Annotated in this window: 107 protein-coding genes and 1 riboswitch (2 of these 108 running past the window's edge); of the genes, 43 read left to right on the forward strand and 64 right to left on the reverse strand. The window is 50.0% G+C overall.

Annotation, left to right across the window (positions count from 1 at the left end; genetic code table 11):
* Positions 1-499, reverse strand: partial view of a hypothetical protein gene (locus AC04MQ_RS04965; RefSeq protein WP_015092518.1) — the 5' portion only. 665 nt of this gene lie to the left of the window's left edge; only the first 499 of its 1164 coding nucleotides appear in the window; its start codon is at positions 497-499; the stop codon falls past the left edge of the window.
* A 2-nt stretch (positions 500-501) separates the two neighbouring features.
* Positions 502-1029 (reverse strand): peroxiredoxin, encoded by a 528-nt coding sequence (locus AC04MQ_RS04970; protein WP_041578031.1) that lies wholly within the window; start codon positions 1027-1029, stop codon positions 502-504.
* A 60-nt stretch (positions 1030-1089) separates the two neighbouring features.
* On the opposite strand from AC04MQ_RS04970, the gene AC04MQ_RS04975 reads away from it, so the two are divergent.
* Positions 1090-1857 carry an exodeoxyribonuclease III gene (locus tag AC04MQ_RS04975; RefSeq protein ID WP_041578029.1) on the forward strand — a complete coding sequence of 256 codons (768 nt, stop codon included), beginning with the start codon at positions 1090-1092 and terminating at the stop codon, positions 1855-1857.
* Between the two features lie 16 nt (positions 1858-1873).
* A complete protein-coding gene (locus tag AC04MQ_RS04980; protein ID WP_475391341.1) occupies positions 1874-2455 on the forward strand; it encodes an FxsA family protein in 582 nt (193 codons plus the stop codon).
* A 798-nt stretch (positions 2456-3253) separates the two neighbouring features.
* On the opposite strand, the gene AC04MQ_RS04985 is transcribed toward AC04MQ_RS04980, so the two are convergent.
* Entirely contained in the window at positions 3254-4546 is a 1293-nt protein-coding gene (locus AC04MQ_RS04985) for a penicillin-binding transpeptidase domain-containing protein (protein ID WP_475391343.1), read from the reverse strand.
* A gap of 136 nt (positions 4547-4682) precedes the next feature.
* On the opposite strand from AC04MQ_RS04985, the gene AC04MQ_RS04990 reads away from it, so the two are divergent.
* From AC04MQ_RS04990 to AC04MQ_RS05005, 4 genes are all read left to right on the forward strand, one after another.
* Positions 4683-5291: a TetR/AcrR family transcriptional regulator gene (locus tag AC04MQ_RS04990; RefSeq protein WP_015092512.1), complete on the forward strand. Its 609-nt coding sequence runs from the start codon at positions 4683-4685 to the stop codon at positions 5289-5291.
* Between the two features lie 88 nt (positions 5292-5379).
* The gene (locus tag AC04MQ_RS04995) at positions 5380-5724 is read left to right on the forward strand and encodes a hypothetical protein (protein WP_475391345.1); all 345 of its coding nucleotides are present in this window, start codon (positions 5380-5382) and stop codon (positions 5722-5724) included.
* 464 nt (positions 5725-6188) lie between these two features.
* Positions 6189-6560: a TraR/DksA family transcriptional regulator gene (locus tag AC04MQ_RS05000; RefSeq protein ID WP_015092510.1), complete on the forward strand. Its 372-nt coding sequence runs from the start codon at positions 6189-6191 to the stop codon at positions 6558-6560.
* A 188-nt stretch (positions 6561-6748) separates the two neighbouring features.
* Positions 6749-7192 (forward strand): hypothetical protein, encoded by a 444-nt coding sequence (locus AC04MQ_RS05005; protein WP_015092509.1) that lies wholly within the window; start codon positions 6749-6751, stop codon positions 7190-7192.
* Between the two features lie 87 nt (positions 7193-7279).
* Here the strand turns inward: AC04MQ_RS05005 and AC04MQ_RS05010 are convergent, their stop codons facing one another.
* On the reverse strand, positions 7280-7777 hold the full coding sequence (locus AC04MQ_RS05010) for a GAF domain-containing protein (RefSeq protein ID WP_015092508.1): 498 nt from the start codon (positions 7775-7777) through the stop codon (positions 7280-7282).
* Positions 7778-7779: 2 nt separating this feature from the next.
* Positions 7780-8664, reverse strand: coding sequence for a LysR family transcriptional regulator (locus tag AC04MQ_RS05015; RefSeq protein ID WP_041578026.1), 885 nt, complete (start codon positions 8662-8664; stop codon positions 7780-7782).
* A 123-nt stretch (positions 8665-8787) separates the two neighbouring features.
* On the opposite strand from AC04MQ_RS05015, the gene AC04MQ_RS05020 reads away from it, so the two are divergent.
* Complete coding sequence (locus tag AC04MQ_RS05020; protein WP_015092506.1) at positions 8788-9486, forward strand: pirin family protein; 699 nt, start codon at positions 8788-8790, stop codon at positions 9484-9486.
* A 72-nt stretch (positions 9487-9558) separates the two neighbouring features.
* On the opposite strand, the gene AC04MQ_RS05025 is transcribed toward AC04MQ_RS05020, so the two are convergent.
* The 5 genes from AC04MQ_RS05025 to AC04MQ_RS05045 form a co-directional block, all read right to left on the reverse strand.
* Entirely contained in the window at positions 9559-9945 is a 387-nt protein-coding gene (locus AC04MQ_RS05025) for a hypothetical protein (RefSeq protein ID WP_041578024.1), read from the reverse strand.
* Positions 9946-10097: 152 nt separating this feature from the next.
* Positions 10098-10814 (reverse strand): transcriptional repressor LexA, encoded by a 717-nt coding sequence (gene lexA / locus AC04MQ_RS05030; RefSeq protein WP_475391347.1) that lies wholly within the window; start codon positions 10812-10814, stop codon positions 10098-10100.
* A 122-nt stretch (positions 10815-10936) separates the two neighbouring features.
* Positions 10937-11605, reverse strand: a complete 669-nt coding sequence (locus AC04MQ_RS05035) for a hypothetical protein (protein ID WP_475391349.1) — start codon at positions 11603-11605, stop codon at positions 10937-10939.
* A 57-nt stretch (positions 11606-11662) separates the two neighbouring features.
* Entirely contained in the window at positions 11663-12004 is a 342-nt protein-coding gene (locus AC04MQ_RS05040) for a hypothetical protein (protein ID WP_015092502.1), read from the reverse strand.
* Positions 12005-12107: 103 nt separating this feature from the next.
* A complete protein-coding gene (locus AC04MQ_RS05045; protein WP_148278880.1) occupies positions 12108-12329 on the reverse strand; it encodes a hypothetical protein in 222 nt (73 codons plus the stop codon).
* A gap of 172 nt (positions 12330-12501) precedes the next feature.
* Between AC04MQ_RS05045 and AC04MQ_RS05050 the strand changes: the two genes are divergently transcribed.
* Positions 12502-13392 (forward strand): M14 family zinc carboxypeptidase, encoded by an 891-nt coding sequence (locus AC04MQ_RS05050; RefSeq protein WP_015092500.1) that lies wholly within the window; start codon positions 12502-12504, stop codon positions 13390-13392.
* 12 nt (positions 13393-13404) lie between these two features.
* On the opposite strand, the gene AC04MQ_RS05055 is transcribed toward AC04MQ_RS05050, so the two are convergent.
* On the reverse strand, positions 13405-14274 hold the full coding sequence (locus AC04MQ_RS05055) for an endonuclease I family protein (protein ID WP_015092499.1): 870 nt from the start codon (positions 14272-14274) through the stop codon (positions 13405-13407).
* Positions 14267-14364: riboswitch (purine riboswitch) on the reverse strand. (Overlaps the previous gene by 8 nt.)
* Before the next feature lie 133 nt (positions 14365-14497).
* Positions 14498-15028: a hypothetical protein gene (locus tag AC04MQ_RS05060; RefSeq protein ID WP_475391352.1), complete on the reverse strand. Its 531-nt coding sequence runs from the start codon at positions 15026-15028 to the stop codon at positions 14498-14500.
* Positions 15029-15164: 136 nt separating this feature from the next.
* Here AC04MQ_RS05060 and AC04MQ_RS05065 point away from each other — a divergent pair, with 136 nt between their 5' ends.
* On the forward strand, positions 15165-15566 hold the full coding sequence (locus AC04MQ_RS05065; protein ID WP_235046181.1) for a hypothetical protein: 402 nt from the start codon (positions 15165-15167) through the stop codon (positions 15564-15566).
* A 457-nt stretch (positions 15567-16023) separates the two neighbouring features.
* On the opposite strand, the gene AC04MQ_RS05070 is transcribed toward AC04MQ_RS05065, so the two are convergent.
* Positions 16024-19707, reverse strand: coding sequence for an RHS repeat domain-containing protein (locus AC04MQ_RS05070; RefSeq protein WP_015092496.1), 3684 nt, complete (start codon positions 19705-19707; stop codon positions 16024-16026).
* A 201-nt stretch (positions 19708-19908) separates the two neighbouring features.
* Here AC04MQ_RS05070 and AC04MQ_RS05075 point away from each other — a divergent pair, with 201 nt between their 5' ends.
* Positions 19909-22161, forward strand: a complete 2253-nt coding sequence (locus tag AC04MQ_RS05075) for an IPT/TIG domain-containing protein (protein WP_041578022.1) — start codon at positions 19909-19911, stop codon at positions 22159-22161.
* Positions 22162-22172: 11 nt separating this feature from the next.
* Positions 22173-23855 (forward strand): hypothetical protein, encoded by a 1683-nt coding sequence (locus tag AC04MQ_RS05080; protein WP_015092494.1) that lies wholly within the window; start codon positions 22173-22175, stop codon positions 23853-23855.
* 103 nt (positions 23856-23958) lie between these two features.
* Here AC04MQ_RS05080 and AC04MQ_RS05085 read toward each other — a convergent pair whose 3' ends face one another.
* Entirely contained in the window at positions 23959-24324 is a 366-nt protein-coding gene (locus AC04MQ_RS05085; RefSeq protein ID WP_041578020.1) for an AgmX/PglI C-terminal domain-containing protein, read from the reverse strand.
* 125 nt (positions 24325-24449) lie between these two features.
* Positions 24450-25406 carry an aldo/keto reductase family protein gene (locus AC04MQ_RS05090; RefSeq protein WP_015092492.1) on the reverse strand — a complete coding sequence of 319 codons (957 nt, stop codon included), beginning with the start codon at positions 25404-25406 and terminating at the stop codon, positions 24450-24452.
* A 255-nt stretch (positions 25407-25661) separates the two neighbouring features.
* Here AC04MQ_RS05090 and AC04MQ_RS05095 point away from each other — a divergent pair, with 255 nt between their 5' ends.
* A complete protein-coding gene (locus AC04MQ_RS05095; protein ID WP_015092491.1) occupies positions 25662-26699 on the forward strand; it encodes a RelA/SpoT domain-containing protein in 1038 nt (345 codons plus the stop codon).
* 37 nt (positions 26700-26736) lie between these two features.
* On the opposite strand, the gene AC04MQ_RS05100 is transcribed toward AC04MQ_RS05095, so the two are convergent.
* On the reverse strand, positions 26737-27138 hold the full coding sequence (locus tag AC04MQ_RS05100) for a hypothetical protein (RefSeq protein WP_011165831.1): 402 nt from the start codon (positions 27136-27138) through the stop codon (positions 26737-26739).
* A 148-nt stretch (positions 27139-27286) separates the two neighbouring features.
* Between AC04MQ_RS05100 and ung the strand changes: the two genes are divergently transcribed.
* The 9 genes from ung (at position 27287) to AC04MQ_RS05145 (ending at position 35327) form a co-directional block, all read left to right on the forward strand.
* Positions 27287-27976, forward strand: coding sequence for a uracil-DNA glycosylase (gene ung, locus AC04MQ_RS05105; RefSeq protein WP_015092490.1), 690 nt, complete (start codon positions 27287-27289; stop codon positions 27974-27976).
* A gap of 132 nt (positions 27977-28108) precedes the next feature.
* Positions 28109-28420 carry a hypothetical protein gene (locus AC04MQ_RS05110; RefSeq protein WP_041578017.1) on the forward strand — a complete coding sequence of 104 codons (312 nt, stop codon included), beginning with the start codon at positions 28109-28111 and terminating at the stop codon, positions 28418-28420.
* A gap of 41 nt (positions 28421-28461) precedes the next feature.
* Positions 28462-28878, forward strand: coding sequence for a sll1863 family stress response protein (locus AC04MQ_RS05115; protein ID WP_041578016.1), 417 nt, complete (start codon positions 28462-28464; stop codon positions 28876-28878).
* A complete protein-coding gene (locus AC04MQ_RS05120; RefSeq protein ID WP_015092487.1) occupies positions 28878-29930 on the forward strand; it encodes a 3-dehydroquinate synthase family protein in 1053 nt (350 codons plus the stop codon). The genes AC04MQ_RS05115 and AC04MQ_RS05120 overlap by 1 nt, the downstream gene beginning before the upstream one ends.
* Positions 29923-31098, forward strand: coding sequence for a 3-phosphoshikimate 1-carboxyvinyltransferase (locus tag AC04MQ_RS05125; protein WP_015092486.1), 1176 nt, complete (start codon positions 29923-29925; stop codon positions 31096-31098). The genes AC04MQ_RS05120 and AC04MQ_RS05125 overlap by 8 nt, the downstream gene beginning before the upstream one ends.
* The gene (locus AC04MQ_RS05130; RefSeq protein WP_015092485.1) at positions 31095-32921 is read left to right on the forward strand and encodes a shikimate kinase; all 1827 of its coding nucleotides are present in this window, start codon (positions 31095-31097) and stop codon (positions 32919-32921) included. The genes AC04MQ_RS05125 and AC04MQ_RS05130 overlap by 4 nt, the downstream gene beginning before the upstream one ends.
* A complete protein-coding gene (gene aroC, locus AC04MQ_RS05135) occupies positions 32918-33943 on the forward strand; it encodes a chorismate synthase (protein WP_015092484.1) in 1026 nt (341 codons plus the stop codon). The genes AC04MQ_RS05130 and aroC overlap by 4 nt, the downstream gene beginning before the upstream one ends.
* Before the next feature lie 117 nt (positions 33944-34060).
* Entirely contained in the window at positions 34061-34960 is a 900-nt protein-coding gene (locus tag AC04MQ_RS05140; protein ID WP_015092483.1) for a 1,4-dihydroxy-2-naphthoyl-CoA synthase, read from the forward strand.
* 154 nt (positions 34961-35114) lie between these two features.
* Positions 35115-35327, forward strand: a complete 213-nt coding sequence (locus AC04MQ_RS05145) for a hypothetical protein (RefSeq protein ID WP_041578014.1) — start codon at positions 35115-35117, stop codon at positions 35325-35327.
* On the opposite strand, the gene AC04MQ_RS05150 is transcribed toward AC04MQ_RS05145, so the two are convergent.
* Genes AC04MQ_RS05150 through aroF form a run of 3 tightly spaced genes read right to left on the reverse strand, consistent with a single transcriptional unit; the run spans position 35324 to position 38087 of the window.
* Positions 35324-36379, reverse strand: coding sequence for a S1 family peptidase (locus AC04MQ_RS05150; protein WP_015092481.1), 1056 nt, complete (start codon positions 36377-36379; stop codon positions 35324-35326). The two genes, AC04MQ_RS05145 and AC04MQ_RS05150, sit on opposite strands and share 4 nt — an antisense overlap.
* Before the next feature lie 3 nt (positions 36380-36382).
* On the reverse strand, positions 36383-37093 hold the full coding sequence (gene ubiE / locus AC04MQ_RS05155; protein WP_015092480.1) for a bifunctional demethylmenaquinone methyltransferase/2-methoxy-6-polyprenyl-1,4-benzoquinol methylase UbiE: 711 nt from the start codon (positions 37091-37093) through the stop codon (positions 36383-36385).
* Entirely contained in the window at positions 37086-38087 is a 1002-nt protein-coding gene (gene aroF / locus AC04MQ_RS05160) for a 3-deoxy-7-phosphoheptulonate synthase (RefSeq protein ID WP_080602472.1), read from the reverse strand. The genes ubiE and aroF overlap by 8 nt, the downstream gene beginning before the upstream one ends.
* 187 nt (positions 38088-38274) lie before the next feature.
* Between aroF and AC04MQ_RS05165 the strand changes: the two genes are divergently transcribed.
* From AC04MQ_RS05165 to AC04MQ_RS05175, 3 genes are read left to right on the forward strand one after another with little or no spacing between them, the layout of a single operon-like run.
* Positions 38275-39084 (forward strand): chorismate-binding protein, encoded by an 810-nt coding sequence (locus tag AC04MQ_RS05165; RefSeq protein ID WP_015092478.1) that lies wholly within the window; start codon positions 38275-38277, stop codon positions 39082-39084.
* A complete protein-coding gene (menD, locus tag AC04MQ_RS05170; RefSeq protein ID WP_041578011.1) occupies positions 39081-40661 on the forward strand; it encodes a 2-succinyl-5-enolpyruvyl-6-hydroxy-3-cyclohexene-1-carboxylic-acid synthase in 1581 nt (526 codons plus the stop codon). Before AC04MQ_RS05165 ends, menD begins: the two co-directional genes overlap by 4 nt.
* Complete coding sequence (locus tag AC04MQ_RS05175) at positions 40649-41419, forward strand: alpha/beta fold hydrolase (protein ID WP_475391358.1); 771 nt, start codon at positions 40649-40651, stop codon at positions 41417-41419. Before menD ends, AC04MQ_RS05175 begins: the two co-directional genes overlap by 13 nt.
* On the opposite strand, the gene AC04MQ_RS05180 is transcribed toward AC04MQ_RS05175, so the two are convergent.
* From AC04MQ_RS05180 to pip, 3 genes are all read right to left on the reverse strand, one after another.
* The gene (locus tag AC04MQ_RS05180) at positions 41402-42241 is read right to left on the reverse strand and encodes a S1 family peptidase (protein ID WP_475391360.1); all 840 of its coding nucleotides are present in this window, start codon (positions 42239-42241) and stop codon (positions 41402-41404) included. The two genes, AC04MQ_RS05175 and AC04MQ_RS05180, sit on opposite strands and share 18 nt — an antisense overlap.
* A gap of 11 nt (positions 42242-42252) precedes the next feature.
* On the reverse strand, positions 42253-43077 hold the full coding sequence (locus AC04MQ_RS05185; RefSeq protein ID WP_475391362.1) for a S1 family peptidase: 825 nt from the start codon (positions 43075-43077) through the stop codon (positions 42253-42255).
* A gap of 134 nt (positions 43078-43211) precedes the next feature.
* The gene (pip, locus tag AC04MQ_RS05190; RefSeq protein WP_475391364.1) at positions 43212-44159 is read right to left on the reverse strand and encodes a prolyl aminopeptidase; all 948 of its coding nucleotides are present in this window, start codon (positions 44157-44159) and stop codon (positions 43212-43214) included.
* On the opposite strand from pip, the gene AC04MQ_RS05195 reads away from it, so the two are divergent.
* Positions 44138-44461 (forward strand): hypothetical protein, encoded by a 324-nt coding sequence (locus tag AC04MQ_RS05195; protein WP_475391366.1) that lies wholly within the window; start codon positions 44138-44140, stop codon positions 44459-44461. The genes pip and AC04MQ_RS05195 overlap by 22 nt on opposite strands.
* Positions 44462-44982: 521 nt before the next feature.
* On the opposite strand, the gene ggt is transcribed toward AC04MQ_RS05195, so the two are convergent.
* From ggt to add, 3 genes are read right to left on the reverse strand one after another with little or no spacing between them, the layout of a single operon-like run.
* Positions 44983-46716, reverse strand: coding sequence for a gamma-glutamyltransferase (gene ggt / locus AC04MQ_RS05200; protein ID WP_015092471.1), 1734 nt, complete (start codon positions 46714-46716; stop codon positions 44983-44985).
* Positions 46709-47290 (reverse strand): DUF6624 domain-containing protein, encoded by a 582-nt coding sequence (locus AC04MQ_RS05205; RefSeq protein WP_475391368.1) that lies wholly within the window; start codon positions 47288-47290, stop codon positions 46709-46711. The genes ggt and AC04MQ_RS05205 overlap by 8 nt, the downstream gene beginning before the upstream one ends.
* Positions 47287-48312, reverse strand: coding sequence for an adenosine deaminase (gene add, locus AC04MQ_RS05210; RefSeq protein WP_080602442.1), 1026 nt, complete (start codon positions 48310-48312; stop codon positions 47287-47289). Before add ends, AC04MQ_RS05205 begins: the two co-directional genes overlap by 4 nt.
* Positions 48313-48349: 37 nt before the next feature.
* Between add and AC04MQ_RS05215 the strand changes: the two genes are divergently transcribed.
* Positions 48350-50383: a transketolase C-terminal domain-containing protein gene (locus AC04MQ_RS05215; protein WP_475391369.1), complete on the forward strand. Its 2034-nt coding sequence runs from the start codon at positions 48350-48352 to the stop codon at positions 50381-50383.
* 82 nt (positions 50384-50465) lie between these two features.
* Here the strand turns inward: AC04MQ_RS05215 and AC04MQ_RS05220 are convergent, their stop codons facing one another.
* Together AC04MQ_RS05220 and AC04MQ_RS05225 are read right to left on the reverse strand one after the other, a co-directional pair.
* A complete protein-coding gene (locus tag AC04MQ_RS05220; protein ID WP_475391370.1) occupies positions 50466-50870 on the reverse strand; it encodes a hypothetical protein in 405 nt (134 codons plus the stop codon).
* 241 nt (positions 50871-51111) lie between these two features.
* Positions 51112-51609, reverse strand: a complete 498-nt coding sequence (locus AC04MQ_RS05225; protein WP_015092466.1) for a chemotaxis protein CheW — start codon at positions 51607-51609, stop codon at positions 51112-51114.
* 267 nt (positions 51610-51876) lie between these two features.
* On the opposite strand from AC04MQ_RS05225, the gene AC04MQ_RS05230 reads away from it, so the two are divergent.
* The 5 genes from AC04MQ_RS05230 (at position 51877) to AC04MQ_RS05250 (ending at position 62322) form a co-directional block, all read left to right on the forward strand.
* Entirely contained in the window at positions 51877-53925 is a 2049-nt protein-coding gene (locus AC04MQ_RS05230) for a chemotaxis protein CheA (RefSeq protein ID WP_475391372.1), read from the forward strand.
* Positions 53922-54791, forward strand: coding sequence for a CheR family methyltransferase (locus AC04MQ_RS05235; RefSeq protein ID WP_015092464.1), 870 nt, complete (start codon positions 53922-53924; stop codon positions 54789-54791). The genes AC04MQ_RS05230 and AC04MQ_RS05235 overlap by 4 nt, the downstream gene beginning before the upstream one ends.
* Positions 54792-54806: 15 nt before the next feature.
* Positions 54807-55871: a protein-glutamate methylesterase/protein-glutamine glutaminase gene (locus AC04MQ_RS05240; protein WP_015092463.1), complete on the forward strand. Its 1065-nt coding sequence runs from the start codon at positions 54807-54809 to the stop codon at positions 55869-55871.
* 135 nt (positions 55872-56006) lie between these two features.
* A complete protein-coding gene (locus AC04MQ_RS05245) occupies positions 56007-60134 on the forward strand; it encodes an Ig-like domain-containing protein (RefSeq protein ID WP_015092462.1) in 4128 nt (1375 codons plus the stop codon).
* A 67-nt stretch (positions 60135-60201) separates the two neighbouring features.
* A complete protein-coding gene (locus AC04MQ_RS05250; protein WP_475391374.1) occupies positions 60202-62322 on the forward strand; it encodes a prolyl oligopeptidase family serine peptidase in 2121 nt (706 codons plus the stop codon).
* Positions 62323-62337: 15 nt separating this feature from the next.
* Here the strand turns inward: AC04MQ_RS05250 and AC04MQ_RS05255 are convergent, their stop codons facing one another.
* On the reverse strand, positions 62338-63099 hold the full coding sequence (locus tag AC04MQ_RS05255) for a cyclic nucleotide-binding domain-containing protein (RefSeq protein WP_041578006.1): 762 nt from the start codon (positions 63097-63099) through the stop codon (positions 62338-62340).
* A 146-nt stretch (positions 63100-63245) separates the two neighbouring features.
* Positions 63246-64448, reverse strand: coding sequence for a tRNA nucleotidyltransferase/poly(A) polymerase-related protein (locus AC04MQ_RS05260; RefSeq protein WP_015092458.1), 1203 nt, complete (start codon positions 64446-64448; stop codon positions 63246-63248).
* A 152-nt stretch (positions 64449-64600) separates the two neighbouring features.
* On the opposite strand from AC04MQ_RS05260, the gene AC04MQ_RS05265 reads away from it, so the two are divergent.
* Both AC04MQ_RS05265 and AC04MQ_RS05270 read left to right on the forward strand, forming a co-directional pair.
* Positions 64601-65416 (forward strand): alpha/beta fold hydrolase, encoded by an 816-nt coding sequence (locus AC04MQ_RS05265; protein WP_015092457.1) that lies wholly within the window; start codon positions 64601-64603, stop codon positions 65414-65416.
* A gap of 98 nt (positions 65417-65514) precedes the next feature.
* Complete coding sequence (locus AC04MQ_RS05270; RefSeq protein WP_475391376.1) at positions 65515-67128, forward strand: DEAD/DEAH box helicase; 1614 nt, start codon at positions 65515-65517, stop codon at positions 67126-67128.
* 84 nt (positions 67129-67212) lie between these two features.
* Here AC04MQ_RS05270 and AC04MQ_RS05275 read toward each other — a convergent pair whose 3' ends face one another.
* Both AC04MQ_RS05275 and AC04MQ_RS05280 read right to left on the reverse strand, forming a co-directional pair.
* Complete coding sequence (locus AC04MQ_RS05275) at positions 67213-67875, reverse strand: ankyrin repeat domain-containing protein (RefSeq protein ID WP_475391378.1); 663 nt, start codon at positions 67873-67875, stop codon at positions 67213-67215.
* A gap of 7 nt (positions 67876-67882) precedes the next feature.
* Positions 67883-69187 (reverse strand): D-alanyl-D-alanine carboxypeptidase, encoded by a 1305-nt coding sequence (locus tag AC04MQ_RS05280; RefSeq protein WP_475391379.1) that lies wholly within the window; start codon positions 69185-69187, stop codon positions 67883-67885.
* Between the two features lie 151 nt (positions 69188-69338).
* On the opposite strand from AC04MQ_RS05280, the gene AC04MQ_RS05285 reads away from it, so the two are divergent.
* Positions 69339-69692 carry a CidA/LrgA family protein gene (locus AC04MQ_RS05285; protein WP_041578401.1) on the forward strand — a complete coding sequence of 118 codons (354 nt, stop codon included), beginning with the start codon at positions 69339-69341 and terminating at the stop codon, positions 69690-69692.
* Positions 69689-70369, forward strand: a complete 681-nt coding sequence (locus AC04MQ_RS05290; protein ID WP_475391380.1) for an LrgB family protein — start codon at positions 69689-69691, stop codon at positions 70367-70369. Before AC04MQ_RS05285 ends, AC04MQ_RS05290 begins: the two co-directional genes overlap by 4 nt.
* Here the strand turns inward: AC04MQ_RS05290 and hemH are convergent.
* From hemH to AC04MQ_RS05335, 9 genes are read right to left on the reverse strand one after another with little or no spacing between them, the layout of a single operon-like run.
* Positions 70366-71373 (reverse strand): ferrochelatase, encoded by a 1008-nt coding sequence (gene hemH / locus AC04MQ_RS05295; RefSeq protein WP_015092450.1) that lies wholly within the window; start codon positions 71371-71373, stop codon positions 70366-70368. The genes AC04MQ_RS05290 and hemH overlap by 4 nt on opposite strands.
* Positions 71366-72583, reverse strand: a complete 1218-nt coding sequence (locus tag AC04MQ_RS05300) for a protoporphyrinogen/coproporphyrinogen oxidase (protein ID WP_015092449.1) — start codon at positions 72581-72583, stop codon at positions 71366-71368. Before AC04MQ_RS05300 ends, hemH begins: the two co-directional genes overlap by 8 nt.
* The gene (gene hemN / locus AC04MQ_RS05305) at positions 72580-73929 is read right to left on the reverse strand and encodes an oxygen-independent coproporphyrinogen III oxidase (RefSeq protein WP_475391383.1); all 1350 of its coding nucleotides are present in this window, start codon (positions 73927-73929) and stop codon (positions 72580-72582) included. Before hemN ends, AC04MQ_RS05300 begins: the two co-directional genes overlap by 4 nt.
* Complete coding sequence (locus tag AC04MQ_RS05310; RefSeq protein ID WP_015092447.1) at positions 73926-74945, reverse strand: uroporphyrinogen decarboxylase family protein; 1020 nt, start codon at positions 74943-74945, stop codon at positions 73926-73928. Before AC04MQ_RS05310 ends, hemN begins: the two co-directional genes overlap by 4 nt.
* Positions 74942-75616 carry a response regulator transcription factor gene (locus AC04MQ_RS05315; RefSeq protein WP_015092446.1) on the reverse strand — a complete coding sequence of 225 codons (675 nt, stop codon included), beginning with the start codon at positions 75614-75616 and terminating at the stop codon, positions 74942-74944. Before AC04MQ_RS05315 ends, AC04MQ_RS05310 begins: the two co-directional genes overlap by 4 nt.
* The gene (locus AC04MQ_RS05320; RefSeq protein ID WP_475391386.1) at positions 75613-76488 is read right to left on the reverse strand and encodes a sensor histidine kinase; all 876 of its coding nucleotides are present in this window, start codon (positions 76486-76488) and stop codon (positions 75613-75615) included. Before AC04MQ_RS05320 ends, AC04MQ_RS05315 begins: the two co-directional genes overlap by 4 nt.
* Positions 76489-77769: a glutamate-1-semialdehyde 2,1-aminomutase gene (locus AC04MQ_RS05325; protein ID WP_015092444.1), complete on the reverse strand. Its 1281-nt coding sequence runs from the start codon at positions 77767-77769 to the stop codon at positions 76489-76491.
* Positions 77757-79268, reverse strand: coding sequence for a hydroxymethylbilane synthase (locus AC04MQ_RS05330; protein WP_475391388.1), 1512 nt, complete (start codon positions 79266-79268; stop codon positions 77757-77759). The genes AC04MQ_RS05325 and AC04MQ_RS05330 overlap by 13 nt, the downstream gene beginning before the upstream one ends.
* Positions 79259-80167 carry a Rossmann-fold NAD(P)-binding domain-containing protein gene (locus AC04MQ_RS05335; RefSeq protein WP_015092442.1) on the reverse strand — a complete coding sequence of 303 codons (909 nt, stop codon included), beginning with the start codon at positions 80165-80167 and terminating at the stop codon, positions 79259-79261. Before AC04MQ_RS05335 ends, AC04MQ_RS05330 begins: the two co-directional genes overlap by 10 nt.
* Before the next feature lie 122 nt (positions 80168-80289).
* On the opposite strand from AC04MQ_RS05335, the gene hemB reads away from it, so the two are divergent.
* Positions 80290-81276, forward strand: coding sequence for a porphobilinogen synthase (gene hemB, locus AC04MQ_RS05340; protein ID WP_041578003.1), 987 nt, complete (start codon positions 80290-80292; stop codon positions 81274-81276).
* 48 nt (positions 81277-81324) lie between these two features.
* Here the strand turns inward: hemB and AC04MQ_RS05345 are convergent, their stop codons facing one another.
* The 6 genes from AC04MQ_RS05345 to AC04MQ_RS05370 all read right to left on the reverse strand — a co-directional run bounded on the left by AC04MQ_RS05345 (position 81325) and on the right by AC04MQ_RS05370 (position 86369).
* Positions 81325-81666 carry a hypothetical protein gene (locus AC04MQ_RS05345; protein WP_475391390.1) on the reverse strand — a complete coding sequence of 114 codons (342 nt, stop codon included), beginning with the start codon at positions 81664-81666 and terminating at the stop codon, positions 81325-81327.
* A 127-nt stretch (positions 81667-81793) separates the two neighbouring features.
* Complete coding sequence (locus AC04MQ_RS05350) at positions 81794-82384, reverse strand: hypothetical protein (protein WP_475391392.1); 591 nt, start codon at positions 82382-82384, stop codon at positions 81794-81796.
* Positions 82385-82476: 92 nt separating this feature from the next.
* Positions 82477-83604 (reverse strand): hypothetical protein, encoded by a 1128-nt coding sequence (locus AC04MQ_RS05355; protein WP_475391394.1) that lies wholly within the window; start codon positions 83602-83604, stop codon positions 82477-82479.
* A 169-nt stretch (positions 83605-83773) separates the two neighbouring features.
* The gene (locus AC04MQ_RS05360; protein WP_475391395.1) at positions 83774-84367 is read right to left on the reverse strand and encodes a hypothetical protein; all 594 of its coding nucleotides are present in this window, start codon (positions 84365-84367) and stop codon (positions 83774-83776) included.
* Complete coding sequence (locus AC04MQ_RS05365) at positions 84364-85389, reverse strand: TolB family protein (protein ID WP_475391397.1); 1026 nt, start codon at positions 85387-85389, stop codon at positions 84364-84366. The genes AC04MQ_RS05360 and AC04MQ_RS05365 overlap by 4 nt, the downstream gene beginning before the upstream one ends.
* Positions 85386-86369 carry an A/G-specific adenine glycosylase gene (locus AC04MQ_RS05370; RefSeq protein ID WP_475391398.1) on the reverse strand — a complete coding sequence of 328 codons (984 nt, stop codon included), beginning with the start codon at positions 86367-86369 and terminating at the stop codon, positions 85386-85388. The genes AC04MQ_RS05365 and AC04MQ_RS05370 overlap by 4 nt, the downstream gene beginning before the upstream one ends.
* A gap of 114 nt (positions 86370-86483) precedes the next feature.
* On the opposite strand from AC04MQ_RS05370, the gene speB reads away from it, so the two are divergent.
* Positions 86484-87419 carry an agmatinase gene (speB, locus tag AC04MQ_RS05375; RefSeq protein ID WP_475391399.1) on the forward strand — a complete coding sequence of 312 codons (936 nt, stop codon included), beginning with the start codon at positions 86484-86486 and terminating at the stop codon, positions 87417-87419.
* On the opposite strand, the gene AC04MQ_RS05380 is transcribed toward speB, so the two are convergent.
* Positions 87420-87917 (reverse strand): hypothetical protein, encoded by a 498-nt coding sequence (locus AC04MQ_RS05380; RefSeq protein ID WP_475391401.1) that lies wholly within the window; start codon positions 87915-87917, stop codon positions 87420-87422.
* Positions 87918-88068: 151 nt separating this feature from the next.
* On the opposite strand from AC04MQ_RS05380, the gene AC04MQ_RS05385 reads away from it, so the two are divergent.
* A complete protein-coding gene (locus AC04MQ_RS05385; protein ID WP_475391403.1) occupies positions 88069-88797 on the forward strand; it encodes a hypothetical protein in 729 nt (242 codons plus the stop codon).
* 39 nt (positions 88798-88836) lie between these two features.
* Here the strand turns inward: AC04MQ_RS05385 and AC04MQ_RS05390 are convergent, their stop codons facing one another.
* From AC04MQ_RS05390 to AC04MQ_RS05415, 6 genes are all read right to left on the reverse strand, one after another.
* Complete coding sequence (locus AC04MQ_RS05390; RefSeq protein WP_041578000.1) at positions 88837-90240, reverse strand: sigma-54-dependent transcriptional regulator; 1404 nt, start codon at positions 90238-90240, stop codon at positions 88837-88839.
* Between the two features lie 338 nt (positions 90241-90578).
* The gene (locus AC04MQ_RS05395; RefSeq protein ID WP_015092430.1) at positions 90579-90977 is read right to left on the reverse strand and encodes a response regulator; all 399 of its coding nucleotides are present in this window, start codon (positions 90975-90977) and stop codon (positions 90579-90581) included.
* Positions 90974-93166, reverse strand: a complete 2193-nt coding sequence (locus AC04MQ_RS05400; RefSeq protein ID WP_475391406.1) for an ATP-binding protein — start codon at positions 93164-93166, stop codon at positions 90974-90976. Before AC04MQ_RS05400 ends, AC04MQ_RS05395 begins: the two co-directional genes overlap by 4 nt.
* Before the next feature lie 77 nt (positions 93167-93243).
* Positions 93244-95088 (reverse strand): sensor histidine kinase, encoded by a 1845-nt coding sequence (locus tag AC04MQ_RS05405; protein ID WP_015092428.1) that lies wholly within the window; start codon positions 95086-95088, stop codon positions 93244-93246.
* A complete protein-coding gene (locus AC04MQ_RS05410) occupies positions 95076-95759 on the reverse strand; it encodes an HAD family hydrolase (protein WP_475391408.1) in 684 nt (227 codons plus the stop codon). The genes AC04MQ_RS05405 and AC04MQ_RS05410 overlap by 13 nt, the downstream gene beginning before the upstream one ends.
* Positions 95760-96455 (reverse strand): M14 family murein peptide amidase A, encoded by a 696-nt coding sequence (locus AC04MQ_RS05415; RefSeq protein WP_475391410.1) that lies wholly within the window; start codon positions 96453-96455, stop codon positions 95760-95762.
* A 57-nt stretch (positions 96456-96512) separates the two neighbouring features.
* Here AC04MQ_RS05415 and glmU point away from each other — a divergent pair, with 57 nt between their 5' ends.
* The gene (gene glmU, locus AC04MQ_RS05420) at positions 96513-97913 is read left to right on the forward strand and encodes a bifunctional UDP-N-acetylglucosamine diphosphorylase/glucosamine-1-phosphate N-acetyltransferase GlmU (protein WP_475391412.1); all 1401 of its coding nucleotides are present in this window, start codon (positions 96513-96515) and stop codon (positions 97911-97913) included.
* A 1-nt stretch (position 97914) separates the two neighbouring features.
* A complete protein-coding gene (gene glmS / locus AC04MQ_RS05425; protein ID WP_475391414.1) occupies positions 97915-99801 on the forward strand; it encodes a glutamine--fructose-6-phosphate transaminase (isomerizing) in 1887 nt (628 codons plus the stop codon).
* On the opposite strand, the gene AC04MQ_RS05430 is transcribed toward glmS, so the two are convergent.
* On the reverse strand, positions 99784-100341 hold the full coding sequence (locus AC04MQ_RS05430; RefSeq protein WP_475391415.1) for a hypothetical protein: 558 nt from the start codon (positions 100339-100341) through the stop codon (positions 99784-99786). The genes glmS and AC04MQ_RS05430 overlap by 18 nt on opposite strands.
* A gap of 73 nt (positions 100342-100414) precedes the next feature.
* Positions 100415-101839 (reverse strand): membrane-bound lytic murein transglycosylase MltF, encoded by a 1425-nt coding sequence (gene mltF, locus AC04MQ_RS05435; RefSeq protein WP_475391417.1) that lies wholly within the window; start codon positions 101837-101839, stop codon positions 100415-100417.
* 231 nt (positions 101840-102070) lie between these two features.
* Here mltF and AC04MQ_RS05440 point away from each other — a divergent pair, with 231 nt between their 5' ends.
* On the forward strand, positions 102071-102685 hold the full coding sequence (locus tag AC04MQ_RS05440; RefSeq protein ID WP_015092421.1) for a thymidine kinase: 615 nt from the start codon (positions 102071-102073) through the stop codon (positions 102683-102685).
* 67 nt (positions 102686-102752) lie between these two features.
* Here the strand turns inward: AC04MQ_RS05440 and trmFO are convergent, their stop codons facing one another.
* Positions 102753-104075, reverse strand: coding sequence for a methylenetetrahydrofolate--tRNA-(uracil(54)-C(5))-methyltransferase (FADH(2)-oxidizing) TrmFO (trmFO, locus tag AC04MQ_RS05445; protein WP_041577995.1), 1323 nt, complete (start codon positions 104073-104075; stop codon positions 102753-102755).
* A gap of 23 nt (positions 104076-104098) precedes the next feature.
* On the opposite strand from trmFO, the gene AC04MQ_RS05450 reads away from it, so the two are divergent.
* Positions 104099-104494 carry a DciA family protein gene (locus AC04MQ_RS05450; protein ID WP_041577994.1) on the forward strand — a complete coding sequence of 132 codons (396 nt, stop codon included), beginning with the start codon at positions 104099-104101 and terminating at the stop codon, positions 104492-104494.
* Positions 104495-104498: 4 nt separating this feature from the next.
* Here AC04MQ_RS05450 and AC04MQ_RS05455 read toward each other — a convergent pair whose 3' ends face one another.
* The 8 genes from AC04MQ_RS05455 to AC04MQ_RS05490 form a co-directional block, all read right to left on the reverse strand.
* The gene (locus AC04MQ_RS05455; RefSeq protein ID WP_475391420.1) at positions 104499-107084 is read right to left on the reverse strand and encodes a hypothetical protein; all 2586 of its coding nucleotides are present in this window, start codon (positions 107082-107084) and stop codon (positions 104499-104501) included.
* A gap of 12 nt (positions 107085-107096) precedes the next feature.
* Positions 107097-108248, reverse strand: coding sequence for a hypothetical protein (locus AC04MQ_RS05460; protein ID WP_475391422.1), 1152 nt, complete (start codon positions 108246-108248; stop codon positions 107097-107099).
* A 164-nt stretch (positions 108249-108412) separates the two neighbouring features.
* On the reverse strand, positions 108413-109246 hold the full coding sequence (locus AC04MQ_RS05465) for a S1 family peptidase (RefSeq protein ID WP_475391424.1): 834 nt from the start codon (positions 109244-109246) through the stop codon (positions 108413-108415).
* Between the two features lie 81 nt (positions 109247-109327).
* The gene (locus AC04MQ_RS05470) at positions 109328-109624 is read right to left on the reverse strand and encodes a hypothetical protein (RefSeq protein ID WP_475391426.1); all 297 of its coding nucleotides are present in this window, start codon (positions 109622-109624) and stop codon (positions 109328-109330) included.
* Between the two features lie 148 nt (positions 109625-109772).
* On the reverse strand, positions 109773-110588 hold the full coding sequence (locus AC04MQ_RS05475; RefSeq protein ID WP_015092414.1) for an MlaD family protein: 816 nt from the start codon (positions 110586-110588) through the stop codon (positions 109773-109775).
* Positions 110588-111334 (reverse strand): ABC transporter ATP-binding protein, encoded by a 747-nt coding sequence (locus tag AC04MQ_RS05480; RefSeq protein WP_475391428.1) that lies wholly within the window; start codon positions 111332-111334, stop codon positions 110588-110590. Before AC04MQ_RS05480 ends, AC04MQ_RS05475 begins: the two co-directional genes overlap by 1 nt.
* A complete protein-coding gene (locus AC04MQ_RS05485) occupies positions 111331-112119 on the reverse strand; it encodes an MlaE family ABC transporter permease (RefSeq protein ID WP_041577988.1) in 789 nt (262 codons plus the stop codon). Before AC04MQ_RS05485 ends, AC04MQ_RS05480 begins: the two co-directional genes overlap by 4 nt.
* On the reverse strand, positions 112119-112601 hold the full coding sequence (locus AC04MQ_RS05490) for a hypothetical protein (protein WP_475391430.1): 483 nt from the start codon (positions 112599-112601) through the stop codon (positions 112119-112121). Before AC04MQ_RS05490 ends, AC04MQ_RS05485 begins: the two co-directional genes overlap by 1 nt.
* A gap of 606 nt (positions 112602-113207) precedes the next feature.
* Between AC04MQ_RS05490 and AC04MQ_RS05495 the strand changes: the two genes are divergently transcribed.
* Positions 113208-113644 carry the 5' portion of a tetratricopeptide repeat protein gene (locus tag AC04MQ_RS05495; protein WP_475391432.1) on the forward strand. 2344 nt of this gene lie beyond the right edge of the window, so the window shows 437 of its 2781 coding nt (coding positions 1-437); its start codon is at positions 113208-113210; its stop codon lies off the right edge, out of view.

Raw genomic sequence — 113644 nt, forward strand, 5'->3', positions numbered from 1 at the left:
GTCTTTGCTGAGATGGTGCATCGTCGGTGATCGCCACTTTAAAGCCTGGTCCGGTCTTCTTGCCCTGAAGTGCCATCTCAGTTTCAATAGAACGGCGGATTTCTTCAGGATTGAAATCAGGAACCGCCAGGGAATGACCCTTCATGCGGTACATTTCATAACCCAGAATCAGGAACGCGGCGTTGGTGTTCACTTCGATGAGCTTCAGGTTCTGATGCTCGTCCAGGTGAAAATCATAGCTCATCATGATGGATTTGTTGCCCGGGTCTTTCAGGCCTTTTTCGGCAATCAGATTCTGATAGTGGGCAAGATACGACGGTTGCTGGCGCATGTTGTACAAAGCAGAGATAATCTTTTGCGCCTTCTGAATCACGTTCGGGGACAGGGTCACGGCGAACGGAGAAATCAGATTTTCGGAAACAAAGTCCTCAAGGGGCTCTTTTTCAAGCCCCTTGTAAGAAGAACGAAGCTGCTGGATATAGTCAGCCTTCAAATTCATGGTTATTTCAACGGGGTGATGTGTTCATCGCCCGCTTTCCAGCCGGCCTGGCAAAGCTCGCCAGTCTGGCAGCCCTGAAGCACGCGCAGGATTTCTTTGGCGTCACGACCCACAGATGTATTGTGGATGCCCATGTACTGGATTTTTTGATCAGGATCGATGATGAAAGTACCGCGGGTCGCGATACCACGATCTTCAAACAGCACGCCGTAATCACGAGAAATACGTTTAGTCAGATCGGCCATCAGCGGATAACCCAGGTTGCCCAGATCATCACGCAACCAGCGTTTGTGAGAATGAACGGAATCCACACTGCAGCCAATAACAGTGGCGCCGGCATTCTGGAACTCTTTCAGGTGCTCGCGGAACTGAGTCAGTTCAGTCGGGCATACGAAAGTGAAATCCAGAGGATAGAAGAACAGGATCACCCATTTACCTTTGAAATCGTTCAGTGAAATATCTTTAACTTCACCGCCATCAAATACAGCCTGAGCTGCAAAGTGCGGAGCGGGTTGATTAATCATTGGCATAGATGTGTCTCCTTGCTATTAATTGATGCCTTTGATGGTGTGGAAACTCAAGGAGAAACTGTGAAAATCATCTCTTGGAATGTGAATGGAATTAGGGCTTGTCACAAGAAAGGTCTTCTTGATTTTGTGAACACAGAAAAGCCGGATATTTTCTGTATTCAGGAGACAAAAGCTCACATTGATCAGGTTGAAAACGAACTGAAGAAACTGACGTGGATGCATTCATACTGGTCCTCGGCTGTTAAGAAAGGTTATTCAGGCGTTGCGACTTTTGTGAATGAAGAACCCAAAAGCGTGGAATACGGCTGGGGCATTTCTGAATACCAGTCAGAAGGCCGAATCATCGTCTCTGATCACGGCCCTTTTGATCTGTACAACATCTATTTCCCGAATGGGGGATCTGGAGATGTTCGTCACAATTTCAAACAGCAGTTTTTGAAAGATCTGAATGTGCATCTGAAAGAAAAACTTGCGACCGGTCGCCAGATCGTTGTTGTCGGGGACTATAACGTGGCTCACGAGGCCATTGACGTCCATGATCCTGTCCGTCTGTCCAAAGTCAGCGGTTTCTTCCCGGAAGAGCGTGCTTGGTTTGATTCATTTGTGGACCTTGGTTTCATCGACACCTTCCGTTATTTCAAGCCGTCCGAAGCAAAGCGTTACTCCTGGTGGGATTATCGCCAAATGGCGCGCATTTCAAACCGCGGCTGGAGAATTGACTATATCTGTATCTCAAAAGGCCTTGAGAAATACCTGGCTTCAGCAGATATTCTCGACCAAGTTGAAGGCTCGGACCACTGCCCGGTCGTAGCCACTTTGGATATCTAGAAAAAGGGGTCCATAAATGATCATGATTCCATTTCCATTCATTATTGCAGAGCTGGTGATCTTTATTCTGGCCGTGCAAGAGTGGGGTTTCCTGAACACACTGGGCCTGTATCTGCTGCCATGCCTGCTGGGCTTTTTGATCATGACCACCGTAGGCCGCGTGGCTTTGATGAGCCTGCAAACCTCGATGATGCGCGGGCAGCAACCTGGTAATAAGATCCTGCATTCTGGCGCCTTGTTCCTATCAGGCTTGCTGTTCCTGATCCCAAGCTTCTTCGCCCGAGTGGTCGCCATCATTCTATTCATTCCAGGTCTGCGCCACCTGGCGGTTTGGAGATTCAAATCCTACATGGCCAAAAAAATGTCCCAAGGCTCGGCCCGAGTCTTTAATTTCGGCGGCGGACCTTTCGGCTTCGGCGCAGGAATGGGCGGCATGGGTAACGGCAACGCCAACAACGGCTTCCGCTACTACGAATTCCGAAATCAAGGCGGCGGCTTTGAAGAAGTCCGCGAAGAACGAGAAATCCAAGCAGAAGTGCTTGATGTCACCCCTCTTGAAATCACTCACGAAGACAAAGAGAGCAAGAAAGACTCTTAGTTTTGCGCCGGAGCTTGGAAGGGGGCCTTAGGTCTCTGCCGCTTCGGACAGTCCTCGCTCTTGGGGGTTTTCAGCTGGCTACCGCACGGGGTTTTTGGTTCGCTTGCGGAACTTGCGTCAGAGGCCTAAGGCCCCCTCCCAAGCTCCTTCGAATCTCGAATCTATCTTGCCCTCTTTGCCCCGATAGTTAATTCAATAGCAATGACATCTGCGTTTGGCGCACAAATAGGCGAGCTTCCCCAATTCAGAGGCCTTTGAAGGGCCTCTTTCTCCATGAACGAGAACCTCTCCAGGTTTTCACCCTACCTTGGGTTGTGTGCACGTTGAGCGAAGCTCAAAGGACCCTCAGCAGCCTATTGAAAAAGATCGAGCAGCTTCTTAAGGACCTCAAGAACCAGCAAAACTAGCCTTAGGATCCGTTTAAAGCTTCTCAAAAAACGACGAACAGTAACTTGCGAAGTTTTGTTCGGCATTCGAACCTCCTCGGAAAGCGAAGAGGCTCAAATTCCATAAAAAGCGAAATGAGGAAGCTCATTTCGCTTTTTGCATTTCACAGACCACAAAACTCACCGCCCGAAGCAGTCTCATCGCGCTCCTGCGCAATTTCGCTCCAACCTAAAATGATCTGATTGTCCTACCAAGCTGTCGTTGTGGCAGAGGGAGGATAAAGACGAATCCGCCGCAAGTTCCGCAGCGAAAACAAAAAACGCCGGCGGAAGCCAGCGTTGATAGTGTAGAGCGAGGATGTGTTCGAAGCGGCGGGGTCGGCTTTAGCCTCCCTCTGCCGCATCCGGGAGTCTACTTGGTGGAAGAAACCACGCGCCCGTTTTTAGGTTGATTCGAAACAACTGGGCCGAAGTATTTGCGGAACATGGATTGACCCAAGTGCGCGGATTTTACTGTCCAGAATTTTTTGTTCACGGTGATGGCAGCAACGGCGATTTTGCGTTCGCCATCTTGTGCGTAGCCCACGAACCAGTCGGTGCGACCACGTGGGTTGTCGCCAGTCAGGTGACCGGTTTTACCGCCCATTTCGATTTCGCGGAATTTGCGGTCTTTGGTGATCGGGCGGAACGAACGGCGGGAAGTTCCTGCCAGAACGGTTCTTTCCATCAGCTCACGCACTTTTGCGGCGGATTCTTTGGTCATGATGTTGCCGTTGTTCAAAGTTGAACCCTCGTACAGGGATTCGCCTTGTTCATCGGTCACATTGCGCACAAGGTACGGGATCACAACTTGACCGTCGTTGGCGACAGCAGCGGCGATCATCGCGCCTTGAACCGGGCTCATGCGGTTGGTTTTGTTGTAACCGGAAGCCACTTCGGCCATTTCAAAGCCTTTGCCTGGTGGAACGTAAGCCACACCCATTTCAACCGGGAAGTCTGCGGGGATTTCCTGATTGAACATGAAGCGGTTGGCGTATTCGTTCAAATCTTCCGGGTGCAGGTTTTCGATGCTCAGACGACCGAAAGCGGTGTTGATCGAGCGGGCGAAGGCGTCTTTCAGGGTGATCACGTTGGTCCAACGGGTCACTTTGTCAGAAAGAACGTTTTTCTTGTACAAAGTGTAGGCGCCGCCGTTGTAGCGGATTTTGCTTTCAGGGCTGACGCCAGCTTTATCAACTGCCGCCGTGGCCGTGACAACCTTGAACACGGAAGCTGCCGGGAAGGTTGCTTGCAGATTCAGGTTCGGAGCATCGGCATCGTCACGCTGGAAGCTCGACATTACCAGAACTTCTCCGGTCATTGCGTCGATCATGAAGACCGCGCCGTAGTCAGGCTTGTAGGCTTTCAGCAGACGGTCGGCTTCGCGCTGAAGGGTGTCGTCGATGGTGTAGTTCATTTTCACAGCGTGTTCTTCGCCGTTCCATGGGATCTTAAGAGACCCTGGCAGATCATTGGCGCGAACTTTTTCACCGATGGCTTTCGCCAGCTGAGTGCGCTGTTCAAGTTGAGATTTGATTTTCTTGTGAGCTTGAACCTCTTGGCTGTCCGCAGAGGACGTAAAACCTAACAGAGAATAAAGGCCTACCAGGCAAGCTCCTGAAAAAACGAGCAGTTTTAGCAACTTATAATTGTTTTTAGATGACATTATTTTATGGTAGCACCAAATTTTTAACGCTTTCAAGGGCATTCTCAGAAGAAGTCACTGGAAATGCCATTCTGGTGCGCTTTTCAGGCCTATTCCTCGTGACTCTCGAGGGGACTTGGACTAAAGACTAATAAGCATGAAGACTAAAGAACGTATTCTCGTCACCTCCATCGAACTCTTCAATCGCAGCGGCGTTGTGGCTATCACAACAAATCACATTGCGAAAGCCATGGATATCAGCCCCGGCAACCTGTATTTCCACTATGACAACAAAGAAGAGATCCTGATCGAGCTGTTTAAGAGAATGGCGAAAGAGACCTACGACGTCTGGCGCCCCAGCCGCACCAAGAAGTCGACTCCGCTGGTCTTCATCAGCGACAACTTCGAGCTGTACTGGCGCTATCGCTTCTTCCACCGCGAAATGTACGCCCTTCGCCGCCGTGACCAGCAACTGGCGAAGATGTGGAGAAACCACATCCAGAAAATGATGAAACTGATGGTCATCCTTTACCGCCAGTGGGTGAAGGACGGCAAAATGGTGAAAATCGCCGAAGTCTCTGAAATGCAGTACATCGCTGAATCCCTGCTGGCGATGGCGACGACCTTCCTGCAGTTTTTTGAGTCCGCTGAAAAGCAGCCCGGCAAGCGCAGCATCGAGCGTGGTAAACGCCACGTGGCCCGTCTGTTGTTGCCGTATACTTCTGGCGAAACAAAGAACGAGTTTGAAAAATTTCTAAAGTCCTAGCCCAAAATGTCACCTGAGAGCGAATATAAGCCGTTCTCAGCTGGCAGACTCATTGCTTTAGTTCAGAGTCATAACGAAAGGCTCTGACATGAAAACCATCGCCACATTCTTCGCAGTTATTCTTTTTGCATCCAACTCGATGGCGGCTTCCCAGTGTGCAGAGCTTAAAAAAGAACTTCAGGCCATGCAGAAGGCTCAGGCTCAGATCATGGCGAGCCTGGTGAACAATCACGAGACGTTCGCTTCTTCTTTGGAGGAATACTCCATCACGATGAAAACAGCCAAGGAGTTGACTGTGAAAGCCGTGTCTAAAGAGATGGATCAGTCAGCTCAAGCCTTCCGCACGCGCGGAGTTCAGGGGAAAAAGATGGCCACACAGCTTAACGCCGCAACCGGGGATTTGCTGGCGCGTGTGGCTTCTTGTCTTAATTAGTCTTTATATATGCCTGTGGGGCGCTTCTCGGGGGAGAAGCGATCCTGAATCGTGCAAGGCGACCTCTTAGCAGGTCGCCTTCTTTATTTTCGGGCCTTGATCAATTCCATATAAGCCACTGTCAGTCGGCAAACTCGCTTCAAACTGAGAATCTTAGAGTGAAAAAGCCCCTTTCTATTTTCATTTCATGAACCCAGGGCTAGAATTCTAACGCGATGCATGTTTGGGTGGGCGATCTAATCAAATTTGGGATTATAATTGTAAGAAGATGACTTGGAGATGGGTTTGTGAGGTCAGCCGGTATGGCGCTCCCATGGCCGCAGTCAGGGATTCGTCAGGGTTTACAACGCTTTATTTAATTTTAAGTTAATGTAAGATTTTATGCTTGCAAAAATTACAGGTCTAGAACTTAATAGGTCAGTTCCAAATTGGCACTTAAGCTGGAAGGAACTCGAGGGGGCAATATGGCTATCTCTGAAAAGCTGGTGACTGAATGTCGCACAAGGCTTTTGCAATCGAAGCAGGACATCCTCAACAGAGTGAAAGAAGCTCGATTGAACTTGGACCAGAATGAGGAAAAGGGCGGCGATGAAGGCGACCAAACGGTACGTGTCCTTGCTGAACAAGAATTCCTGAGCATGCATGAAAGACTGCGTGGTCAACTGATGGAAATCGAAAGCGCTTTGGCTCGCATTGAGGGCGGCACGTTCGGTTACTGCGAAGAGACTGAAGAGGCGATTGAGCCTGAAAGACTTCGCGCTATTCCTTGGACTCGCCTAAGCATCGAAGGTGCTGAAATTCGCGAATCCATGAATAAACGCTACGCTCGCGGCTAAACCGTCAGCTCAAACGTATTTGATTTAGTATTATCTCGAGGGGATTAGAGGGGATGCCTGCATTACTGCGCGCATCCCTTTGTTTTTTTGAGATTACCTGTAAATTTACCATGACTTAACTCGTTGCGTTGGTTTTGAGGTGGGGCTGTGCTAGAACGCCTTCATCAAAACAACCAAGGAGTTAAAAGATGAAAGTTCTTTCCGCTGTGGCTGCATTGTTGGTGGCCTCTTCCGCTCAAGCCTGGAGCAGCAAATATGTAGACGTTGTAAACGGCCGTACTGTGGCTGTTAAAGCTGTAGATGCTTCCAATCAGGATGGCATCGTTTCTTTGCGCGTGGTTGTTAAGAACCAGGCTTTGAATCTGATCGATCCAAAAGGTGTTGTGACTTCAGAACAAGATGGTTTCACTTGTGATGTTGAGCGCGTGATCCTTTTGAACAGCTCTTATGATTCTGCTTCCAAAACTTATACTCAGGATTATGAATTGAAAGTGTCCTGGACACCGGGCGCGGACTGGAGCTCTTGCACAGTTCAGGTTCAACACCCTTCTTTGAATAACAACAGTGTTGTTCTTTATGTTGAAGGTGCGACGACGTCCCCTATCGAAGACGACTATCGCGATCTTTACTAGTTTCTTGATCTAATAAGTATTCTTGGAAAAGCCGGTTTTAAAATAAACCGGCTTTTTTGCTTTCAGCACTTGGGTTCGTGGCTGCTTTTAGGCGAAGCTGTCCGGCCATGTCGTTTTCGAAAGAAGAATCTGCACCATGGCTTCAAGACCCTTTTGATCTTCGCTGTCGAACCGGCTTAAGACCGGAGCATCGACATCCAAAACCCCCAGCAGCTTTCCGTTATGAATCATCGGCACGACGATTTCGGACTTGGAGGCAGCATCACAGACGATGTGACCCGGGAACTGATCCACATCCGCAATCAGCTGGGTCTGCTGCGTTTTTGCGGCCGTTCCGCACACGCCTTTGCCGATTGCAATGCGCGTGCAGGCTGGCAGTCCCTGGAAAGAGCTTAACAGCAATTCGTTGTTATGAAGCAGGTAAAACCCCACCCAGTTGATCTGGGGCAGGTGTTGTTTCAGCAGGGCTGCGAAGTTTGCCAGATTCACGAACCATTCTTTTTCAGCCATCCCTTCTGCTTCCGAAAGCAGTTCTTTATAGAATTTGGTTTTGTCTGAATAGTTGATGGACGTGTGCTGTTGCATAGCTATCTCCGCTGAGTGGACCGTTTCTGAAAGGCATTCCATACTGAACGGGCCGTAACGCCGATGGGGCGGTTTTTGGGCCGGACCAAACATAGCTCAAGATGGGTTTCAGAAGCGATGGATTTATCAATCAACACCAGATTTTTTTCTTTGGTGCATTCGCTTTTGGCGATGCGGCCCCAGCCGACGCCGCCTTCGATCATTTTCACTTTGGTGTGGTGATCGGGGACATAAATTTTATGTCCGGGTTCTTTGCTGGTTTTGCGAATGGTGGCATCGGGTTTTTCGTTGGATTGATTGCTATAGACCAGAATCTGGGGGTGCTTTGTCAGAAATTCTTTTGTCGGTGTGCGCTTTTCCTGCAGCAGGCGGCGCGAAACGGCGCTGACCAGCACGACGTCTTCCAGAAAGATGCTTTCAAGGTCCTCGCTGTTTCTGGGGGCGGGGGCGATGGCCAGGTCAATCTCGCCATCCAAAAGGCGCTGATAGCCGCCCTGAAGGATCGACTTGGTGATGACCAGATTCACCGGCAGCACGGGGCGCGCGCATTCCAGAGCGATCAGTTCCAGCACTTCGGTGGATATCAGTGGGTCCGCTGAAATATGCAGTTCGGTATCGGCTTTGTGGCGTCCCAGTTCGATACCCACGCGGGCTGTGTACTGTGCGGATTCCAGGGTGGCTTTGGCCACGGCATAAAACGCCTGGCCTTCCGGGGTCAGCTTCACTTTGTATTCGGAGCGGTCAAAGATGGTCAGGCTTAGCTCGTCTTCCAGGTTCTTAATAGCGACGCTCAGGGCGGGCTGGGAGCGGCCGACCTTGTCGGCGGCGGCCCGGAAGCTGCCACATTCGATGACGGCTTTGACGAATTCCAATTGGTCTAAGTTCATGGGTCCTCAGTGATAAATAAAAGCTATCAAGATGATAAAATATTTCAATTTTTATTTATCGTCTGAAAGCCGTAAAGTCTATTACGAAAGACAAGCATGACTTTTAAAAAAAGGGAGCAACATATGATTCAGGTAAGAAAATCCAACGAACGCGGTCTGGCACAACACGGATGGCTGAACTCCAAACACACTTTCTCTTTTGCCGAATACTATGATGAAAACTTCATGGGTTTTGGTCCTTTGCGTGTGATTAACGAAGATCGCATTGAAGGCGGCACGGGTTTCGACACCCATCCTCACCGTGATATGGAAATCATTTCTTATGTGATCGACGGCGAGCTGGCACACAAGGATTCCATGGGTAATGTGGCCGTGATCAAACCAGGCGAAGTGCAACGCATGAGCGCGGGAACGGGGATTCGTCACTCTGAATATAACAACATCCCGGGCAAGGAAACTCACTTCCTGCAAATCTGGATCAAACCGGACAAAGTCGGGGTAGAGCCAGGTTACGCGCAGAAAAACTTTGCTGACAGCTTCGGTTGCAGTGATTTGATTCTGGTGGCTTCGCACAAAGGACGTGGCGGTTCCATCACCATGAATCAGGATGTGGACATGTATGTGGCAAAAGCCCAGGATGCGGGTGAAAAAAATCACAAGACCTATCCGCACAGACATCTGTGGGTGCAGGTGATTAAAGGTGATGTGCAAGTGGATTCAAAATCTCTGACAGCAGGTGACGGTGCGGCGATCACCGACGTGGAAACACTGAAGCTTTCCTGGGGCAAAGGGGCAGAGTTTATTCTGTTCGACATGCCTTAGTCGGAAAGCGATGTGATGAAAATAAAAAAAGCGCCCTCGTTGAAGTAACGGGGCGCTTTTTGTTTTTGAAAATTAAAGACCGTGTTTGGCCATGCCTTCTTTCAGCATCTGGCAGCCTTCTTTGTAAGTGTCAGAGCTGATTTGCTGGATTTCGTTCTGAACTTCGGCTTTACAAGTCACGCCCGCATAGGCCGGGAAAACCTTTTTACATGCGGCATTTGTGGCTTTCATTTGTTCCAGAATTCTTTGTTCGTTCGGGTAGCCACCAAGCAACATCTGCAAATGGCTGAATTCAAGTACTACGGTATTATATTTAGACACGAATTCTTGAGTACAGTTGCCGTCAGCATCCACGGCTTGGGCTTTGGCATCCGCCTTGGAATCACTGCCACCACCGCCGGCACAAGCAGTCAGCATTGTCATAAGAACAGCAGCGCTCAAAATTTTTGTAGTTTTCATTTAAATCCCCTTTGTTTCCCGTCCCAGCTTTCAGAATCTGGAACTAAATTTTAGAAAAACAGCGGGTTTTTTCCGTCCCCGCTGCGGTATCCGATATGGACGACTCGCGGAGACGTAAAAGCAATGGCAGTGCCAAGGGGATATATAAGGGTTTAGAACTTACGGATCAGGCCGACAACGATCCCGCGGATTTCCACCTCATCAGGGGTGTACCACATGGATTTCATTGTCGAATTGGATGGACGTAGTTCCACCATCTTATCTGCGTCCCCAGTTTCCGGGCGGGGGCGCAGATAAAAGCGTTTCACGGTGGCTTCATTATCTACAGTTGCCACAATGATGTCGCCGTTGTTGGCGGAACTTTGTTTTTGAATCAAAATGATGTCTTCATCAAAGATCCCGTCTTCAATCATGGAATCGCCCTGCACCTTCAGTGCAAAGGATTTGGAAGGATTTCTGACCATGGAAGGGGGGACATCCACGAACTCGTCGTGTTTGATGGCTTCAATAGGTTGGCCGGCCGCCACTTTCCCAAGAAGGGGAAGTGACAGGATCTCGTCACGAGCCTGGAGGAGCTGAGTGCGAGGAGACCCTGTCTTCGTCGAGACCGTTTTTGATTGCAGCTGATCCTGAACCGCCGAAGCGGAGTGGAGCACCTGAATGGCTCGCTTCAAGTTCTGGGGATTTGAGATATATCCCTTGTTCGTCAGCTGCTTCAGATAATTCTGAACCGAGTTGAACGAAGCCAGACCGAAGTGATCCTTAATTTCTTGATATGACGGCGAAACTCCTGAACTTAAGATGTGCGCCTCGATAAACTCGAGTACGGATTTTTCTTTAGGTGTCAGTGGTGGGAGGGGCGTTTTCATCGTCATAACTTACATACGAACTTACAGTGTAAATTATATGTAAGTCAATAGCCTATTTTCAAAAAAAGAAAGGACCAGCCCTTGGGCCAGTCCTTCGTCGGTTTTCGTGCTGGAAGCGGGTTCTATTGCTTCTCAGGGGCTTTGCCGGCCTCGTCATGCTTTGGTGTCGGGCCTTTGTGCGCTGGGCCGTTTGAAGGGCCATGATGGCGGCGGGAAGCATCCACCAGCTTTTTGGTCGCCGGGTCCACGGGTTTATCAACGGCTTTCAGGATTTCAGCGATGCGGTTCAGGTTTGTCGCCCAATCCGTGAAGATGATCTGGTTGGCCGCCGCATTCACATTCATCTCGCCATCCCGGGAAGGCAGGATGCGCAGATCACGATTCAGATCCAAAACAGAAACGTGCTTCAGCGTCGCTACCCAAGTGTACATGCGCTGCGGGGATACGGATGGAACTTCAGAACTGACTTCGATCAAATCACGCTGCACATTGCGTGCGGCTTTTACCACCATTACGTCGCTCTGCTTGCTGATAGCAAAGCCATGGGTGGCATGGGCGATGGAAAGCTGATTGAAAGCTTCAGCCGGTTCAAGCGGCTCTTGATTAAAGATTGAAATAGTTCCGCGCACGCCTGGATCAATAATAAATTTCTGACCCGTGGCCTTCGAATAAATTTCGATCACCTTGGTCAGTTCTTCTTTATTGAAATACATTTTGATTTTGTCGGCAGCAGACGCCTGGGACAGAGTAAGAATGGAAACAAACAAACTTGAGATAACGTACTTAAGCATGGATCCTCCTAGCGCTGTTTAGGCTAGGAGACCTTCCAAAGACGGGCAAGTCCAGCTTTACAGCAGACCTGCCACGCAAGATGCCAGCGCTTGTTCAGCGTAAGGGGACAGGACCATGCGGACTTGGTTGTCGCGAGTTGTGGATTCGGTATAAAGATCGCTGACGTCGTTCATATGTTCGATCAGGCAGCCGGCCTTTTCAGATTTGATTTCCATTTTGACCAGGCACTTTTTATTGCGCACCGAGCAGCGGATATCGTTGTAGTGAACTCCCTGGGTCAGGTTTTCCTGATTCAGGGTTGCCAGCAGCGTGGTCTCGTCTTGAGACGACAAAAAGGCCTGGGCAGGAGATGCTGCCAAAGCCATGATTGCGGCAAGTGCGATAGTGATTTGTTTCATAGAAGCCTCCTTGTTTCTAACTATGCTTCGAGAGCTAGTTGTAACAAGCAGGACATCATAGGTAAAAGGTATATAAAGAATTCAGATATGCACGTAACGAATGTTACTCGTTACGTGGGCATTCTTTCTTTTCGTCCTTACAGACCGGTTTGATATCGGCAATCACCGGCTGTGACTCGGAAGCCACTTGGCGGGTGATCACAGGGATCGGTGTGGAGTTTTTGGCGTGGCTTACTGGCGCCATCGAGCAGTTTTGATAAAACAGTATCACGACGGGATTGATTACCAGCATCGCTACGAAACTAAAACTACCTCTATTCAACATACTTGCCTCCACACTGAGTCCTAATGGTCACACCCTTTCTTTTACGGACGAAAGCCTGCAAGACTTTAGTCAATTTGTAAGGATTCTCAGCTTGATTCAAAAAAAGCCACTTTCTCATCTTGAGAGAATTGCCAGACACAGCGATAATGATTGCTGAGTGGTTAAGAGGACTATGAAAGCATTAATTTTTTCCGCGATCCTTATGACAGTTGTTGGGGCGAAGGCGAATTTCCCTGATCTTCAGCAAGACTGTATCAATGAGCTCAAAAAATTTCCTGGCGCTTGGGATGACAAGCTTTTGCATCAGGCTTGTGCCAAGGTGCAAATCGACACTCAGTGCGTGAGTGCTGAGGGGAAGCCGATTTTTCACTATGAAAAGATCTCTTCCACACCAGGGGCGAAAAAAGTTCTGGTGTTCAGTATGATTCACGGGGATGAAACGCCGGCAGGCACCGTGGGCCGTTACTGGATGGAGCGACTGGAGGGCATTGACCCGCGCAATTCCTGGCGTGTGATTCCGGTGTTGAACCCGGATGGTGTGAAATACAAAACCCGCTATAACGCGAACAAGATTGATATCAACCGCAACTTCCCAACAAAAGATTGGGATGCAGGGGCTTTGACCGCGTGGAGACGCTCTACCGGATCTAATCCGCGTCGTTTCCCGGGTAAAGAAGGTGGCAGTGAGCCTGAAACCAAGTGCGCGATGAAGCACCTGGGTGACTTCCAGCCGGACTTTATTGTGTCAGTCCACACGCCGCTAAAAGTTTTGGATTACGACGGACCGAAAGTGAAGGCACCGCCAAAGTTTGATTACCTGCCTTGGAAATCCCTGGGGAACTATCCGGGGTCCTTGGGTCGTTACATGTGGGTGGAGCGTCAAACCCCGGTGCTGACGATGGAACTAAAGGACAATCTGCCGCCGAACCTGACGCCGTTTGAACAGCTTCAGGATATCATCGGGACGTTGGTGAAATACGAAACGTCTGCCGAGCAAAAAAAAGAGGAGACTTCCACAGCCTCCTCTCCAACTAGCTTTTTACCTGTCGCCTTGGAACACTAGTTCCAGGGCTTTCTAGAAATCACTGATAGAATCTTCAAGACCCGCGAAATCAATGAACGGGTTTCTGTTACCCTGCATTTTGTGGATCTCGTCGTTGCGGCTGATTTCTTCGTCGTCGATCGGATCTTCTTTGGACCATTTACGCAAAGTTGCTTCCTGACGGGAATCAATTGGCATGTCATATCTTACAGAGAAATAGAACAAAGCGCGAGCCACATTGCCGCGGTGATTTGCCGGTGGCATGAACACGTCAGCTCCACCCTGGGAAGCGCGACCGAAGCGGGATACTCTGCACTTCAAAGGCTTTCTGTCCTGAACAACTTCACCGAATGGGTTGTTGCCGCGGATAGAGTTCATTTCATTGTCAGTAGGGTACAAGTGGTGCATGTCAGCTTTCTGCATGCTCTTGTTGTGGCGGCCAGAGAATTTGGATTGTGGCCATGTGTGTTCAGTGTTCACGATGTTGCCATCCGGAATTCTGCCCGGAGCCGGAGCATTGCCGCCGCGGAAGTCAGCAGCGCCGCGGATGGAATCACAGTAAACGTCTTTCACTGCATATTCGCCGTGACCTTCATCAACCAAATAGAAAGAACCCAGAAGGAAGGTACGGGCACCGTCGTAACCCAAGGAAACGTGCTGATAGCAGTTGTCGCCGTTGCAGCCGTTAACGATTTGGTCGTAGCTGCCGTTCACACGAAGGTGGAAACTGCGAAGGACAAACTGAATGTTCTTTTTCAGATCGTCGTTGGAAATTCCAGTCGCCAGATCGTGGTGGAATTTTTCGCCATAATAAGGAACATCGCCGGAAGAAGGAGCTGCAAAAACGATTTGGCCACAAAGAGTGGACACCAGCACCAGAAGAGAAACTGCGGTCAACTTCACAAAGAACCTCCATAGTCAGGCATTTGAGGTGCCTGGTAGAAACGCTGCGCCCTATTCGCAACATATACGGGGAAACACAGTGAAGTTATTTCCAAAGAATCTGTGGTTGCAACAACTTAATGAAAACCAACCGTATACAAACAAATTTGCGCGGCGCGGAGGTGTCATATTCGACAAATTATCGGAAACAGGGCGTTTTTCAGCCCTGTTTTTTAAGATTTTTTCAGAAAACTCTCTGGCATTTCAGGCGCAGGTCCCAGGATTTGTTCCAGTCGTTCTGGAAAAGCAAAGCCGGTTCGCGGGATTGAATGACAAGGCGGGCTTGCAGGGATTGTTTATCCAACTGCAATTGATTCAAGACATCCAGGGTGTGCAGCAGGGAAGACCCTTTTTCCAGGGCGTTCATTTGCAGATACTTTGCGGATTCCTGCATTTCTTCACCGGCCCACGCGTGGATGTAGGTGGAGTTCAGGAACTTTGTGTGAAGACCTTCGGATTTATTATAAATGTTCTCGTACTGGGAAAGCGGGATGTATTTCAGTTCGGCCTTGGCGTAGCGCTGGCCATCACGGTAAGGCACCGAACCAATACAGACTTCCACCTTGTGCATTTGCAGTTTGGAAAGATCTGATTTCGTGACTTCGCAGGCATAACCTTCGTCAGCGGGCCAGTCAGATGTCAGAAACTCTTGGCAGTTATGGGCCCAGGACAGGGCAGGGAACAAAAGCATCGCAAGTACAAGCAGGTGGTTCATGGGTACTCCTGTGCAGGAACATAGCAAAAAACAGAGGTGGGCGACAGGGGCAGGGATCCAAGGTGAAAAACTTTCCCGTGATTCTTGTCGCTGCCAAGGCGTTATGGAATACTGCGAATGTTTCTGGAGGGGTTTCTTGGTTAAGTATTTGATGATGGAGATTGAAAAGTCCCAGTTGCTGAAGGCTGAGCACGACAACAACAGCCTGGTGCTGGATCTGGAGTGCATTCTGAGTGTGGTGGATGAAACCACCGATGTTCTGGAAAGAGCCAACAACAGTGTCACCACGAAGATCATCGTCAGAAACCCGCGCCTGAACCGCGTGCCGCCTGTAGGTTATGTGTCTGAAGGGCAGCTGGAAATCGACGACAAACCAAAAGGCTTCCTGCCACTGAATCTGGAATACAAAGGCGACTTCCGCCTAAGCCTGACCCTCGGCCCGGATGAATTCGAGACCGAAGGGGATGAGATCATTATCAAGACTGAGAGTTCGGAGATTCCGTCGGGGTACCGTAAGATTCCCGCGATGGGGTGGTAGGACAGTCTGAATAGTTCTATTTTTCTTGAAGAATACAAATAAGCAATCCAGCGATAAGAGCACTGTGGCGACCTTCAGTCGGACGTTTTCATGTTCCGTTGAATTCAAATAGTTCTTCAGGGGCTCCGAACAAGCCGTGACTATCTTATTATGAAATCATCTCGGTGTTCTCGCTCAGAATTTTTTTTAAGTCTTATGGAAATAATTATACAGACAATCCCAATCACAAAACTTAGAGCTAAACATATCATAGATATCTTTCGGCAGTTGCCAGATTCAGATTGGCAAATAATAAGTTGCTCTACTTGAGGGGAACCGAAGAAATAAGATAATAGGCAAAAGTAAATAAGTGATGCTCCACCAAGGACCCCACACATACTTCCGATAATATCAGCGCGACCTTGCGGTAAATCCTTCTTTGGCCCTGATGGAACAATATTTTTCATCCTAAAAATCCTTATATTCCTGGTGCGAATTTCAAAAGGTCACAAATACTTTTTCCGCCATAATTCACCGCCCCTGTCATAATTGCAGGAAGCGCCGCTTGTGCCATACGCAGTTTTGAGAGGGTGGATTCGAGATCAAGCTTCCTAGCGCCTCCGTCTTTGGGGCAAAGCTGATCAATGGAGCTGAGTTCTTTCTCTAAGGATTGTATATCCTCAGTGATTTTCAACGCAACCTGCTTGCCTATTGAGTCCGCGACAATAGGCAACCCCAAATGACATAAGCCCGATAAGATTGGCCCAGTGCCGCTCGCATCAGCGAAGTTCACGGGATCGTTTTCCACATACCCAAACAAATTCGTGTCACCGCCTTTAAATAGAATCGGGTCCTTGCTCGTCCACCGACCAACCTCTGGATCATAATCTCTTGCGCCAAACCTAACAAGCTTAGTGTCGTGATCGACTAGTCCCCCGGCAAAACCAATAGGTTGGAAGTCTTGATTTGAGTCGAAAGTGATTTTTCCTAACTCCGTATAATCAAGGCGTTGCGCAATTGTTCCAAGAATTGCCTCCACGATCAGTCGAGGTGAGCCAAGGTGATCCTTGAGGAACTTATATATTTTACCATCTATGATTAAGTATTCTGGAGAATTTGGGGAATTTAGGTAGACAAATTCTTTCGCTGTTTGGCTGTGGTGAGTATAGTCGACAGCAATTCTATGTCGGCCTTCATATATACGTTCATAGACTAGCTTACCATCTTTATGTGATGCAATTCTTCTTCCGTAGAAATCAAGAGAATATTTAAGGTTAGATCCAATAGATGTGTGCACTGCCTTCAATTGCCCAAAGGAATCGTGAACGAATTGGGAAATTTTCCCAATGGCGGATTCGGCGGAAGAAAGTTCTCCATTGGCTGTGTATTTAAAGAGCTGGCCATTGTATGAGATCATTCGATCTTGATCGTCAAATGTCGCGGTGAAGGGGGTGCCACTATGGGATCCTGATGTACGGTTCCCATTGCTGTCATAGATATAGGTGCTGGTGACGCGGCCGTTCTTTTTGACTTCGATCAATCTGCCTGCACTGTCATAGGTATAGCTGTATTGGGTTGTTACACCTTGTATAGTTTCACTTTTTCCGACGATTCTGAATGCTAGGTCCCTTTCTAGGGCGTATGAATATAGAGTTTTTACTGGCAGGTTTGGAATTTCTAGCCTTGCTTCGTACGTGTGAATATTTCCATAGGTATCATAAGAAAGTGTTTCCTTAATATTGTGCAGACTAGTCCCAATAGGGCGACCAGATGATTGATCGTAGGTAATCGTGAGATCTCCAACCTGTGCAATCTTACCGTCGAGACGATAGGATGTGTTGATTCGATTAGTTTTAAATTTATTTCCTTCAATTATTCGGGCGTTTCTTTGGTTCTTCTTGTTGTAGTCAAAGAGGATTTTTGTTGTACCGATGAAAGGACTAAATTGGGTCTCGCTAGTAGTATTGACTCCGCCATAAGCAAATGAAGTTTGTACTCCATAGATAGACAAGGCGCTTTTGATTCTGTCCGAGTTTGGTTCGTACGTATACGACTGCTTGCCTGACGGGGTTACTATCTCTTTTAGAAGTCCGTCCGTATCCCCATAAATATATTCCAACCTTTGGCCATCCGGTCGAATGATCGCGGTAAGCTGCTTGTCTAGGTTATATTGATATTGAGTATTCTTGTAGCCGCCACCTAGGGGGGCGGGCGGAACGTACGATTCCATTAGGCCAAATTCATTGAAGCTGAAAAGATGAATTGGTCTGCCTGGGGGGGTGATGCCAGTTTGGTTTCCGTCAGCATCGTATGAATACAAAGTGGTTCTGTTGTCCGGAGTGGTTTCTGATGTAATACGGCCTGTACTGTCGTAAGAAAATGTAGTAGTTTCGTTGCGTGCATTAGTGATCGACTCGAGGTATCCGCTTAAACTGTAAGTATAGCTGGTTGAGTTCGCGCTACCTTGATACGTGTTAGTAAGTCTTCCTTGGTTGTCATATACCATGGTAACTGGGGTGTCGCTTCCTAGTTGAGTCTGAATAGGTAACTCATATTGATTTATTTTGGTTTTATAGGTTGCTCCATTTGGTGATGTGGTGGTGTACTCCAGGTTCTGCTTGTTGAAGACTTCAGTGTAAATCGCGCCATCTTTATTGGTAGAGGTCGTAATAGTATTGTAACCGAACGGCTCTGTAAGAGGCCATGGGGAAATCGTACGATTGATTTCTGTGCGATTCTCCTTTTCATTTGTGGTGAATATCTGCAGATATGTTCGTTTTTGCGCGGCTCCAAATCGCTCATCGTACTTTGTTTTTGTGTGTTCTCGATAATGGGGCGTGATTGTATCTGTAGAGTTGTCGGTATTTTCGACTGTCGTCGTGTGGTAGCCGTAAGGTGTTAATTCTGTTTGTTTGTGCTTACCGGCTGCTAGTCTCTCAGAGCTGAACTCTGTAGCTCGGTTCAATGCACTTTTCTTTACAATGTACTCCACATAATCACTTGGGACCGCGGAAAAGGATTGTGAGTTTCCTGCAGCGCCTTTGTCTAAGGTTAACTTTCCAGATGCATTGAATGTGAATTCTGTTCGTCTGCCGCTTGGTGTTGTAAAGGTAGAAATGAGGTCCGTATTGCTATGGTAAGTTATGGAATACGTCTCGTTGTTCGGATTGGTAATTGAAGAAATAAGATTGTCAAGATTCACCGTTATGTTGGTTACTTGACCGTAGGGTGCCTGAATTTCGCTTAATACTCCATTGGATCGTGTGAAGGTGCTGGTGTTGCCAAATGAATCTACGATTTCTGAAAGATAACCCGAGCTATAGTTGAACGTGTACTTGGTGTATCCGGTTAATGAGCTGCGTGTGCGAATATGTCGTCCCGATGTATTGAAAACATAGACTTCATCTCCCTCAACAACGTTGTAGTTTCCAGCTGAGTCTGTATATGCAGTGACGTGTTTTATTTGACCGGTTCCGGTGAAGAGTTTTTGCTGTGATACGCTGTAGTGATGTACTAGCGAGACGGTCCATCCGTGTGGATTAAAGGAAGACAGGTGATTGACGTTGGTGTACGGGACTACGAACTGTGGGGCGTGGTCAGAGGAGTAGTACATAGAAAACGGTGCGCCCACGACGGGGACTAACTCACTCACAGACTGACTGGAAACTTTAATGATCGAGCCTTCGTTGCATTTGGGGTTGTTGGGTGGTTCTTGGTAGTTCTTAATTTTTCCACTTAGTTGGTATATATGGTCCTTAGTGACTGGACCGCTGTTATCAACCCCATGAAATTTGAATGAAAAGGTCGCATTAAAAAGGCCATCATCGAGAGGGGATAAAGATGAGAATAGAAGAACATATCCGCATGTAGAGCCTCCTGGGACATCCCCATCACAGGAATTGCTTTTAATAGTGAATCTATCAGAGCCCGTAATCTGGAAGTTTGTAAATTGAGCCGTTCCAACCCCAATGACTTCCCAGATCATTGTTACTTCAATTTCCTGATTGATAAACATGGATCCAAAATAGATGTTACTTTTCGGGGAAAGAACCAATCCTTTACTAGTGGTCGTTTCCACTTCCCGGATGAATAGTTCTTTTGCAAGAGCGTGATTGCAGTAAAGAAGTGAAGTCACAAAAATAATTGAAATCCATTTCATCATAAGACGTCCTCATAAATACGAATCTGTTTTTCAAAGGTAAACAGTAGTTACTTTTGTTTGCTGGCTCAAGACTCTTTAATGGAACTAGTAGATGGTCCTGCGTCATGTAAACAAGTTTTCTTGATAAACATAAAATCATTTGACGCAATTCTGTTTCATGACGAATCGTAGGCAATCAGTAATTGTTTTATGGAGGAAGTGATGCTGAAGGGACTCATTGCGACGTCTTTGCTACTTTATAGTGGTTCGAGCTATGCAAAGGCGCCAACAAAAAGAATTTATTCGCAGTCGACTGAAAAAGTGTCTTATGCGATCTCAAAGTTCAATACTCAAGACAATTTTACCATTGCGAAGATTCGATATTCTCCCGCGCAGCCGAAGCAAGGAGACAAGGTCACAGTTCTCATCGAGCTATCAACAGATTTTGAGTCTAATAAAAGAATCAAATCGGGTGTGACTGCAGTAGTTGGCGGTCAGAAACTGAAGCTTTCTCGCCGAGCCGGGACATTGTGGACTTCACTTCCAATTACTGTTCATCAAGAAGGTAAGTTGGCTGTCGAGGTTAGCGGCTATCTCGAAGACATCGAAGCCAATAAGACGCTCCAAGAGTCTCTTTTGGCGCTTCAGGCGGAAATTGCTAAGTTGACTGCCGAGCATCAAAGAGAGACCGATCCAGTAAAAAAAGGTCAGTTGCAAGCCGTATTGGAATCTAAATTGGCGCAAAAAGTTGATTTAGAAAATATGATCGAAGCCTCCAAACGTCCAATCACCCAGAAAACAGATACGCTTCTTGTATTGAAGCAAGATGCGCCTAATACGACATATCCGAATCTGACGGGGTGTGTGCCTGATGCGGGTTCTGTTTCTGGCGGAACTGAGGTAGTGCTGAGTGGTGCAAATCTGCTAGGTACGACATCTTTGCAGATTGGGGAGACTGTCATCGAAGAGTCCCAAATGGTTGTGGGGGATGGAGAGATCACATTCACTATGCCGGGTCTGTCCAAAGGTATCTATGACATTATTCTAAATAAGCAAGTTGCCGGTCAATCAGTGAATACGATATTGCACAATGCTTATTACGCAGGGGACATTTCTTCTGTTGGTAGCTCTGGGCCCGTCGCATTTGCCGGGTATCCCAAGACAACCACCTCTGAGGTTGGGGTGATGTTGGATGGCTCCATGTCTTACGGGGCCCCCGGAGAGACCTTGTTCTACGATTGGAGTGTACAATCTCGTCCCGTTAATGCAGACCCTGCCGAGGGGCAAATTACGAATGGCTACGGAACAGCTACTCCTACCTTCATGGCAATAACTGAGGGAACATACGTAGTATCTCTGGTTGTCTACAGTGGTACTACGCAAAGTAAACCATCTTGGACTACAGTTACCATCGGTCCAAAAGCAGGAATCAGCGTTGTTCCTAGTTCAATCGTTGGTACTTTTACTAAGGACAAGCCGTATGTCGGGATGTTCAAAATATGTAATAACCTTGAGCAAGATGGCGACTATCAGGTTTACCTAAAAGACATTGTCCTTTTAATCGGTTCCAATCGTGGGACTATTCTTAGGAACAGTTGTTTAAGCTTTCAGTTTATTAGTTATTGGAAGCAAGACGGACTTTACTCAAGTATTCCCGTCGTTATGAAGACTCCGCAGGCCTTTGCTACAAAAATTGACCTCAGCTTATATTCCGGTTCAGAGCCCACGCTCACTATGCATACCGTTTACAACGAACATCAATGGATGGGTGAAACTAACGTGGAGATGATCGCAAACTCTGGAGTGGTTCCCGTAAATGGGGTCTATGACGAGGATAGCCTTACAAAATTTGAACTTAGAAATAGATCATCGCTTGAAATCTATGTATCTACGCCACCAGACTTTACGTATATCGATGGTACTAGTGGTGTCTTCGAGATGGACATGGGTAGCGGCGTGGTTGTGCCGGCTGAGGGCAGTGCAGATGTTTATCTTAAAGTGAAGCAGAATGGGAATTTTGGGGTACGAAATTCATCCTCAGCTATGTTGACGTGGAATTTCAGTTCTCTGGCGAATAATTCTGTTTCTACAGTGGTTGAAACTCAGAAACTGCCAAGCCTATACAATCCTTCAAAGTTATTGGATTTTGGTGACGTTGAGGAAGGAGCAACCTCTGCGCCCCTTGTTATCAACATTATGCAGGACTTCTACTCTCTATCTACCGGGCAGTGGCTGACTGAAGTCGAAGATGTCGACGCAGATTTGCAGGGATGCTTTGAGGCAGACGGAGAATTCTGGCCAGGCTTCCCATTCTCTGTCGGCAATAATGACAAGATTAGCTCCAGTTCCATAGATATACGGACATATTTTAAGCCATATATTGACGGGCTTTGTGAAGGGTCGCTTGCATTTAAATTAAGAGGATATCAAACACCAATTCTATATCCGCTGAAAGGGAACGGGATTATCCCTTAGGAGAGTTGAAGATGAAAAAAACAATTTTTGCGATCATGACATTCCTTGCAACCGCGGCATTCGCAGATCCGCAGTTTATTGAACTTAAAAGTGGCAAAACACAATACGTGGTCGGGGAGAGAGCGGTTCTTCTTGCCTCGGTAAGAACAAGCCCAAGCGATCCAGCGACTGAAGTTCACTTGGAGGCGACTTGGAATACGGATGCCATTAAGTTAACAAAATTTTCTGACACTGAATTTGCTGTGGTTACGCCAGTTCTGCCCGATACAAGCCCATATCACTGGGAAGTAAAGGCCTACCTTCAGAATCGTGCATCGGCTTTAAATTTAAACTCCAGTATTGCTCTTCTTCAAAAGGAAAATATCCTTTTAAGTCAAAAGCATAGCTTGGAGACTGATCCCGAGAAGAAAGCACTGTTGCTTCAGGCAATTTCCGAAAACGAAGCATTAATATTGGGCTTGCAGACTCAACTGCAGCAGGGGCGAACTTTGTTGGAGACGAAGGAGCTCTATGTTTACCCGACCCAAGTAAAGAAAGGGCATAGACTGTCTTCGCCGTTGCAGATTTCAACGGATAAAGTTGATGATGTATTTGTTGTCGGGGAAAGTGGAACTGTAACATTTCAAGTTAATCCGTCTGAAATGACGGAGACCTATGAATTTGTATCAGAAGTAGAGGCAACACTGGGGGCTAGTCCTATGGTCCTTGTTAAGAATTCTGATCTTAATTATCAATCAAGTATTGATGGTTCAATGCTAACAGTTGGCTCCCACGCGATTTCAGCGTCCTTATTTATCCGAAATAAGCGAGACGCTAATTCGCTCCTGGATGCAATTGATAAAGCCGCATTAATGAAAGCAAAGAACGAACAGCTACGTGATGCAGAAACAAACACAGCACTGATTGCATATTACCAACGGGAGGTTGATGATCTAACGGCTATTATCTCGGCCTTCTATGCCGTTTATGCTGATATGAAAATTTTTGTTGCAACCGCGAATTTGACTATTGAAGTCGTTGAAATTTCGCCGGTTTATATTGATCAATCCAATATTTACGCCTATGAAAATTCAAGTGGATCTTACTCTGTAGCCCTTACGACAGAGCCGACTGCGAACGTAACAATTGTTGCGAGCTCACCAAGTTCGCGTGTGACCTTCTCGACGAAAAATGGACGATCCGCGCAGATGTCTCTGACATTTACTCCTAGTAATTGGAGCACACCTCAGCAAATTTTATTTACTACCGCTGATAATTCGATAGTAGACGGAACTGAGGCTATTAAGATTACTCATACAGCATCTGGTGGAGACTATGAAGGCGTACGTGTTCCTGATGTGTATGTTCACGTCATGAATGATGATTATGGTAGCATTCTTTTCGATACCTCACAGGCGGATTTGTCATTGGATGGAACACCAACTCAGTATGGTGTTTCTTTGAGTGCCGAGCCTATCGGTGTTGTCCAAGTCACAATCGACACGACGATTTTGCGAGTCAACGGACAGAACGGGTTGCCGGTTGTACTAACATTTAGTCCCTCTGATTGGAATCAAGTACAGTATGTATCTGTTGAAATCCCACCGGGCACAGACCTGTATCCGTACACATACCATTATCTGGATCATCTCGCATCCAGTGCGGATGGCTATGATGGCGTCCAAGGAAGTATGGTCTTTTTAATTGTACCGTAATGCTTAGTAACGGCTAAAGATAGCTTTAGAATGGGGCCATTGGCCCCATTTTTTGCTGTTGCAAGATGCCGTGGTTCCCACTATGTCTAAAGTCTTTCCATGCTTATTTAACGATTAGTTCTAGGCTGACCTTGGTTCGGGAGTCTTCCGCGGAGGGCGGGAACTTCATCGCCTTGATTTTGGAGATAATGCAGTCCTCAAATGCAGGGTCCTTGAAGTTCATATCGCGAACACGCGGATTTTTAACAAAACCATCTTCATTTTGAATCCAAACAAGCGTTGCCCCTCCATCCAGGCCCGGCGATCTCTTTACTGCATCTTGAATGCATTCTTGGAAAAGGGCCTGATTTCGATCAAGAGTGCGATTTGTTGCTTTTTCCGTAGCCTCTAAGCGCTCTTCGCGTGTTGGTACATTTGAACAAGAGGTTAGAGCTAACGTCAGCAGGGCGATGAGAACTGTTTCTTTCAATCAAGACTCCTCGAGGGGGCATTTAGATTTTTCATTTTCGATGATCTATCAGGGCGGGTACAGTCAAATAGCAGTGAAGGAAAAAGGCTGCGGGAATATTTCCGGCAGCCTTTGGGTGTGTCTCATTAGTAAGCGAAAATCTTTTTAATGTCTTTGTCGATCTCGGGTGTGATTTCGACTTTTAAGGCCCCAAGGTTTTCCTGCAACTGTTCGATGCTGGTCGCACCTAAGATCACGCTGCTGACGCCCGGTTGGGCGGCGGTCCAAGCCAGTGCCAACTGCGTGCGGCTGCATTCCAGTTTGTCGGCGATGCCTTTAAGTTCCCACACGCGCTGACTGTTCTTTTCGGTATAGAAGGTGTCCTTCAGCCAGTCGATACGCGACAGGCGGCCTTCGCTGACGCCTTTGTCGTATTTTCCGGTCAGCATGCCAGATGCTAACGGAGACCAGGTGACCAGGCCCATGCCGTGTTGTTGGGCTTTGGGTTGCACGTTGGTTTCAAACTTGTCGCGCACTAACAGATTGTACTGGGGTTGTTCGACTTGCGGTTTGTAGTATCCGCCCTTGTCGCAGACATCCATGGCTTCCTGAATTTGCTCGGCGGTCCATTCGCTGGTCCCCCAGTACAGAATCTTTCCGTGATGAATGAGGTCATCCATGATGCGCACGGTTTCTTCCACCGGGGTTTCCGGGTCATAGCGGTGGCAGAAATAAATATCCAGATAGTCCGTGCCGATTCGTTGCAATGACTTGTTCACGGATTCCAGAATGTGTTTGCGGGAAAGTCCCTTGTCGTTGATGTCTTCACTCATCGGCCAGAAGACTTTCGAGGAAATCACCAGCTCGTGGCGCGGGAAATCTTTTAAAGCTCCGCCCATGATGCGTTCGGATTCGCCTTTGGCATAAATGTCGGCGATGTCGAAGAAATTGATTCCGGCTTCGTAAGCCAGGCGCAGAATGCTGCGAACGGAAGTGAAGTCTTTGATGGTGCCACCAAAGGTGGTCCATCCACCCAGAGAATAGGTGCCGATTTTAAGACCGCAACGGCCAACGCTGCGGTAAGGCATATTGGGATTGAACATCAGGGCCTCCTTGCAGAAGCCCCATTATCTTAATTGGGAATTGCATGTTGCAAGGATTGATTGATTTTGCGGGCAGGGCAGTGCTGGTTGACGAGGAGTAGAGATGAAAATTCAAAGATAAGCAAAATCAACAACTTACACGTTTAAATTCTTAAAAATAGCTAATTTATAGAGATTGCTCTAGAGTTTGAGCTAAAGTCGAGTTATAGTAAAATCAACAACTTACAGATTTAAACTCTTAAAAAATGGAATTTTGTGGGATCTGTTGAACTCGAGTATAGCAAAGCAAAAATTGATCGAGCGGGCGAACTACTAAAGAGCAAATCCGGCTCGGATGAGGAAATTGCAAGTGCTTTGGAAGTGCTATCAAGTTGGCGCGCCTATCATGCGATTCCCTTGGATTCTTTTGCGGCGGTACTGCGACAGCGAATTCAGAAAATCAGCGATCGAGCGATTGCTGCACAACGGTTGAAAAGAACGCCTTCCATCCTGCTTAAGCTTTCCAATCACAAAACAATGAGATTATCCGCCATGCAGGATATTGGCGGCTTAAGAGCGATTTTGGAATCTACCGAAGAAGTGTATGAGTTGCTCGGTTTGTACAAGAGATCCAAGTCTAAGCATGCGCTGTTTTCTCTTGATGACTATATTGAAAACCCAAAGCCGGATGGTTACCGAAGCATTCACTTGGTTTACAAATTGTCTAAGACCCCGAGTCTTTTTTTGGAATTGCAATTCAGATCCCAGTTGCAGCATATCTGGGCGACGGGTGTCGAGGTGTTTGGAACTCTTCAGAACAGTTCGTTCAAGTCGGGACAAGGCAATCGCAGGTGGTTGGAGTTTTTCGCTTTACTGAGTTCAGTGTTTGCGATCAAGGAAAGTAAGCCGATTCTAAAAGCTCATAAGGAAATGTCAAAGCTTGAACTGATAGAGAAAGTTCAAAAGGAAATCCGTGAGCTGCACGTGATCGAAAACCTCAGCGTATACACTGCTGCTTATAAAACGATTTCAAAGAGTTCTTCGAAGGGTAGAAAAGGTCACTATAGTTTAATTCTGCTTAATTCGCGGGAGAACACAATCTCGCTCGAAACTTATGGCGCGAGTCAGTTTGATGCCGCCGTCCAGGCGTATTTGGATCTTGAAAGAAAATACTTTGAAGACACATTGATCAATGTGGTTTTGGTAAATACGGGAGATTTGAAAAAACTAGAAATGAGTTATCCGAACTATTTCATGGATACAAAAACACTGGTACAGAATCTTTCCCTGATTATGATGGGAAAATTTTTCTGATGTGTTTGTGGGGCCTCCTTGCTGAAGCCCCATTATCTTAATGAAGAACCGGATGTTGCAAGTAATGATTGATTTCGATGATTCGGTCCTGCTGACTGACGACAGAATCCTGAATCGCAACTAACTTTTGCATAAGGTTGTCTTTGGCAAGCCTAATGGCTTCAAAGATGTCCTCGTGGACGCCTTCGGCCTCTGCCTTCGCGCCGCCCTCGTTTAAGACGATGGCAATACGATACAGTTTCTTCAGGCCCTCGCGGGTGAATTCGCGCCCGTCTGTTTCATACTGGAGCGCAAGTTTTCGGGGATCCCGGGCGACTACCGCAACCACAGTCTGTGGAGTCACAAAGTGTTCAAACTCTGCGATCTGCTGGTAGATAAAGGACTTAACCTCAGGATTTTGCTCAATAAGCTCAATGGTGGGGTTGAGAAGGGTCGTCATAGGCGGCCTCCTTTTCCTCGTAGTTATAGTGTAACAATGGGGTCGAATTTTGTCTGGTCAAGAAAACTGGCACCGAAAAAATAATTTGAAATCGAATAGGTTTGCATTAGAATCCCGAAGCTGGACCAAGGACTTGTGTCAGATTGAGATGGAAAATATTAACTCAGAAATCAAACTAAACTCATCTTGGAAGCAGCATCTTCACCTCGAATTTGAAACCGAGCGCATGCAGAAGCTGAATAAATTTTTATCTGCTGAATACAAAGCGGGTAAGACAATTTATCCGTGTGGTGATGACTATTTCGCTGCGATGAATCTGACTCCTTTTGACAAAGTGAAAGTGGTGATCGTCGGGCAGGATCCTTATCACGGCCCCGGCCAGGCGCATGGACTTTGTTTTTCTGTACAAGACGGCGTTCGTTTTCCGCCGTCGCTTAGAAACATCTTTAAAGAGCTTCACGACGACGTGGGTGCGACCATTCCGCAAAGCGGTTCACTGACTAAGTGGGCCCAGGAAGGTGTTCTGTTGCTGAATGCTGTGCTGACAGTCGAGGACGGCAAAGCTGCTGCCCATCAGGGTAAAGGCTGGGAAGAGTTCACCGACAAGATCATCCACGTGCTGAACGAGGAAAAAGAAAATCTGGTGTTCATCCTGTGGGGTTCTTACGCGCAGAAAAAAGCGTCCTTCGTGGATCGCAAAAAACATCTGGTGCTTGAGGCCGTGCATCCGTCGCCGTTGTCCGCTCACCGCGGGTTCTTTGGGACCAAGCCTTTCTCCAAAACCAATGCCTATCTGAAATCCAAGGGTATTGGCGAAATCAACTGGAACCTGGTTTAACTCCTTCGGGAGGCGTCCAAAATAGATCCATCCCGGTGTTTTATATCAAGCCTGCAAGGGTAAAAGCTCTAGTCTTCGCTGGGGACCTTGGCTAAGATATAAGAAGGTCTCAATTATTCACAGGGAGGATTTATGAGATGGCTTGTTGTGGTGGCTTTCGTGGCACCCGTTTTTACAGGCTTGAATCTTGCGCAGGCAGGTCCGTCGATCCGTCTGGTCGCAAGTGAACACTCCACCATCACCGCAGACACCGTAAAAAGCATCCGTGCCGATGGCAACGGGCTGCTGGTGGTCTTTGTGAAAACTGCCGGAACCTATTATCTGGATCGTGATGTCATCAACTTTGAGACCTACCGCAAAAAGCTGGAAGAAAGTCTGAAACATCAGAAGCCTGTCAGCGTCAAGGCCGAGCAGCATCAGCTCAATATTGTTGAAGTAAAATAAGGCCCCGTTGTAAACTGGTCTCCGTCGTAAGGAGACCTTTTATGCGTCCTATTGCTGCTGCTTTTGTAGTGTTGTCCCTGGTATCCCAGTCCTTTGCCACTTCCGCTGACGAAGTGAAAACCAAAACCGCTGAAGCAGCGACCGCTGCGGCTGATTACACCAAAGAACAAAAAGAGCAGTTCCAAAAAGACATGGAAGAAAATCTGGCGAAAATGAAAAAAGAGATCGCCGAGATGAAAGAAGCTGCCTCCAAGAAATCCGGCGAAGCAAAAGCCGAGTACAACGACCAGATCAAAGCTTTGGAAAAAAAGCAGGAAGAAATGAAGAAAGATCTGGCGAAGATGAAAAAAAGCTCAGGCAAAGCCTGGGGCGAAATGAAAAACGGCATGAGCAAAGCGTGGGATGCAATCTCTGATTCCTACGGCAAAGCCAAAGCCCACCTGTCAGAAGAAAAATAATGAAAAAAAGCGCACTGCTCTTCACTACGGAACTGCCTCGTCCCGCTGACCTGGGGGAAGAGCTGTTGTTGATCTACGACGAGATCCTGCCTCGTAAATCCAAAGCCTTCAAAAAATGGATGGCGCAGTTTCCGCTGCGTTATTCGGTGAAGGCCGGGGAAGCCCTTAAATCCGTTCAAAACTTTCCAGAACATATCACCAAGATTGTGAAGCTGTGTGAAGGCGCTTCCAGCCGTCGTTTGACGGTGGTGGTGGCCGGTGGCGGCAGCGTCGGGGATTTTGGTGGCTTTGTTGCCAGCATCCTGAAGCGTGGCGTGCGTTTGGTGCACATGCCTAGCACCTGGCTTTCCGCGATTGATTCTGCTCACGGTGGAAAGACGGCTTTGAATGTGGGCTCTGCCAAAAACCAGATCGGTACATTTTATCCTGCCGACAAAATTGTCCTATCCCGTTCGCTGTTGATGGCTCAGCCGGATGTCCGGGCCTTTGAAGGCTTTGGCGAACTGTTAAAGATCGCTTTGATTGCCGGGGGACCGCTGTGGCGGGATTTGTCCAAAGAATATGAAGTCAACGCGGCGATACTGTGGAAATATCTTTCCAGTTCCATTGATGCCAAATACAAGGTTGTCGCCAAAGACCCGGAGGAAAAATCCGGTCATCGCCATATCCTGAATCTGGGGCACACTTTGGGTCACGTGCTGGAAACCCAGTACGAACTGCCGCACGGAGTGGCGATCAATTACGGGCTGGAGTTTGCTTTGCGTTTCAGCCTGCATAAAAAAATCATCACACCGGCTGAATACGAAAAACTGATGCTGTCCCCGGTGATGGGTTATCTGCTGTCGCCAGTGCGTGATGAATTGCTGCAAACCAAAGAATCGGTTTTGCGTGAATTCAGAAAGCAGCTTTTAAGTGACAAGAAAAAGACTTCGTCCGAAGTTCTGCGTTTCGTTTTCTTAAAAAAACCCGGCCACTGTGTCGTGCGTGAAGTCAGCGTGGATGACATCCTGGTGGAAGTCTGCCGCCAGAAGGAAGATGAACTCAATGGCTGATTTCCGTTTTCAGGGCGAGATTCCTGGTTCCAAATCCATTTTCAATCGCGCTTTGATCGTAAAAAGCTATTTCCCGGTGCTGGATCTGCAGGGGCATTCAGAATGTGACGACGTCGTTCACATGCGCGAGGGTCTTAAAGAAATCCGCGAACGCAGTCGTATTGATTGCGGCGAAGGCGGCACCACGTTCCGCTTTATGGCGCTTCGGGCGTCCCGCATGCGCGGGGTTCATACGTTGCAGGCCACTCCTCGCCTGTTGCAAAGACCGCAAAAAGGACTGTTGGATCTTTTGTCCCAGTTGGGGGTGCAAACCCAAATCAAGAATCGCGAGATGTTCGTGGTGTCTGAAGGCTGGAAGCGTTCGCGCACTCCTTTGAAAGTAAACACTTCTGAATCCAGTCAGTATGCTTCAGCCTTGATTCTGAACTGCTGGCTTTTGGATTTTGATATGGAATTTGAACTGGTCGGCGACAAGGTTTCTGAATCTTACTTCCAGTTGACCGTGCAAATGCTGAAAGAATTGGGCATGCGCATGCAGGTTCAGAGTAACAAGTACCTGATCCCTGCCGGCCAGCGCATCAGCAAGCTTGAATACCGTGTCGAGTCTGATCTAAGTTCGGCCTTCACCATGGCGTCTGCTGGCGCCCTGGTGGGCGGATCCAAACTTTTGAACTATCCGGTGAAAAGTTCCCAGCCTGACGGAGTCTTTGTCGAGATCTTCAAACAAATGAACATCGAAACAGAAATGTTCGAAGGTGCTTTGTGTGTAAAGCCTTCCACAGGCTTGCGTGCGGTGAATTGGGATCTTTATCAGTCCCCGGATCTGTTCCCGGTGCTGGCGGTGCTTTGCAGTTGGGCCAACGGCAGCTCCAAGCTTTACAATGCGCCTCACTTGGCGGCGAAAGAAAGCAATCGTATTGCCAAGATTGCTGATTTGTTTGAACGCCTGGGCATTTCCCATGAAGTCTTGCCGGATGGCATGATCATTCACGGCAACCCCCAGCAAAGCCTTAAAAAAGGCATCACTTTTGATTCCGATCAGGATCACCGCATGGTGATGGCGGCCACTTTGATGAAGCTAAAAGGCCATGACATCACCATTGAAAACCCCGAGGCCATCAATAAGAGTTTTCCAGAGTTCTGGGACATGATAGGTATCAAGGCATGATTACAGTCGTCGTTGGCCACCGCGGAACCGGAAAAACTGAAATGATGAAGCGTCTGCAGATATACCTGCGAGACGAATCCGCGGAAATCATCGACCTGGATGAATCCATCGAAGAAAAAATCGGAAAAACCATCCCCGAACTTTTCTTAGAGCACGGCGAGGCCTATTTCCGCGAGTTGGAGCGCCAGCTTTTCCTTGAGACTTTGCAAAAGCCCCACACGCAGATGTTCCTGGTGCTGGGGGCGGGCTTTGATCTGTCTGTGATCCCAGAAAACGTGCGCGTGCTGTGGGTTCGTCGTAACACCGATCTTGATGGTAGAATCTTCTTGAACCGCCCACGCCTGAACCCGGAATTGTCTCCGCTTGAAGAATTCCACAAGCGCGCCGTTGTGCGCGAAGCCCGTTATCGTGAACGAGCCGATGAAGTCTATCTGATGCCGGAAGGTCTTTTTGAAAATCGCCATCACGCCATGGCCGTTGAAAAAGCTCTTCTGACTCACAATCTGCATGACATCGGCGGTGCAGTGACGATTCCGGCGGAGGTGTTTGTCACCGAAAAACGCTGGGAACTTTTTAAAGCCCGCTTCCTGAACCGTGGTGTGGGCTTATTTGAATTGCGCGATGACTTGCTGACTTTTGATCAGATTCAGCGTGTGGTGCAGGAAATGGCCAGCGAGCGCCTGCTTTATTCTTTCCGCAAAGCCCCTGAAAATGCTGAAGCCCTGATGCAGGAACCTTTGATCGCCGTTTTAAACCGCGTGGCCTGGATCGACTGGGCGGTCGAACTGGGATCGCCGGAAGATCTGCTGCGTGTGATTTCATCTGATAAATTGGTTCTGTCTTTGCACGATGAATCCCTCAAAGAACTGTGGCAGCAGTTTGAAAAGAAGGCCGCGCATTTAAAGTATGCCCCGATGGTTGACACCTTCAGTGATCTGAAGAAAGGCCACGAATGGCAAAAAGCCGAAGCGTCCAAACGAAGCTTCCTTCCCAGATCCCCGGACGGGCGCTGGGAATGGTACCGACGTTTGCAAAAAGGCCATCAGCTGATTAATTTCTGGCGCGAAGGGGACGGCACCGCGGGTGATCAGCCGTCGCTGTGGGCGTGGATGATGACTCCGACGGTGGTGAATGGTTTTGCGGCGGTTCTGGGCGATCCTGTTCGTCATAGTTTTACTCCGCTAGAGCATTCTGACTTCTTCCACAAAATGAACCTGCCGGTTTTTGCCGTGGCGATTTCCCGTGAAGAATGGGATCAAGCCTTCCTGGTGGTGCAAGGCATGGGTCTTCGTTATGCGGCGGTCACGTCACCTCACAAAGAAAATGCCGCCAAAGTTTGCAAGCATGAATCCCTGAAAGCCGTGAACACTCTTTTCTGGAATGAAAAGATCAAATCATGGCAGGGGACGTCCACTGATGATCAGGGCTTTATGGAACTGATCGAAGGGGTCGGCATGATCGCACCTTTGCAAAAAGAAATTTTCGTTTGGGGCGGCGGTGGCGTGCTGGAAATGATTGAAAAAGCGGTGCCGCATGCAAGCTTCGTTTCTTCACGCACGGGAAAGCCCCGCACGGGATCTGAAGACGCCGAAACCCTTTCGCCCAAGATTGTGATCTGGGCGGCCCCGCGCGGACCTGAAACCCAGATGCCACCAGCGCACTGGAGCCCGGCGATGGTGTTTGATTTAAATTACAAAGAAGATTCCATGGGCCGTGAATATGCCCAGCGCTGTGGCGCCAACTATCAGTCCGGGCTTGTGATGTTCACAGCCCAGGCGCAAGGACAAAGAATGTTCTGGCGTAAGTCCGAGGAGAACGCATGAGTGCAAGTCAGTTCGGTTCCCGTTTTGTGATCACGACTTTCGGTGAAAGTCATGGGACCGCTTTGGGCGTGGTGATTGACGGCTGTCCAGCCGGTGTGAACTTTGACGAAGGTCTTTTAAGAAAAGAACTGGAACGTCGTCGTCCCGGTCATCATGGTTCAGGTCAGGTTGTATCCGGCCGCCAGGAAACAGATGCCCCGGAAGTCCTTAGCGGCGTTTTCGACGGCAAAACCCTGGGTACGCCAATGGCGATCATCGTGCGCAATCAGGATGCAAGATCTCAGGACTATTCTGCGATCAAAAATTCCCCGCGCGCAGGTCATGCCGACGACATGTGGAAGAATAAATTCGGTCACAGCGATCATCGTGGCGGTGGTAGATCTTCCGGGCGTGAAACCGTGTCCCGTGTGATGGCGGGTTCGGTGGCGCAGATGATGATGAAACACGTCAGTGCGCCGACCAAGGTGATTGGCTATGCCTCGCAAATCGGCCCGATGACTTTGACCGATGCTGAACGTAAAGAAGTCAGTAAGAAAGACATCGATTCATTCCAGGCAAGATTCCCGTCCAGCCGTGACCAGGAAGTGGCGGACCTTTTAAAGGAAGCCCAGGACAACGGGGAAAGCCACGGGGGCGTGGCTGAGATTCTGATTCAGAATCCTCCGGCGCATTTGGGTCAGCCGGTGTTTCATAAACTGAAATCCGATCTGGCGATGGCTTTCTTAAGTGTGGGCGCCACCAACGGCTTTGAATTGGGGTTGGGCTTTGAGTCCGCCGAAGTTAAAGGCACCGAGTTCCATCAGGGGCCGCAGGACGCCTATGGTGGTATCCGTGGTGGAATTTCCACCGGGGAAAGCATTCTGCTGCGGGTTTCTTTCAAACCCACAAGCTCGATTCTGGATGTGGCTAAAAAAGGCCGCCATGACCCGTGCATCGTGACCCGCGCGATCCCGGTGTTAGAGGCCATGACATGGCTGGTGTTGGCAGACCACTATTTGTGGTCTAAAACTGATCGCATCTAGAATTTATTTATAGACATCAGCTGCGGCGTTGATTGTCGTCGACGTACCTCTGGTACGGCTTCCTCCTCTCGCCTTGCATCTGATGCCTCTAAATAAATTCAAACAAGAGGTACTAAAATGGTTTCTGATATTTTCAATCCAGAGTGGTGGACGGAAGTTCCTGGTTTTAACTTCAAGGATATTACTTATCATCGCGCTAAAGATCAGGGCACTGTTCGTATTGCCTTCAATCGCCCTGAAGTGCGCAATGCCTTCCGCCCGCAAACGGTGGACGAGCTTTACACCGCTTTAGAGCACGCTCGTATCTCTGCGGATGTTGGTGTGGTTCTGATCACAGGCAATGGTCCGTCCCCGAAAGACGGTGGCTGGGCGTTCTGTTCTGGTGGTGACCAGCGCATTCGCGGTAAAGACGGCTACAAGTACGAAGAAAAAGAAGCTCAAGGCAAAATGGATCTGGCGCGCTTGGGTCGTTTGCACATTTTGGAAGTTCAACGTCTGATTCGTTTCATGCCGAAAGTGGTTGTGGCGGTTGTTCCCGGCTGGTCCGTGGGCGGCGGTCATTCCCTGCACGTGGTGTGTGATATGACGATCGCCAGCCAAGAGCACGCGATCTTCAAACAAACGGACCCGGACGTGGCAAGCTTCGATTCCGGTTACGGTTCGGCGTACCTGGCTCGCATGGTGGGTCAGAAGCGCGCGCGTGAAATTTTCTTCCTGGGGCGCAATTACACGGCTCAAGAGGCCTTCGATATGGGCATGGTGAACGCCGTGGTTCCGCACAAGGATCTTGAAAAAGTGGCGTTGGAATGGGCAAAAGAAATGAACTCAAAAAGCCCGACAGCGATGCGTATGCTGAAGTATGGTTTCAACATGATCGATGACGGTCTTGTGGGTCAGCAACTGTTTGCCGGAGAGGCGACTCGCTTGGCTTACGGAACTGAAGAAGCGGTGGAAGGACGTAATTCCTTCGTTGAAAAACGTCCGAAGGATTTCTCTAAATTCCCTTGGCATTACTAGGTTCCAGATACAGAAAATAATAAACTCTTAAAAACACGGTCCGAAAGACCGTGTTTTTTTATTTAAAACCAGCCCAACGATTTGAAAATCCCTATCAAGTGCCAGTGCTTGAATACAGCTGTCTTTGTTTGATGCCTGGGAGGACAATAGGGGCATGAAACCAGCTATCTTCTTCCTACTGTTAGTGTTCGTAGGACTGGCATTCTGGGGATGCCCAACGAAGAAGTATATTCCTGATCCAACACCACCAAAACCTGAAGTGCAGATCCAAACCATGCGTTATGATGAGGTTTTAAGACAGCATGGGCAGGCCCCACCTGTGGGACCTCGCCAGGACCATCGCCGAATGCTGGCCATGAATTACTAGAAAATACTGATTCCGACAGACAGGAAGGTTTCGGAAGAATCCTGCGGGCTCATGCCGGCTTCAATGTTAAAGCCCATGCCTGACAGATAGATCATGGCATAGTTGCGTTCGTTGTATTCTTCAAACGTCAATCGCTTGTAACCAGCACCGGCATAGAACGGCAGGAAGTTCGAGGTTTCAAAGTACCAGCGATAAGCCAAAGCAAAACCGCGGTATTCGATGTCTTCTTTGGAAGAAGATACGGAACGTTCCACACCCACCAGAAAGCGGTCACGCAACCAGATGCTTAGGTCCAACGCCAGGGCATTGTCCTTAATTTCTTTGCCGTTGTGGTGAAGGCTGACGAAGGTTTCTTTTACGTTCAAATCAAAGCTGGCTTTGGCGTCTTGGGAGGTGAACGTGCGGGACGGCTGGTCTTTCAGCATCGCCAGTTTCGCCGGGTGAATCATGCGCCCGATGCTGCCAGCAGCTTTGCGCACGTACTTGGCGGAAACCACACCGATGATTTGGCCCTGATCATTCAAAACCGCACCGCCGGAATTTCCCGGGGACACCGACATGTCGGTCAGGAAGTTTTTGTCAGAATTGATTTTCGTGACCATGCCTTTGGTGAAGTTAAAAAGCATGTCGTTGTTCAGATTCGTATCGAAATCAAGTCGGGTGCCGAAAGGGTGGCCAATGGTGGCGCACTCCTGGCCGACTTTGATCGAAGCAAGATTTGCAAACGTCAACGGAGTTGCTTTGGCCGGCGCATCCAAGGTCAGAATCGCAATATCATTGTCTTTATCCCAGCGGCTGATGGTGGCCGTTTGCTGGGTCACGACTTTGTCGTTTTCAAGCCATTGAACGGTGATGGGACGAAGATCAAAAACACAGTGACGGGCCGTCAGAATTTCAGTTGGGGAAATCAGGGCGCCGGAACAAACGCCGCCTTTAGAGCGGATCACCGGGATGGCGGGACGCGCTTTTTCAAAAACCGCAGACCATACGGTGTCTGCGGCAGTTGCGGGAAAAGCCACTGCCATCAAAAGAACGCCCAATAGGAATTTCATAAATTATTTTACGGTGCCTTTATAGATGTAAGCGATACCACCGGTCAGGGTGATGTATTCCATTTTGGAATAAGCGCCGCTTTCTTTCATCAGATCCAGGAAACCTTCACGGCAAGGGAACGCCGCAGATGATTTTTGCAGGTACTCGTAAGCTTCTTTCTGGCCCGTTACGATGCCGCCGATTTTAGGCAGGATGTTCTGGGAATAGAAATTGTAAAGCGCACCGAACACCGGAATGTTCACCTGACCGAATTCCAAAACCATCACTTTGCCGCCCGGACGAGTGACGCGCGCCATTTCTTTCAGCGCTTTCACCGGATCACCGACGTTGCGGATACCGAAAGAGATGCTGGAAACATCGAAGCTGTTGTCAGCGTACTGAAGCTGGGTCACGTCGGCTTGTTCAAAAGTGATGTCCAGACCGCGCTCTTTGGCTTTGCCCGGAGCCGGGATCAGCATTTCTGCGCAGAAGTCAGTTCCAGTTACAGCACCAGTGCCGACAGTTTTTTTGAACTCAATCGCCAGGTCGCCTGTGCCAGTGGCACAATCCAAAACCTGATCACCGGCTTTGGCGCCGCTGTACTTCACCAGTTTTTTTCTCCACAGATGGTGGATGCCCATGGAAAGGACGTTGTTGCCCTTGTCATAGTTCGCCGCCACTTTGGAAAACATGCTTCTGATGATTTCAGGATTTGGAGAGTGACCGTTAGACATAAACTTCCGCCTTGTGCGCTTTGTGCAGTGGACGGTCGATAGCCGTCAGGATTCTATCAAGCTTCTTCATCATCACCGAGAAGTCATTCAGGGTCAGTGCCTGCATACCATCAGACAGAGCCTCTGCCGGACGAGGGTGAACTTCGACGATGATGCCATCGGCACCCACAGCGGCGGCTGCATAAGCCAGATCCGGAACCAAAGCGCGGATGCCCACTGCGTGAGAAGGATCCACGATCACCGGAAGGTGCGTGTTCTTTTTGGCAAAAGCCACAGCATTCAGATCCAGAGTGTTGCGGGTCGCAGTTTCGAAAGTGCGGATACCACGTTCACACAGGATCACATTCTGGTTGCCCATTTTGGTGACGTATTCAGAGGCTTTGATCCATTCGTCGATGTAGGCAGCCAGGCCGCGTTTCAACAACACAGGTTTTTTCTGACGGCCCAGTTCTTTCAGCAGCTCATAGTTTTGCATGCTGCGGGAACCAACCTGGAAGCATTCCACGATATCGTAGACTTCTTCGATTTGACGGATGTCAGTCACTTCGGACACAAGGCTCATGTTCAGTTCTTTGCAAACAGTGCGAACCATGTCGAAAGAGTTTGCGCCCAGGCCCTGGAAAGCCGTTGGGGAGGTGCGCATTTTCCAGATGCCACCACGAAGCAGGTGTGCGCCCGCGGCTTTTACACCGGAAGCGGTTTCCATGAACTGTGCCTGGCTTTCGATAGAACAAGGGCCGGCGATCACGGTGAAATTAGGTCCCCCGATATCAAAACCGCCGACATTGACAATTTGGGTTGAGGGACTTGTTTGCATAGTTTGCGTTTCCATAATACGAACTTCTTCTCGCCCTTGTTTTAACATTTTCACAACTACTAAGTTGAAAAAAGAGGGTCCTTTTGTGGATCGGCAGAATAGCATAACGCTCGAAGGCATTACAAACTTTTTGCAGGCAGGGGCCCTCTTGCGACATGGAAACCAATGGATTCTCATTGAGGGGCCTTTCGCTGCGGAACCAACCCCAAATAGTGTCGAAATTTCAGTATTTTGCCCCGATTTCTATGATCTGACGACCCCGGCTCGCTGGTTCGGGAAAGCCCGCCACGTGCTGTCGACAGAGGATTTGCGTCGCATTTGTGAGGTCTACTTGGCTCAAGGGCCTCGTACTGCGGAGCCCTTAATGACCGCACCATGGGAAGAACCCCGCTTGGAGGACTTCGCCGAAGCCCTTTCTGTGATCCAGTCCCGCATTGAAAAAAACGAAATTCAGAAAGCCGTGCCGGTGGTGTTTGCGCGTTCGGCGCAGACGGTGACGGCGGGGGATCGTGCGCGCTTGTTGCTGAAATTGTCTGAAGCTCCGGCGACGTTGTTTGTTTATGGATTCTGGAAAGACGGCGAAGGTGTGCTGGGGGCGACGCCGGAAACACTCTTTGATTTTTCCAAAGGTGTTTTAAAGACCATGGCTTTGGCGGGCACCTGCCCAAAAAGTGAAAGCACCGAGCGTGAATCGCTTTTGAATGATGAAAAGGAAATGTATGAACACCGTCTGGTGGTGGAAGACATCACCGAGCGTCTGTCTGCTTGGGGCACCGTGCGGGCCTCAGCGCCGTATATTCTGGAACTGCCAACCCTGTATCACCTGAAAACCGACATCAGCGTGGTTTGCCAGAAACAGCCGGATTTTGTGCAGCTGGTGAAAGCCCTGCATCCGACGCCGGCCTTGGGGGTGGCGCCACGGTCCGCGGGCTACACTTGGATGCAGGCATTGCCAGGACAGCAGGGGCGTCGCTGGTATGGCGGGCCGGTGGCTTTTATGGGGCCTGAGGAGGCCCTGTGTCTTGTCGGCATTCGCAATTTGCAGTGGAGTCAAGACTCTGCGATGATTGGTTCCGGTTGCGGCGTGGTCGCAGCCAGTGAACTGGAAAGAGAATGGCGGGAGCTTTTCCAAAAGCGTCTGTCCGTGAAAAAGATATTGGGGCTTGAAGTATGACAAACATGGAACTTGCAGCAAAAGTCATTCAGGAACTGGTGCACACCGGGGTCAGAGAATTCATTCTTTGTGCCGGCGCCCGCAACAGCCCGATGGTTCACATTCTGGATGAATGCAAGCACCTGAAAGTTTATTCCTTCTTTGAAGAACGTGCCGCAGGCTTCTTTGCTCTGGGCCGTATCGCCAGCACCCGTCGTCCGGTGGCGGTGATCACCACTTCCGGAACGGCCGTGGCGGAATTGCTGCCCGCGGCAGTGGAAGGCACTTATTCCTCTTTGCCTTTGATCATGGTGACGGCGGATCGTCCGAAACACTATCGTGGTTCCGGGGCGCCGCAGACGATTGAACAGGTTGGTATTTTCTCTTACTACAACGAAGTGGCTTTGGACCTGGACAGTGAAAACTCGCATCTGTCATTCAAGTCGCTTTCCTGGAAAAAACCAATTCACGTCAATGTCAGCTTTGAAGAGCCGCTGATCGACGGTCCGGTTCCGCAAATTCACATTCCAAGTGTTTCTGAGCGCACCAAGCTGCCAGTGCAAATTCCGCTGGGCACGCTGAAAGAAATGGAAACTTTCGTCAACACCCACAAACCCTTGGTGATGGTGGGCATCCTGCCGGAAAAAGCTTACGGTACGGTTCTGGATTTCCTGAAGCAGTACAAAGCGCCGGTTTATTGCGAAGGTATTTCCAGTCTGCGCGGTCATCCGGATTTGAAAGATGTTGAAATCAGATCCGGTGAAAAGATGATTCATCGTGTTTTGGAAATGGGTGTTTGTGATTCCATACTGCGCATCGGTGGTATTCCGACTGCGCGTGTGTGGCGTGATCTGGAAGACAAGTACAAAGAACTTCCGGTGTTCTCGGTCAGCTTCAATCACTTCACGGGCCTGAGCCGTCCGGTTCAGCACTGCAATTCTTTGGATTTGCTAAGTCAGGTGGAATTTTCGTACCCGCATCACGAAAACGTGAAGGTGAATATCGAGGACGCGGCTCGCGCCACGCAGATTCGTCAGCTTCTGGACAAGTATCCGGATTCTGAGCAGGGCATGATCTATGCGATTTCAAAACGCATGAAGGGCTCGTCGGTTTATCTTGGAAACTCACTGCCGATTCGTGAATGGGATTCCAGTTCGTCGCACGATTTCCCACCAGCGCGTGTGGCGGCCAATCGCGGAGCCAACGGTATCGACGGACAGATCTCGACATTCCTGGGCTGGGCACATCCCGAGCTTGAAAACTGGTGTCTTGTTGGAGATTTAACAGCGCTGTATGATTTATCGTCACTTTGGGTAACTTCCCAGCTGGATGCGAAAAAGTTCCGCGTTGTTGTGATTAACAACGGTGGGGGGCAGATTTTCCACCGCATGTTTAAGAAAGAGATTTTCATAAACAAACACCAGATTTCTTTCGAATCGTGGGCAAAGATGTGGAACTGGTCCTACGACAAATGGCATACTATTCCAGAAGACAACAAAGAGTTGAACCTGGCGGACCATCAGATCATTGAACTGAGTCCTAACTGGGAACACACTCAAGAATTCTGGAAGGAGTACGACTCATTGTGGAAAGAGTGAATCTCTTTTTCCTTCACGGCTTCCTCGGAAGACCCACGGACTGGGCGCTTGTAAAGGCGCACTTGCCGCAAACTGAAGGACTGCGCATTTTTACACCTGATTATTTCAAAGAGCTTTCCTTGGGGCCGACGCATTCGTTCGAGACCTGGGCAGAAAACTTTGTCAGATGGGTTGAAGTTCACGGAGGTGGAAGTGCTTCCCGCAATATTCTGGTCGGATATTCCCTGGGTGGTCGTCTGGCGCTGCATGCGCTGGAAAGAAAGCCCGCTCTGTTTTACAAAGTCATGCTGGTGTCCACCAATCCCGGCTTTAATGACATGCATGAATCCTTTGATCCTATTTCTGAAGAGCGCCGTCAGCGCTGGATGAATGATTCCTATTGGGCTGAGGAATTTTTAAAGGCTCCGTGGGACATGGTTTTGCGCAACTGGAATGCCCAGCCGGTGTTTGGCGGGGCCGAGGCTGAACCACCACGCTCGGAAAAAGAATACTCGCGCGAAACGCTGAGCCTGGCACTGACCCAATGGTCCTTGGCGCAGCAGAAAAACATGCGCGGTCTGCTGGAAAAGCAGATTCAGAAGCTGATCTGGATGGTCGGGGAACGCGATGAAAAGTTCCTGGATATGTCCCGTAGGCTGACGGAAGAGATTCCAGGGTTTCACTTTGAAACAGTGCCCTCTTCCAGTCATCGGATTTTATTCGACAGCCCAAAAGAACTGGGCGAAAGAATTCGTCAGCTTTTACAGAAGCTTCTTTGAATTATCATCAATCCATTGGCGATATTTAATCACATTCATGTAGATCGATTTGTCTTTGCAGAGGTCTTTATTGTCGATGTACTGGCTTTTCTGGCTGGCTTTGACTTCGCCAGGCACGGTCCACGAAATTGCTGAAGCCACACCCACCACATAGTCTTTGCCTGAATAGCGCATCAGCGCCGGGCCGCCGGAATCCCCATTGCAGATGCCTTTGCCGTCTTCCTGATTGATATAGAACTGAGTTTCGTCACTGCTGAAATGACTGATGGTCAGATCCACGTGGCGCAGTTTGCCCGATCCTTGGGTGTCATCCGCAGAAGTTTTCTTGCCCGAAATGCGCCCGTAACCTGCAGCAGTGAAAATCAGATCTTTGCTAAGAGGAAAATTGGATGCTGGCAAGGTCAACGGACGATAAGACGCCGGAGCATCTTCTTTCATCGAGATCAAAGCGATGTCGTTGCGTTCTGTAGAGTTTAATTTTTTGTATTTGTCGTGAGTGGCCACCTTGTGGGCCTTTTTCATCACGTACTGACCTGCCAGGGGATTCAGGCCGAAGGCCAGAGTCAAACCCTCAGCACCTTTACCCACGCAGTGAGCGGCGGTCAGAATCAGACGTTTGGAAATCAGCGCACCCGTGCAGTAGGTTTTTGTCGGATTGTCATAGATCAACACCACATACTGGGAAACGATATTGTCTTTGGCGGTCATGGTGCCACCAACGATGGCAGTGTCATCCGGAACCGGGGAATAGGCCGCTTCATAGCCTCCGCAAGCCGACAGAATCAAAACGATGAAAGAGCTGACGTACAACTTCGTTTTCATAATTCCCCGGACTATTTAGGCATCAGCTGGTTCGGATCAACCAAAGAACTGGCAAGTTTGGTGACCATGCGGTTGATCCAGGATTTGTAGTACAGGGTGCTGGTGAAAGCGGCGTACTGAGAGCAGTCGTTGTTTTCATCTTTTACACCACGGCTGGTGATACCCATCAGGTACAGTTTGCCGTTTTGCTCAAGGTACGCAGGTCCGCCGGAATCCCCGTGGCAGGCGCCTGTGCCTTGAGTCTGATCCACCAGGAATTCAGAAGTGCTGTAGTTTGGATTGTCGATTTTAACTTTTGTCGTGCGCAAAGTGCCGATGCCCGCGCCGGTTTTGCCATCCGCGATGCCATAACCTGCAAGAACGATCTCTGCACCTTTTTTGATATTGCGTTTGTTGCCCAGAAGCGTGGCTGGCTTGTAGCCCGCGGGAAGTTCGCCCGAGAATTTAACAAGAGCGATATCACCAGTGTCGAAGTCTTCACCGCGGCGGTTTTCCCAGTATTGGGAAACTTCTATTTTTTCAACCTTGCGGTGTTCGCTGGCTGCCGTGATGGTCGTGCCGAAGAACACGTACATGTCTTCCTGGAAAAGACCGATGCAGTGAGCGGCGGTCAGAACGATATTGTTAGTAAGAAGTGAACCTGTGCAGATTTGACCCTCGAAAGCGTCATACACAGCGACGATGCTTTGGCTCATGGAGTCTTCGGACTTTAATTCCGTTCCCCCGATGATTCCGTCTCCAGCTGTCAGAATGCTGGAGTCGTTTTTCTTTGGCGCGCAGGCTGAAAGTGCCAGACTTGCCATGATCCCCGAAATTAGCAACTTATTCAGTTTCACTAAAATCCCCCCGGATTTCGTTCCACAAAGCTTGTGGTTCGTGGCACTGAATAAACCCTTTTTGGCACTGCGTGACAAGATGATAATGCTTATACCTGCCATAAGGGGAAAAACCCCCTATGGCTTTGAAAGTCTTACAGATCTCTGAAACTGTCTGTGGCTTCAATAAGAGCTGAGCGGGTTCCAGGCTCGGCTGCCGCGTGGCCTGAATCCGGGATGATTGTAAATTTTGCCTCTGGCCATGCCTTGTGAAGTTCCCAGGCAGATTTCGCCGGGCAAACCACATCATAGCGGCCCTGAACAATGGCGCCTGGGATGTGGCGGATTTTATCCACGTTTTCCAGCAGCCAGTTGTTGGTTTTAAAGAAGGCGTTATTGGTAAAGTAATGGCATTCGATGCGCGCAAAGCTCAGCGCATATTCCGGATCATCGAATTCGTCCACCGCTTTCGGATCCACGATCAGGCGGGAGGTTGCCGCTTCCCACTTGCTCCACGCTTTGGCGGCTTCAAGGCGCACATCCGCACTTTCGTGAGTCAGGCGTTTGTAGTACGCAGCCACCAAATCATGGCGTTCATTTTCAGGAATTGGTTTCAAGTATTCGTCCCAAACATCCGGGAAGATATGCGAAGCGCCCTCTTGATAGAACCACTGAATTTCAGAAGGACGGCACAGGAAGATCCCGCGTAAAACCAAAGCTTTCACACGCTCGGGGTGAGTGATTGCATAAGCCAGCGCCAGGGTAGAGCCCCAGCTGCCACCGAAGACAACCCATTTGTCGATCTTCAGCATTTCGCGGATGGTTTCGGTGTCTTTCACCAGATCCCAAGTGGAGTTTTCACGCAGTTCCGCACAAGGCAAAGACTGGCCGCTGCCGCGCTGGTCGAAAAGAATAATGCGATAAGTTTTTGGATCAAAGAAGCGACGATGATCTGGATGAACACCACCACCCGGGCCACCGTGCAGGAACACGACGGGTTTTCCTTGGGGATTGCCGCACTCTTCCCAGTAAAGAGTGTGAAGATCAGAAACTTTCAGCATGCCTTTATTGAAAGGCTCTAATGCTGGATAAAATTCGCGCATGGGCACCTCGCTTAAAAAGCAAAAGCCTCGCGCAAAACGCTGTTCAAGTCAAAGCACGCTGCCCGACTGATGAAAAGCGCGCATCCGACTGCGTTGTCGGGTGGCCTTCTCGCTTCGACGTGCTTGGAGCACGCCTGCGCTGCGAGGGCAACCCTCCGCCTTGCGGCTGCACACTTTTGATCAGTCGATTTTCTACCTTATTTGGTGAGTTTGTTTTTAAAGACGAGGGGGCAGAGGCCGGCTTTGCAGCAAAGCTTAGCGAGTTCTTTGTTGTCGTAGGTCTTTGTAAGCATCGCATGTAACAGATTCGTTACATCCCCTGATATCAGAATACTTTGGCATTCAGTTCCGGATACGAAATGGACGATACGCACTGAGCACCTCCCGCCTTCTTAGGATAATCGGGAGATTTCGTCAAAATCCATCAATTGAGAATAATTATCAAAGAATGAAAATTCACTGAGAATCAAGCCAGACTAGCTATCCCCGGAGGGGGTGGAGCTTCGGACGTTTTTTTAGGTTTAGTCGAGAATTAAAGCGGAAAAATTTTTTGGAAGGGTAAGTCAGGCGACGGAATAGCTAAGAACAGAGAGTTGTTGGCGGGTATTCATGACGCAACAGGAGGAATTCAAAGTGCCAAAGAATTTTAGTCAACAATGGAGGGGAAACTCATCACCAAGAAAGGAGTGGAGAATGACGAAACTAAGAGTATTTATTAAAATTTTACTTTTGCTCGTTGAGCTTTTTGAAAAGCTAACGATGTAATTGAGCTTTAAGGTGAAGAATTAAAATGGTGGGGTTTCAGCCCACCATTTTAAAAAGACTATTTGGCGATACTGGTCCCGATGTCGCGTGGGTCCGCCACGCCATGCAGTTTGTCGCCTTCTTTTGAGACGGCCATCACGTTGCACGGGATCGGGTCGATCTTCACATCATAGCCCATGTCCTTCAGTTGCTTTAAAACTTCCGGCTTCGGCCCTGGGGGATCGATGAACAACACATCCGGCTGCCACTGCTGGTGATAGCGAACCATGGTGACGGATTGATATAACGGCAATTTGAATTCGACATAATTCAAGATCGTCTGCGCCACACAGCTGATGATGCGTGTGCCACCCGGAGCACCCACGGCCATCACCGGTTTGTTGTTCTGAAGCAGGATTGTCGGGGACATGCTGCTTAGCGGGGTTTTCTTCGGAGCAATCGCATTGGGCTTGCCACCAATGGCACCGAACAAATTGGAAGCCCCTACTTGTGCCGAGAAATCATCCATTTCATTATTCAAAACCATGCCCGTACCCGGAGCCACAATTGCCGCACCCATCCAGCCGTTGATGGTCTGAGTGGTGGCAACTGCATTGCCTTTGGCATCGATCATGGAAATGTGGGTCGTTTCGGTGGACTCGTATCCGGTGACTTTGCCAGCAGAAACTTCAGAAGCTTTGCGGGCGCGGTTTTCGGGGATCTGTTGACGACGGTCTTTCAGGTAATCCGGAGACAGTAATGATTTCACCGGTACATCGGTGAAATCGGGATCACCCAGATAAGCCGCGCGATCCGCAAAAGCAGATTGCAATGCGGAGGCTGCAAGGTGGATCGACTTCGTGGACAGGGGACCGGAGCTTGCCAGGTTGTCTGATTCCAGCGTGTCCAGGAACTGAATCACGTGAATGCCACCAGAGCTTGGCGGCGGCATCGAAATTACTTCATAGCCATGGAATTTTCCTTCAACGGGTTTACGCCATTTCACCTGATAGTCGTTGAAATCTTTTTGTGTCAGCAGGCCTTTGCGTTCTTTGGAAAGCTTCAGCATGGATTGCGCGACGGATCCTTTATAGAAACCATCTTTGCCTTTTTCTGCGATCAGCTTCAGGGTTTTCGCTAGGTCTTTCTGTACAAGCAAAGTCCCCAGTGGTGGGGCTTTGCCTTCTTTGGTCAGGAAGATGGCTTTGGCTGCCGGGTCCTGCGCCAGAACATCGGCGCGGTACTCAAGGGCTCGGTGGAATTCCGGATAAATTTCAAAACCGTTTTCCGCCAGATCAATTGCTGGTTGAATGACTTGTTTCAAAGGCAGCGATCCGAAGCGCTGATGAATTTCTAAAAGACCGGCGACCATGCCCGGAACAGCGACTGCCAGGATGCCGTCTTTGGAAAGATTGGAAACGGCCTTGCCGTCTTTTCCAATGTACATGTTTTCCGAGGCCTTCAGCGGGGCACGCTCGCGGAAATCAATCGCATAAGTGTCACCGGTTTTAGCTTCGTGGAAAAGCATGAAACCGCCACCGGCAATCCCAGTGGACTGAGGACGTTCGACCGACACCGCGAACGAAGCCGCCACCACTGCGTCGATGATGTTTCCGCCGTCGGCGAACATTTTTTCAGCGGCTTGGCTGGAATAGCGTCCCTGCGTGGAGATCGCATACTGCGTTCCATAGGCTTCAGCCGTGGCGTGATCCGGGCGCTCTTTGGCAGTCAGGATCACAGGTGAAGTTGAAGTCGTCTGACAACCCAGTGCCAGCAGAGAAATTGAAAGTACGAGAAGTTTTGATTTAGTCATTGTTTCTCCATCCGGTTTTAAAGGTCCATTCAATGAATTCTTTGTGTCGTTTTTCTGGTTCAGGCGGATGATATTCTCCGTCCATCGGGGTGATCACGAGGCTTTCCACGGGCTCAAGGCCCATCTCAGCCCTTCGGTTGTTGAGATTCTTTTCGTCTTCAACATCGGTGATGCGCAGAATGCCGTTTTCATCCCAATCGGCGTTGGTGCCGTAAACTTGTTTGCGTCCTTCATAGAAGCGAATGCGGTCGATCAGAATGGCGACGTAACTTTTCGGGACTTTTCCGTTTTTAGCCAGATCAATCAGAACGGGCTCTTGCATGCGCATGAATTCAGGCCAGCTGATCGCGTGCAGAATAATTCTTAAAGCAGCGGTGCAGGCCTCTTCGCCGACAAGTGGAATTGTAGGAAACCCTTTTTCCACGATCAGGTCATTCAGCTTGCGCGCGTTGCGCAGGTGAACCTTTTCCATCTGGGCGTTGTAGCCTTGAAACAATTCGCCCGTGGCGGCCAGCGCTTCACGCACGGCTTCATCTTCACGCATCAGATGCAGGATTTCTTCAGCAAAACTCATCCGAAGAATTCCCCCATGATGCGGTTCTTTTCAATATCCGGAATGAAGCTCGCATCAAAAGCGATCTGATTGCATTTGTGGAAATCATCTTTGGTAAAACCATGCACGCGGTGAAGGACTTCATAATCATCACTCAAAGTGGTGGCGAATACTCCCGGGTCATCGGAATTGATTGTGACCAAAACTCCGGCCTGCATCAGTTTGCGGATCGGGTGGTCTTCATAAGTCGGAAAAGACTGGGTCAGATAGTTGCTGATCGGGCAGATCTCTAGCGGAATGCGGCGGTCTTTCACCAGTTGCAGAACACCCGGGTCGTTGATGATCTGAATGCCGTGCCCGATGCGTTCCGCGCCCAGGATGTCGATACTGTCGCGAACCCATGTTGCAGAGACCGGATTCGGGGTTTCGCCGGAATGCACGGTGATGCGCAGGCCCGCTTTTTTGGCCTTTTGGAACAGGGGCGCAAAGATCTTCGGATCAAAGCCCTCTTCGTTGTCAGCCAAGTCCAGAGCCAAAAAGCTGTCTTTGTGGTCAATGGCGAAATCCACAACTTTTTCCGCAACCTCGAAGGATTTGATTCTTTGAACAATGCAAATCAGGCCGATCAGCATCGGGAATTGTTTGCGGGCCTGCTCGATGCCTTTCAGCAAAGAGCGGTGGATTTTTTCGAAAGTCAGGGATTTGTGGCCGTCAGCGATAAAAGTCGGCGCATAACGCAACTCAAGAAGACGAACTCCGTCATTGAAGGCGTCTTCACAAGCTTCATAGGCGACGCGAGTCAGGATTTCTTCGCTGGCCAGAACCTTCTGCGTGTTCATGAACTTGTTTAGCACCGAACCCAGGTCTTTCATGGGACCCGTGATCAAAAACTGATCCTTTTGCCCCTGGGAGGTGGGCGCCAGTGGAATCCCCACTTGCGGAGCCAGTTCCAGAATGGTGCTCCAACGCACTGAGCAGTCCAAATGCCGGTGCAGATCCACTTTCAGGATGTCGCGAATATTGTGTGAATAGAGCCTTTCCATTTGATGTTCCTCGCTCTGGGCAGTAAAACTATATCCTATGACAGAACCGATTCAGATCAAAACAAAACTCGCAGGCAATCCTTCCCAAGAACCTCAATTCAAAAGCTTTGTTAAAAGCAAAGACGGACGTCAGATTCCAGTGGCCGATCCTAACGCGACTCGCGCCCTTGTTTCTTTGATGGATATGAACGCCGTCCTTGGTGGCGCGGCTTCTCACTATGGCGGTCCTGCCGCTTTGGCGGAACTTATGTCCGCACTGCACGGTCACGTGTTTGATGTGGCGGCTCGTGAAAACAAGCAGTGGTATGACCTGTTCCACATCGTGAATGATGCCGGTCACTGCGAAAACGGTCTGTATGCTTTGAAAGCCAATTACAAAATGGCGGGTCTGACTTTGGACAGCCTTAAAAAATTCCGTTCGATCGAAAGCGGTCTGACCGGTCACGGCGAAGTTCACTGCTTCCCGGAAGGTGTCTTTATCTCCAACGGTCCTTTGGGTTCTGCGTTCCCGCAAACTCAAGGTGTGGCCATGGGCGAGGCGATCTCTGGCAAGAACCGCGTGACGGTGACCACGATCTCTGACGGTGCGTGCATGGAAGGTGAAGCGAAAGAGGCTTTCGCTGCGATCCCGGGCCTGGCTAAGACCGGCAAAATGGGTCCTTATGTTTTGATCATCAGCGATAACAACACGAAACTTTCCGGGCGTATCGATGCGGAATCTTTCTCCATGACTCCGACTTTCAATTCTTTGAAAGACCTGGGCTGGAATGTGATCAACCTGGCTGAAGGCAATGATCTGCAAAAGTGTTACGACACGATCGTCAGTGCCATCGAGCAGGCGAAAGCCAACCCGATTGCGCCTGTAATTATTCACGCTAAGACCGTAAAGGGTATCGGCACCAAGAAAACTGCGGAATCCGCAACGGGCGGTCACGGTTTCCCTCTGAAAAGCCCTTCGGAGCTGCCAGCCTTCCTGGGTGAGATTCTGGGTGGCGCGGCGTTGCCGGATGTTTTCAACACCTGGATTGCCGAACTGAACAAATGGGAAGCCGACATCAAAGCCAGTGGTGTCAAAGATTCCGGTGAAAAAATTCAAGTCGGTATTTCTTCCGCGATGGTGCGTGCACGCAAAGCCGGCTTCCCGGTTCTGAGTGTGACTTCGGATCTGCCAGGCTCCACAGGGGTGGCGGGCTTCCGTAAAGAATTCCCTCAAGATTCCTTCGACGTCGGTATCGCCGAATCCAACATGGTTTCTACGGCGGCAGGTTTGTCGAAACTGGGTTACATCCCAGTGGTGGACACCTTCGCTCAGTTCGGTGTGACCAAAGGGGCGTTGCCTTTGACCATGGGGGCGTTGTCCGAAGCGCCGGTGATTGCGGTGTTTTCTCACACGGGCTTCCAGGATGCGGCGGACGGGGCTTCCCACCAGGCGCTGAGCTATGTGGCGATGGTTTCTTCCATCCCGCATGTGGATGTGTATTCCCTGTCTTGCAGTGAAGAAGCCGACGCTTTGATGTACACGGTGATTGAAAACTTCGCCAAGGCCCGCAAGGAAGGTAAAGTTCCGAATTCAGCGGTGTTCTTCCTGGGGCGTGAAAACTTCCCTAAGACCTATGTTGCCGGCACTTCCTATGATTTGCGTAAAGCGCAGGTCTTGGCAGACACAACTGCGGGGAAAACTAAATCCGTGGCGATTGCGACAACAGGTTCTTTGGTTCCGCAGGCTTTGCAAGCGGCAAAAGATCTTGAATCCAAAGGCGTGGGCACGGTTGTAGTAAACTGTGCTTGTGTGAATCATGTGGACGTGGCGACATTCAAGACGGTATTGGAGAAAGCTCAGGGCCACTTGATCACAGTGGAAGATCACCAATTGCTGGGTGGCTTCGGCCAGATCCTGTGTCATGCATTGTTGACGGCTGATGTGACGTTCAAGGCGAAAAGCCTGGGTGTTCACGGCGAATTCGGTCAGAGCGCTTACACCGCGGCCGACCTTTACCGCAAACACAAAGTGGATGCTTCCGCGATCGTTGAAACCACTGGCACCTTCTTCCAAAAAAGCGGCGCCTGGTAAAAAAAAAGACCTTATGAAAACAAAAAAGCCCCTGGGATGTCCCAGGGGCTTTTTCTTTATGTGCAATTGAAAGTGCGCGAACTTATTTTACAGAAACTTCGCACTGGAAAGTGCCAACTTCAGTTTGTTCGCCCTGACCCCACCAGTAAACTTTCGCAGTGTGGTCTACAACGTTGATAACCAGTTCGAATTCGTAAGAAGCTTCAACCCAGAAATCATAACGAACTTCAGTGTCAGAAGCGGCGCTGGATTCTCTTGCCAAGGCCGGACCGTTTTTGTCCAGAGTGGAAACAGAGTAATCACCAACATTCAAAGACCAGTTCTTCGCGTCTTCGATCAGAAGTACCGTTGGGTTTTTTTGGATGTTGAAATCTTCAGAAACATCCGGGCTTTTGGAAAGTTTAGTAGCTTGGCAGTCAAAAACTCTCTGGCCGGCGAAAGACAGGCTGGAGAAAAGCATCGCGGTCACAAAAAAGATAGATTTCATGATTTTGTCCTTTGTTTAATGGCGTCTTGCTATCTCGTTTAGAGTGAAAAGTCTTTGATTTTATTGTTTGATTTCTGAAAGTGAAGAAATTGCCCAAGCCACAGATGGAACGTGGCGGAGCGGGCGAGGATGTGGCGCGCGCGTAAGTATCTGTTTTTAGGTGATTTTGGCGAGTTCTTGAAAAAGAAAACCCGCAGGCTTTGGACCTGCGGGTTTATATTGGAATCTTTTAAAAAAGCTCTTAAGCGGCTTTGGCTTCGTCGTTATGAGAGAACTGCGCCATCTGACCCATTTGATCCTGATTGAACGCAGACACGATATCTACAAGGATAACGACTTTGTTGTCCACTTTACCCATGCCACGCACGAAGGACATAGCGTGTTCGTTGCCCAGAACCGGAGATGGTTCGATTTGGTTTTCCTGCAGGTCCACAACCTCTTTTACAGAGTCCACGATCATACCCACCTGACCGATTTCAGTATCGATAACGATGATGCAAGTGTCGCGGGTTGTGTCCTGGGAGGACATGCCGAACTTGATGCGCAAGTTAACTACAGGAATGATCTTACCGCGAAGATTCATCACACCTTTTACATAATCAGGAGTGCGTGGCACCGGAGTGATTTCGCCAAATTGATTGATCTCGCGAACTGTTTCGATGGCCACACCATATTGTTCTGCCATCAATTGGAAAGTCAGGTACTGACCGGGTTTTGCTTTCATGGATACATCGCTCATCGTATACGCCTTTCAAAGTCGTGAATTAAATCTTAACAACAGACTCTTCGCGAAAAAACCAAGGTGACTTAAGAGGATTTCTCGGTGGGATGGAAAAAATAATATTCTCAGATAATTAGCGCCTCATTGCGGGACAATGGTCCGGCCTTTCATTAATTCTTTACACCATAGGGTGGATTGATTCTCATTCTGGACCAAGGGTCTAAATAGCTCAGATGTTCGATCACCGATATATCCATGTGATTTTCTAATCTCTATGGAGCGCACATGAGCGGTGACAATTCTTTCTTTGAAGAACTACAAATGGATTTCCTGAATGAATCCGCATTTATGCTGGAGCAGTACGAGGAATACATGATGAGGCTGGAAAACAGTGAAGATCCAGCGAAAGACCTGACAGATATTTTCCGGGTGGCCCATTCCGTAAAAGGGGGTGCTGCTGCTGTCGGTCTTGCAGACTTGTGTAAATTTGCCCACGTGATGGAAGACCTTTTGGATCTTCTGCGTTCACGCCCTGAACTGGTGAACTCCACAGTGATTTCTTTGCTGTTGCAATCCGGTGACGAACTGAAGAACCGTGTTGCTGCTCTTCAGCAGCAGCAGGGGGGTCCATGGGATCCGTCTGCCTTGACTGCGGAATTGATAGCCATCACCGAACAGCTTTCCGGCAAGGCTTCCAAGCATGCTCATGCTCCGGCGCCTTCTGTGGATGAACCCAAAGTCGAAGTTCCGGATGACTTCTTTTCTCAGGCACCTGCGGCAGAAGCTTCTGCCGGAGCTGAAGACGATTTGATCAATCATGATCTGCTGGCAGAACTGCTGGCGCAGATGTCACCTGAAGATCAGGCTGAATTCCATGCCAAAGAAGCGGCCGAGGCCGCACTAAAAACGGCGATTGCAGAAGCTGCACCTGTGGCGGCAGAACCGGCAAATCCGGCTCCGATTTTGAAAGTGGTGGAAACGCCGATGGAAGCTCCGGCACCGGCTGTGAAAGCGGCTCCGGCGGCGGCAGCAAAACCAGCGGCGGCAGCTTCTGCTGCCGGCAATGGTGGGGGTAATAACAAGAACGCCAAAAATGCGACCAGCGCCATCAAAGTCGACACGGGTCGTGTGGACTCGGTTCTGGATGCAGTGGGCGAGCTGGTTGTACTGAAAAATCAGCTGGTGCATGACGAAACAGTTCGCAGCGGTGTGAACCTGCGTTTGGAAGCCATTGTTGATCAGCTCGATAAGGCCGTTCGTGAATTGTATGAAAAAACTTTGAGCATCCGTATGACTCCGCTGAAATCCATGTTCATCAAGATTCAGCGTATCGTGCGTGACGTGTCTTTGACTCTGGACAAACCAGTGGATTTGCAATTGATCGGTGAAGAAACCGAGGTCGAAAGAACCGTGTTCGAGCTTCTGGGTGATCCTTTGGTTCACTTGGTTCGTAACTCGATGGACCACGGGGTGGAAAAGAAAGAACTTCGTCAAGAGCGCGGCAAGCCCGCAACGGCGAAAGTCACCGTGTCGGCAAAACAATCCGGCGGTAACGTTATCATCGACATTTCGGATGACGGTGGTGGTATCAACCGTGACAAGGTTCTGGGTAAAGCCATCGAAAAAGGCTTTGTGCCGGCAGGTGTGGACCCGGCGTCCATTCCGGATGAACAGGTTTTCCAGTATATCTTCTATCCGGGGTTCTCTACCGCCGACAAGATTTCGGATCTGTCCGGTCGTGGTGTGGGTCTGGATGTGGTGAAATCAAATCTGGATAAAATCAACGGTAAGATCAATATTTACTCCAAGTCAGGTCAGGGAACGACGTTCCGTCTGACGATTCCTCTGAGCACGGCGATCACTGACGGTATCATCGTGGCTTTGGATGGCGCCCGTTACATTCTGCCGATTCATTCCATTCGCGAGATCGTGCGTGTACTTCCTAAAGACTACACTAATATCTCTGGTGCCGGAAAAGTGGCCAGTATCCGTGGTCATTTGCTGCCGGTGATTGATGTTTCCAAGACTTTGGGTTCGATTAACTGGAGCCTGAATAAAAAAGACCAGCAGCTGGCTCAGCGCCGTGAGAACTCTTTGAGTGCACGTCGTGAGGAAACCATGCTGGTGATCATTGAATCCATGACAGGTCAAATGGCCTTCCCGGTCGACGATGTCCTGGGTCAGGCGCAGGTGGTTGTTAAACCAATCACCACGGGTCAGGACATTCCGGAAGTCGCGGGTGCTGCAATCCTGGGGGATGGCCGTACAGTTCTGATTTTGGAACCAGGTGCTTTGGTAAATAATATTGCTAACGGAAGAGGAATGGCCGCATGACCGCTGTAAAGAAGAATGAGGCCACGGGCGCTCTGTACGATTTTGAAGACATCAAGCTTTCGGACAAAATGTTCATGAAGTTTGCTGAGCGCATGTATGATCTGGCCGGGGTGGATTTGCCACTGACGCCAAAGAATCATGCCCTGATCCGCAACCGCATCGTAAAACTGTTGCGCCGCCATTCCTTGAAGACCTATGAAGACTACTGGTCCAAACTTGAAGCCGGCGGCAACGAGATGGTGTCTGAATTCATTTCGGCGCTGACGACGAACATGACGTCCTTCTATCGCGAGTCGAATCATTTCGACTTCCTGAAGTCCATTTTGCCGGAACTGTCCCGCAAGTTTGGTTCTGATCTGCGCATGTGGTGTGCCGCAGCCAGCACAGGACAAGAGCCTTACACAATCGCGATGACGGCGTGTGAAGCACAACCTGAAATGCCTTCTGCGAAGCCGCGCCTGCTGGCGACGGATATCGACTTGCAGGTTTTGAAGAAAGCCTCAACCGGCACTTATGAAGAACGCGAGATGCAGGGCCTGCCGCCCGTGCAGCGTTCGAAGTACTTTGAAAAAATCAAAGCTGACGGCGACGAATACTGGAGAGCCAAGGATCAGATTCATAACATGATCCGCTTTGCTCCGTTCAATCTGATGAATCCAAAGTACGAGTTCCAGCACAAGTTCCATGTGATCTTCTGCCGTAACGTGCTGATTTATTTTGATGAGCCGACAACGAAACGTGTGATCGACAATCTGGTGTCCTGTTTGGCGCCGGGCGGGTATCTGGTTCTGGGACATTCCGAATCAGGCAATGTGAAACATCCGGGTTTGAAGCCGATGTCTCGCGCAGTTTATCAAAAACTTTAATTAAAGAAGGCCCTAATGGCACAAAAGATTCGTGTCCTTATTGTTGATGATTCTGCGGTGATTCGTAAGCTGCTGGAAAAAATCTTTTCCTCTTGCGCGGACATCGAAGTGGTGGGAACAGCATCGGACCCTTACATCGCCCGTGACAAGCTGGTGGCGCTAAAGCCCGACGTGATGACTCTGGATGTAGAGATGCCTCGTATGGATGGCATCAGCTTCCTGGAAAAAGTCATGCAGCATTTCCCGACCCGCACGATTATTTTTTCAAGCTTGGCAAAGACGGGCTCTGAAACTTATCTGCGCGCTCTGGAAGCCGGAGCCATCGAGATTATGGAAAAGCCGTCCATTGACGTGTCCCAGTCCCTGGAAACACTGTCGGCGGCGATCATTGAAAAAGTAAAAGCCGTGGCAAAAGCCCGTATCAATCCGATCAAAGCGGTGGTGCCTAATCCGGGCGCTCCGGTACAGAAGATTGCCAGCACCTCTTTGGCGCGCACGACGCACCAGTTGCTGGCGGTGGCCTCGTCCACCGGTGGTACCGAGGCGCTGAAGGTGTTCCTAAGCGGGATGCCTGCGGATATTCCGGGAACTTTGGTTGTGCAGCACATGCCACCGGGTTTCACGAAATCATTTGCTGAAAACCTGAATAAGATGTTCCCTTTTGAAGTCAAAGAGGCTGAAGAAGGGGATCAGGTTGTTCCGGGTCGAGTTCTGATTGCTCCGGGCAACTATCATATGGAAATCACGCGCAGTGGTGCCTTCTATTACGTGAAGCTGCATCAGGGTCCGGCCCTGCACAGTGTTCGCCCAGCTGCGGACTATCTAATGAAATCAGTGGCGAAGTACGTGGGTAAGAATGCCATGGGTGTTGTTCTGACCGGTATGGGCAAAGACGGCGCTGAAGGTCTTCTGGAAATGAAGAACGCTGGTGCTTACACGGTGGCTCAGAACGAAGAAACCTGCGTGGTGTACGGTATGCCGGCAGCCGCAGTAGCCTTGGGTGCTGCTGACAAGGTTCTGCCACTGGATCGCATCGCCGGAGACTTGCTGAAACAGCTGCAGACTCGTAACGCCGCCTAGTGTTCCGTAATAAGGGTCAGTGAACTGGAAACTCTCGGAATTGTATGAGTTTTCATACAATTTTGAGAATATCCACCGATATGTCTCATGATGGATTCTTTGGTATGTTGTGGAAGAGGTCTTTTATGGGTCGTTTTGCTGACGTTCACCAGCGGGTGCTCGATCTCTACAGAACTATTCAAGTCCGTCACCGACCTTATGTCCCGTCAGCCCTTGCAGGCTGTTCTAAGCTCGAGTGTTTCATCTTATAACAATTTAAGTCAGTGGACAGTCCAGGTGACTTTTTCCGAAGATGTTCAGGGGCTTGAGGTATCTGATTTTTCAGTAAACAACGCCACGATTGTCTCGTTAACACCGGTCGACGCGTCGACTTATGATCTGGTTCTGGAGCCACTTTTGGATGGTCCGGTCACTGTGCTGCTGCCAGTAAATGCCGCCACCAGCCTTGCGTTGAATGAAGCCACACCAGAATCAAATACCCTGAGTTTCACCAGTGACCGAACGAAACCCTCTGCCACCCTGACTTATTCGGGAGATGATCCGACCAATGAATCCCCGCTGATCTTTGATCTGATGTTGGGCGAGTCAGTGGCTTCGGTTCTGGATGCTTCGGCTTTTGCCGTGACAAATGGGATCATCGATAAAATCGAGGGCTCAGGTCCTGGTTACTTCATTTATGTTATTCCGTCGGCGTCACAAACTGAAGTGAGGCTGTCTCTTCCTGGCGATCGTATCTATGACCTTGCAGGGAATGGAAATTTGGCTTCGGCCGAGATGGTGGTGGAATACAATTCAGATCGACCTTTACCCACGCTAAGCAGCGCGGATCCCATGAAGGTGAATGTGGCTGCGATTTCGGTTGCGGTCAGCTTTTCTGCACCAGTGACAGGATTTGATGCTTCTGATCTGGAGCTTTCAAATGCCACGGTCGAAAATTTTGCCGGCAGTGGGGATACCTATACTTTCACCTTGCGAGCCTCCGGTCAGGGCGACTTTGCCGTGCGGGTAAAAAATGAAGCGGCGTCGGACAGTGTCGGGAACAAGTCTTTGGTGTCAAGCTGGTTGAACAGACATCATGACAGCGTTAGACCGACGGTTTCTTTGGGAAGTCTGGCCGCTTATACTTTGTCAGCTCCGGTTAGCATCACGGCGACTTTCAGTGAGTCCGTTTCCGGCTTCACGGCCGGAGATTTGGAACTGGTAAATGCGACCGCGACTGTGACGGGAAGCGGAGGATCTTACACAATTGAGATCACTCCCGTAACTGAGGGTGCTTTTAGTGTGAGAGTTCCGGAAGCAGCTGCAACTGATGATGCTGGTAATGCCTCACAGGCCTCAGCGACAAGCTCCAGCATTTTTGACACGCTTCCACCCACTGTGGAAATCATCAGTGAGGCGGGACCGAATGTTTATGAAGCCCCGATATATTTCACCATAAAATTCAGCGAAGAGGTGACAGGTCTTGTTGCAGCAGATTTTGTAAAATCCGGTGCCAATATCAGTTCGGTGACGCCAGCGTCAGGACCAAGCGCGGTGTACAGATTGCAAATGGCAGCCCCGGCTTTTGGAACCGGGGATATCTCCTTATCGTTGCCAAGTGGAGTCGTGGTGGACGGTTCCGGGAAAGGGAATCTGGCTTCTGCGGTGACCACTGTTTTATTTGATAATTCTCCGGTGACAATTTCTCTTGCGGGCAACGAACAGGTTGTGACTGAAGACGAAAATAATGCCGGCGGCAGTCCCGACAAATTATTTGGTCTGACGATGAGTGGTTCGAAACCTTATAACGTGACGGTCAATTATGAAGTTTCCGGATCTGCTGTCGCGAATACTGACGTCACCTTGGCGCAAAAGGGCAGCATTTTGATTCCCGCCGGAAGCACGAATGTGTCGTTGCCGTTTAGACTGATCAATAATGCCGGCAGTATTCATAATAAATATCTCCAGCTGAACCTGACGTTTGCAAACACGCCGGTGGCCCGCTTTGCGAGGGTGTCACAAAGTCGTGTGATGATCAAAGATGTGACCAGTGCAGCGCACTCGACAGTGAAAAGGATTGTCGGATCTTATCGTCATCGTTGTGCCCTGATGATGGATGGAAAGGTTCGCTGTTGGGGTGAAAATGCCGACGGTCAGTTGGGTGATGGAACGACGGCCAATCGTTTGCAGGCTGTTTCAGCTTTGACGGGTGTCTGGAACTTTAAACAATTGACCACAGGCGCTGATCATAGCTGTGGCATTCTTGATGATCCGGCCAAAGAAGTTGTCTGCTGGGGAAACAACGACAGGTACCAGCTGGGATTGGGTGATCAGACGGATCGTCACACGCCGGTATTATTGAGCAGCATCAGCGGGGTGGATGAGATTGCCGCGGGCGATGGATTCACCTGTGCCTTGAAAGCTGGAAAAATCTATTGCTGGGGACGTCAGGATCGAGGACGCCTTGGGAACGGCGTTGTGACAAATGGAAACGTCAGCACACCTGCAGAATTGGTGACGGCAAGTGCTTTTGATTTTGACCGTCTGTCTGTCGGCGGCGGTACCGGATGTGCTATCAACACGAATAATCAGCTTTATTGCTGGGGGAATAATGGGCGGGGGCAACTTGGAATTGGAAGTACTGCCCATCAGGGAACAGCCCAGTTGGTGGGCTCTGACTTTTTGAAAATTTCAGTGGCAGGATTGACCGTACCGGGCACTATTGCCGCAGAAGGCGGACACGTTTGTGCCGTCAAGACGGATTTTACAGTTCAGTGCTGGGGGGGGAATTCTTATCTTCAAAGCGGTTCCAGTCCCACGACCGATAAAACCCTTCCCGCGACAATCACCAGTGTTGATACCTTTGATGACGTGGCGGCGGGTGCTTATCACACCTGCGGTATTCGAAAATCTGATGGTCGTGTTGTTTGCTGGGGTTCAACAAGACTCGGCGGCAACACCAATTATATCGGTCCCCACGGTCAAGGCCTGACCCCTGGTACCACGGTACTGCCGGTTTTGACGGCGGATACAAATTCTTATGCCAGTATTACTTCAGGTGTGGCTTACAGCTGCGGAGTCACCAGTACGGGCCGAACAAAATGCTGGGGCGAATATGGCGCGGGCTATCTGGGCGATGGGAGTTCGGTATATCGTCGGGAACCTGCCGTTTCCGACATCGGTGTCACCTACAAGAAGATCTCTATGGGAGTGTTTTTATCCTGCGGCATCACGACGGATGATATATTGAAATGCTGGGGAGCAAACCAGTTCAGCACTTACCTTGGTGACGGGTCCTCGTTTGGTCGAAGCTATCCGGTGGTCATTGATCAGGAGCGCAAGTATAAGGATGTCGCCATCGGCTATGAATCCATCTGCGGAATATTGCTGGATGGAACTTTAAAATGCTGGGGAGGCAGCGGCAGTTATGGAGTCGGGGATGGAGTTCTTCAGATTCGTTTGTCTCCGGTGGTGATTGATGGCGGAACTTCTTATAAATGGATCTCTGTAGGTCAGTCCACGACTTGTGGGGTAACCAGCGCAGGGGTATTGAAGTGCTGGGGCCGCAACAACAGTGGAATTATTGGTGGTTCCACAACTCCTGCGGTCTATGCCGCCCCCACTGTGATTGACTCGGGCGTTCGTTATAAGATGGTATCGGTTCTTGGTGGATTGACGGGGTCAGCCTGCGCCATTACAGATGAAAATGAACTGAAGTGCTGGGGAAACCATGTCGCTTCTTTGGGGCGAGGAGCCATAGCTGCACCAGATATCTACACGCCGGGAGTTGTAATGGCGGGCACAAAATTCGTTGCCGTCAGCATGTATGGCAGCCGAACTTGTGCAATCAGCGACGCTTTCAAGTTGTATTGCTGGGGTGATGGTACGGGTTATGGAACTGGGCTTAACGTGACGACGAGCTATAACACGCCACAAATGGTAAGCCCTGCTGTCAGCTATACCAGTGTGTCAATGGGATCAAACGGCGGATGTGCGATAACCACCGGTGAACAGATTAAATGCTGGGGCGCTGAAGGAGATGTCGCCACAGATTCCTATTGGGCTTCAACGGGCACGGGTCTGGCGGAGGCACGAATTCCTGCGGATTTGCTGGGCGGTGGTACATACAAAAGCGTTGAGCGTGGGGGAAATTCTGGTTGTGCCATTACGCCGACAGATGCTCTGAAGTGCTGGGGCAGCAATGTTTACGGTCAGATGGCGGACTATAAGGTACTTATGTCCTGGCTGACTCCGATTGATATCACCAATTGGATAGAGGACTAATTTTTCATTTAACTCTTGAGTCCAAGAGAGTCTTCATTAAAATTAATAGGATTTTCGAGGAGGTCGAATGAATCTAATTCGGCAGGCGGGAACTTTTTTCTGCATTCTGACTTTGTTGGGATGCCAGACGTCTTCGCATAAAGCACGGGAGCAAAAAATGAATCACGACAATGATCCGTATATCTGGCTGGAAGAGGTCGAAGGCGACAAGGCCCTGGAATTTGCAAAAGCCGAAAACAAACGCACCTTAGAACATTTTCATCAAAACCCGCGTTTTAAAACCATTGAGCATGACCTAAGAAAGATCATGCTGGCAGAAGACCGTGTGCCTGCGGTGCACCTGAAAAATGGGGAGCTTTACAACTTCTGGCAGGATGGAAAGCATGTGCGCGGCTTGTGGAGAAAAACCACAATGCAAAGCTATCTGACGTCACACCCGCACTGGGACGTGATTTTGGACATTGATGCTTTGGCAAAAAAAGAAAATGAAAACTGGGTGTGGAAGGGCGCAAGCACGTTGCCACCGGCTCATCAGAAGGCCTTGGTTTATCTGTCCCGTGGGGGCAAAGATGCCATTGTGGTGCGTGAGTTTGATATGAAGACCCGCCAGTTTGTAGCCGATGGATTCAGTCTGCCAGAGGCAAAAAGTGGCATTGATTGGAAGGATGAAAATACCGTTTACGTGGGCACAGATTTCGGTCCGGGCACGATGACGGATTCGGGATACCCTCGTCTTGTCAAAATCTGGAAGCGTGGAACGCCAATTGGTGAAGCCAAGCTGGTGATGGAAGGCAAATCCACCGACATGTCTGTTTACACCTATGTGCAAAGAGACGGCGATCATAAGCGTGTTTTCCATTCAATTCGCACCGGCTTTTATTCCAGCGAAAACTGGTATGAAGATGACAAGGGCGTAAAAACCCGACTGCCCATGCCGACGGACTCAGAATTCTGGGGTGTTTTCAAAAACAAACTGTTCTTTGAGTTGAAATCTGATTTGGGAAATCTTAAAAGCGGCAGCATCGTGTTCATGCCGTTCGATAAAATCTTCGATGGCGAAAAAGCGCAAGCATCCCTGAAGGCGATCTTTGTCCCGACGGACAAAAGATTCATTCAAGGCATGAGTCCGACCAAGAACCACATCATGCTGCATGTGACAGACAACGTGCTTTCCAAAATCGAAAAAGTGACCTTCACCAGCGAAGACACCTTCGAAACTGAATCAGTGCCTTTGGGTGAAAACGGCATGGCCTATGTTACCTCCACAGAGGAAGAAAGTGATCTGTATCTGGCTCAGTACATGGACTTCTTCACTCCGGTCTCCACTTATCTTGGCGACGCCAGTGACGGCAAAAACATGCTGGAACTGCTGAAGAAATCCCCGGATCGCTTCAACAACAAGGGCATGAAGACCCAGCGTTTTGAAGCCATCAGCAAAGACGGCACGAAGATTCCTTACTTTGTGACTTCCAAGGCGGATATCAAAATGGATGGCAAAAATCCGACGCTGCTTTACGGTTATGGCGGATTCCAGTCTCCGATGCAGCCAAGTTATTTGGGCACGGTCGGTAAAGTGTGGCTGGAACAGGGTGGAGTCTATGTGATTTCCAATCTGCGCGGCGGGGGCGAGTTCGGTCCGGCATGGCATCAGTCCGTGCTGAAAGAAAACCGCTATAAAGTTTACGAAGACAACATCGCGATTTCAGAAGACCTGATCAAACGTGGATTCACATCACCACAGCATCTGGGAATTTCCGGCCGGTCCAACGGGGGCCTGCTGACAGGGGCGACTTTCACGCAGCGCCCGGATCTGTACAATGCCGTGATTGTGGGCGTGCCACTGCTGGATATGCTTCGCTATCACAAGCTGTTGGCGGGCGCGAGCTGGATGGCTGAATATGGCGATCCGGATGATCCAAAGATGCGTGAAGCCATCCTGAAGTATTCTCCGTACCAGCGTCTGAGCAAAGAGGCGAAGTATCCGGAAGTGTTCATCATGACCAGCACCAAGGATGACCGCGTTCATCCGGGCCACGCACGCAAGATGGTGGCACGCATGAAAGAGCAGGGGCATCCGGTGTACTACTATGAAAATATGGAGGGCGGTCACGCAGGCAGCGCGAATATCGAACAAGCGATCCTGTGGAACAGTCTTGAATACAGCTATCTTTGGGAAAAACTAAAATAAGTTCCTGGTTCTTTTTTAGCCGGTCAGGGCCTTGTTGGCTTTCTTAAGCCGCAGCGACAGGGTCTTGACCAGAGCTTTTGCCCACGACGGTCGGGCAAAGATAACATTGTCCAAAGAGCCATTGGGAATCGCGATCAGTTCCACTTCAGTGATGGCTTCCACGGTAGCTGAGCGGGGTTCGTGATTAAAGTGCCCCATCTCGCCCACGAATTCACCGGGCAGAATTTCTCCGAACATGATTTTTTCACCATCCGGGCCTTCGGAATAGGCGCGCAGGCTGCCTTTTTTTACGATGTAGGCGACTTCGGTCATGTCGCCTTCTTTGAACAGAACATCGCCCGGCTGCAGCTGTTTTAGCTCGTACTGGGCCTGGTTGCTGTCGACTTTCGGCGAAATGATTTTGGAAACGCAGTCGACCAGAGCTTTCTCACGGTCAGGTTCCGTCAGAAACTGAATGCGGCCGGAAGCGACTTCGTGTTTGAAGATATCGTGGTCAGCGACATAGGACATGATGATGATCGCAATGTCGTCGTTGTTTTTTTCTTTCAGAATTTTGGCGACGATGTCAAAGCCTGAACCCTTCGGCAGGTACTCATCCACCAACACCGCTTTGGGATGAACGTTGTCCAGCTTGTATTTGGCTTCAAACCATTCCGAGCCATGAAAGACAGAGCAGTTTTCAAAATTTCGATTGAGCGAGTCAGTGCATTTATGAATGCGGGTTTTATCGCCGCTGATAATAAGGAAAGTGTTCTTCTTTTGGTCGTTCCGTCCCATATCAAAAACCTTCCGTTGTTTTACGTGGATTTTTAAGACAATCCACGCTGGGTGACATTGTCTTATTATCAGGCTTTTAAGTGGTGGCTTCAATAGACCGGTCTCAATTCAATTGTGGATGTCTTGAACTGAGACCCTTAGCGGACTTAGTGGTGGGTTTCCTCAGGTTTCTGGCGCGGAGCCGGTCCACGCGAGAACTTTTCATACTGTTGTTCCCAGTAATGCATCTGGGAGGGGGACAGGGAATAATCCATCTTCGCAAGTTTCATCGCCAGCACGAAGGATTCATTCATCACAAAGGCCGCCTGACGGCGCTCGCCCTTGCGGCTGTAGCTTTCAATCTTGTGCAGGCCCTGCATCAGATACAGGGCTTTGAAGAAGATCGCGATTTCCTGTTTGAAGATGCCCATTTCTTCACGCATGAAGTAGGCAAGCTTTGAATCATTGGAAAGGTCGTCATGATTCCAAGGCTCTTCGCCGTACTGGGCTTTCATGAAGGCCATCATAAATCCGGCGAACAATTCAATCGGGTCGTTCTTGTCGATTCCTGACAAATTGATGCGCGCCAGATGGATTTCAAAGACTTCCATTTTGTGAGCGTCAACAAACACGGAATGCAGGCCCGGCAGAATCTGTTCCAGAATATGCAGGTCAAACAGCTCCATGAAAGCCAGGTGTGGTTCTTTCAGGCGCAGGAACTTCAGCCACTCTTCACGACGGCGCGGAAGAACGGATTTTTTCAGTTCGCTGCTGCATTCAGCAATCGCTGCCCGCATCGTGGTTTCAATCGAAAAATGCAGTTTGTGGGACAGACGTATCGCACGCAGAATGCGAATCGGATCTTCGATGAAACGCGCTTTCGGATCGCCAATCATGCGCAGCACGCGGTTTTCGATATCCTGAATGCCGCCGCAATAGTCGATCAGCTTGTGCTGGCCTGGATCGTAAAAAACAGCGTTGCAGGTGAAATCGCGGCGAACGGCGTCTTCTTCAACGGTGCCGAAATAGTTGTCGCCTTCAACGGAGTCATCACCCTGATCGGCCAGTTCTTCCTGAGTCACATTGCGACGGAAAGTTGCGACCTCGAACTGCTGATCACCACGTTTAACAAGCACCAGCTTGAAACGACGACCAATCACGTAAGCGTTGGGAACTTTTTTGCGCACCTGATTGGGGTGAGCACTGGTGGCGATATCGAAATCTTTCGGATGAATCCCAACAAGCAAATCGCGAACGCACCCACCAACAAGATAGGTTTCAAAACCGGCGTCTTGAAGGTTACGAACAATTCTTAATGCGTAGGAGTCGATCCAGTCCTCGTGGAGCTGGGGTTTTTGCTGGGCAGTCATTGAGGCTGAATCTACATCCCTTCGCATCAAAATTCAAACCTGAATAACAAAAGACCGGAAGGACAAGTCTTTGATCTTAAGTCCTTGAAATAATTGAGGGTCTTTTGAATAAATCAACATGACGTGACCCTCGCCCGGGAGTATAAAAGGGTATGTCTTACCTCAATAATTTCTATCATCTCTTTTATGGTCCCGAAGACGGGCGCAAATGGGTCTTTGTTCATGGTCTGATGGGCTATGGGCAGAACTGGCGCCGGATCATTCAGGGGATTGAGGCGACCGAACGGTGTTTGGCCTTTGACCAGCGCGGGCATGGAAGATCCTTCCAGCCGCCCGAGGGTTACAGTCCCGAAGACTATGCGGACGACCTTAAAAAGATTGTGGATGAGTTGGGGTGGGGGAAGTTTGTTCTGGTCGGGCACTCGATGGGTGGCCGTAACGTCCTGAACTTTGCTTCCAGATTCCCCGAGTATGTGTCCCACCTGGTGATCGAAGACATTGGGCCCGAGGCCAATCCCACGGCTCATGAGTATTACGAGTATTTGTTGAATCTGGTTCCCAGCCCTTTTGCCTCCCGAGACGAGGCCAAGCGCTATTTCTTCGAGGACTTTGTCAAAACGGCAAAGACCCGGGAAAACATCCAGGTGATGGCGAACTATTTCTATTCGAATATGGTGGAACAAGCCAACGGAACTGTGGATTGGCGGTTTTCGAAACAAGGCATTCTGGACTCTGTTCGCCTGGGGCGCACGGATGACAGATGGGATGAAGTGAAATCCCTGAAAGTGCCGACCCTGCTGGTTCGCGGAGGAAACTCCAAAGAACTCAGTCAGGAAAACTACGACAAAATGCTGGCTAGCAACCCTATGATTAAGGGCGTCGTAATACCTGGAGCTGGACATTGGGTCCACTCAGATCAACCTCAGGCCTTTACGGAGGCCGTGAAACTGTTTGTGGGCGGCTTTTAAGCGCCTGCTTTGACATTTGGCTCCCTGCTAAGTAGTTTGGGAGCTTCAGACCGGAGTATAGAAACTTGAAATTCTCAGAATTGAATTTAGATTCCCAATTGTTATCTGCAATCCAGAAGTTGAACTATGATGATTGCACCCCGATCCAGGAACAGGCCATCCCGCCGGTTCTGGACGACAAAGACGTTGCCGGCCTTGCTCAGACCGGAACAGGTAAAACTGCCGCTTTCGTAATCCCAGTGATGGAACGTATCCTTAGAGCCCGCCCAGTTCAGGGTGAAGTGACTGAAGAGCAAAAAGCCCTGATCGAAAAAAGAGCCTACAAAGACTGGAAACCTCAGAACTTCGTATTGATCCTGGTTCCAACGCGTGAGTTGGCAGAGCAGGTTCAGGACAACATCAACAAGCTGAGCGTTGATTCCGGCCTTCGTGGTTTTGCGATCTATGGCGGTACGGGTTACGACAAACAAAAAGAGGCGTTGAAAAACGGTGTTGAATTCATCGTGGCGACTCCAGGCCGTTTGATCGATCTGTACAAAGAACATCTGGTGGACCTGAAACAGGTTCGTGCGATCGTCTTCGATGAAGCGGACCGTATGTTCGACATGGGCTTCAAAGACGACATGAAGTACATCCTTCAGCGCGTTCCTCGTGAACGTCAGCTTTTGGTGTTCAGTGCGACTTTGAACTTTGATGTTTTGAACACCATCTATCAGTTCGGTTCCGAGCCGGTGGAAATCAACATCAGCCGTGACCAGGCCAAAGCGGACAACGTGAAAGATCAGATCTTCCACGTGGGTTCCGATGAAAAGCCCCAGCATCTTCTGTCTTTGCTGAAAGTGCACAATCCAAAACAGGCCATCATCTTCACCAACTTCAAAATGAGCGTCGAGCGCATCGCGAAGTTCCTGGTTGAAAACGGTGTTCCTGCCATGGCGATTTCAAGCCTTCTGACTCAAGCTCAGCGCAACCGCGTGATTGAGCAGTTCAAAGCTGAAAACGACATGAACGTGCTGGTGGCAACGGACGTTGCAGCCCGCGGTTTGGACATCAAAGGTGTCGACATGGTTGTGAACTATGAACTGCCGATGGACTCTGAATCCTACGTTCACCGTATCGGTCGTACCGGTCGTGCGGGCACGACAGGTCAGGCGTTCTCTTTGGTTGGCGACAAGGACATCGAGTCTTTGGGTCGCATCGAAGATTATTTGAAACACAAAATCGAAGTCGGCTATCTGGAAAACGACCAGTTGCTGAAAGACTTCAAGCCGATGACTTCCCATTTTGAAGGTCATTATCCAAAATCTTTGGATCGTGCACGTGCGCCTCGTGAAGGTGGACGTGGTGGTGACAGAGGTCCTCGCCGTGAAGGTGACCGTGGTCCACGTCGTGAACGTGGTGATCGCGGACCTCGTCAGGATCGTGGTCCTCGTCCAGAAGGTCAGCAGAAATCTGCACAAGGTGCAGGTGCTCAGCAGACTCAAGGCGGAGGCCAGCGTCCAGACAGCCGTCCAAAAAGACAAGAGGGTGGTCCGAAGCGTCCTCACGATGGAAAACGTGGCGAACAAAGACCAAGAACAGACCAGCAGGCTCGCAAGCCGCACGGTCAGCAGCAGCGCCAAGGGGCTTCTGCCAAGAAACGTGTGCCAATGGCAGCGCAAAAATCCATCGGCCAAAAGGTCGCAGGATTCTTCAAACGCCTGTTCTCTTAATCAGGTATTTCAAATCCCTGAAAAGCAAAAAGCCTGCTCCGTTATGGAAGCAGGCTTTTTTTTGCCCTGAGGGTCTTTTCAATTTTACTTCTTTTTGGAAAGAGCTTTTGTCGTGTCCTGGTTGGAGGCTTCTTTTGCCACATCCAGAGCGGTCTGACCTTTTTTGTTTTTCACTTTCAAATCCGCGCCCTTTTTCACAAGGAAGTCAATGTCGGCCGGGGTTCCGTAACGAGCCACCGCGAACAGCGCAGTTTCACCCAGAGTGTTGGCTTTGTTCACCAAAGCTTTGTTTTTGGAAAGGATGGATTCCGCCGTTTTTTTGTTGTTCTGGGCTGCACGCATGAACAGGGTGTCGCCTTCGTCGCCCGCCACGATGATGTCCACGTTTGCACCGGCTTTGATCAGCTCGTCTGCCACATCATAAGCATCGTTGGTCACCGCGAAAGCCAAAGCGGTTTCGCCGCCGTTGTTCTTTAGTTCCAGATTCACTTTTTTGGAAAGCAGGAATTTTACGATATCCAGGTTTCCACCCATCGCTGCATTCATCAGCGGGGTCATGCCGGTTTCGTCCTGCGCATTCAGATCAATTTTGTTTTTCTGAACCAGGGTTTTCACCTTGGCAAGATCGCCTTGTTCCGCAGCCTCGTTCAGGGCCTTGTTGGATTTTCCTACCGCCGCGAAAGCCGTTCCGTGAAGAAGACCCGCGAGGAAGAAAATCAGTGCTGCCAGCAAGTAAGACTTTTTCATACGTCACCTATTTCTTCGCTGTAGTGATGGTGTTCACTTTAGTCAGGTAAGAATATTTATCAAATGGCAAAGGCAATTGTTCGGTGTAATTGATCGCTTTCGGTCCGCCATTTTGATTGATCAGCTGGCTGACCTTGTTTTTGATCTGTTGAGAAGCCACACCCCAGTCAGAGCGGGACTTGTCATAATCCGTGTGCATCAGAACCGCGAAATAGATTTCGCCATTCTTCGTGGATACAGAGCCCATCAAAGTTTTGGCTTTGTTCACGCTGCCTGTTTTAGCTGTCGTGGATCCTGCCATCACGCCGCCGTAGCCGCCCACGGTAGAGGACTTGTCTTTCGCAGCAACCGCCATTACGTCAGAAAGTTCATACCCTTTTGCAGACAGGGATTTGTCCAAAGAATAAAGAACCTTGATCATCGTTTCGCAGGTGGCTTCATTGTAAACCGGTTTTGCCACAGAGCCTTCGTTGTTACCGGATCCGTTGTGGAAAACGATGTCGGTTTCATCAGCCTGCATTTTGCCGGCGATGTAAGCGTTGAAAGCTTCAGAGCCACCCAGATTCCAGAACAGATTGTCAGCGATATAGTTGTTGGACTGGTTGTTCATGCGCTTCAGGATGTTTTTCAAAGGCGAAGACAACAGAACCATTGTGGTGGTTTTTTCACTTTTCTGGAACTCTGCTTTTTTCACGAAGCTGACCGTGCGCACGTCCACCTTTGGGCGAAGGGACATTTGCACGCCAATGCGCGCCGCTTTGGATTTCAGAATAGCGTAATAGCCCGGATTGATTGCCGTCGCGAAAGAGGACGTCAAAGTCGCACGCACGACAGAGGCCTGCTGTTCCACGGTGCTGTATTTAGGAGTCGTTCCGCCGATCATCGGCTTTTCTTCCGCTAACCAAGCCAACAGGAAGTTTTCATCGAAAGTCAGTTTTTCGATCTTGGTGATTTTCATGCGGTTCAGTTCAGAAAGCAGGAAATAAGACATGTTGCGACCAAACAATGGATCGCGGCTGCCTTCGATATGAATATCGTAAGAACCGTTCGCCGTCGGTGTGACATGCAGTTTGGTTTGGAAGCGATAGTCAGGACCCAGGCGGTCAATGGCCCACAGTGTGGTTACGATTTTGGAGATGGATGCCAGCGGGAACTTATCATCCTTATTGTCATCACCCTGGATCTGCTGGGTTTTGGAATTCGCGGCCATGTGGCACATGGAATTCAAATAAACCTTCGCAGAAGCGGCGGAACTGATAAGAAGCGTACCAACAGTAACGTGCAATATTTTTTTGGCCAAAGCTGGAATCATTACTACCTCTCCTTCAAGACACAGGCTGTATTTCATGATCTGTACCACCTTGAGATTGTTTTAATTGATTTGGAGACTATGGAACTGTTCAGGTCTTTGTCAGGGGTGCCGCAAATTGACGGCCCAAACGGGGGAGGATACAGTGGGGGCCATGATTCAGGCCTTTGTTATCCTATTAGTGTTCCAGCTGCTCGGGGAAGCCGTTGTGGCCCTGTTTAAGCTCTTTATCCCGGGCCCGGTGCTGGGTATGGTCTTCTTCTTTATAGCCCTTCTGGTGCGCCCTTCATTAAAGGACAAAGTCGAAATCCTCAGCCGTTCGATCACGGCCCATCTGGCGCTGTTCTTTGTTCCGGCCGGGGTGGGGGTTATTGAGTATTTCGACCTTTTCGGCAAATACGGCGTGGGTATGGTGGTCACGGTTCTAATCAGCACGATCGTCACTCTGGGGATGACGGCCTTCGTATTTCATCAACTGATGAAGGTCGGCACCAAGGAGTCCCCATGATCGAATTGTGCGCCCTGATCATGACCCTGGGGTTTTATCTGACTTCCCGTCGCATCAGTGCGTGGGGCAAGGACAATCCTTTGTTAAGTCCGCCGGTGATTTCGATGTTTGCGATCATCGCGGTATTGCTGATTGCTAAAATTCCCTACCGTGAATACTTCCAGGCCGTCAGGCCGATTCATTTCATGTTGGGACCGGCAACGGTGGCTTTGGCTTTGCCATTATATAATCAACTGGATCGTCTGCGCCGGGTGTTGGTGCCTTTGATGGTGGCTCTGGTAATCGGATCCGCAGTGGGGATTTTAAGCGCGGTCTTTATCGGGGCCTTCATGGGACTTCCGCATGAAGTGCTGTTGTCGCTGACTCCAAAATCCGTGACGACCCCGATTGCCATGGGGATCGCCGAAAAAATCGGTGGGGCGCCGTCATTGGCCACTGTCTTTGTGATGATCACGGGGATCGTTGGCGCCCTGGTGGCGACAACAGTGATGAAGCTTGTGCGGGTGAAAGATCCGGTGGTGAAGGGTTTTGCGATGGGACTTGCTGCCCATGGACTGGGAACGGTGCGGGCCTTTCAGATCGGCGAGATGGCCGGGGCCTTTGCGGGGCTTGCGATGGCGCTCAACGGTTTGATGACCGCCATCATTGTGCCTTTGATACTTTCATTGATTCCTTAGATGCTTTTCACCAGATCGGCAAAGCCCTGAACCCATTTCGGGTTGTCGTTCACACAAGGGACCAGATAATACTGCTCTCCGCCGTGCTCGTGGAAGGTCTCTTGCCCGCCGATGCCGATTTCTTCCAAAGTCTCAATACAGTCAGCAACAAAAGACGGGCAGATAACGGCGATGTTTTTTTTGCCGGTTTTTGCCAGCACTTCCAAACTATGATCAGTTGCAGGTTTCAGCCATTCAGCACGGCCCAAGCGGGATTGGAAAGAAACACTCCAATGGCTTGGAGCCAGATTCAGGGATTCAGCAATCGCCGTCGCCGTGGCAAAGCACTGGGCGCGATAGCAGTTCTTGGCGCAGGCATTTTTGTCGAAACAGCAGTCTTCTGTAGTCAGGCAGCCATGGATTTTACGCACGTGGCTTTCAGGAAGACCGTGGAATGAAAACAGATAGTGGTCGACCTTTTTGTCCTGCAGGGTTTCTTCCGCCAATTTGACGGACGTCCCGATGAAAGAGGCATCATCAAAGAACGCCGGCAGACGGCGCAGGGGTGTGGTCAGATGAAGCTTCTTGGCGGTCTTTTCAGCCAGCTTGAAAGAGCTTCCATTGGTGGCTTCGGCATACTGCGGGAACATCGGGGCAATCAGGATTTCGTCGACACCGGCTTGCTGAAGTTCTTTCAGTGCGGACTCGACAGAAGGTTCACTGTATTGCAGGCCGACTTTCACCACGAACTGGTCTTTTAGTTCATCCTGTAACAGTTCGGCAAATCGGCGGGTGTAAACCGCGATCGGAGAGCCTTCTTTCATCCAGACTTTTTTGTAGTTTTCAGCCGAGAACGGCGCGCGACGGGGAACAATCAAAAGATTGACCAGCGGCCAGCGCAGAACAAAGGGCAGGTTGATGACTTCTTCATCCATCAAAAACTCAGTCAGATATTTTTTAACATCCGGGACTTCGTAAGAGCGGGGGCTGCCAATATTGATTAATAGAAGACCTTTTTTAGCCATGTGCGCTCGCAATCTTTTCGGCGATCAAATCGCTGCGTTCCAGAATTTTGCTAAGACCAATGCCGCTGAGGTAATTGCCGTGCAGGAACAAGCCCTGGGGTTCCGGCACTTCTGCCAGATCCGCCAGTGCGTTTTCCAGTTTCAGGTCATAAAACGGCAACGCCTTTTTCCAGCGGTTGATACGATAATCCAGCAGGGCGTCTTTTTGTCCCAGGATGCGGAAGCGTTCTTCCGCCAGCAGTTTTAAAAGCTCGCTGTCAGACAGATCCAGCAACGCTTCTTCCTGCTGCCCACCCAGAATCCAGGTTTCGTTGTAGGTTTTGTCGCGGTCTTTGAAGATATAAGAATTCATCAGAACCCCCAAAGCTTTCAGGTCAAATCCGCGTGGGATCAGACAGCCAAAGCCCTTGTATTTTTCCTGGGGCTTGGCAAAGAACAACGTCACACTCATCAGTGAAGACATCTGTATATTGGAAAGGACTTTGGAAAAATCGGGATGTTTATTGGCCAGCAGCTGGGTCGCCGCTTTCGCCGAAGTGGCAACCACCACCGGGCCTTGCAGGGATTCCAGATTCACCTGGGAATTCAGATGAATCTTCACGCCCAGTTCCTGCAGGCGGGTTTGCAGATGGTCGACGAGATCCTGCATTCCGCCCGGACCGGTCAGAAGACCTTTGTATTTGCTGCGTTTGTTTCCAGAAAACAGCGGGCCCAGAATCAGACTGGCGCTAAGATGCGTGATCTCATTGCCATAGATTCCCTGCATCGCAGGTCCCAGCAAAAATCTTGTCGTGGCTTTACCGACTTTACGCTCGCCCCAGTTCAGCAGGGTTTCACCGGCTTGAGGGCGCAGGGCTTTTTTTCCACCGGTCAAAACACGGGGAAGCACGCGGCCGATCAGGGCCAGGGTTTCCACAAAAGTCAGCGGCCAGGCTTTAGGAGAATTGCGGAAAAGGAAACGTTTTTTAGAGGACTCCAGGGGATAACTTGGAGTGATGCCCAGTTCGTTGAAAAGGCCTTCGGCTTTTTCAGTGCGAATCAGGGCATTGGCGGCACGTTCGGCGATTCCGTAAGGTGTCTGGTCAGTACCCAGCAATCCCCCGACACGGTCCGAGGATTCGTAAAGTTCTACCTGAAAGCCTTTTTGGGCGAGCCTTAAGGACACTGTCAGTCCCGCAAAGCCCGCGCCGATCACATGCACTGTTTTCATATGGATTGAGAGAAGATTTTGGTCTGTGGTTGTTTGGTTTTCAAGCGCTCATCGAAAAATGCACAGGCATTTCTCAGGAACGGGCGACCGGCTTCGTTTACTGTCAGCTTGTGGTCCTTGATTTCAACCAGTTCGTCTTTGATCATTTCAGCCAGGAATTCCTTGGATTGGTTTTCCTGGGCTTCATTGACGAATGACACTTCAAAGTTCGTCATCAGATTCAAGATCTGTTCGCGACGAACTTTGTCTTCTTCCGTCAAAATGTGTCCGCGCAAAGTTGGCAGACGACCTTCGTTCAAAGCGGCCTCATATAGCGGCAGAACTTTTTCATTCTGGTGGAAGCTGTAAGGGGTTTCAGAAATCGAAGACACACCCATGCCCAGCAGCACGTCGGTGCGCTGATCGGTGTAACCCATGAAGTTTCTGTGCAGGCGCTTTTCATTCATCGCGATACAAAGGTTGTCAGTTGGAAGGGCAAAGTGATCCATGCCCACTTCCACGTAACCGCCTTCGATCAGAATGCCACGGGCGATTTCATACAGGCGGCGTTTTTCAGAAGCCTTTGGCAGGTCCTCGTCTTTAAACAGACGCTGCGCCGGCTTGATCCATGGAACCAGGGCAAAACTGTATAAAGCGATACGGTCCGGGCGCAAAGCCACGGTCGCTTTCGCAGTTTCAGTGATGGATTCCGGAGTCTGGCGAGCCAGACCATAGATCAAGTCAAAATTCACGGAAGTGTAACCCATGTCTCGTGCGTCCTGAGTCAGCTTTTGGGTGATTTCCAAAGGCTGAATGCGATTCACCAGACGCTGCACTTCAGGATGGAAATCCTGAACACCCATGCTGACGCGGTTGAAGCCCAGCTCACGCAAAGCCTTCAACTGGGCCGCATTGGTGCGGCGAGGATCCACTTCGATGGAACCTTCAAAATCGTTGGTGTCGATTTTCACGCGGGAAAGAATCGGTTTCAACAACTGGGTCAAGGCCTCCGCAGACAGGAAGGTCGGAGTACCGCCACCCAAGTGGATGTGTTTCAAAGGCTTTTCCAAAAGCTCGGGAACCTGATCCAGATACAGTTGCCATTCTTTCAGCACCAGCTCCACGTACGGTGTTTCACGTTTGTGGTCTTTGGTAATGATGTTGTTGCAGCCGCAGAAAGTGCAAAGACTTTCACAGAAAGGAATATGCAAGTACAGGGACCAGCCGCCCATGCCTTCTTTCAAAGTGGCGCGCAGATGCTGCACCCATTGATCCGTGGTGGGATTGGTTTCCCAGTAAGGCACAGTGGGATAGGAAGTATAGCGGGGAACTGGTACGTCGTATTTAGCCAGCAGATCTTTCATCATGACAGCACCTCACGGACGGTATCTACGAACAGTTTTACATTCTTTTCAGGAGTTTTCGGCAAAACACCATGCCCCAGACCGCTCACCCAGCCGGCGCGCTGTTCTTTGCTCATGTTCTTCATTGGGGCAAGGTAGGTGTGCATCGCCTTTTTGAAGTCAGCATCATCCATGAACAACAAGCTTTGGTCGAAGTTGCCTTGTACGAAGCCTTTGTTCTGGATGTTGAAGCAATCCGGAAGATAGTTTCTGTGATCGAAGCCCTGACCGGCCCATGGCAGTGCCTTGAAGGCGTCGTTGAAGAACACAGCCTGCGTGCCTTTGGAATAGTAACCGATCTTGCCCGGATAATCCTGAGACAGGCGGGTCAATACCGGCTGGATCCATTCCTGGAAGAACAGAGGTGAAACTTCGCCGGCAGCGGTGTCGAAAATCATCACGATTTCCACGCCACCTTCCAGTTGCAGGCGGATGTTTTCTTTTAGCAGCGGATACATTTTTTCCAGGAACTGCGGGAACATCGGCGCCAGTTTCTTGGACTGGATCAAAGAGCCTGCGTGGGAGCCTTCCACCGCGTACACGAACAAAGTCCAAGGACCACCAACAAAGCCGATCAGACTTTTATTGGAAGGCAGAACCGCACGAGTCGCCAGGACCGCTTCTTTCTGGAAGTACATGAACTTGACCGCTTCTTCCACGCCACCCAAAGTGCCGATGGTTTCTGGAGTCAGTTTGAAACCCAGTTGCGGGCCGTGATCGGTGTATTCCAGGCCCATGCCCAGAGCTTCCAGCGGATACAGAATGTCGCTGAAAAGGATGGAAACGTCGAAATCAAATTCTGCTACCGGGCCACGGGCTACTTCTGCTGCCAACTCCGCGCGTTTGCAAAGCTGGTCAAAGGAATGATTGGCACGCATGCCCTGATAATGTTTGTGATAGCGGCCCGCCTGGCGCATGAACCAGATGGGTGGAACGGCCTGAGGAGTCCTTTTAAGTGCGTTGTGGAATAAAGTGTTCATGTTGCCTCCTCAGTGGACCATTGATAGCCGACGCCGCGAACAGAACGGATGTGTTTTTCTCCGTCATCGCCCAAAAGCTGGCGCAGGCGTACGATAATATTGTCGATAGTGCGATGGCTGGGGTTTTTATCAACGCCCCAGATTTCGTTCATAATTTCATCACGGCTTAGTACCCGTGGTGATTTTTCAATCAAAAGCTGCAGGATCTTCAGATCCGTCACCGGCGGATATTCAATCTGCCCGGTTTTCTTGGTCACGGACATCTGCGTGAAGTTCACCACACAGGATTCCAGTTGCAGTTCGCGCGTCGGTGCATGGGCGTCCAGCACATGCTTTACGCGAATCAAAAGCTCTTTCAAATGGAAAGGCTTTGGAATGTATTCTTCCGCGCCCAGCTCAAACCCCTGCAGGCGGGATTCAGCATCGGCTTGCGCCGTCAGGAACAGGAACAAAATAGGAGCAGTGGCCTTTAGTTTTGCCGCAAGTTCAAAGCCGCTGCCATCAGGCAGGCCCACATCCAGAATTGCCAGGTCATAGTCCTTGGTTTTTGAAAACAGGGACCAGGCCTCACTCAGGGATTTCGCCCAGGAAACTTCATAGTCCCTTTGCAGGCGTTCATTCAGGGTTTCACCCAAAGAAATATCATCTTCAACCAGAAGGATTTTTCTCATGGCAAAGTCCCTTCAAGTTCAATGTGGGATTTGAATCCTTCGTTTTCTTTGGATTCAAACCAGATGTCGCCGTTCATTTTTTCAAGCAGGCGTTTTGTCAGCAGCAAACCAATGCCGTTGCTGCGCACATCCTGGGACATCAGAATCTCAGAACCTAATTTTTTTAAAATACCCTTAAAGCCCAAACCGTCATCCTGGATCACCAGTTCGATGCGGCCTTCGCCGTGCGGGCGAACACGGATTTTCACCGTGGTGGATTTGCCGTGCAGTACCGAGTTCTGCAGAAGATTGCGCAGAACACTTAATAGCGCGCGGCGATCGCCAAGGATTTTGGCTTCCCGTTCAAGCTCCACAGTAAGTTCGGAAAACTCACTGCGCAGACTGGACAGAAGATCACTTAAAGACACTTGTTCTTTCAAAAGCTGGCCGGCTTCAAGGTTTGCCAGCAGCAGGGAATTTTCAAGCTGCAAATCCAGACGCTGAATGTCCTGAATCAGGCGCTTCATCACCGGGTGGGAGGTCGTGTTCAAATCCTCTTCCAGCACCTCGGCTTGCAGGCGCAGACGGGCGATAGAGGTTTTGATGTCATGACTGAAAGTCGAAAAGAAGAAACGCAGGCGCTGATGGCGTTTCTGATCGCGGTAGGTGAAGATCACCAGGGCAATCCCGCCAAACAGGATCGCCGCCAGCAGGATGGAACCTTCCCACGCAAACATGCGGTGAGAAGTTCTCAGTTGTTCGATCGAAGCGTTTTCAGGACTTAGTTTCAGCAGGAAATAAACCCACCACCAACCCACCAGCGAGAAGGTAAAGGCGAACCATAGGATCGCCAATGCCGTCTTGATATGGGGTTTGATGAAGGATTTAGTCATTTACTCCGCCGCATCCACAATAATTTGCGCAGCTTGTTCCAAAAGCTCATCGGTGTGAGCCAAAGAAACGAAGCCAACCTCGTAAGCGTTTGGAGCCAGGTAAACACCTTTGTCCAAAGACTTCAGGAACAGGTTCTTGAAGTTGCCACCCTGGTTTGCCGGGATCTGGTCGATGGAACGGATTGGGTTTGCTGTCGGGCCGTGGATCCAGAACAAGGATGCCACTTGGCTGACTTCAAGGTTCACACCTTTTTTCGCAAAACCAACACGGATGTTGTCAGCGAATTTCCTGGTTCTTTGTTCAAGAACGTTCCAGCCGTCCACACGCTGCATTTTCTTAAGCGTCGTCAGACCTGCGCGCATACCCACCGGGTTTGCGCTCAAAGTGCCGGCCTGATATACATCTCCACTAGGCGCAACCATGTTCATCAGTTCCGCTTTGCCGCCATAGCAACCCACTGGGAAGCCACCGCCGATGATTTTACCGTAAGTCACAAGGTCCGGACGGATGCCAGTTTGTTCAACCATGCCACCCAAGCCCACGCGGAAGCCCGAGATCACTTCGTCAAAGATCAGAAGGCTTCCGTTCTTTTCGCAAAGCTCAGCTACTTTTTTCAGGAACTCAGGACGCTGAACCAAAAGGCCATAGTTGGCAGGAAGTGGTTCGATGATCACAGCGGCAATGTCTTTGCCCTGGGCCGCAAACACTTCAGCCAATTTAGCTTCATCATCCAACGGAGCCACTACAGTGTGAGCCGCCACTTCAGCCGGGATGCCCGCGCTGGAAGAAGCCGATGCGCCCGCAAGTCCGCTGCCTGCTTTTACCAGCAGGTTATCAACGTGGCCGTGATAGCAGCCTTCAAATTTCAAAATTTTAGTACGACCTGTTGCCGCACGCGCCACACGCAAAGCACTCATCACGGCTTCAGTGCCGGAAGATACAAAGCGCAGCTTTTCCATGAACGGCAAAGTGCTGGTGATCCATTCAGCCAGTTCCAAAGAATAGATTTCAGTGGCGCCGAAAGTCCAGGCGGTGTCCACCATACGGTGAACTTCCTCTTTCACTTCCGCATCCAGGTGACCCAGGATCAGCGGGCCAAAGCTTTGGCAGAAGTCGATGTATTTCTTGTCTTCAACGGAAGTCAGGAAAGCACCTTCGGCTTTTTTGAAGAAGACAGGAGCACGGTCAAGACCCTTGAAAGAACGAACCGGGGAGTGAACTCCGCCTGGAGCGACTTTCAAAGCGCGTTGGAAAAGTTCTTCAGAAGTTACTTTGTGCATTGTTTTCTCCAGTCTTCCTGATCCAAAAAGACATGCAGTCGGCTTGGATCGTATTTCTTGTTTTCTTGCAAATAGGATCGGATCACCTGATGAGTGTTACCCGGTCCGGAGGCGTGGTGCTGGGTCTGAATCTCTGGGAATTCCTGCACTGTTTGCAGGAACTGACTGCCGCTGTTCCAGAAGAAAAACTTCTTGTCGCTGACAGGCTCGGTGATTGCTTCCGCTTTCAAAGCATAAGTTGCAACCATCGGCATTCCACCCTGAGTCTGGTTGGCATATCCGTCTTCATGACTCAGTTTTGCCCAAGTCAGTTTCTGGTTTGCCAGCGTGTCCAGTTGAGGGTTTTCCTGCTCTCCAAGGCTTTCCGCACATCCGTGCACCCATATACCTTTTTGAGAGAGGTTTTTCCATGTTTTTAGACCTGCGGTCCATACAAAATCAGTCCATAAAAGGTCCGTCGGCCATGCTTCACTGCGTGCTACAAACAGGGCGGTGGTGCCTACCGGGATTTCATAGCAGGAAATCGCCTGGCGCTCGGCTTTGACGTCAGCAGACCACAATTCAGACGCAGCAAATTGTGGCGGTGGGTTTTTAGGCTGTAATTCTTTCTTATCCAATACCTGGCCGCCGTCAGTCAGGCCCTTTAAAAGGGTGATTCGACCGTAAGGGCGGGACAAAACAGCGATGCCGATCTTCTGATGGCAGCCGCCACCAAAACTGGCCAAAGTATCACGTTCGCTCTGGGAGCAGAGGAAAGTCTCGGGATCGTGAATGATGCTTAAAAGATCACGCAGATCTTTGCGGGTTGCCAGAACCTCCACAGCCAGTGCGCCCTGAGCGGCCGCGTTCGGGTTCACACTCAAAGGCAGAACCACCCAGTTCAGTTCTTTGAAATACTGGCGCAGCTGCTGCTGGCCTTCCATGAATTCCGGCAGCGTGGCAGAGAACAAGCGATCAAAGGCGGCTTTTGCCACGATCAGTCCGTCGGTTTCAGGCGATTCAATCAGCTTGCGCACGCGAGTCAGCATGTTGCCTCGAACGCTTTCGAACTTCACGGATTCCAGCGCAAACGGCAGGTGTTCCTTGAAGAAGCCTGTCAGGTTGTATTCCCGGCGCGGGGACGAGCTGAAGACCTTCAGGGTTTTGCTGGCCTTGATTTTGTCGAAGTGGGACTTTTTCACCAGCAGCAGATCGCGTTGATCCGCACGGGGCAAAGTCGCGCCGATCACGGTTTCTGATTTGAATTCGGTCGGAAGGTCTTTCCAGGAATGCACCACTAAATCAGTTTCATCACGCAGCAATTCGCCAAAGAAGTCCTCGGTGAAGACGCCTTTTTCCGGAATCTTCCACAAGGGTTCAGTCAGGTTCTTATCACCCAGGGATTCGCGAAAACGGTAGTCGATTTCGATCTGTGGATTTTTTTCTTTTAGAGCGTCTCCGACCATGTAGGCCTGAAGACGGGCCAGATCACTTTTCCTTGCGGAAATTCTTAAGCGCATATGTCGTCCCAACCAAGTGGGCGAAGCTCTGTCCTTTGTGTGAAGGCCAATGCGCGCTCTAGCAGAGCGGCTTTAAGAGCCTCCAGTTTGGTGGTCGTGTCTTTTTTGGTTTCCTCGATCTCTGCAAAGAACTTTTGCAGACCCATGAAACCCACATGAGAGAATTGCGATGCAACGATGTCCGAAAGGGCGTTCGCTTCCCCGCGCAGGTCATAAACGGCGTGAGGGCGAGTGTCTTGTTTGTTCATCAGCTCCACAATGCGCTCATCAGTAAGTGGTGCAGCAATCACCAAAGCTTCGCCGTGAATAAAAGCATCATTGTAAGTGGAAATCGTAAGATTGTCGTATTTATCGGCGAAGGCCTGCATTTTTGCAGGTTCACGGCAGATCACCTGAACGGACTTTTTCAAAGCCAGCCACGGAAGGATTTCCTGAGCCAGATGGCCGGAACCGCAGATGGTGACAGAGTCCATGTCTTTTGTGTAGCGACGCAAAAGACTGCCGTAGCTTTGAGATCCCAGGCCCACAAGATGCTGAGCGCGCGTTTTCTTCACTTCCGCCATGATGAAGTTCAGCCATTTCTGGTGATCTCCGAACAAAGGGTCCTGAAGCTGTTTGCGGGAATCGACGAAAAGTTTAAACTGACCGAAGACTTCTGTTTCACCAACAATTGGAGAATGAAGTCCGCACAGAATCTCAAGCAAAAGACTCAGTGCCTTTTCGCCACGAAGAACAGTGTCTTCCGGTTCGATCACATCCGCATAGTTGCCAAGTTCCATTTCTGTGCAGAAAAGGATCTTGCGCAGACACGTCTTGAAGATCGCAGCGTCTTGCAGGGCTGCGAATTCTTCAGAGAAGTTTCTATTGGATTTTCTGTGAACGAGAAGTATATCTTCCATGTAGGGATAGGTTTATCACTAACCTTTCAATAAAGTGTCATCGAAATGTCATGGCTCATGCAAAAGTCTGCCTGTTATTTAAGCAGATGACCCAAAATAAGACCCCAGGGTGGAGGCCGTTTATGAAACTCACTCAAAGACCGAGAAGAAATCGCAATACCGAGGCTTTGCGCCAAATGGTGGCAGAGACAGAACTGCGTGTGTCGCAGCTGGTTCTACCCCTGTTTTTGGTGGATGGAAAGGACCAACAGCAGGCCATTTCCACTATGCCGGGCATTTTCCGCTTAAGCCCGGACCTGACCCTGAAACTGATCGAAAAAGCCGTCGGTCTGGGGGTCAAATCCTTCGACCTTTTCCCAGCCCTGCCAGAGTCCAAAAAAGACAAGTACGGAACAGAATCTTTGAACCCGAACGGCTTAATGCCAACGACTCTCAAAATGATTCGCGACAAGTTCCCGGACGTGACTTTGATTACTGACGTGGCTTTGGATCCCTATTCTTCTGATGGTCATGATGGAATTGTTGAAAACGGCAAAATCCTTAATGACGAAACGGTCGAACTTTTGGCGAAGATGTCTTTGGTTCATGCGCGCGCGGGGGCTGATATTATTTCCCCATCCGACATGATGGATGGCCGTGTGGGGGCGATTCGCGAAGCTTTGGATAATGAAGGTTTCACGAACACCGGCATTCTTTCTTACTCGGTGAAATATGCTTCCTGCTTCTATGGTCCGTTCCGTGAAGCTTTGGATTCTGCGCCTAAGTTCGGTGATAAAAAAACCTATCAGATGGATTTCCGTAACACGCGTGAAGCTTTGCGCGAGATTGACCTGGATGTCGCCGAAGGCGCGGACATGGTCATGGTAAAACCTGCCTTGAGCTATCTGGATGTGATCGCGAAAGTGAAAGCCCACACGCACTTGCCGGTGGCGGCTTACAATGTCAGTGGTGAATACAGCCTGATCAAGGCCGGTCACAAAGCCGGCATCATGGATGAAACCCGCGGCATGGTGGAAACCCTTTATTCCATCCGTCGCGCCGGGGCTGATGTGATCTTCACGTACTTCGCTCTGGAAATGGCCCAGTGGCTTCGCGATAATCGCAATTAATTCAAATGCCGGCGACAGAACTGTTGCCGGCATTTTCTTTTCAGTCGTTTATTTGCTGCAAGGTTTTAGCACGATTTCGACTGTCGCCTGTCTGTCAGTTTCGATCTGCGCAAACAATATAATTTTGCCCAAATTGTCCCAGACTCTGATATCAACCAGTGTAAAGCCTATTCTGTTCTTGATTGTTTTCTGGATGATCTGTTCTGCTTCTTCCGGAGTTCCCGTGTAGCAGATTTTATCAGTGAAAAGAACGTTGGCGGGAATTTTTGTCGCCTTGTCGATAATGGTGATTTCATTGTTGGCGCTGACGATAATAACGGCCTTTTGTTTGGCCTGTGCCGTTGCAGAGAACATCAGGGACAGGGCCGCTAGAATGATAAACTTGCGCATAAAAGCTCCTTTGTTTTTTGGTGTTGAAACAAGGGATGCGTGGAATGTGCCAGATTAGAATGTGAAAGAATGAACTTTCAGGGTGTGGCGCGCGAAAAAGCCACAGACACAGTGACAACTTGCGGGGTCAGCGGGCGTCAGCAGCGGTCATGGATTTTTTTAAAAGTTCAATTTCTTCAGTCGGAGTTTTAATGTTGCAGGCAAGGTACAGGTCCACGCTTGCGACCTTCACGACTTTGACGTAATCGAAGAACTCGGTGCCCTTTTGCTTTTCAAATTCAATATAGACCGGATCATCAATCCAAAGCTGGATTCTTTGTCCGACAAGTTTGTCTTTGTTAAGCCAATTTGTGACTACCGACTCGGTTTTGAAACCCTGCCGTTTCAGCTCGCTTAACGAGGCATCTCCTTCCAATCCACCAATGACAAATTGCCGGGCGTCTTCCAGTTTCTGAATGCTGGCAGCGGGTGTTCCTTTCTTCGCAAACAGGGCCCATTCGACCGTGACCAGAGGGCCGATCCAGTGGAACAAAGCTTCTCGTTCTGTGGTGCGGGCGGTGGAGTACACGCAGTGGCGCGCACCGCTCAAGGCCCGGTTGTAGGCCCGCAACCAAGGATAAAGTCGGATCTGGTATTCGAAACGCAAAGCAGGGCTATTAAGAAAACCAGCGATGATTTCATCAAGACCTCGCCAGTTAACTTTATCATTTCTTAACACGCGGATTCACGATGTCCTTCGACACTGGACCCACGAAAATAAAAAAGGGAGTCGCAGTGACTCCCTTTTAAGTATTGTTTGCAGTTTGAAAATTACTGGAAGTAGTGACGGTAGTAGATCGTGAAGGTCGGATCGATTTTGCCGGTTTCCATGTTGCGACCGTTGTAGGTCTGATAGTTGTGCAAAGTCCCGTGGCTTTGTTCCAGACGGAAACCAATGCGCCAGTTCTTTTTACCGGTGGACAGATCCACGTAACCTGAACCCTGATAACCATCCTGGAAACCTTTGGAATTGTGACCGATCTCTGCTCTGTAAGTCAGAGTTCTTGGGCCGGCCTGACACCACAAAACCCCACCCACGTTGGCAGCCACGTAGCTTGCGCCATCGATCGTGGAACCCCGTCCGCCCAGCTCTGTGAAGGCGCGCACGCGGCAGGTGTTTTTCGCGTTCACGTACTCTTTCGCGATACCTACGTAAAGACCCATGATCATGCCGTCGCGGGTTTTTTGGCCATCACTGACGTAAGTTGGAGTTTTGGTCTGACCCGGTTTCAGGTTGTTCACCATCTGGTGGAACTTGTCCTGCTGGGTTGCTGCTGTCAGCACGTTGCCACGGGAATCAGACTGCAGTTGCTGCCAGCCGGCTTCGGCTTTCCAGTAGAAAGTTTCAGCGCGGGCGTTGTCGATATTGTCGATAACGAACTTCAGAACATTTTCATTCGTGAAGTGCTGGTCAATACCACGGCCACCGTCCGGAAGTTGTTTGGCAGTGCCTTCGATTTCGCGGGTGTACAAGTCTGAAGTCGCATCAAACTGCAGGTAATGACCCGTTGGCAGGAAGCCACCAATGGAAAGTTTTGATCCATGAGTATAGCCGTTGTCATCAGTGTCAGCGCCCACGGCAATTGGATTCAGCAAGTTGTAGTCGTTGGTCACCGCAAGATAAACACTGATACCACGTGGACGTTCAAAGTCTTCACCTGGAAGGAACTGTCTGAACATTTCAGGAACATCGCGGGCGTCTTTGAATCGGATGTGGATCACACCACCCAGTTTTTCCGGGCGGGCGGCGTTGTTGTAGGAATATTTATGACTGAAGATATCAGGCTGCGTGTTCTCGGCGTACAGATCTTGGAACTTCCAGAACTCTTCAGCATGGGCCACTGAAGAAAGACCAAGAACGGAAGAAAGAACCAACGAGCCCCATCTTTTAGAAATCATGAATCCACCTTGCAAATTTTTAATAGAGTTAAAGCACAAGTGGGTAATTCACAAGACAAGGGCCTTTAGATTCACCTTTTTCCAAGGCGTCGTCTAAAGTTCAGCCAGTTTAAAATCGCAATGGCGTGGATTTACGCGGAACACGCGCCAGTGAAGGCTTTCAAGGGGGCTATTGTTTTGTTGTCGGAGTGGTGGGAGCAGGGGCCGCGGGAGCCGTTGCCGGTTTCTTTTCCTCTTCGTTCCAAGAGAAGGACTTCATGATCTGATTGCAGCTTTGCAGGGACTTGCTGAAGCTGGTTTTGTCATCCAGGCAGGTCATGATCGCCACGCGGTCCTGGTTTTTCAGGATCACCTGACGGATCTGTTTGTTCTTGGAGCGGGAAAGCATGTCCACCACCAAAGCGGGGCTGCCATTCAATTCGAAATTCTTGGCCGAGATCACTTCAAAGCCATAGTTCGGGTAATCCCGCATCCATTTGCGCGTGTAAAGCTCCAGAGAGGCTGTTTTAGCGACTTTATCAGTGCGAATGCTCAAGACCCCTTTGCCGTTGTCTTTGGCGGCAAAGCGGACGGTATCCAGCAGGCTTTGTTCAGAGGTGGCAACCGGGACCCAGGATGTGCCTTCGGTTTTAAGGGTAAAACCCTTGTGCAGGAAATAAAGACCCTTTTCCGGATTGGTCAATGCCGAAGAGCTCGTCGCCGGATAAGGCGCCGCCAGGGCAGACATCGGTAAAAGGATCAGTAAACCAAGCAGATTTCTCACTTCTTCAGGGTATCTGAAGGGGCGGCTTCCAGGCAAGGGCCTAAATCCGCAGGCAAGGCGACAATGTAAATTTGTTTCTTGTCCTGAAAACTACGAGTAAATGCCAGACGCTCCTGGGATTCATTGGAAACCACTGGGGACGCCAAAGAGTCATTGCCTTTGAATACAACCTGCGTGCACTGCTTTTCCAGATCATAGACTTCCAGCTGCCACTGTTTTTCACCCTTGCGCAGGATGCTGTAAAACAGGCGGGCCGGGGATCTGGGGGCAAACTGCAGATCGCGGTATTCACCCTCCTGGCTTTTTAAAACCACGGGGATTTTTTCTTTCAGCTTAAAGGCCACCAGACTTTGCGTGTTGGCTTTCAGATCCGTTTCCACCCACACCAGTTGCTTGCTGTCAGGGGAAAGGGTTGCAAAACGTTTGTCTTTGTCTTTTTCCGCCGAGATCAGACTGACTGGCAGGTTCTTCAGATCCAGGCGATAGATCCCGGTCAGTCCGCCACGACGGGAGGTGAACAGAATCGAAGGCTTCAGCGCGTGAGTCATGAACAGACTTTGTCCGTCATATCCGGGCTGCTGGGTCAGACGCACAATTTCAGTGCCGTAAAGGTCACTCATGTACAGGTCTGACGGAGGATATTCTTTGTCGAAAGTTTTGTTCAGCAGCGGGCTTTCCTTGATTTCATCCGTGGTGGAGGAATAAAGAATTTCTGCGGAGCTGATATAGATCGCATCAAAGGCATCACCGTCAGAAAACGTCACCCGGCGCTCTTTGTTTTTCGCCAGATCCATTTCGTAGATTTGTGAGCCCTTGTGGGATGATCGGCTGCGGCTGGTGTAAATCAGCTTGTCGTTGTCTTCCGAAAAGCGCGGGTGATCGTTGTCACCCAGGAACGTGATTTGTTTGGAGCCTTTGGCCAGCAGATAATCCGGAGTCAGAACGTCTTTGGTGACACTCAAATGTGAACAACCCGTTGCAAGAAAACAAAGGGCCACGATCGCCGGTTTCATCCACTTCATAGTTCAACCTTGTGCAGTACTTTCTGGAGTAAGGAAGAAGGATTGACCTTCTTCAGTTCTTTCAAATCAACCCACTGCAGGTTTTTGCCCGTCAGTGATTTCTTTTCAGTGATCTGAATAAAGATATCATGATGGGTAATGTTGTGTTTGGCATCATAGGCTTTGGGCTTGTTTTTTTCCATGCTGATTTCCCCAGGGAAAATCATCTGGCCTTTCAGGAAGGGGGCATAATCATTCTGTACCAAAGCCACCTTCTGATTTTTAATGGACACCAATGGTTTCCAGACCCAGACCTCGGATTCTTTGCGCGGCTTTTTTAGCGGCAGTTTTTCCACTAGGTTTTTTTCGCGGGACACGCAGGTCGCCGCCCACGGGCACAGCATGCACATGACCTTCTGAGGAGTGCACACGGTGGCACCCAGCTCCATCAGGCCCTGATTGACGACATCAGCCTGCCCCAGCAGGGAAAGCTCGTCCGAGATTTTTTGCAGCTGATCACGGCCTTTGCCGTTCCACCATTCCAGCTTCAGGCCATAGCGGCGGGACAAAACCCGAATGACATTCCCGTCCAGCACGCCGACTTTTTCACCGAAGGCAATACTGGCCACCGCGCGGGAGGTGTAAGGGCCAAAGCCCGGAAGCTCCAGCAGTTCAGCCGCGGTTTTCGGGAAACCTTCAGACGCCAGAGCTTTGGCTGCCTTGTGCAGATTGCGGGCGCGGGAATAGTAACCAAGCCCCGCCCAGGCCTCCATCACTTCGGCCTCGGGGGCGTTTGCCAGATCCTGTACGGTCGGGAACTTTTGCAGGAACTTTTCGAAGTAAGGAATGACAGCAACAACAGTGGTCTGTTGCAACATGACTTCAGAAAGCCAGATGCGGTACGGGTTTTTGTTTTCCCGCCATGGCAGGGAACGTTTGTTTTTGTTGTACCACTGGGTCAGTTGCTTGTGATCTGTCTTGTAATCGTGTTGGGCCGCCATGCGCGGTAATGTAGTCAACAGCCCAAGGCAGAGTCAAGGGGCGTCATTGCCCAGGGCTCGACACAGGGGTAGAATAGAGCCGTAACCTGGTTTTTTTGTCAGTGAGGAGCACCTATGGAATACAAACCGTTAAGCGGGCGCGAGTTCCCGCGTTTTTCTGCAATTAAAACTTTCTTCAGATTGCCGTATGTTTCTATCGAAGCCGACTACGAAGTCGGAATCTTTGGTATCCCGTATGACGGGGGGGTGTCTTATCGTCCGGGCGGCCGCTTTGCTCCGGCGAAGGTGCGTGATGTTTCCAGCCTGGGTCGTGGCTTCCATATGACCCGCATGGAAAACTTCTTTGAAAACCTGAAGGTGGCGGACATTGGTGACTGCCCCACAGTGCCGATTGATCAAAAACAGACCTACGAAAAAATTGAAAAGTTTGTCGGTGAGGTTCTAAGTCACAACAAACGCTTCCTGGCCGTGGGCGGGGATCATTCCACGACTTTGCCGGTGCTGCGTGCTTTAAGAAAAAAATACGGCAAGCCTTTGGCGTTCATTCACTTTGATGCGCACTTGGATACTTATCCGGCGGCCTGGGGACAGGAATACCATCACGGGGCCTTTGCCCGTCACGCGGTGGAAGAAGGCCTGGTGGATCCAAAGAAAATGGTACAGATTGGTATTCGCGGCCCGCTGGCTGGCGGTGATGATCTGACCTTCGTGAACAAACACGGCATTCGTGTGATCACCGTGGATGAGATCCGCAATCAACCGATCAATGATTTCTTAAGAACACTGCCGACGTTTGATGAAACGCCGACTTATATCAGCTATGACATCGACAATCTGGATCCAAGCTGCGCACCGGGTACCGGCACGCCCGTTCCGGGGGGCCTGACAACTTACGAAGTTCAGCGCATCTTCCGTGCGTTGAAGATTCCGAATTTGGTGGGTGGCGACGTGGTGGAGATTTCTCCGCCGTTTGATCACGCTGACATCACCGCTTTGGCGGGCATGGACGCTCTGTTCGAGATGCTGCATCTGTTCCCGATCAAGAAATAACTAATTTCTTTCGCCGTGAGATATCACCAGAATCTGAAAATTGGTGGTGTTCACGGCGATAAAGCTGACCGCATTGACACTCGGAAACCAATACGTGTCCGGGTCCACCCAGAAATTCTTCAAGCCTTCTTTAAGCTGTAATAATTCCCAATGATTCTTTGTTTTGGTTTGCTGCATGATCTGAATGTGATCAGGATCGTCGTAGCGCCGGATCTGGCTTTCCATGGAAGAAAGCAGGGTCTGCACCATCAAAGACCACGAGGCTGTGCGCAGCCGCCAGTCATTGAGGTCTGTCAATTCATCCAGATCCCGTTGAATTTCGGACGCACTGCTTTGATAAAATTCAAATCGCATGCAGGCAAAGTCAGGAAATGATTCCTCCACCCGATCACATTCCGTACGCAAAACTTTCAAGCTGGCACTGGGTTCAAGTTCGTTCAGGGCAAAGGCGGCATTTGAAAAAATCAAAAGTAAGATGAGTACACTCGCAAATTTCATGAGAATCCTCCTGATGCCAATCTTTCTGCAAGGAAGTCACCACTTCGGGGGATCTTGGAAAGGGCACTGGGCTTGGTTGACGTCCGGGGAATGGATTAATTTTACTTTTCGCAATTTGAAAGTTGGCAACGGAATCTGTTAGTATAGGAACATGAAACTTTTGGTCTTGATGATTCTTCTTGTGGGTTCAATTTCTGCTGCCGCTCAGACAGCAGAGCTGAAGCCCATAGTGATGGGTCTGCCGTTTCAGGTAAAACGCGTGAAGGCCATCTTGCAGTATCAGGATTTCGTAAATACCACTCTGGTTGATGCCGGATACAAGGTCACGGTTCATACCTCCAAGGGGCGGCTGACCAGTCAGATGCTGGTGGGCGGAGAGCTGGATGCCGTCACCTATGATGATAAAACCTGGACAGAAGGTCGGGACAAAACTGTATCGGTTTCTTTTCCAATCATTCGCACGCGTGCGCGGATTTTCTATCTGGCCGATAATCAGAAATTCAACGAAGCCAAGCTGAAAAAATTCAAAGGCGGATTTTCCACCAATAACATCGCCCTGAATAAAGAGGCCGAACGACGAAAGCTAAAATACATCAACACGGTCAGCCCTTTGCAAAGCGTGGTGGATCTTCTGGCCGGAAAGATTGATTATTTTGTCGCGATTCAGGAGGTGGGTTTGAGTGTGATCGAATCCCATCCCGAGGCCAAGGGTAAAGTCGTCATGGGAAAACTGGTGTTTTTGGAAGTGCCACTGTACATGACCTTTGCAAAGAGATTTGATCCTGACATGCCGAAAATCGAGGCGGCTTTTAAGAAGGCACTGACCGGAGATCTTTCCAAGTATCCGCTGATCATGGAAAATCTGAACAAAGAACCCTGAACGAAAAAACCCGCTGCTTTGAACAGCGGGTTTTTGTTTTTAAGTCGGGGTGATTTCGTTTGGCGGGGTCAGACCTTTCTTTTTGATCTTTTCCACCAGTGTTGTGCGGTTCAGTCTTAGCAAAGCGGCGGCCTGATTGCGATTCCATCCGGTTTTTTCCAGAGCCTTCAGAATCAGGGCGTTTTCGTAAGCATCCACTGCCGAGTTAAAGTCCATGCCCACATCCGGGATTTCCAGACCGCCAATTTCAGTCGACGCCGTCTTGCCGGATTTGTATTTCAAAGGCAAATCGGAAATATCCACCTGACCCTGGCCTTTAAGGATCGTCATGCGCTCGACCAGATTTTCAAGTTCGCGGATATTTCCTGGCCAAGGGTAATTCACCAGACAGTCCAAAGCATCAGAAGTGATGCCGGTCAGCCCGCGGCCTTTGGTTTTATTGAAGATATCCATAAAGTGATTTAACAGCATCGGGATGTCGCTCTTGCGTTCGCGCAAGGCCGGAACGGTGATTGGAATCACATTCAGGCGATAGAACAGATCCTCACGGAACTTGCCGTTTTCCACAGCTTCTTCCAGATTCAGGTTGGTGGCGGCAATCACACGAACATTCACGCTGACAGTTTTTGTGGATCCTACCGGCTCAAAACTTCTTTCCTGCAAAGCACGCAGAAGTTTCACCTGCAGGGACGGTTCCAGGTCACCGATTTCATCCAGGAAGATCGTGCCTCCGTCGGCCATTTCAAAACGGCCCACACGGTTGGCAATTGCGCCGGTGAAGGCACCTTTCATATGACCGAACAGTTCGCTTTCCAGAAGTTCAGAAGGGATCGCACCACAGTTGATCGGTACAAACGGCCCCTGCGCGCGCGAGGAATTATAATGAATCGCGCGGGCAATCAGTTCTTTACCGGTTCCGGATTCACCAGTTACCAAAACTGTCGAATCAGAATCAGCTACGCGTTCAATCATGCGCAGAACATTCTGAATCTGGTCGCTGGTTCCGATGATCTGGTCGAATTTGTATTTCTTGTTCAGTTCAGAGCGCAGTTGCTGATTTTCCTGCTGCAGTTTTTTGTGCGTCAGGGCTTTTTCAATCAGACTCATCAGCTCTTCAAGATTGAAGGGTTTGGTCACAAAGTGGAAGGCCCCTTTTTGAGTCGCGCGGATTGCGGATTCAATAGTGGCATGACCGGTCAGGATGATCACTTCAGTTGCCGGAGTCAGCGACTTTAAATAAGTCATGAACTCGATGCCGTCGCCGTCCGGAAGATTCAAATCGACAATGGCCAGATCCACCGGGCTGTCACCCTGGCAAAGAACTTTGGCTTCTTCGATTTTGTTGGCAGTGATGACATTCAGGCCTTTGCGATCCAGCACGCGGAAGAGGGCTGTGCGGAGTGAGGACTCGTCATCTAATATCAGGACACGTTGGCTACGCATGAACCTTCCTTCCATGGTGGGTTCTTGGCGGAAGAAACCGCCTAAATTCAGGATAAGGGGATTTTGACGGGACTGTCAAAAAATCCGCGCCTGGCAAGGCTTTCAGGACCATAAAACTGGACGGGGGTGGGAAAAAAATGCCAGATTTCGCTAGCCCAGAGGCGAGGAAAATTCGAGCTTTATCTCGCGAAACAAGCCCTGCCAAAACTCACGGAATTTGCTAACAGCTAGGGAAGACTTGGGTATTCTTGTTTTATCTGAAATGGATTGATTAAAAGGCAGGCAGATGTGACAGGGATTCGCAAAGATCCCCTGTCTGTGATATTGCACAAAGCAACTTAGAAGCCCAGGCCTTCGATTTTTTTGCGAAGCAGGTCCAAAGTGACGGGTTTAATGATGTAATCATCCACGCCGTCCTTTAAAGCGGACTTCACCGAGTTTTCATCGGACACGTTGGTGGTCATGATGACTTTGGCGGATTTGAATTTGCGTGAACGTTTCAGCTCCTGCAAAACCGCAGCCCCGTCACGCTTGGGCATGCGCCAGTCCAAAAAGATCAATTGCACCGGATGAAGTGTGTCGAAAGCATTTTCAATTTTTCCCAAAGCGATGGATCCGTCTTCGGCTTCAAGAATATTCTTAAAGCCCAGGGTGTCCAGCGCCGCCACCATGATCATGCGGTCGGTGCTGTTGTCGTCAATCACCAGGGTCGGACAGCTGATACGTTGCAGACTCATGAAGTAATTCCTTGTTGTGGTACTGCCAGCATTTCTGAACGCCACAGATGGGTGCAGGCCATTTTGTATTCAGAACGAAGCTGTAAAATCAGGTAACGAAGCTCTTCCTTCGTGTCCGCGCGAGCCTGTTTTTCGATTTCGCTGCACAGCTGACCCATGGCACGCAGGCCGGCGTTCACGCAGCTTGATTTCAGATAGTGCGCGCGATCAGCAAGGTCTTTCAGATCCCCGCGTTTTTCAGCTTCAATCATCGCCAGCACATAAGTCGGAGCATCTTTGCCCCAAGCCTGCAGAATCTGTTTCATCAGCTCTGGCGCCATGTCCGGGCTGATTTGGCGCAGATTTTCCATGGCTTTGGGATCAACCACCTGAGTTGCAGCGTATTTCAGGCGACGTGACCATAAACCCAATTTTTCATCAAGTTCAGCCAGGGTCAGAGGTTTCGACAGATAGTCACACATGCCGGCAGCCAGACAAGCTTCCTTGTCGCCGCGAATGGCGTTGGCCGTGACGGCAATAACGGCAGGCCCCTGACACCATTGTGGGAAACGTTCCGTGATCTTTTGCGCAGCCTCATAGCCATCCATCACCGGCATGTGGCAGTCCATCAGAATGATGTCATAGGTGGTGGCAATGGTTTTTTCCAAAGCCTCTTTCCCGTTGTTGACGATATCAAACTTGTGGCCCAGGCGGTTTAGCATGACTTTGACAACTTCCTGATTGGTCATGTTGTCTTCGGCCACCAGAATCTTCAGCGGGGCTTCAGATGATGCATAATTTTGAGATTCGCTTGGACGCTGGTTTTCCGGCATCACGTTGATCGCTTCCAGAGGCAAAGTCACCCAGAAGGTGGAACCTTCGCCAGGACGGCTTTCCACTTCGATTTTTCCGTTCATCAGCTCAACCAGTTGTTTGGTGATGGACAGCCCCAGACCCGTGCCGCCGAATTTGCGGGTGGTGGATTTGTCGGCCTGTTCAAACGGAGAGAAGATTTTTGCCAAAGTGGCTTCGTCCATACCCAAGCCCTGATCCTTCACCTGAATCTGCAGCATGGTGCGGGACTGATCACTGCGGAAGGAATTCAGAGCCAGGCTGACGGTGCCTTCAGAACTGAACTTGATGGCATTCCCCAGCAGATTAATCAGAATCTGGCGCAGACGCAGAACATCGCCCGAGAACGCGGCCGGTGTTTGTTCGCTGACGGAGGCATGCAGTTCAAGTCCTTTGGATTTTGCGGAATAGTCGACAGTATTGATAACTTCCTGAATCAGTTTGCGCGGTTCAAAGTAGCTTTCTTCCAGTTCCAGCTTGCCGGACTCAATCTTGGACAGATCCAGAATACCGTTGATCAGCGACAGCAGATTCAGGGCGGATTCACGGATGATCTGGATTTTCTTTTTGATGCCGGATTCCGGGTTCTGATCCAGAAGCACTTCGGTCATGCCCAGAATACCGTTCATCGGTGTGCGGATTTCATGGGACATGTTGGCCAGGAAGCTGGATTTCATCTGGGACGCCTGCAAGGCTTCGTTGCGGGCGTGGACCAGCTGTTTTTCCAGTTTGCGACGCTGGCGCCCTTCATATTCAGTCATGAAGAAGGCGACAATGATCAGCACAAAGGCCATGCCGGTTCCCAACGCCTGCCACAGCTGGTTTCGCTGAGCCGTGATTTCGGATTCCTTTTTCAGGGCCAGCACGCGGGCGCGTTCATTGGTGATGACCGTGTTAACGGCCTCACGCAGTCGATCCATGACATCCTTGCCTTCGCCGGATTTAACCAAAGCGATCGCCGCACTCAGCTTGCCGACGCGAACCTTGTTGATCACTTCTTCAGAGATCTCAATTTTTTTGCGAACCAGTTCGGACAGGGCCTGGTATTCCGGGCGTACTTTTAAGGTTTGCGGTGCGCTTTTTTCAAGGGTTTCAAATTCCTTTTCGATCGCATCGTTGGCATCCATGTAAGGCTTCAGGAACTGTTCGTTTTGGGTCAGTACGTAACCACGCTGACCGGTCTCCAGATCCAGTGTGGATTTTTCAACGGCCTGAACCAGTGAAATCAGAGCTTCGGTTTTTTCATACAGCGCGATGGTTTCGCGATATTCCTTCAAAGCCAGGAACTTCAGGATAAAAACTGTAAGGGTGGCCACAACACCAGCCGAGAACAGCAACAGTGTCAGGGTGCGATTCATTTTAAATTTCAAGGCGGTCCTCGTTTCCGAGTCTATAGGATAAGAGAAAGACTCTGCTCCAACAAGTGTCCTAAGACCTAGGGCGTGTGTGTTGGATTGAAGGAAATCCTAACACTGTTTCCGGTGGTTTTGTCAGGCAGAATTTCGAGTTTAGCCTCGTGATCGCGCAGGATTTGTGACGCGACGGAAAGTCCCAAACCCAACGGCATGGACGTGCTTTTTTCAGGTGTTCCATTATCGTGAATCAGGATTTCGGGGCCGCTTTCGGTCGTCAGGATTTCAATGTCCATCAGGGCTTTAAAGTCCTTGTTGTGACGGATGCGGTCGGTGACCCGGTCAATGGAGATCTGCAGGATGTTCTTCAGGGCCTGGGCCAGCATGTTCAAATGCCCACGAATGACGATATCATCCGCCGGGAAGTGCAGTTTGACCTCAATGCCCTGGGATTTGGTCTGTAGCTCGACGATTTTTAAGGCGCGCAGGCAGACTTCTTTCAGGCTGAGCACCCCTTCGCGGTCGGCGTTGGGATCACGGGTGAAGCCCAGCAGGTTTTGCACGATTTCTTTGCAGCGTTGAACGCCAGCTTCCATTTCCACGACATCCGGATAAAGCGGATGCTTTGGGTCCATGTCCATTTTAATCAGCTGAGTAAAGGACAGGATCCCGCCCAGTGGATTATTCAGTTCATGGGCGATGCTGGATCCGATTGTACCCAGTTCGGCCATTTTGGCAGATTCCAGAATCTGACGTTCCATTTTCAGCTGCTGGGTGACGTCGTGATAAAGATTCACGAACACCGGCGGCTTTTCAGAATCCAGCACCAGGCTTTGAGAATAAACCTCAAAGGTGCGCGCGGCACTGCGCGACTGCACACGGAAGTTTGAACCCCGCTGGCAACCCGGGCAGGGCTCTTCGCGGTTGTACAAAACCTTGTAGCACTTGCGCGAGGTTTCCTCTTTGTTTTCCAGTCGTTCATTCAGGGCTTTGTTGGACTGAATGATGTCGTAATTCGTATCGATCAGAACAACCGGGTCGGACATTGAATTGAATGTCGCTTCCCACTGTTCTTTCATGGATTCGGATTCTTTCAGTTTTTGAATACGATCCAGGGCCAGGGCGACAGCTTCTGCCACGCGGGTCAAAAAGTCGCTTTCATCCTTGGAAAATGGATGGTCCGGAGCACGCAAAAAGAAAATCGAGCCGACTTTTTCATGATGACGGAACAAAGGCACCTGGAACTGGGTGAAGCTTAGCTGGCTTTGCACCTGTTTGGAGAAAAGTTCGTCCTGTGGGTGGAAGAACAGACGAATCCACGAAGTCTGAACCGTTGCCGCCAGGGAATCATTCAGCAGCTGCTCGATTTCAACAACCGAACTGGCTTCATGCACGGCCATCAGCGCACGTTTGAAACCTTCAATGCGCGAATTGGTCAGGAAAAGTTTGCGGCGGGCTTCGGTCAGGAACTTGGTTCTTTTCTGAACCCGTTCTTCCAGTTCGATTTGCAGGCGCTTTAGCTGGGCCGTCTGTTCGCGAATCAACAAGGCAAGGTTTTCATCCTGCTTGCGCTGATTGGCCTCTTCCAGGGCGGAAAACAAATGGGTTTCCAGATCCGGATCCTGAAAGCTTTCCATCACACGCAGGAAAGTGAATTCCTCATGCAAAAGCGCCAGTTGGTTTGCGGAAAAATCCGCCGGGACCACGGCGATAAACTGTGTGGCCGGGTGGGCACGTTTGACCTCTTCATAAAACTCGGGAAATTTTTTACCCAGAATCAGAGTGATGGACAACGCCACCACATCATAGGTGGAATCCTGAATCCAGTGCCAGGCCTGATTTAAGTCCGTGGCGATGTGGGCGCCCAGCTCTTGCAGGCGCGCATCCCAGGGACCAATAAGCAGGAAACCGGCTTTCAAAGTCCGCATGTCGGGATCAGATCCTTGTGGTGAGTGATTGTGAAATCAGGATGATCTTCCGGGTACACTGGTTTTTCGCCGGTGTGTTCACCATAGGCGAAATAGCAGGTGTCAGCTCCGACGCGTTTGCCGTCGCGAATCTCGCTGGACAGACGGTTGCCGATGCTGAGCAAGTGTTTTGGGTCGTGGCCTTGCGTGCGCAGAATTTCACGGAAGGCGCTGTCTTTCTTTTCGCCGATAAAGCCGTTCAGAATGTAAATGCCGTCAAAGAAGCCGGCGATGTTCAGGGCTTTGATCTTTTTTTCCTGGGACGGGCGTGAGCCCATCGTCACCAAAAACAATTTATAGCGTTCGCGCAAAGTTTCCAGATTCAGCAAAGAGCCTTCCAGCAGGGGCAGGGTTTCCGGCACCTGAGGATTATAAAACTCTTCCAGTGCATCGTGGATGGCCTTGCCTTTTTGGTTGGTGCCGAAGCGATTGGCAATCTGAGTAAAGATTTCGGTGTGGGAAAGTTCTTTGGCCAGCTCTTCACGGGCGCTCATGCATTCATCCAAAGTGCAGCGCAGGCCGGCTGCCAACATAGCCTCGCAGGCCCGCTGGGAAGCGCGAGGCACCAGCAAACCTGACGTATCTAGCAGAGTGTCATCCAAATCGAAGGCGATGCTTTTGTACTTTGTCATTTATGCATTCCGTCCCGTGATCAGAATTTCCAAGCCTGGTTTGAAATGAGGCCAGACCAGATTCAAATCAATGTGCTCTTGCTCTTCAATGCAAATCACAGGAATTTGATGTTCAATCCATCCATACTGTCCAAGGCTGCCCGGTGTCGGGTAGCCAATGTCCTCGCGGGCTTCATAGCCGGTGCCGGTGGCCAGAATCTCGGCCGCCTGTTTGCCCGGAGCTCCCGTATAGACAACGCAAGGCTCCCACGAATGAAAGTGTACTATAAGCTGTGGCTTTTCGTCCTCAATGAGTTTTACCAGAGCCTGAACTTCCCTCTCACTCCCGGGCGAAGGGCCAGGATAGTATCGGGGAGCTTTACTTTCGGGGCTCCAGTCGCGGCACGGGAAGTTACGATTCAGGTCCACGCCATTGCCGTTGGTGCGCTGATTCTTACCGTAGCCGTCGGGATTGATGCAGGGAATGAGGATCCACGGACGCAGGCGGGCCGAGTTGGCGGCTTCCTCCTGCTTCAGCCAGTGCAAAAATTCTTCTGCCAGACGGACCCCCTCGGGTTCGTCACCATGCACACCGCCGATAAACAGGATCGGGCGTTCAGAAAAGTCACTGAGGCTGTGTGATTTTTTATACAGCTCAATGGAAGTTCCCTCAGAGGTGGTGGCCCAAGAAGTTTGGTGAAAAATTTTTGCTTGCATGAGACAATTAAGCCTGTTTTTTTCAGATAAGAAAAGCTTTTAAAAGGAAGTTTCGAAATGTCAGCAAATGCATCTGAGAAGTTGACGGTTATCGCTCTTGCGGCAGGCAAGGGAACTCGCATGAAGTCCCCCCTTCCGAAAGTCCTTCATCCTGTAGCGGGCCGTCCGATGATTGAAAAAGTGATTCAAGCCTCCAAACAGGCCGGCGCCGCCGAAGTGCGTGTGATTGTCGGTCATGGTCAGAATCTGGTTCGTCAGGTTGTCGAACCGATGGGTGTTGCCTGTTACGTGCAGGATGAACAGCTGGGCACGGCCCATGCGGTTCGTTGCGCGAAACCGGAAACCATTGAAGGTGTTGTGGTTATCATGAACGGGGATCACCCGCTGATTGAAGCTTCTGACATCAAGGATTTTGTGCGCATCTTCCGCGACGAAAAATGTGATCTGGCGGTGGTGACTGCGGTTCTTAAAAACCCAGGCGAGTTCGGCCGTATCGTGCGCCACAAGGGCGACCTGGCGGCGATCGTGGAATCAAAGGATGCTTCGGCTGAAGCTTTGAAAATCCGCGAAATCAACACCGGCATCTATATCGTGAAGGCGTCTGTGCTTTCTGAATACCTGCCAAAGATTTCCAACAACAACTCGAAAAAAGAATTCTATATCACGGATCTGGTTTCCCTGTGCATCCAGGACAAGTGCCGTGTGCAGGCGATTCAATCCACGCCGAAAGTGGCGGTGGGTGTGAACAACCAGCTGGAACTGGCGCGTGCAACCCGCTTGCTGTTCAAACGCAAGGCTTTGCGCCTGATGGAAGACGGTGTGCTGATGATTGATCCGCGCACGGTGTATGTGGAAGACAGTGTTGAGATCGGTGCCGGCACCGTGATCTATCCGAATGTTTTCATCCGTGGCCGCACCAAAATCGGTTCATTCACGGTGATTGAATCCAATGCGTTTATTTCGGACAGCGAAATCGGCGACAGTGTGCAGATCCGTGGTGGCAGCTATCTGGAAAGCTCCAAGCTGCATAACAAGGTTTCCGCAGGCCCTTACGCGCGTCTGCGTCCAGAGACTGAAATCTTCGAGGAAGCCCATGTCGGTAACTTTGTTGAGATGAAAAAGGTCAAGTTCGGCAAAAAATCCAAAGCCGGCCACCTGACTTATCTGGGTGATGCTGAAATCGGCGAGGAAGTAAACGTGGGTTGCGGAACTATCACTTGCAACTACGCTGCTGATAAGAAGAAATATAAAACCAAAATCGGAAACCGTGTCTTTGTGGGCAGTGACACTCAGTTTGTTGCACCTATCGAAGTCGGTGATGATGCCATCATCGGTTCCGGTTCCACGATCACCAAAAACGTGCCGGCGAAAGCTTTGGCCGTGGCCCGTGGAAAACAATTTGTAAAAGAAAACTACGCCGCGAAAACTGCGGAAACTGAAGAAAAAGAGCAGGTGTAAGATGTGTGGAATTGTCGGTTACTTGGGTCCACAGAATCCTAAAGATATTATTGTGAGTGGTCTTAAAAAACTCGAATACCGCGGTTACGACAGTGCCGGGGTGGCCATTCTGGATCATGGTAAAACCAAACGCGTGCGCGCTCAGGGCAAGTTGAAAGCTTTGGAAGACAAGCTTGTGTCTGAAAGCTTCGACGGTCACATTGGTATCGGTCACACCCGCTGGGCGACTCACGGCAAGCCGTCAGAGCGCAATGCCCATCCGCACCAGGTGCGCGGGATCAGCCTGGTTCACAACGGTATTATCGAAAACTATCTTGATATCCGTGAGGAGCTGAAAGCTCAGGGTGCTGACATCACATCGGACACTGATTCTGAGCTGGTGGCCCACTTGATCGCCAATGAAGTGGAAGTGACCAAAGATCTGTTCAAAGCCGTTCAGAACGTGCTTGAAAAGATCCGTGGTGCTTTCTCTATTCTGGTGATGTGGGAACAGGAACCGGACCGTTTGGTGGCGTTTAAAGACGGCCCGCCTTTGGTTGTCGGCCTGGGCAGCAAAGAAGTCTTCGTGGCCAGCGACGTTCAGGCCCTGATCCAGTACACCAAGAACTTCGTTTATCTTGAAGACCGTGAAGTGGCCTCTATTAAGGGTGCTGATGTTCAGTTCTTCTCTGCCAATGGTTTCCCGATCCAGAAAAAAGTTGTCGAACTGAACTGGAATCCGGAAATGGTTGAAAAGCAGGGTTATGCCCACTTCATGCTGAAAGAAATCTACGAACAGCCGCGCGCGGTGGCTGCCGCAATTGAACCACACGTGAATCCAGAGACCTTCTCGGTCGCTTTGAAAAACGTCGGCTTCGGCGGTCAATCCGTGCAAAAGTTGGAAGAACTTGATGCCAAAGCTGACTGGGCAAAAACCCAGGAAGTTCTTAAAGGCATCGAGCGTGTGTTCATCATCGCATGTGGTACCAGTAACTATGCCGGTAACGTGGGTAAATATCTGATCGAACAACTGGCAAAAGTTCCTGTGGAATGCGATATCGCCAGCGAATTCCGTTACCGCAATCCCGTGATCCCGGCGAAGAGTCTGGTGATCACGATTTCTCAAAGTGGTGAGACCGCTGATACTTTGGCAGCCATCCGCATGGCCAAAGAAATGGGCGCGACCACTTTGAGCATCTGTAACGTGAAAAGTTCCACGATCGACCGTGAAGCTCATGGACACTTGTACATGAACTCGGGTCCGGAAATCGGTGTGGCTTCCACGAAAGCCTTCACCAGCACCATGGCAGTTTTGAACACTTTGGCGATCGCGATTGCGCGCACTCGCGGTGTGATGAACGAAGCTGAAGAAAAAGAGCTGGTTAAATCCCTTCTGGCAGTTCCAAGTCAGATGGAAGGTGTTTTGTCCTACGATAAATACTTTGAAGAGGCAGCCTCCAGTCTGAAGCTTTTCCGCGGATTCCTGTACATGGGCCGTGGCACGAGCTTCCCGATTGCGATGGAAGGGGCTTTGAAACTGAAAGAACTGGCTTACATGCACGCGGAAGGTTATGCCGCCGGCGAAATGAAGCACGGTCCTTTGGCGTTGATTGATGAACGTATGGCGATTGTGATGGTGGCTCCGACGGATCACCTTTATGAAAAAACCATCAGCAATCTGGAAGAAGCCCGTGCCCGCGGTGGCAAGGTGATTTCAATCGGTACCGGTGACAACGAAAAACTGCGCGAGATCAGCGAACACTATCTGGCGATTCCAAAAGCGCACTGGACAGTGAATGTGATTCTGGCGGTGATTCCTTTGCAGTTGATGTCCTATCACCTGGCAAGCAATCTGGGTTATGACGTGGATCAGCCACGCAACCTGGCCAAATCAGTGACGGTGGAATAGATCTTTAAACCCCGGGTGTCCCCCGGGGTTTTTTATTTCGGGTGATGTCTTCTTTTCGCCTTCCAGATAGAAATACAGCGCCATCAAAATCAGAATGAATCCCGCAGTGATAATCAGTAAATGGATGAACATAAACTGAGTCCATTCCGCACGCAAGGATAGCCATTGCGCCGGAATGGCGCCCGAGCGCCCGGCTTCACGCAAAATGACGTTGATTTTGTAGTGGCCTTTGTAGGACAGGATGATTTCGTCCAGTACGCAGAACAAAGATGAAGCGACACAGATAAATTCAAAAGAACGCCATTTCCTGCGGCGAAGAATCAGCCAGCAAGTTGCTGAACCAATCATCATCAGATAAATCAGTCGCACCTTGGGTTCAAACAGGGGTTCGGACACTCGATAAAATTCCAGATATTGTTGCAGGGGCATGCGTGCCAGAACCTGACTGGCAAAGATTGCAAAGAACAGCACAAAGCCGGTGAACAGACCGATGCTCAGTACGCAGATATAGATGCAAATTCGCAGCGGGAGTTGTGCCATTATGTCTAATTGTCAGCACAGAAGCAGGCTATAGCAAATTTTAGATCGGTAACATTCCAAAAGGACTTCTGTTTTATCCGGCAGAATTCATCAGGTTATAGAAGGATTTCACACGTTCGACGAAGTCGACTGTTTCGTAACCGCGGGCCGGTCCGTATTCAAATTCGGCGGCGTATTCCGGATCAGCCAGCAAAGGTAAAACTTCGCGCATGTGTCTCCAGGAATAAGGATTGCGGCCCATTTTTTCGGCCAGTTTCTGAGCGTCTTTCAGGTGAGCCCAGCCGACATTGTAAGCGGCCAGTGCCAGCGCCAGGCGGTCTTTGTAGTTCAGGTGTGAAGGCACGCGGTCTATCAATGAACGCAGGTATTTGGAGCCGCCCCAGATGCTTTGCAAAGGATCGGTGCGGTCTTCAATACCCACATGCAAAGCTGTGTCGGTAGTCAACTGCATCAGACCACGCACACCGGTGAAACTGCGAGCTTCGGGATTCCAGTGGGATTCCTGATAAGCGACAGAGGCGATCAACTGCCAAGGCAGATTGTGTTCGCGACCCGCATCACGGAAGGCGTCTTTATATGTTGGCAGCGTCGTGCGGATTTTTTTGAAGAACTGAGCGATATCGCGCTTGTCCAGCTGGGTCAGGTACGTTTTGTAGCGATCCAGAATGCGCATGATTTCGTCTTCGCGGGATGCCTGCTGATACCAGTGTTGCATCAGGTGCAGAAGACTTGAGTTGTCCGGAGAAAGCTGCCAGCTCAAAGAGTACGGGGCAGTCAGGTCGGTGACCTTTTCGATCGAGGTGTGATAGCGGGCATAGAAATCACCGCTGAAGTTTTCTGCGATCACACAGTCATTTTTGCGCTGGGCAAGGCTGGCGATCAGATCCTGGGTTTTGATGCTTTCCTGAATTTCAACCTTCACCTGAGGTGAAAGCTGGGTCAGACGTTGTGACAATCCCAGGTAATTGTCTTTTTGCAGCAGCGAGATGCTTTTGCCATTCAGATCCTGGATGTTCTGGATCTGGGCCTTCTTGTGGCAGTAAAGGCTAAGATAAGTTTCTTCGTAAGCAGGGCCGGTCAGGAAGCCGGTCATATTGTGAGGAGTCCTCAAGCGGGCTGCGGCGATATCCCCTTCGCCTTTAGACAGCGCCCGCAACACCGAGTCCTCATCCGGAAGCACCACGTACTTCAGTTTAAGGTTGTAGCGGGTGGCGAAGTTTTCCAAAAGATCGTGATCGATCCCGAAAGCACCGCCGCGTTTGGGCTGACTATATATAAGAGGACTTTGCGTGGTCAGGACCACGATGTCACCTTTGGACTGAACCTGAGCCAAGCTCTCCTGTTCGTCCATAATCATGGCGTCGCAACCGTTCATGGCGACCGTGGTAAACCCAAGGCCTCCGATTAGAAAGGCCCGGGCGATTTTCTGTCTTAATCTTAAAATCGTTCCCATAGCGTGGGGCAGTGCTATCCTTTGGCGCGCCGCCAGTGCAAGCATTAAGCACCGAATTTGTGTCTTAAAATGTGAAAACTGTACGGTTTGTGCACAAAATCCCCGGCAAATTGTAAAAAAGCTCAGTCCTCGGTGGGTGTTACAGGGCGGCGTCAGAAACCCAGAGATCGCTCGTCTTTATGACGCAAGCTAGTCGAAAAAGCCCGTTTGGGGCGTTGACTCCTCTGTCAGATTCCACGATCGTTTTTGCCAATGGCCACTAAAGGGAGGGTTTTAGTGTCTGAGTTTTCTTATGTTCACACTCGTGGTTGGGTTGAGGTTGTTGTCGGCTCTATGTTCAGCGGTAAGACTGAAGAATTGATCCGTCGCCTGCGTCGTGCGGAATTCGCGCGCCTGCAAATTCAGGTTTTCAAACCTATTATAGATAAACGCTACAACGAGATGGCTGTGACCTCCCATGATCTGACGACCATTGATTCCACTCCGATTCACGATGCGGAAGAAATCTGGAACCTTTTGAAACCAAACACGAAGGTGGTGGGAATCGATGAAGGTCAGTTCTTTGGTCAAAACCTGGTGCAGATCGCCCAGGATCTGGCAGAGCGTGGTTTGCGTGTGATCATCGCGGGTCTGGATACAGACTGGCAGGGAAAACCGTTTGAGCCAATGCCGACTTTGATGGCCGTGGCCGAAAGCGTGACCAAACAGCATGCGGTGTGTGTGGTGTGTGGCTCTCCGGCGTGTCGCACGCAAAGAACTGCGGGTGGCGACGGTCAGGTTCTGGTCGGAACTCATGATGCTTACGAAGCGCGCTGCCGTCAGCACTTCAAGCCGGAAGTGGATGCTCCCACTTTGGACTGGAAGCTAAAGCGCGAAATGGAAATTTCCTAAATAAAAGGTACCTGCTTACTTTTGCAGAAGCGTTGCGCAAAGGCCCCGATAAGGGGCCTTTTGTTTTTTATGGATTCCACTGCTCCATCGCATTGCGGGCGATGGCGATCTGTTTTTCTTTGCGCAGGGTTTTGTCGCGCTCTTTTTCCGCCAGTGGTGGCAGCAAGGCAAAGTTGATATTGGTCGGCTGGAAGTGTTCAGCACGGGTTGGGTCCGTGATGGCTTCAAGCAAAGAACCAAAAGCACTTTCGCGCGGTGGAGGATTGAACGGCTGATCTTTCAGTTTCTGATTCAGGAATCTGGAAACCATCAAGCCCGTGCAGGTCGATTCAAAGTAACCTTCAACACCGGTGATCTGACCGGCAAAGAACAACCAAGGATCATTCTTGCTGGAAAGATCCTTGTTCAAACGCTTCGGTGAATTGATGAACAGATTGCGGTGAATGCTTCCCAGTTTCAGGAACTCGGCGTTTTCAAGGCCCGGGATCATGCGGAAGACACGAACCTGTTCGCCGTAAGCCATACGGGTCTGGAATCCCACCATGTTGTAAGCAGTGGCCTCTTTATTGTCCTGACGAAGCTGAACCACGGCCCATGGGTAACGGCCGGTGCGAGGATCATCCAGACCAATGGGTTTCATTGGACCAAAACGCAAAGTCTGAGGGCCACGATCCACCATCACTTCAATCGGCATGCAGCCTTCAAAAAAGTCCGTTGTTTCGAAATCTTTCGGTTCGATCTTGCGGGCTTTTTGGATTTCTTCGATGAAGCGGTTGTATTCTTCCTTGTTCATCGGGCAGTTGTAGTAATCACCAGTGCCCTTGTCATAGCGGTCGGCTTTCCACGCGATTTCCGTGTTGATAGAATCAGCGTCGATGATCGGTGCAATGGCATCGAAGAAATAAAGGAACTCGTCACCGAAATGCTGGCGCATGCTTTCCGCCAGATCATCGTGAGTCAAAGGACCTGTGGCAATCACCGCCGGACGGGGAATGTCGTTCAGGGATTTCACCACATCGGTGCGAATTTCAATATTGGGGTGATTTTTGACTTTTTCAGTCATGACGGCAGAAAAGACCTCGCGGTCCATACCCAAAGCCTGACCAGCAGGAACTTGCGCTTCAAAAGCCGCCTGCAGGATGTGAGAATTCAGCTTTTTGGCCTCCCACTTCAGTTGGCCTGGAGCGGAATGTTCACCCAGGCTGCCAAAAGAATTGGAGCACACAAGTTCTGCGAATTTGTGGGTTTTGTGCGCCGGAGTCATGGTTTTATCGCGCATCTCGTAAAGAACGACACTGTATCCCATGTCAGCTAGTTGCAGAGCGCATTCTGAGCCCGCAAGGCCTGCTCCAACGACTGTAATTTTTTGATTTTGAGTGATATTTGTCATCTTTGTGGTAGACCTTTTCTTACATGGATCCCAATCAGAAACCCAAAGGCAAATTATCTATCGGCTCGGAAGTACTACAGAGACTTTTCGAAAATGGCAAGTCGCCATTGTCCGAGCAGTTTATGCGCTGGAAACTATGGGCAAAATGGGAAGAAGTCGTGGGTCCGACCATTGCCAAAAATGCCGAACCAGTCGGTTTTCAGAGGGGTGTTCTGTACGTTTGGGTGCGAAACTCGTCCTGGATGCAGCAGATGATCTTTATGAAAGATCCCATCCGCGACACCATCAATCAGAAGTTTGAAAACAACTTTGTAAAATATATCAAGTTCACCCTGGATCGCCGCGAGGTTCCGACGGAGGACACCTCCACTTTCAAAGAGATGATCCAAAAAATCGCACCAGAATCCGACGACGAATAAGCGTTTATTTGAGGTTTTTAAGGGCGGCCAGCCATGGGTTCATCAGCTTTTCCAGCTGAGTGCGGCTTTCTTGTGGCAGGTGCGGTTTCAGTTCGCTCAGTGCCAGCAGCGTATTCACGCGTTCTGGCAAAGTCAGCTTGCTACCGTCGCTGTTGATGTAGAATTCTTCTTTGGCGTTGAACATCTGGCGGTTCATTGCATAGTAAATTTCCTGGGCGGACCACAGATAAGAATCAATCTTCGTGATCTGCCAGGCCTTCAGCAGTGCCCGAATCGCCAGGGCCTGTTGTTCGACGCGATAGTCTTTCGTCACTGCCAGCGTGCGCTCGTTCAAATTCATTTTGGTCACAGCCAGTTTGTCGGCGGTAATCAACTGATTGGAAATGAAATTGGAAATAGCCAGGATCAAAAGACGCATGTCTTTTCTGCCGGCATTCAGAATCTCCAGTGGAGATTCGCCGTTAGCGTCCTTTTCCAGCAGGATCGAAGACTTGGTGTTTTCAACCCCTTCTGTCGAATCCAGAAATTCGCTGAGCGCCAGCAGGAAGTTTGTGGTGTCGCGGGTGCTGACAGTGTGAGTGCGTTCGCCTTTTTTGATGTCGACGATACCGGCCATCACGGCAGTCTCATTAGTTGTTCCATAGCTGTCAGCCCAAAGCAGATTGTTGTTCAGGCTGAGCATGAACACCGGTGTCGCCTTTTTTGTGATGTCCTGAAGCAGGACAGCGGCATTCCCCAGGTTCAGCGCAAAAAGCATGTCTTTCGGGAACAGCGGCTGTTGCAGGTCCTCGTGTTGAGCATCCTGAGTCAGATCCTGCGCCTTGATCGGGCCAAGCTGTTCATCATAAGCAGTTTTTTTCCAGTCCGCTGTCAGTCGCATCATGCGGCTTAGACCGCGGATCTGAGAAGCGAAGGCCGCTGCCGAGAAGTCCTTTTCATAAGCCATCTCGTGATCTGCATGATAGGCGTCCCGCAATTTGATCACATCAGGAACACGGAAGGACAGCCCCGGATCTTTGGAGGCATCAAAGTTCATAATATCCAAAAGCGTGCCTTCATGACTGACCGGTGCCAGCAATGCCGGGACCAGGTTGTTGTCGGCATCACGATAGCCGGCGATGGCCACCAGTTTGTTCACTTGCGCCAGCATCGTGGCGAAGGCTCGGGGATCATCCGCAGGGGTTTCTTCCAGCAAAAGAACATTGGCCGACATCGCAGGGCCGATCGCATCGGCGCGCAACAGAGACGAAGCCGCCGCAGGCTTCAGGTTCAGGGATTTACTGGTGGAAGCTTCAAACAACACCTGTCCGCTTTCAAAGCCCGGCAAAATTCCGTCGGTTGCCGGCAGGACTTTCTTTTGCCAAACCTTAAACAGGCTTCGCACGTAGTTTTGATAGCCGTCACGCACGCGTGTGATCGCTGCGGCTTTGTCGGTCAGACCCACGTCGATGTTATCGGCGAAAGTCTGCGGCATTGTTTTTACGAAGTCCGCAGCAAAGGCCTCAATGGACGTCACCACATACTGGCGGGTGGCGTTGTTTAAATCCTTCTGCAAAGTCTCAACACCGAATTTTTTAATCTTCGGCAGGATGAAGATCTTTTTGGTGATGCCGTCAATGATACCGCCATTGCAGCCTTCGGTGGCCAGGCAAATCAATTCATCTTCATTCTGCTTGGACAGGAAATCGTGCAGAGTTTCATTCACCGGCTTGAAATTCTGTTCACGCTCTGCCGGGGTCAGCATGCGCCAGACGTCGACGATCACCGTTAATGCGCTTTGAGCATCAGACATACGATCCAGGCCCACGGCCAGTTTGCGTCCCTGAAGCATGCTGGTTTGAAGGTCCGGAGTCAGCTCGACTTCAAATTGCTTCACGGCGCCATCAATCAAAAGCAAAGTTTCTGACAGGGTTTTGGTGGCCGCCAGTTTTGCCAGCAGTGTGCGCACTTCCGCAAACAGCGGAGTCGTTTTTTTCTGGAATTCCTCTGTCAGACCACTTTCAATCACCGGGATCAGACCCATATTCGGGATTTCAGCCAGCACCATGCCAGTGAAAATCTCGGCCCGGGAAAGAATCTCGTCCAGATTTTTTATCGGAACCTGTGGCAGGCCCGGCCCCAGGGCTTCGATGTGTCTGCGGATCACGGGGCGTGATTTTTCGATGTCGGCCAGAACTTCAGTCAAAGTGCCGCGCACTTGTTCCTGAGTTTGTCCGGTAGCCAGGGCCGCAAACGGGGAATCAGCCAGTTCCGTCGTTAGCGTGGACTGCGGGGTGCTGTAGTACTGGCGAATCCAGGACAGGCTGGTTTCTTTCAGTGTCGGGTGTTCGGTCAAAGTGCCCAGTTGATGCAGGGATTCAGCGATTTCAAAGAATCTTGCACTGCCGATAGTGCCGGCCCAGTACAAGGACGGTGTGTCCTTGCCAAATTGACGAACGCGCAGATTCAGAGGGGTGTCTTTGGACTGAGGACCGAAAGAGGTTTGAGGTTTTTCAAAGACACGTTCTTCCACTTTCGGCGCGCACGCAGAAAGAGCCAGCGTCAGAGGCAGGGCCGAAGACATCAGAATGTGCAAAGACTTTCTTAACATGGGCCCTCCTTTCTAGAAGAACATCATCAGATTCATTTCCTGCGCCAGTTGGCGTTCGATGTTCACGCCCGCAAAAACGTCAGAGATCTGATAGCTGATCATCATGGGAATCAAAGCGGTTTTTTTAAAGTAAGAATTTACCGTGCTGTAAGTCAGTTCGGCTTTCACGCGGTGAGCGGTCGAGGCAGAATTCAAGGCCAGCAGGTCATAGCGGGTGTCGCGATCCCCGCGATAGATGTCTTTTTCTTTGGTGGAATAGTCGTAGCCAGCCCCCAGAGTCCAGCTGTCGCTGAATTCGTAAAAGGCATTTCCGCCGACAGTGGCGATGTTACCCAGAGTGCGGGTCACATCTTCTTTGGTGTTGGCATCAGGCAGAGTGTCGTCTTCATCGGTAGGAACACGGGCCGTGATATTATCCGGGATGTTCACCAGATAAGACACGTAAGGCACCAGATAAGCACCGGCAAAGATCTTGTGGGAATAGACGAAAGAGTTCGTGATATTCGTGCGCCCGAAAACATTCAAGGCGGCCAGATCGTCGGTGTCGTATTTAGGACCGGTCGGCAGATTCAACTGGGCCTGGTGGGCCATGGTGATGTCGCCCTTTTCATAGAACTTATAAATGCTCACCACGTTTACATCGCCGATGAAGCTTTCGTCGCGGTTCGCAAGGGGTTTGTAACCCTTCGCCGTCAAAGTTTCATTGGTGGCTTTGCTCAAGTCAGTATTTAAAGCCGCATCCAGTTCCGGATTCAGACCCGAGAACTGCTGGCGATAGTATTCGATATTGGAAAATTCCTGAGACAGAGAAATTTTGTTGGTATAAGACACCACCGGTACGCCGAATCCGATTGTCCAGTTCTTGGTGATGCCACGGGCAAAGACCGGGGCATAGTATTGAACCTTCGGCATGGTGTCCACGCGCAGGACGCCCAGATTGAAAGCATCACCCAGATTGTGTCCGCCAAAACGGTTTAATGCATCGATCAGGCGTTTGGCGTCGGAATTGAACTTTGCCAGGGATTTGGCGTCGAAGACCACGGACTTGTAGTCGCCAAGATTCATCAGGCTGCCACTTTCGGTGTATTTCTGGCTGATGCCGTCGATCATCCCGAAACGCAGGGAAGGGCTGTTAATGCCTTCAGGCAGCGTGCTTGTTCCCATAAGCGAACCATAGGCGCAAATTGAGCCTAAAATTCCGCAAAATGTTACAAGTAACGCCCGAATATTCACAGCATTTCCTTCTAAAGCATTTAGATTGTATTTAAAAGTTTCTTTTAAAACTTACTAACTAAAACCTGAAATTCTCATGCCACTCACGCTGCGGATTACTCTTGTGAAAGAATCTTGGAGTTCGTCTCGATCCAGTCCATGTGGAACTGAACGTTCATGTACTCGCCCTGCAAGATGCACAAGTTCCATTCTTCCTTTGGCAGTTTGTCATCAAAGAAAGTTTTTGAAGCCACACCGACCACCATCGTGTCGTTGCCGATCGTGGTGATCGCCGGGCCGCCGGAATCCCCTTGGCAGAAGCCTTTACCCTGGGATTGATCGACGATGAAGGCCGGCTCTGTCGGACTGTATTTGGCGATGTTCAGATCAGCGGTTCTAAGAATGCCAACGTTGCCCGGGAAGGACGGACGACCATCCATACGGCCAAAGCCAGCGGCTTTGATGCTGTTTAAGCCCAGATCCACGTCTTTGGCAGGCAGTTTCATGATTTCGATGTTTTCAGGCAGGGCGGTTTCAAGCAGCACCAGCGCCAGATCGTACTTTTTGTTTCCATTTTCGTATTCAGGATGAACGATGAATTTGGAGGCTTTGAAATAAGTGGCCTCGCCATCTTCGTTTTTCACTTCAATGCGGTGTAAAGCATCTTCCCGTTTGGAAATACAGTGGCCCGCCGTCAGGATCAGACGTGGAGAAATGGCACTGGCCGTGCACTGAGAGACCTTGTAGCGGGTGGTAGTGCCGCGCTCGTCCTCGGTGGTTTGCGGGTCATACAACACGCGGAAATTCAGGGCTTGCTTTGCCGTGGCTTCAGTCACAGCGACGTCGGTCCCGCCGACAATGCCGTCAAAGTTGGAATTATCCAGAGCGTCTTTTGAGATCTGGCCCTGGCAGGCGGTCATTATGAGTGATAATACGATCAACTTTCTCATGCCGGGTTTGGCTTGCAAAAATGCAACTCAGCTCATCTGCATCCCAAGGGGTTTTCGGCTGTCAAAAAGTTGGATAGTGCCCTAAAAAGACCACGAAATTTGGGCCGCGGCACCTAAAGCCTCGGTCTGCATCAGGCTGGACACCTGCAACGTGGCGGCAGTGGCCGGGATCTTTTCAGACCAGCTGACCTTCATTTCGCGGATGTCACCGGTGGTGTCTTCGTTGTCGGTGTAGATGACTTCGGAACTGAGGCGATTTTCACCCAGTCCTTCCATCGGAAGTTTCAGGCGGTGCTCAGAGGCTTGCGCCGTTCCAGCCAGAATAAGAAGTAAAGTGACGCCAATTGAAAAAGCTTCGAGTAGTTTTGAATTTTCCATGAATCTAAAATTAAAGATCTTTGAAACGATTCTCCACTCGGGTTTCCAGGATTTCTGGACCAAGTGGAGGAAGCTTGCAGAATTAAAACGGTACTAAACCGAAAAGACCAGCAGAAAGCTAGTCGTTGAAGTGGACTAGCTGAAAGGGCTAGTCTTTGGTTTCTTTTTCGATGGAAGTGCGAAGCAGGGACTCGACGTGGTTCTTGCGGTTTGAGCCACCCAGCATGTTTTTAAGACGATTGTGAATAGAGGGATCATTGATCAGCGCGCCCAGACTGCCTTCGCCGCGGTCGATCTTGGACAGGATGGAATCCAGCTTCTCGATGGATTTACCCAGTTTTTCGCCGCCACCGTGGGAATTCATCTGTGCCACGAATTTCTGACTGTCTTTGCTGGTCTGGGAAAAATTCGTGCTGGCGGTTTCAAGATTCGCCATGATTTTACCCATGCGGTTTTCCACGTTCATCGCGTGTGTGATTTTGTAAAGCTCGTTGATGATATCAAATATTCTGTTGGTTTCGTTGCCACGTTCCGAAACGATTCCCAAAAAGTCTGTGGGTTTTGCGACTTCCATAATGTCGCCTTCTTTCAGGCTTTCGGCGCGCGGGTCGCCCGGGATGATAAAGACGAACTTGTCGCCCAAGGCCCCTTGAGTGCGGATTTCAACTTGAGAACCCTGACGGATGCGGTCGATGTAGTCCTCGTTGATTTTCATCTTTACGTCCAAAGAATTTTTCTCTGGCAGGAAGGTGATGGTTTCCACGTTACCCACGGTCACACCGGACAGGGAAACAACGCTGCCTACAGCCAATCCCTGAACCTGATCAAAGTGAGCATGCACACGCACATAGCTTGTGAATAATGCCTTGTCCGCGCCGAGCATAAAGATGGTGGCCAGAATCAGGAAGATCCCGATGGTCAAAAAGATTCCGACTTTGATTTGGGTGCCGAAGTGAGATTCCATTAAGCACTTTCTCCGTTGATGAACTGGCTCATAACCCCAGCGGGTTCCTGTTTAAGTTTTTCAATTGTATACTGCTCGCCGATTTTTCCATTCAGCAGCAGGGCAACCTTGTCGCAGACGGCATAGACCGTCGGCATATCATGGGTCACCAGAATCGAGGTCACACCCTTGGCCTTCAGGCTTAAGATGGATTCCTGGATGCGTTTGGTGTTGTAGGGATCAAGGCCTGCGGTCGGTTCATCGTACAAAACGACTTCCGGATGCATCATCATCGCACGGGCCAGGCCCACACGTTTTTGCATACCGCCGGAAAGATTTCCGGGCAGCAGGTTTTCAGAACCCGGCAGGCCAAACTCCTGCAGGGTTTCGGTGATCTGACGGGAAATTTCGGCTTCGCTAAAGCTGAAATGTTCGCGCAAAGGATAAGCCAGGTTTTCGTACACTGACATCGAGTCAAACAAAGCGCCGCCCTGAAAGGCATAGGCGACTTTCTTGCGGATTTCGATCAGGGCATTTTCTTTCATCGGGGTGATATCGACACCGTCAATCAGGATTTTGCCGCTGTCGGGCTTTTCAAGTCCCACCAGACTGCGCAACAGAACGCTTTTTCCGGTTCCGGAGCCGCCGATCAGGCCCAGACATTCGCCTTTACGCACGTAAAAGTTCACACCCTGATGAACTTTCTTGTTGCCGAAGGATTTGTGGAAATCAACGACTTCGATGAAGCCTTGTTTGCTGTCACTCATATCATTTTCTCCACAATCCAGAACAGTTTCGAAAGGAAGAAGTCTCCAACCACGATCAGGATCGAGGACACCACGACTGCTTTGGTGGTGGCAATGCCGACTTCTTTGGTGCCGGCTTTCACATTCAGACCAAAATAGCAGGACGGAATCGCAATGAAGATGGCAAAGAAGAAGGTCTTCGCAAATCCAGACAGATAATCCTGGATGTTCGAGGTCGTCATCACTTTCAGGTAATAGAAATTGGGATCCAGATTCAATTCGGTCGCACCGATGATCAAGCCCCCAAGATTTCCGACGATGTTGGCGATAGACACCAGAATCGGCAGGGTGATCAGGCAGGCCAGAACACGGGGGATAACGATTTTTTTGATCGGGGATGTGCCCAGGGCACGAATCGCATCAATCTGCTGGGTGACGACCATACTGCCGATCTCGCTGGCAATACCCGCACCCACACGCGCTGCCAGCATCAGACTTGTGAACACCGGCCCCATTTCACGCAGGATGGTCACCGCCAGCAGTTTCGGCACATAAAGTTTACCACCGAACTTTTCCAGGCCCATACCAAACTGCAGGGACATCACCATGCCGATACTGACGGCCGTGATCACGATCAAGGGCAAGGAACGCATGCCAATCTGATAGATTTGTTCAGAGATAAGTTTGTAATAGATCTTTCCGCGAAAGGTTTCACGGAAGACGTCACGACTCAACAGCCCCACTCCACCAATAAAGTGAAGGACTTCCATCATAAAGACTGTGAAGGGCAGGGCGAGGTTATTCATCACGGAGCCTTAAACTGAGCCTTAAAGTCTTCAAAGTGTTTTTGTTCAGCCGCAAACTGCTTCTGAACGCCACCATAACTCAAAGTATAGTTGCAGTTATTTTTCTTAAACACCAAAAGAGAAAGCTGCACCGGAATGCCATCCACCGTGCCCGCAGCCACGGATTGACGAGCCTCGCGACCGTTGAACATCAAAGTATCAGATTTAACATCCAAATTAGAAAGCGCCGCCAAAGACTCTGTTTCCATTTGCTGAAGCGAAGGATCCGACCCACCACAATCAGAAACAAAGGAAATTGTATTTCCGGTGGATGAACTCAACCAGGCTTTGTCGGAATTGGCAGCATCAATAGATTTAAAAGGCGCGGCAGGCGAAGAAAACTCCACACCCTTGGCAGGCACAGATTTCCGCCCCGGCAAATTCACCGACACACAACCAACAAAAAGAGCACTCAAGATGCAAACAACAAAGATGTTCTTCATAGCACCCATCCATCGGAATAAATTGAGGAAAAATCCAGAGTCTGTACGGCGAAACAGTGCCTCGGTCTAGGGGGAGTGGGGAGAGCGGTGGCGCCCCATCCCCTTCGAACACATCCTCGCGGACGCGATCCCTGCGGGATCTGCTGCTGCGGAACTTGGGGCTGGGCCACCACCGCCCTCCCCACTCCCCCTAGACCAAGCTGTATCACCTTTCAAACTCCGAACTTCCCCACTGCTTCTAGCGCCCCACCGAGAGCTCTCGTTAGCGCGTAGAAAAAGTTCAGAGAACACGCATTCGCGTGCACCCCAGATACCGCCAAAATTTGCCGGCACACCAGGCGCTTGGCAGGGGGCTTAGGCAAGCCAGACGCGAGTTCCGCAGCAGCACGTCCCAACGGGACGGCGTCCGCGAGGACTGTTTGAAGCGGCTGGATTGCCTAAGCCCCCTGCCAAGGGCCGGGTCGTCAGCCGTCAGCGTTTTGGCGGGGGTGTTGGAAATTCTATGAAACTTTTTGCCCATCTGGAAATTATTTGCCAATGGACCTTTGAAAGAGGTGGCACCGTATGTGCAATAGCAGAACGAAGGGAAGAGAAGGGGTTCAAGGAGTGAACACTTTACGCAATTTGATCGTGGCAGGATGCCTGTTCTTTGGTCTAGCTTCAGCGCAAGCGGCGAAGGTCAATGGAATCATTAATTTTCAGGGCGACACTGTTCACATGGAACTGTCGGGTCAGCAAAATTGGGATTACGACGTCAAACGCCTTGATAAAAAAGGTCAGGTTGTCGTTGAAATGACCGTGCCTGCGTTGGATGAATCCACGATTGGTTCTCTTTCCTCCTTTAAAAGTGATTTCGTGACAGCTGTTGCCGTGGATCGCAAGGGTCCGGATGGCAAGAACGTGATTCAGTTCACCCTTTCTGGTGAAGACATCGAGACATTTGATTACCTGACGGATCAGCCTTCTCGCCTGATCATGGATTTCTATTTGAATCCATCGGCGAAACCGAAAAAAGACAGCAAAGCGGTTGCTAAAAAAGACAC

This window comes from Bdellovibrio sp. MYbb2 (genome assembly GCF_056175685.1).

Excerpts from the sequence above, each read along its gene's own strand:
- menD (WP_041578011.1), top strand. The coding sequence starts at position 39,081 with ATGACAAACATGGAACTTGCAGCAAAAGTCATTCAGGAACTGGTGCAC.
- AC04MQ_RS05485 (WP_041577988.1), bottom strand. The coding sequence starts at position 112,119 with ATGAATAACCTCGCCCTGCCCTTCACAGTCTTTATGATGGAAGTCCTT.
- AC04MQ_RS05070 (WP_015092496.1), bottom strand. The coding sequence starts at position 19,707 with ATGATGAAATGGATTTCAATTATTTTTGTGACTTCACTTCTTTACTGC.
- AC04MQ_RS04990 (WP_015092512.1), top strand. The coding sequence starts at position 4,683 with ATGAAGACTAAAGAACGTATTCTCGTCACCTCCATCGAACTCTTCAAT.
- AC04MQ_RS05075 (WP_041578022.1), top strand. The coding sequence starts at position 19,909 with ATGCTGAAGGGACTCATTGCGACGTCTTTGCTACTTTATAGTGGTTCG.
- AC04MQ_RS05355 (WP_475391394.1), bottom strand. The coding sequence starts at position 83,604 with ATGATTTCTAAAAGATGGGGCTCGTTGGTTCTTTCTTCCGTTCTTGGT.
- AC04MQ_RS05280 (WP_475391379.1), bottom strand. The coding sequence starts at position 69,187 with ATGATTCCAGCTTTGGCCAAAAAAATATTGCACGTTACTGTTGGTACG.
- AC04MQ_RS05490 (WP_475391430.1), bottom strand. The coding sequence starts at position 112,601 with ATGAAGAACATCTTTGTTGTTTGCATCTTGAGTGCTCTTTTTGTTGGT.
- hemN (WP_475391383.1), bottom strand. The coding sequence starts at position 73,929 with ATGATGAAAGATCTGCTGGCTAAATACGACGTACCAGTTCCCCGCTAT.
- AC04MQ_RS05125 (WP_015092486.1), top strand. The coding sequence starts at position 29,923 with ATGGCTGATTTCCGTTTTCAGGGCGAGATTCCTGGTTCCAAATCCATT.
- AC04MQ_RS05475 (WP_015092414.1), bottom strand. The coding sequence starts at position 110,588 with ATGGAATCTCACTTCGGCACCCAAATCAAAGTCGGAATCTTTTTGACC.
- AC04MQ_RS05315 (WP_015092446.1), bottom strand. The coding sequence starts at position 75,616 with ATGAGAAAAATCCTTCTGGTTGAAGATGATATTTCTTTGGGTGAAACC.
- AC04MQ_RS05025 (WP_041578024.1), bottom strand. The coding sequence starts at position 9,945 with ATGAAAACTACAAAAATTTTGAGCGCTGCTGTTCTTATGACAATGCTG.
- AC04MQ_RS05365 (WP_475391397.1), bottom strand. The coding sequence starts at position 85,389 with ATGAAGTGGATGAAACCGGCGATCGTGGCCCTTTGTTTTCTTGCAACG.
- AC04MQ_RS05205 (WP_475391368.1), bottom strand. The coding sequence starts at position 47,290 with ATGAGTTTTGCTGAAGAAATCCTGCATCTGATGCGTGAAGATGAAGCC.
- AC04MQ_RS05230 (WP_475391372.1), top strand. The coding sequence starts at position 51,877 with ATGAGCGGTGACAATTCTTTCTTTGAAGAACTACAAATGGATTTCCTG.
- AC04MQ_RS05325 (WP_015092444.1), bottom strand. The coding sequence starts at position 77,769 with ATGCACAAAGTAACTTCTGAAGAACTTTTCCAACGCGCTTTGAAAGTC.
- AC04MQ_RS05260 (WP_015092458.1), bottom strand. The coding sequence starts at position 64,448 with ATGACTGCCCAGCAAAAACCCCAGCTCCACGAGGACTGGATCGACTCC.
- AC04MQ_RS04995 (WP_475391345.1), top strand. The coding sequence starts at position 5,380 with ATGAAAACCATCGCCACATTCTTCGCAGTTATTCTTTTTGCATCCAAC.
- AC04MQ_RS05480 (WP_475391428.1), bottom strand. The coding sequence starts at position 111,334 with ATGAGTGACAGCAAACAAGGCTTCATCGAAGTCGTTGATTTCCACAAA.
- AC04MQ_RS05040 (WP_015092502.1), bottom strand. The coding sequence starts at position 12,004 with ATGAAACAAATCACTATCGCACTTGCCGCAATCATGGCTTTGGCAGCA.
- AC04MQ_RS05335 (WP_015092442.1), bottom strand. The coding sequence starts at position 80,167 with ATGGAAGATATACTTCTCGTTCACAGAAAATCCAATAGAAACTTCTCT.
- AC04MQ_RS05380 (WP_475391401.1), bottom strand. The coding sequence starts at position 87,917 with ATGAAATTTGCGAGTGTACTCATCTTACTTTTGATTTTTTCAAATGCC.
- AC04MQ_RS04970 (WP_041578031.1), bottom strand. The coding sequence starts at position 1,029 with ATGCCAATGATTAATCAACCCGCTCCGCACTTTGCAGCTCAGGCTGTA.
- AC04MQ_RS05165 (WP_015092478.1), top strand. The coding sequence starts at position 38,275 with ATGACCGCACCATGGGAAGAACCCCGCTTGGAGGACTTCGCCGAAGCC.
- AC04MQ_RS05050 (WP_015092500.1), top strand. The coding sequence starts at position 12,502 with ATGAAAGCATTAATTTTTTCCGCGATCCTTATGACAGTTGTTGGGGCG.
- AC04MQ_RS05115 (WP_041578016.1), top strand. The coding sequence starts at position 28,462 with ATGCGTCCTATTGCTGCTGCTTTTGTAGTGTTGTCCCTGGTATCCCAG.
- pip (WP_475391364.1), bottom strand. The coding sequence starts at position 44,159 with ATGCGCGAATTTTATCCAGCATTAGAGCCTTTCAATAAAGGCATGCTG.
- AC04MQ_RS04985 (WP_475391343.1), bottom strand. The coding sequence starts at position 4,546 with ATGTCATCTAAAAACAATTATAAGTTGCTAAAACTGCTCGTTTTTTCA.
- AC04MQ_RS05430 (WP_475391415.1), bottom strand. The coding sequence starts at position 100,341 with ATGGCACAACTCCCGCTGCGAATTTGCATCTATATCTGCGTACTGAGC.
- AC04MQ_RS05020 (WP_015092506.1), top strand. The coding sequence starts at position 8,788 with ATGATTCAGGTAAGAAAATCCAACGAACGCGGTCTGGCACAACACGGA.
- AC04MQ_RS05100 (WP_011165831.1), bottom strand. The coding sequence starts at position 27,138 with ATGACGACCCTTCTCAACCCCACCATTGAGCTTATTGAGCAAAATCCT.
- AC04MQ_RS05060 (WP_475391352.1), bottom strand. The coding sequence starts at position 15,028 with ATGAACCACCTGCTTGTACTTGCGATGCTTTTGTTCCCTGCCCTGTCC.
- hemH (WP_015092450.1), bottom strand. The coding sequence starts at position 71,373 with ATGGCTAAAAAAGGTCTTCTATTAATCAATATTGGCAGCCCCCGCTCT.
- AC04MQ_RS05465 (WP_475391424.1), bottom strand. The coding sequence starts at position 109,246 with ATGAGAAAGTTGATCGTATTATCACTCATAATGACCGCCTGCCAGGGC.
- AC04MQ_RS05000 (WP_015092510.1), top strand. The coding sequence starts at position 6,189 with ATGGCTATCTCTGAAAAGCTGGTGACTGAATGTCGCACAAGGCTTTTG.
- AC04MQ_RS05390 (WP_041578000.1), bottom strand. The coding sequence starts at position 90,240 with ATGCGTAGCCAACGTGTCCTGATATTAGATGACGAGTCCTCACTCCGC.
- AC04MQ_RS05090 (WP_015092492.1), bottom strand. The coding sequence starts at position 25,406 with ATGTTCAATCCCAATATGCCTTACCGCAGCGTTGGCCGTTGCGGTCTT.
- AC04MQ_RS05385 (WP_475391403.1), top strand. The coding sequence starts at position 88,069 with ATGAAACTTTTGGTCTTGATGATTCTTCTTGTGGGTTCAATTTCTGCT.
- AC04MQ_RS05345 (WP_475391390.1), bottom strand. The coding sequence starts at position 81,666 with ATGCGCAAGTTTATCATTCTAGCGGCCCTGTCCCTGATGTTCTCTGCA.
- speB (WP_475391399.1), top strand. The coding sequence starts at position 86,484 with ATGGAATACAAACCGTTAAGCGGGCGCGAGTTCCCGCGTTTTTCTGCA.
- AC04MQ_RS05395 (WP_015092430.1), bottom strand. The coding sequence starts at position 90,977 with ATGAGTCTGCAACGTATCAGCTGTCCGACCCTGGTGATTGACGACAAC.
- AC04MQ_RS05460 (WP_475391422.1), bottom strand. The coding sequence starts at position 108,248 with ATGGGAACAAGCACGCTGCCTGAAGGCATTAACAGCCCTTCCCTGCGT.
- trmFO (WP_041577995.1), bottom strand. The coding sequence starts at position 104,075 with ATGACAAATATCACTCAAAATCAAAAAATTACAGTCGTTGGAGCAGGC.
- AC04MQ_RS05045 (WP_148278880.1), bottom strand. The coding sequence starts at position 12,329 with ATGTTGAATAGAGGTAGTTTTAGTTTCGTAGCGATGCTGGTAATCAAT.
- AC04MQ_RS05320 (WP_475391386.1), bottom strand. The coding sequence starts at position 76,488 with ATGACTAAATCCTTCATCAAACCCCATATCAAGACGGCATTGGCGATC.
- AC04MQ_RS05195 (WP_475391366.1), top strand. The coding sequence starts at position 44,138 with ATGCTGGATAAAATTCGCGCATGGGCACCTCGCTTAAAAAGCAAAAGC.
- AC04MQ_RS05370 (WP_475391398.1), bottom strand. The coding sequence starts at position 86,369 with ATGGCGGCCCAACACGATTACAAGACAGATCACAAGCAACTGACCCAG.
- ubiE (WP_015092480.1), bottom strand. The coding sequence starts at position 37,093 with ATGTCTAACGGTCACTCTCCAAATCCTGAAATCATCAGAAGCATGTTT.
- AC04MQ_RS05010 (WP_015092508.1), bottom strand. The coding sequence starts at position 7,777 with ATGCAACAGCACACGTCCATCAACTATTCAGACAAAACCAAATTCTAT.
- AC04MQ_RS05145 (WP_041578014.1), top strand. The coding sequence starts at position 35,115 with ATGAAACCAGCTATCTTCTTCCTACTGTTAGTGTTCGTAGGACTGGCA.
- AC04MQ_RS05130 (WP_015092485.1), top strand. The coding sequence starts at position 31,095 with ATGATTACAGTCGTCGTTGGCCACCGCGGAACCGGAAAAACTGAAATG.
- AC04MQ_RS05300 (WP_015092449.1), bottom strand. The coding sequence starts at position 72,583 with ATGAAAACAGTGCATGTGATCGGCGCGGGCTTTGCGGGACTGACAGTG.
- aroF (WP_080602472.1), bottom strand. The coding sequence starts at position 38,087 with ATGAGAATCCATTGGTTTCCATGTCGCAAGAGGGCCCCTGCCTGCAAA.
- AC04MQ_RS05250 (WP_475391374.1), top strand. The coding sequence starts at position 60,202 with ATGAATCTAATTCGGCAGGCGGGAACTTTTTTCTGCATTCTGACTTTG.
- AC04MQ_RS05120 (WP_015092487.1), top strand. The coding sequence starts at position 28,878 with ATGAAAAAAAGCGCACTGCTCTTCACTACGGAACTGCCTCGTCCCGCT.
- aroC (WP_015092484.1), top strand. The coding sequence starts at position 32,918 with ATGAGTGCAAGTCAGTTCGGTTCCCGTTTTGTGATCACGACTTTCGGT.
- AC04MQ_RS05110 (WP_041578017.1), top strand. The coding sequence starts at position 28,109 with ATGAGATGGCTTGTTGTGGTGGCTTTCGTGGCACCCGTTTTTACAGGC.
- AC04MQ_RS05330 (WP_475391388.1), bottom strand. The coding sequence starts at position 79,268 with ATGCGCTTAAGAATTTCCGCAAGGAAAAGTGATCTGGCCCGTCTTCAG.
- AC04MQ_RS05005 (WP_015092509.1), top strand. The coding sequence starts at position 6,749 with ATGAAAGTTCTTTCCGCTGTGGCTGCATTGTTGGTGGCCTCTTCCGCT.
- AC04MQ_RS05080 (WP_015092494.1), top strand. The coding sequence starts at position 22,173 with ATGAAAAAAACAATTTTTGCGATCATGACATTCCTTGCAACCGCGGCA.
- glmU (WP_475391412.1), top strand. The coding sequence starts at position 96,513 with ATGTCAGCAAATGCATCTGAGAAGTTGACGGTTATCGCTCTTGCGGCA.
- AC04MQ_RS05150 (WP_015092481.1), bottom strand. The coding sequence starts at position 36,379 with ATGAAATTCCTATTGGGCGTTCTTTTGATGGCAGTGGCTTTTCCCGCA.
- glmS (WP_475391414.1), top strand. The coding sequence starts at position 97,915 with ATGTGTGGAATTGTCGGTTACTTGGGTCCACAGAATCCTAAAGATATT.
- AC04MQ_RS05180 (WP_475391360.1), bottom strand. The coding sequence starts at position 42,241 with ATGAAAACGAAGTTGTACGTCAGCTCTTTCATCGTTTTGATTCTGTCG.
- AC04MQ_RS05265 (WP_015092457.1), top strand. The coding sequence starts at position 64,601 with ATGTCTTACCTCAATAATTTCTATCATCTCTTTTATGGTCCCGAAGAC.
- add (WP_080602442.1), bottom strand. The coding sequence starts at position 48,312 with ATGGAAAGGCTCTATTCACACAATATTCGCGACATCCTGAAAGTGGAT.
- AC04MQ_RS04980 (WP_475391341.1), top strand. The coding sequence starts at position 1,874 with ATGATCATGATTCCATTTCCATTCATTATTGCAGAGCTGGTGATCTTT.
- AC04MQ_RS05415 (WP_475391410.1), bottom strand. The coding sequence starts at position 96,455 with ATGCAAGCAAAAATTTTTCACCAAACTTCTTGGGCCACCACCTCTGAG.
- ggt (WP_015092471.1), bottom strand. The coding sequence starts at position 46,716 with ATGACTAAATCAAAACTTCTCGTACTTTCAATTTCTCTGCTGGCACTG.
- ung (WP_015092490.1), top strand. The coding sequence starts at position 27,287 with ATGGAAAATATTAACTCAGAAATCAAACTAAACTCATCTTGGAAGCAG.
- AC04MQ_RS05310 (WP_015092447.1), bottom strand. The coding sequence starts at position 74,945 with ATGAACACTTTATTCCACAACGCACTTAAAAGGACTCCTCAGGCCGTT.
- AC04MQ_RS05285 (WP_041578401.1), top strand. The coding sequence starts at position 69,339 with ATGATTCAGGCCTTTGTTATCCTATTAGTGTTCCAGCTGCTCGGGGAA.
- AC04MQ_RS05290 (WP_475391380.1), top strand. The coding sequence starts at position 69,689 with ATGATCGAATTGTGCGCCCTGATCATGACCCTGGGGTTTTATCTGACT.
- AC04MQ_RS05140 (WP_015092483.1), top strand. The coding sequence starts at position 34,061 with ATGGTTTCTGATATTTTCAATCCAGAGTGGTGGACGGAAGTTCCTGGT.
- AC04MQ_RS05225 (WP_015092466.1), bottom strand. The coding sequence starts at position 51,609 with ATGAGCGATGTATCCATGAAAGCAAAACCCGGTCAGTACCTGACTTTC.
- AC04MQ_RS05015 (WP_041578026.1), bottom strand. The coding sequence starts at position 8,664 with ATGAACTTAGACCAATTGGAATTCGTCAAAGCCGTCATCGAATGTGGC.
- AC04MQ_RS05405 (WP_015092428.1), bottom strand. The coding sequence starts at position 95,088 with ATGCGGACTTTGAAAGCCGGTTTCCTGCTTATTGGTCCCTGGGATGCG.
- AC04MQ_RS05215 (WP_475391369.1), top strand. The coding sequence starts at position 48,350 with ATGACAGAACCGATTCAGATCAAAACAAAACTCGCAGGCAATCCTTCC.
- AC04MQ_RS05035 (WP_475391349.1), bottom strand. The coding sequence starts at position 11,605 with ATGCTTAAGTACGTTATCTCAAGTTTGTTTGTTTCCATTCTTACTCTG.
- AC04MQ_RS05470 (WP_475391426.1), bottom strand. The coding sequence starts at position 109,624 with ATGGAAAATTCAAAACTACTCGAAGCTTTTTCAATTGGCGTCACTTTA.
- AC04MQ_RS05255 (WP_041578006.1), bottom strand. The coding sequence starts at position 63,099 with ATGGGACGGAACGACCAAAAGAAGAACACTTTCCTTATTATCAGCGGC.
- AC04MQ_RS05240 (WP_015092463.1), top strand. The coding sequence starts at position 54,807 with ATGGCACAAAAGATTCGTGTCCTTATTGTTGATGATTCTGCGGTGATT.
- mltF (WP_475391417.1), bottom strand. The coding sequence starts at position 101,839 with ATGCTTGCACTGGCGGCGCGCCAAAGGATAGCACTGCCCCACGCTATG.
- AC04MQ_RS05455 (WP_475391420.1), bottom strand. The coding sequence starts at position 107,084 with ATGTTAAGAAAGTCTTTGCACATTCTGATGTCTTCGGCCCTGCCTCTG.
- AC04MQ_RS05235 (WP_015092464.1), top strand. The coding sequence starts at position 53,922 with ATGACCGCTGTAAAGAAGAATGAGGCCACGGGCGCTCTGTACGATTTT.
- AC04MQ_RS05220 (WP_475391370.1), bottom strand. The coding sequence starts at position 50,870 with ATGAAATCTATCTTTTTTGTGACCGCGATGCTTTTCTCCAGCCTGTCT.
- AC04MQ_RS05400 (WP_475391406.1), bottom strand. The coding sequence starts at position 93,166 with ATGAATCGCACCCTGACACTGTTGCTGTTCTCGGCTGGTGTTGTGGCC.
- AC04MQ_RS05410 (WP_475391408.1), bottom strand. The coding sequence starts at position 95,759 with ATGACAAAGTACAAAAGCATCGCCTTCGATTTGGATGACACTCTGCTA.
- AC04MQ_RS05450 (WP_041577994.1), top strand. The coding sequence starts at position 104,099 with ATGGATCCCAATCAGAAACCCAAAGGCAAATTATCTATCGGCTCGGAA.
- lexA (WP_475391347.1), bottom strand. The coding sequence starts at position 10,814 with ATGAAAACGCCCCTCCCACCACTGACACCTAAAGAAAAATCCGTACTC.
- AC04MQ_RS05275 (WP_475391378.1), bottom strand. The coding sequence starts at position 67,875 with ATGAAAAAGTCTTACTTGCTGGCAGCACTGATTTTCTTCCTCGCGGGT.
- hemB (WP_041578003.1), top strand. The coding sequence starts at position 80,290 with ATGAAACTCACTCAAAGACCGAGAAGAAATCGCAATACCGAGGCTTTG.